Genomic DNA, 115,343 nt, shown 5'->3' with positions numbered 1-115,343 from the left:
GCCATCGCCATTGTCGATCCGGCCGGCGACCGGCAGGAAGCTTTCGGTGTAGCTGAAGAAGGGCGAGATGCCGGCGCCGATTTCGCCGATGATGCCGGCGCGGAAGGTGGTGGCATTGTCCTTCTGGCCCGAAGAACCGGTCACGCGATCGCGGCGGGCGCCCAGCACGACCGATACCCGGTCATAGAAGCGGATCTGGTCCTGGACATAGACGCCCAGCTGCTTCTGGCTGTCGCTGGTGAACGGACCGGTCGGATCATAGGTCGCCAGCGCATCATAATCGATGTCGTAAAGGTCGACCAGTTCATAGCCGCCGGCATAACGCTTGGACACCTTGTTCCAGCTATAGTCGATACCGACCAGCAGCTTGTGCTCGATATTGGCACCGGTGTTGAAATTGAACTGGACGTTGTTGTCGGTCGAAAAGACGTTCATCCGCGCGTCGCTGGCGTCGGCCGTCAGCGCGATGGTGCGCCCGTCGGTGCCATAGACCGAGAAGGGATCCTGCGGGTTGGAATAGCTGTCGGCATAATGGGTGTTATATTCCAGGTCGCTGTCGATATAGCGCGCCTTGAGGTTCAGCTTGATATTGTCCGAAAAGCGATGGGTGATGGAGCCACCGCCCTGCAGCGACCGGCCATCATAGCGATCCCAGCCGGCCTTGCCGACGAAAGTGTAGCGATCCAGCTGCTCGCCCGCGACATTGTTGGGCATGAAAGTGCCGACGATCGGCAGGAACTGCGACGTCGAACCGGTATCATCCTCCTGATAGAGGCCGGTCAGCACGATGTCGGTATCCGGGGTCGGCTGCCAGCGGATCGAGGGCGCGAACATCACGCGGTCGTCGGGGACATGGTCGACATAGGTGTCGGCGTCGCGGACGCGGCCGACGAAGCGCACCGCCAGATTGTCGGCCAGCGCGACATTGACGTCGCCCATCGCTTCCTTGCGGTCATAGCTGCCATAGACGAGGTTGAGTTCGCCGCGCGTGGTGAAATCGGGCGTCTTGCTGACCAGGTTGACCAGGCCGCCGATCGACCCCTGGCCGAACAGCACCGATGCCGGACCGCGCAGGATTTCCACGCGCGAGAAATTATAGGGGTCCGACGTGATCGACGCATAATAGCTGAAGATGTCGCGCATGCCGTCGCGGAACTGCAGCGCATCCAGGCCACGCACGTTGAAACCGTCGACGCGGGTATCGCGGCCATAGGGATTGGCCAGCACGCCGGCGGCATATTTCACCGTGTCGCTGATGCTGATCGCACCCTGTGACAGATATTGTTCGGACGTGATGACCTTGATCGGCTGGGGCAGCTCGACCAGCGCGGTGTCCGTCTTGGACCCGGTGGTCGCGGCGGTGACGACGATGCTGTCTTCGTCAGTGCGGGGGGCGTCCGCAGCGGCCGCCTCTGCCGACCAGGCGGTGCCATGGCACAGCGCGATCAGGGCCGCGCCGCTCAATGCGATGAACTTCTTCATATGGGATCCCCCGTGACTCGGTTATGGGGCGCCCATAGCGATATTGATATTCGTTCGCAATTCTGTTGACTTGCATTTGCGAAAGGCATGTTGCGCAAATGCAACCGGCCGCTCCCGATGGAGCGGCCGTGCGCTGGTTGGAAACCGGCTGTGGCCTTATAATTCCTCGGGCCAGTAGAGCCGCATCGGATTGCCGATCAGCAGCTTGCGCTGCAATGTCTCCGTCGGGGCGATGCGCGGGATCATGTCGACCAGATGGCCGTCATCGGGGATCGCATCCTGCATGTTCGGGTGCGGCCAGTCGGTGCCCCACAGCACGCGGTCCTGATAGTCGGCGACCAGCGGTGCGACCGCATCGGCAAAGGCGTTCCATGGGTCTCCAGTCGGGTCCAGACGATCCGGGCAGGTCGCCTTGAACCAGATGTCGTCGCGGCTGTCGAGGAAGGCGCGGAACGCCTTCATGTCGGCGCCATCCGGCCCCTGGCTCACGTCCGGGCGGCCCATATGGTCGATCACCAGCGGCACCGGAATCGCGTCCATGAAGGGGCGCAGTTCCTCCAATATGTCCGCCTCGAAATAGATGACGACATGCCAGCCCCTGGGCAGGCGGTTCGCCACTTCCAGGAACCTGTCCTTGGGCGCGTCATCGACCAGGCGTTTCAGGAAATTGAAGCGGATGCCGCGCATTCCGCCCTCATGCAGGGCGGCGAGGTCAGCCTCCGAAATGGCCGGATCGACCACGGCGACGCCGCGCGCCTTGCCGTTCGACCTGGCGATGGCCTCCAGCGTCGCCGCGTTATCGGTGCCGTGGCAGCTTGCCTGGACGATGACGTTGCGGGCGAAGCCCAGATGGTCGCGCAGCGCGAACAGCATGTCCGGGCCGGCATCTTCCGGCAGATATTTCGCCTTCGCGCTGAAGGGGAATTGCGCCATCGGGCCGAACACATGGCAATGGGCGTCGATCGCACCGGCCGGCGGGGTGTAGCGCGGTTTGGTCGGATTGCCGTGCCAGCTAATGATCCGGCCAAGTTGGGGGGCGGTCATGCGAAAACCTCTCCATCCATCAGCTTGCGCGCGGTGCGCAGCATGGCGGCGCTGGTGACCGCGCCGCTCTCGTCCAGTTCCATGACGCAGGTCGTCTCGCCGGTCGGATGCTCGACCGACAGCGTCTTGCGATTGCCTTGGGGGATCGACGCCACCTCGGCCGCGGGCGATCCTTCGATCAGGCAGGCGGTGGCGACGCTGACCGCGCCGAGCACGCCGATCGAGGCATGGGCGCGATGCGGGATGAAGCTGCGCACCGTGACCGCACCGCCATCGCGGGGCGGGGCGACCAGCATCATCTTGGGCACCGACTTTTCGCGCACGTCACCCAGGTTCATCCGCTCGCCGACGGCCAATCGGATCGCCTCGATCCGGGCCTTGAGCGCGCTGTCCTTGTCCAGCGTGTCGCGGTCTTCATAGCCGGTAATGCCGACATCCTGCGCCTTCATCACGACGCAGGGCATGCCATTGTCGATCAGGGTGACGCGCACGCCCTCCACCTCGTCAAAGGCGTTGCCGGTCGGCAGCAGCGCGCCGCAGGAGGAGCCGGCGGTGTCGCGAAACTCCAGCGGGATCGGCGCGGCGCTGCCGGGCACGCCGTCGATCCTGGCCTCGCCATCATAGCGGACCTTGCCGCCGGGCGTCTGCACCGTGGCGATCGCGATCTGCCCGGTATTTTCCATGAAGATGGCCACGCGGGTCTCGCCGTCCTGCGCGGCGACGAGGTCGCGCTCGATCGCGAAGGGGCCGATGCCGGCCAGGATATTGCCGCAATTCTGCGCGTCGCTGACGATCGCCTGATCGACGAAGACCTGGAGGAAGAGATAGTCGACATCGACGCCCTCCCGCTCGGATTTCTTCACGACGCCGACCTTGCTGGTCAGCGGATCGGCGCCGCCCATGCCATCGATCTGGCGCGGATCGGGCGATCCCATGACCCGCAGCAGGAAGGCGTCGCGCGCGGCACCATCGGCGGGCAGGTCTTCCGAAAGGAAATAGCCGCCCTTGGACGTGCCGCCGCGCATCCACATCACGCGGGTGCTGGTCTGGCCGTCAGACATATTTCAGGCCCATTTCCTGCAGGCGCGGGCGCATATTGTAGATGTCGAGGCCCAGTTCCCCGGCGGCCAGGCGGACGCGTTTGGCTTCCTCGGCGGCTTCGCGGCCCTGCGCTTTTTCCAGCACGGCGGCGGCATCGGCGCGCGGCACGATGCACACGCCGTCATCGTCGGCGATGATGACGTCACCCGGATTGACCAGCGCATTGGCGCACACGACCGGGATGTTGACCGATCCCAAGGTGCCCTTGATCGTGCCCTGGGCATGGACCGCCTTGGACCAGACCGGGAAGTTCATCTGTTTGAGGTCGCGCACGTCGCGCACGCCCGCGTCGATGATGAGGCCACGACAACCCCGTGCCTGGGCGGAGGTGGCGAGCAGGTCGCCGAAATAGCCGTCGGTGCAGGGACTGGTCGGGGCGAGCAGCAATATGTCGCCTTCCTTCAACTGCTCGATCGCGACATGGACCATCCAGTTGTCGCCCGGCGGGGCGGAGATCGTCACCGCGCTGCCGGCGATGCGGGCGCCCGGATAGATGGGGCGCATATAGGGGGCGAGCAGGCCCTTGCGGCCCTGGGCTTCATGGACGGTGGCGACGCCCGCCTTGGCGAGGCCATCGATGACGGACAGGTCCGCCCGTTCGATATTCTGGACGACAATGCCGGACATCAAGCCTTCTCCTAGCGCATAAGTTGACAGCGATGTGGACAGGTGCAGCGCGATGCTCAAATCCGAACTGGAACCAGTGCATAAATTTTTGCTAAGTGTTGGATATGAACCCCGACCAGTTCAATATCCGTCATCTCGCCGCGATGGCGGCCGTGGTGGAGCTTGGCAGCGTCAGCCTGGCGGCGCGCGCGGTCAACCTGACCCAGCCGGCGGTGACCCAGGGGGTCGCCAAGCTGGAGGCGCAACTGGGCCTGCCGCTGTTCGCGCGCCAGCCCGGCGGCATGGTCGCGCTGGAACCGGCGGAGCGGCTGAAACCCCGGATCGACGCGGCGCTGCGGCTGATCGGCAGCAACCGGGTGACGGCGGCGCAGGTGCGCGCCTTCGTCGCCCTGGCGCGCGGCGGCAGCTATGCAGCGGCGGCGGCGGCGACCGGCGTGGCCGAACCCTCGCTGCATCGGGCGGTCGGCGATCTGGGGCTGGCGCTGGGGCAAAGGCTGGTCGACCGGCGCGGGCGCGGCGTGATGCTGACCAGGGCCGGGACGGTGCTGGCGCAGCGGCTGCGGCTGGCGCTGGCGGAATTGCGACAGGGGCTGGAGGATTTGGCCGACCTGCGCGGACAAGAGGGCGGGCGCATCCTGGTCGGCGCCATGCCGCTGTCGCGCGCGCGCCTTATCCCCGATGCGATCGCCCGCTTTCGCGCCGATTTCCCGCTGGTCGACATCAGCGTGCATGAAGGATCGCATGCCGAACTGGTCGGCCCGCTGCGCGATGGCGAAATCGACATGATGGTCGGCGCGCTGCGCGATCCGGCGATGGCGCTGGACCTGACGCAACGGCCGTTATTCGAGGATCGGCCGACCATCTTGGCGCGGCGCGGTCATGCACTGGCGACGGGCTGGGACGCCGATGCACTGCGCCGCTATCCCTGGATCCTGCCGCCGGAGGGGACGCCGCTGCGCCAATTGTGGCAGGCGATGTTCGCGGCGCTGGGCGGCGATCTGCCGGCGGTGCCGATCGAATGCGGATCGGTGATGACGATCCGGCAATTGCTGGTCGGCGGTGAGTATCTAACCCTGCTGTCGCACGATCAACTGGCGCTGGAGCTGGAGGCGGGGTTGCTGATCGACATCGGCCCGGCGCCGGGGGCGATCAGCCGGACCATCGGCCTCACCACGCGGGCCGACTGGCGCCCGACCCGGTTGCAGCAGCAGTATATGGCCGCGATCGATCAGGCGGCGGTGCATATGAATTCGTAAAATCTTATACTGGCCCAGCGGATTCGATTGGCGGCATCTGACATGATCCGTCATCCAACCCGACATGGAGCAGGAAATCGGTCTGATCGGATTTGGCGAGGCAGGGTCCACCTTTGCGATGGCGGGGGACTGGATCGACGCGGCCCGCGTCTATGATATCCAGACGAACGATCGCGCCACCCGCGATGCGATGCTGGCACGCTGTGCCAGGGCCGGCGTCCGGGCCGTGCCGACATTGGCCGATGCCGTCGCGCCCGTTTCCTTCATCCTCTCGCTCGTCACCGCCGACCAGGCGCTGGCCGTGGCACAGGCTGCCGCCGTCCATATCGCCCCCGGCGCCCTCTATTGCGATCTCAACAGCGTCGCGCCCCAGACCAAGCAGGCGGCGGCCCGCGCGATCGAGGCGGCCGGTGGCCATTATGTCGATGTCGCCGTCATGGCGCCGGTCGATCCGGCCCGGCTGAACGTGCCGCTGCTGGTCAGCGGTGCCCATGCCGATGCCGCGCGGGCAGGGCTGGCGCGGCTGGGCTTCATCAATATCCGCGTCGTCGGCGAGGCCGTCGGCCGGGCGTCGGCGACCAAGATGATCCGGTCGGTCATGGTCAAGGGGCTGGAGGCGCTGACTGCCGAATGCATGCTGGCGGCCGATGCGGCGGGCGTGCTGGACGAGGTGATCGGATCGCTCGACGCCAGCGAGAAGCCGCGTCCCTGGGATATCCGCGCCGACTATAATCTTGACCGCATGATGGTCCACGGGCTGCGCCGCGCGGCCGAGATGGAGGAAGTGGTCAAGACGCTCGACGGCCTTGGCACCGGTTCCGCGATGACGCGCGGCACGGTCGAGCGCCAGCAGGCGATCGGCACGCTGGGTCTCAAGACGCCGCCCGAAGGGCTGGGCGCCAAGATCGACAGCATCATCCAAGCAAAAGCAGAACAGACAGGAAAGGCCGACGCGGCATGACCATGATTATCGACTGCCACGGCCATTATACCGTGCTGCCCAAGGGGCATGACGCCTGGCGCGAGGAGCAGAAGGCAGCGTTCAAGGCGGGCGTGCCTGCCCCCGCCTATCCCGACATCAGCGACGCCGAAATCCGCGAGACGATCGAGGCGAACCAGTTGCGCCTGATCAAGGAACGTGGCGCCGACCTCACCATCTTCTCGCCGCGCGCTTCGGCCATGGCGCCCCATGTCGGCGACGCGGCGGTGGCGAAGGAATGGGCGATGCGCTGCAACGACCTGATCGCGCGCGTCGTCGGCCTGTTCCCCGAAACCTTCGTCGGCGTGTGCATGCTGCCCCAGTCGCCCAAGGCGGACATGGCCAACAGCATTGCCGAGCTGGAACGCTGCGTCGACATGGGCTTCATTGGCTGCAACCTCAATCCCGATCCGGGCGGCGGCCATTTCCAGCATCCGCCGCTGACGGACAAATATTGGTATCCCTTCTACGAGAAGATGGTCGAGCTGGACGTGCCGGCGATGATCCATGTCTCGGGCAGCTGCAATCCCGCGATGCACGCGACCGGCGGCTATTATATCGCCGCCGACACCATCGCCTTCATGCAGTTGCTGGAAGGCGACCTGTTCAGGGATTTCCCGACCCTCAAGTTCATCATCCCGCATGGCGGCGGCGCCGTGCCTTATCATTGGGGCCGCTATCGCGGTCTGGCCGACATGCTCAAGAAGCCCGACCTGTCGACCCATCTGATGAACAACATCTTCTTCGACACCTGCGTCTATCATCAGCCCGGCGTCGACCTGCTGGCCGATGTGATCGACAACAAGAATATCCTGTTCGGGTCGGAAATGGTCGGCGCGGTGCGCGGCATCGATCCCACCACCGGCCATTATTTCGACGATACCAAGCGCTATGTCGACGCGCTGGACATCAGCGAGGGCGAGCGTGCCGCGATCTTTGCGGGCAATGCCCGCCGGGTCTTCCCCCGGCTCGACGCGCAATTGAAGGCGCGCGGCCTATAACCGCGACCTGTAACCCTATCCCCGCGGAGGGGCGCGTTCATCCCCCGGTCCTTTGTTGGAAGGAAGGGCCGGGGGATGGATGCCAAGAGAGGATGAGATGAGCATCGATATCCACGAATATCTCGCCGAGTTCGACGATATCCCCGGCACCCGCGTCTATACGGCGGCGCGGGCGCGTCAGGGCTATTGGATGAACCAGTTCGCGATGAGCCTGATGAAGGCGGAAAACCGCGTCCGCTGGCTGGCCGGCGAGCGCGCCTATATCGACGAATGGCCGATGGCCGAGGATCAGAAACAGGCGATCCTGGACCGCGACTATAATCGCTGCCTGGACCTGGGCGGGAACATCTATTTCCTCGCCAAGGTGTTCTCGACCGACGGCCTCAGCTTCCTGCAGGCGGTCGGCACCATGACCGGGATGAGCCCGGAAGATTATCAGGCGATGATGATCGCCGGCGGCCGCTCGCCTCAGGGCGTCCGCTCCATCAAGGAGAAACGCTGATGGCCCGCATCACTGCCGGCGTCGCCACCAGCCATGTGCCCGCCATCGGCGCTGCCATGGATCTGGGCAAGACCGCCGAACCCTACTGGCAGCCTTTGTTCGCCGGTTATGACTGGTCGCGGCAATGGATCGCGCAGGAAAAACCCGATGTCGTGATCCTGGTCTATAATGACCATGCCTCCGCCTTCGACATGAAGATCATCCCGACCTTCGCGATCGGCTGTGGCGAACGCTACAAGCCGGCCGACGAAGGCTGGGGGCCGCGTCCGGTGCCCGACGTGATGGGCGAGCCGGACCTGGCCTGGCACATCGCCCAGAGCCTGATCCTCGACGAATTCGACATGACCATCATCAACGAGATGGATGTCGACCATGGCCTGACCGTGCCGTTGAGCCTGATGTTCGGCCAGCCCGACGCCTGGCCGTGCCGGGTGATCCCGGTCGCGGTCAATGTCGTCACCTATCCGCCGCCGTCGGGCAATCGCTGCTGGCGGCTGGGCGAGGCGATCGCTCGCGCGGTCGAGAGCTTCCCCGAGGATCTCAACGTCCAGATCTGGGGCACGGGCGGCATGAGCCACCAGCTTCAGGGGCCGCGCGCCGGCCTCATCAATGCCGAGTGGGACAACCGCTTCCTCGACCTGATGAGCCAGAGCGACGATGGCGAAGCGCTGCGCGCGATCGAGCATATCGAATATCTGCGCGAGACCGGGTCCGAAGGGATCGAGATGGTCATGTGGCTGATCATGCGCGGGGCACTGGGCGACAAGGTCCGGCCGCTGCACCGCCATTATCATGTTCCCGCTTCCAACACCGCGGTCGGGCACCTGGTGCTCGAACCCGCCCGCTAACCTGTCCTAGGAGAATATCATGCGTATTGCCCTCGCCGGTGCCGGCGCCTTTGGCGAAAAGCATCTGGATGGCCTCAAGAATATTGACGGCGTCACTGTCACCTCGATCATCGGCCGCGAACTGGAGGCGACGAAGAAGGTCGCCGAGAAATATGGCATCGGCCATGTGACCACCGACCTCAACGAAACGCTGGCGCGTGACGATGTCGACGCGGTGATCCTGTGTACGCCGACCCAGATGCACGCGGAACAGGCGATCGCCTGCATGAATGCGGGCAAGCATGTCGAGGTGGAAATCCCGCTCGCCGACAGCTGGGCCGATGCGCAGGCGGTGCTCGCCAAGCAGCAGGAAACCGGCCTCACCTGCATGGTCGGCCATACCCGCCGCTTCAACCCGTCGCACCAGTTCGTCCACAACCGCATCCAGGCGGGCGAATTCAACGTCCAGCAGATGGACGTGCAGACCTATTTCTTCCGTCGCAAGAACATCAATGCCAAGGGCGAACCGCGGTCTTGGACCGACCATCTGCTGTGGCATCATGCCGCGCACACGGTCGACCTGTTCGCCTATCAGGCCGGCAGGATCGTCGCCGCCCATGCGATGCAGGGGCCGATCCATCCGGACCTCGGCATCGCCATGGACATGTCGATCCAGCTCAAGAGCGAGACCGGCGCCATCTGCACCCTGTCGCTGAGCTTCAACAATGACGGGCCGCTTGGCACCTTCTTCCGCTATATCGGCGACACCGACACCTATATCGCCCGCTACGACGATCTGGTGAACGGCAAGGAAGAACCGATCGACCTGGCCGGCGTCGCTATCTCCAGCAATGGCATCGAATTGCAGGACCGCGAGTTCATCAGCGCGATCCGCGAGGGCCGCGAGCCCAACAGCTCGGTCGCCAAGGTGTTCGACTGCTATCGCGTGTTGGGCGAACTGGAAACGCAGCTCGCCGGCTGATCGGAATCCCTTCGGGGTCGCAGGGGGCGTGGATGGCGACAAGCCGTCTACGCCCTTTGTTTTTGACAAGGTGCAGTGATGCTGGCGCATCAGCACCTTGCAACGCTCAAGCGCCGCGCGGGCTTTACCAAGACTCGATGAGGCAAGCTCATCGAGTCTTGGTATTAGCGATCGATCAGCGGATGGCGCAGGTGCAGGTCGTCGAGCAGCGTCTCGATCACCGATATCTCGCCCGCCGTGCCGCTGGGCGTGAAGGCCCAGTTGCAATGGGGGTGGGTGGCGCGGCTGTAGAGGCGGACCGGACCGATCGCCTTGCGCCAATGATGCTTGCTCTTGCCATGGGCGATCACCAGCCGTGCGATCATCATGTCGATCAGCCGGTCAGACGTCATCGTCCCACCCTTCGATCCCGTCCGCGTCGCGATTGCCCGACCAGCTGACCGGGCTGTCCAGATAGGCTTCCAACTCGCGCCAGTGCCGGTCCCAGCCGGGGCCGCGCCGCGCTTCGGGCACCTGTCGTTCGACCAGCCAGCGGGCGCGGGCCACGGGATTGCCCGCCGGGGCGCGCAGCCGGTCGAGGATGGCGCGGATGCTCTGCTGATCGTCGGTCATGATGACCGCCTGATAGGCGGCGACTTTCCCTCGTTCAAGCGAGCATCCGCGCGGCGCCTGCTTATTGTTCCGTCGACAGCGTGACCGGCCCGATCAGGCCCGACGGACGCAGCGGCGCATCGGAGCGATAGGTGGGGGCGGCGGTGAAGGTGATCTTGTCCGCGCCGGGCTGCTGGTCGCCGATCAGGCGATTGACCCACAGGTTTGCGACCTTCACCTCGATCGCGTTGCGGCCGGGCTTCACCAGTCTGCCGACGTCCAGCCGATAGGGGGCGAACCAGCTTGTGCCCGCGACCTGGCCATTGACCCGCACCTCCGCGACATCGCCGACGCTGCCGAGATCGAGCCACAGCGGCGCGCCGGGTTTGGCGCCCCTGGGCAGGGCAAAGCTGCTGGCATAGGTCGCCTCGCCCGAGAAATAGCGCACGCCCGGATCGCTGCTCTTGTCGAGCGCCGTCAGCGACGGCATCGCGATCTCGGCCGGCGCGCCGCGACCGGGCTGGAAGCGCACGGTCCAGGGCTGCGACAGGGTGGCGACCTGCTTGACCGCCATTGGCGTGATCGTCCGGCCGGGCGCCTGCGCCGGCTTGCGGAACAGGATGAAGAAGGCATCCTCCGGCCCGACATCGAGCGGGATGACCGTGTCGCTGCCTTCGGTCCGGTAGGACAGCGGCGCGGCGCTGCCGTCGATCGCGCGCCAGATTTCCGGCTGGCGACCGGTGACGCGGAAACGCGCCTCGACATGCTCGGCCTGCGCCTTGCCATTGGTCACGAAATAGAGGTCGCCATCGGGCAAAGCGCGGTGGAGGAAGCGATAGGCACCGGCATCGCCGCTGCCGGTCACACGGAAATCGGCCCCGATGCCCGTGCCGGCGAGCGCGGCGTCGATATCGGCGCTGGCAATCACCTTGCCCTTGCCGACCGGCTGGCCGCTCCACAGCTTCGCCACCAGCGCACGGAAGGCGGCGGGATCATCCTGCAGGCCGGGTGCGCGGTCGGGCGCGGTGCCGATCAGGGTAGCGCCCCCCTCGACCAGCGCGGCGATGCGCTGCAAGGTGGCGAGCGTCATCACCTTGCTCGATCCGCCCAGATACAGCGCCTTGTAACGGGCCTTGCCGGCGATCAGGTCGCCATCCTGCACCGACGCCTTGGTTGCCAAGATCTCGGCATTGACGAAGTCATAGGCATAATCCCTGGGCAGGTCGGCCGGCACGCCATGCTCGAACAGGGCGGTGATCGGCGCATCCTCGCCATAGAAATAGGCGATGTCGGCATGGTCGCGGCCCTGCTGCAACAGGAAGCCGGTGCGCGCCATATAATCGACCCAGGGCTTGGCCATATTGGCCCAGCTTTCGTGGCGATTGAAATATTGGCCGAAGATCATGAGGCTGAGGCCCGGCACCTTGTCATCCACCGGCTGGTGGACGGAGGTGTGGACGATCGGCCGGTTGACGCCGGACACGAATTCCAGGTCGATCACGCGCTTGAGGTCCGCCGGGGCAAAGGCCCAGGGTGCGAAGGCCGACGTCATGCTCTCGGCCGACACGATATTCTGGCCATAGATATGGGCGACCGACGCCGCTCCCTTCATGTCGCCGATCAGCGTCGGGCGCGGCGCGCTGCCGCGATTGAAGGTCCACATCGCCGCCATCGGCACATCGGTATGCGATCGCATGGCAAGGTCGTCGCCCAGCACCGGCCGGCCATTTTCCAGCGCCTCGCCATAGACGGTGAGGCCATTTTCATGCGCGACCTGGGCCACCGTGCGATAATGGGCGTCGGCCAGCAGATCGGCCAGGGTCTGCCGATAATCATGCAGGAAGGCGTCGCTACGCGCGGCCGATCCCACCACCGCGCCGGTCAGGGTCGGCAGGAAGGGGACGGGATCATAGCCGCGCCGCGCCTTGAACTCCTCGACCATGCGCGGCGTCCAGTTGGATGCGCCCACCTCGATACTGTCGGTCAGCAGCGCGCGGATGCCCTTCTTGCCGATCCAGTCGGCGCCGACCGCATCGCGATACATGGCGAGATAGGTTTCGAGATAGCGGCGCACCGCCGCCGCATCATATTTGTCCACTTCCAGCCCCGTCGCCTCGGGCGTGGCGGGGTGGTTGGTCTTGCCGGTCAGCGACCAGCCCATGCGGACGATGCGCCAACGCGTCCCCTTGGGCGCGGTCCAGTCGATCGTCCCGTCGGGACGCAGCCGGTCGGTCAGGTCGATGACCCTGGCCGGGTCGATCGCGGGTGCATCGGTCGGACCCATGCCCAGACGGTTATAATCGGAGGCGATGGCATAGCCGGCCTTCGCCTCAAACTGATCGATCCGTGCCTCTGCCGACAGGCGCAGGTCGCCGATGCCCAGCGTCGGGCTGTCGGGGCGGGCGAACACATCCATCATGACCGCGCCGGGCGCACCATCGCCCAGGCCCGGCGACTTGGCCGCATCATTGGCCGACAGCACCAGCCGGAAGCGCTGCGCCGTCACCGGCGCGAAGCTGGTGGTGGAGGCGACCTCGGTCAGCGAGAAGCGACCGAGCGGTTGCCAGCCCTGCGCCGTCTCCGCCTCGATCGTCGGGCGATAGGCAGGGTCGCCGAAGGGGGGCCGGGCATGGGGCACGAACAGGCTGGCCGATCGCACCGTGACCGGCTTGCCATAGTCCAGGATCAGCATGCCGGGATGGGCCGCATCGCCCTTGGCCATCTGGGCGATGGTTTCGAGATCGCGGTCGCCCAGTGCGGCCGCGCCTGCGATCGGCTGGCCATCGGCATCGAGGATACGCGGCGTCGGCAAGGCCGCCTCGGCAATCGGATAGGCCAGCACCCGCGCCTCGCCATAGAAGCGCGGCTGGTCGGCTATCTCTGCGCCACCGGCCAACGGATCGCTGAACTTCGCACTCTGGAAGGCGCCGGTGACTGAGGGTGGCGCGGGCAGGGCGCCTTTCACCTTCTGGCCGCCTTCGACTTCCGTCTCCGACCAGACCAGCTTCTTCATCGCGTCCTGCGGCTTGACCCAGGGGCCGCCGGTCTCGCTCCAACCCGGCGACGCCGCGATCGCGAATTCCAGCCCCCTGGCATCGGCGGTCTGGACGGCGTGGCGGAAGGCGTCCTTCCAGCCGTCTGTCATATAGACCAGCCGCTCCTTGACGATCTGCGGCGTCATCAGGCTGGCGTCGAAATTCTGCACCCCGCCGATGCCGATCCGCGCCAGCCAGTCGAGATCCTTGTCGATCCCGTCCTTGGTCACATTGCCGTTCATCCAGTGCCACCAGACCCGCGGCCGGGCCGACTGGGGCGGATTGTTGAAGCCGTCGGCCAGATCGTCGGCCTGGGCAGGCATGGCAAGCACGGTGCCGGCCAGCAGCATGGCGAGACGCAGGGCACGGAATGTCATCGGGGGATCCTCATTTCAGATGATTGGGGCGGACGAGAGCATCCGCCGCAGCGCCAGGCTGGCGACCAGCGCGCCGAGCGCGCCGCCATAGGCGATCTTGATGGCCAGTGCGGCGCCCCAGCCGATCGGCGGCAGGCCACCGGTCGTGAGCGCAAGCAGCCCGCCCAGCGCGGCGCCGGCCAACGCAAAGCCAGCGGCCCGCAGCAGGATCGGGCGCACGCCACCGCCGACCCGTCGCCGCGCGATCAGCGCCGGGACGAGCGCGCTCATCAGCGCGACGGCGATGCTCTGTGGCACGAAATCGAGCGCCAGCCGATCGGGCGCGGCCCAGGCCAGCAGGCGCGGCTGGGCGCCGAACAAGGCGAGGAAGAAGGCCAGGCTCAGCGCGCCGTTGATGCCCACGCTGATCGCCGCCTCGCGCCGGATCGAGACGCTGCCGGTCATTGTCCCGCCTTCGGGGTCAGCAGGCCGCGCATGTCCATCCAGCTCAGAAACTGCGGCAGCAGGCCCATGGTCGTCGTGCCCGGCTTGCCCATGCCGAAGCCATGGTCGCCGCGTTCATAGGCGTGGAGTTCGACCGGGACATGCGCCCGGCGCCAGCTTTCGACGAGCGCATAGGAGGGATTGGGGAACAGGCTGTCGTCATTGGCGATCGCCGCGAACATCGGCGGCGCATCGGCCGGGACATCGCGCGCCAGCATCGGGCCATAGACATAGCCGATGAAGGACGGGCGATCGGTGCCCTTGCCCTCCAGCGTGGCGTTCAGCGTGGTCATCGCACCGGCCGAAAAGCCGATCATGCCGACCCGCTGCGGATCCACGCCCCATTCGCCGGCACCCGCTCGAACCCGCTTCAATGCGGCCAGCGCATCCAGCGTGGCGCGCGGTTCGCTGATCGTCGGCGGGACGCTGGGATCACGCAGCGAGTCCGCCATGCGCTTGCCCATATAGGCCGATGCCTCGGCTGTGTCGGCCGGGGTCTGGTTCAGCCGATATTTGAGGACGAAGGCAGCGATGCCATGATCGGCCAGCCAGCGCGCGACATTCCAGCCCTCATGATCCATCGCCAGCAGCATGAAGGCGCCGCCGGGCGCGACGATCACCGCCGCGCCGGTCGCCTTGGCCGGATCAGGCAGGACCGGGGTGATGGTCGGCACGGTGACGTTGCGCACCGCCAGATCGTCGCCGAAGCGCACCCAATTCTCGGTCGTGCCCTTGGGCGCCTTCAGATCAGGATAGAGCGGGATGGCATTGGGTTCGGCCGGAGCCTGTGCCGGCACGGGCGTCGGCATCTGAGCGATGGCGGGTGAGGCCAGCAGCAGGGGCAGGAGGACAAGGCGCTTCATGGCGATCCTCCCCGTCAGAGCGCGTTGCGGCGGGCGATTGCGCCATAGACGGCGGCGCTAGGCTTGGCCGTGCGGGCGAAGCTCACCGGATCGACGCTGTGCAGGCCGAATTTGGGCTTGTAGCCAAATATCCACTCGAAATTGTCGAGCAGCGACCAGTGGCAATAGCCCAGCACCGGCACGCCATCGTCGATCGCGGCCTTGAGGCCGGCGAGCGCCTCGGGAATGAACTTCGCGCGGACCGCATCATCGTCGCTGCCCACGCCATGTTCGGACACCAGGATCGGCACGCCGGTCGCTTCATGGGCAAAACGCACTGCGCCGCCGAGCGAGGGCGCCCAGACTTCGGTGCCGGACCAGTTGACGGCCCCGCCCTTGGGCGCGGGCAGGCGGCCTTTGTCGCCCCACAAGGCGCGCTCGTAATTCTGGACGCCGATGAAATCGTCGCCCTTCGCGATCTCCAGCCAATTGCCGTAAAGCTGCTTGCGCATGGCATCGCGCACCGAATGGGCGCCGACCGCCTGATCGTCCATCAACGCCAGCGAGAAACCGACCGGCAGGTCGCCGCGTACTGCCTTGATCGCGGCCTTGCCCGCCTTGTGCGCGGCTTCGAGGCCGGTCTGGAGCGCGGGTAGGTCATCGAAGCCGGCGACATTGGCGCAGACATATTTGGGCACGCCCAGCCGCTTGGCGGCGGTTTCCAGCGTCAGTTTCTGGATGTCCCACACCTGTTGGGGCAGCATGGGTTTCAGCAGCAGCAGGATATTGGGTTCGTTGAGGGTGATGGCGCTGGCGATGCCCTGGCCCAGCGCGCGCATCGCCTTGTCGCAATAGCGGGCGAACAGCTGTGCGCTTTCCGGGTTGGTCCAGCCGCCCTGCGCACTGAACCAGCGCGGCGCGGTGAAATGGCTGAAGGTGACGATCGGCGCCAGGCCGCGCGCATGGCAACCGTCGATCACCGCCTTGTAATGATCGAGCATCGCTTGGGAGAAGAGACCCTTTTCCGGCTCGATCCGCGCCCACTCGATGCCGAAGCGATAGGCGTTGAGGCCCATATTCTTGACCAGGTCGAGGTCGGTTTCCCACAGGGCGAAACTGTTGCAGGCATCGCCCGAAGGCTGGGCGAAGACGGTCGGCTGCTGATTCTCCACGAACCACAGGTCGCTGGCGATATTATTGCCCTCGACCTGATGCGGCGCGGTGGCCGCGCCCCAGTAGAAGCTCTTGGGGAAATTGGGGGTGGCGCTCTTGCGCGCGGCGATGGCCGGGGCGGCCATCAGCGCGGCGCCGGTAGCCAGAAGGGTGCGGCGATCCAGCATGTTCCGTCTCTCCTATTGTAATTGTCAGGCGGTGGTTTCGCGCACGAAGGCGCAGATTTCGTCGGCGAGCCGCCGGTCGGCGGTGCCCAGATGCATGGCCATGGAATAATGATTATGGCCCGACTGGATGAAGGCGCGCGGCATGGCGCCATGGCGGGCCAGCCGGTCCTGCAACAGGCTCAGGAACTCGGCCTGAAAACGGGGTGGGTCGAACTCGGCGCAGGCGATCAGCAGCGGCAGGTCTGTCGAAGCGACGGCCTCCAGCGGCATGCGTTCCGGGTAGAGCGCGGGATCGCCATAATAGAGCGTGTCGCGCTGATCGAGCGGGGTATAGCCATAGAGGCCCGACAGCAGCACGGCTGCGCGCACCGCATCGGCACCCGCCAGTTTCAAATAGCCCGCGACATGGACGGCGCCGGCCGACGTGCCCATCAGGACGATGCGGTCGGGGTCGCCGCCATGCTCGGCCGCATTGTCCTTGAGCCAGGCGACGACGGCCGCGACATCTTCCGCCCCGGCCGGCCAGCCATGGTCGGGGGCGAGGCGATAATTGATGACGACGCCCAGGAAACCGGCCTGCGCCGCCATCCGGCCGACATTGGCATTGGGCCAGGCGTCGGCACTGCCCTTGTCGCCCTTCAGAAAGCCTCCGCCATGGACGAAGACCAGAATGGGGGCGGGGGCATCGCCCTGCGGCGCATAGAGGTCGAGCCGGTGGCGGATGTCCGGGCCATAGGCGATGTCCGCCTGCGACACCGGGACCACCGCCGCCAGCGCCACCTGCTCGGCATCGAACAGCGCCCGGCACTGGCCGAGTATATCCGGTCCCAGATCGGTGCCCAATGCGGCGATGGCGTTCCTGATCGGATTCATAGGTCCCCTCTGGGCAGAAGGATTAGGAAAAAAGACGGGACGCCACCAGCGGCGCCCCGCCTCAGGAGGATCAGAATTTCGCGTCCAGGCTGATGCCGATCTGGCGGAAGGACTGCGGGCCATAGATGGCGCCGATATTCTGCTCGCCCTGATCGGTGGTGTAGGGGAAGTCGCTCTGCATCAGCGAGGGTTCATGCACGTTGAACAGGTTGCGACCGAAGATCGCGACGCTGTAGCGATCGTCATCGGTGCGCAGGCCGATCCGGCCGCCGACCAGCCAGTGCGAACGGAAGGTGGTTTCGTCGTTGGAATTGGCTTCGTAGCGTATCTTCGACTTCCACACCGTGTCGGCTGCCAGGAAGCCCTTCAGGCGGCTCGTGACCGGCGCTTCATATTCGCCCGACAAAGTGAACTTGTACTTGGGCGCATAGGCGAGCTGGCTGCCGCCGATATTGGTGCCATCGGTGCCGATGAAGCCGCCCGGATAGGTCGCCTTGGCATAGATGAAGCCGGTGTTGAGCGACAGACCGTCGAAGACCTTGCCGAAGAAGTTGATTTCCGCGCCGCGCGACTTCACGCCGTTGATATTGGTCTGGACGCAGGAGATGACCGCCGTGCTGTCCACCGTACACTGCTGCGCCTGGAAATTCTTGATCTTGCTGTAGAAGAGGTTGAGGTCCGCGACCCAGCCGCCGAACAGGGTGCTCTTGAGGCCCAGTTCATAGGCGGTCGGGATTTCCGGCAGCACGACGAAGGGCTTGGCCGGGGCCGAGGGGATGGCGATCTGCCCGCCCTTGAACCCGCGCGAGGCGGTCGCATAGACCATGGTGTTGTTCGCCAGGTCATATTGCGCGCCCAGGCGCCAGGAGAATTTCTGGACGTCCAGCACGGTGCGGCTGAACGGATCGGCCGGGGTGAAATAGTCGTAGCGGTCCATCGACAGGCGATCGGTGGTGTAGCGACCGCCCGCGATCAGGCGCAGCGCGGGCGACAGGTGGAAGGTGCCCTGGCCGAACACGGCCAGCGATTCATCCTGGATGTCGAGGTCGGCGCCCGGATTGCGCACGATCGGGATGACGAGGCCGGGGAAGGGCACGACCGACACGGCCAGCGTTTCGGGATCGCGGGTCTGCTTCTGGTTCGAATAGAAGACGCCGGCAGTATATTCCAGGAACTGGTCGGCAGGCGAGCTGACCCGCAGTTCCTGGGTGAAGAGGCTCAGGCGCCGGTTGGTCGGGCCGTTGCCGACCTGCAATTCCAGCGGATCGCCACGGAACACGTTGGTTGCCGCACCATAGCCGGTCTCGCTCGACTTGCGATAGGCGGTGACGGACGTGAGGGTGAAAGGATCGGCCTCATAATCGACCTGCAGCGATCCGCCATAATTTTCGGTATGGCCGACATAGCTGTCGTCGCTACAATAGTCGCGATTGCCCTCGCCCGGCGTCACGCCACAGCTGGCAAGGCGGGCAGTGATGCCGGTGGTGTCGGTCAGCAGGCCGCCGAGCGCCGTGCCCGGACCGCTGGTCTTGACGAAGGTGAAGAAGTCGCCGCCATTCTCGATCCGGCTCTTGGTATAGTCGCCGATCACATTGACGGTCAGGCGATCGGTCGGCTCCCACAGGAAGCGGCCGCGAATGCCGTAGCGATCGGTATCATTATAGTCGCCGGTGCTGGCGTTGCGGTTCGGTCCCTGGCGGAAATTGGCGACGCCCGACAGGCGGATCGCGGCGTTGGACGCCAGTGGGATATTGACCATGCCCTGCACGATCTGGTTGCCGAATTTCGACCCCAGCGTGCCGGCATCCGACAATTCGGTGCGGACGCGGGCGGAAAAGCCGGTCGGATCGGGCGCATTGGTGGTGATGTTGATGATGCCGGCCGAGGTGGTGAGGCCGAACAGGGTGCCCTGTGGCCCCTTCAGCACTTCGATCCGGCTGACGTCGAACAGGTCGGAGATATTGGCATTGCCCTGGCTCACCTGGTCGACGACGACGCCGACCGAGGCGACCGCGCCGGCCGAGAAGGTCTGGGTGCCGATGCCGCGGATCGCACCGCCGCCGCCGGTATTCTGGCCGGGCGCCTGCTGGATTTCCAGGCTCGGCGCGATGCGGTTGAGGTCGTTCATCGTGTTGACCTGCTGCCGCTCCAGCTGGGCGGCATTGGCCACGGTGATGGAGATCGGCACCTCGGTCACCTTCTCCGCCTTGCGCTGGGCGGTGACGATGATGTCGGAATTGTCCGCCGGCTGCGCCGCCTGGTCGGGCGCGGGCGCGTCCTGCGCGAAGGCCGGCGCGACAAGGGCGATGGCGCTCGCGCTGGCGAGAGCCGCAATGGTGATGTGCATGTTACGCATGGTCTGTCCTCCCCCGGTATGCGGGTTGATGATTGTTATTGTTCGTCGATGATGCGGTTGCTGAGCGTGCCGATGGTGCCGATGGTCACTTCGACCTTGTCGCCGGCCTTCATGTAGAGCGGCGGGGTGCGTTTATCGCCGACGCCGCCGGGCGTGCCGGTGGCGATCACGTCGCCGGGGCTCAATGGCGTGAAGGCGGTGACATATTCGATGACCGTGGGAATATCCCAGATCATGTCGCTGACCGGCTGGTCCTGCACCAGTTCGCCATTGAGGCGGGTCTGGACGCGCAGCGCGGCCAGATCGTCAATCTCGTCGGGCGTCACCAGCGCCGGGCCGAAGCCGCCGGTGCCGGGAAAGGTCTTGCCCGGCGTGAACTGGATATTGTGGCGCTGCCAGTCGCGCGCGCTGCCATCGTTGAACGCGGCATAGCCCGCGACATAGTCCCAGGCGTCGGCCGCCGCGACCTTGTGCGCGGGCTTGCCGATCACCAGCGCCAGTTCGCCTTCATAGTCGAAGCGTTCGGTCACGGTCGGCTTCACCATCGGCTGGCCGTCGGCGATCAGGCTGTCGCCATAGCGCACGAAGATGGCCGGATGCACCTTCTGCTCGCGGCCGGTTTCCTTGACATGTTCGGCATAGTTGAGGCCGACGCACAATATCTTGGCGGGATCGGGGATCACCGGCAGCAGCACGACATCGGCGGCGGCATAGGGTGCGCCATCGGCCAGGTCCGACAGGCTGCCGTCGGTCAGCGCGGCCTTCAGGCTGGGCGCCGCATCGGTCGCCAGTTCGACGATCGTCTCGCCCTCGATCCGGCCGAAGCTGGGGGTGCCGTCGGGACGGCGGAAACTGACATAGCGCATCAGGCTTGTTCCTCGTTGATCAGGTCTAGCGGTTGGATCAGGGGTTGGGCATCCCAGTCGCGGCGATGGCGGAATTTCTCCTCGGCGGCGCGCAGACCGGCGAAATCCTTGTCGGACATGCCCCACTGGTCGATCCGGCCCTCGGGCCAGGTCCAGTCCTCCGGCGCGCCAGCCTGATAATCCTCGGCCACCTTTTCCACGGCGGTCGAAAATTCGATGACGGGGCCAAAGGGGGCGATGAAGTAAGCGAAGACATTGGCGCCCGGACCATGGCGGCCCGGCCCCCAGGCAGGCACCATGCCATGGTCGCGCAACCGGCCGATGCCGCGCATCACCGCATCCATGTCCGCCATTTCGAACGCGATATGGTTGAGGCTGGCGAAGCCGGCGCGGGCGAAGGCGGTCGAATGATGCGAGTCATTGCAGCGCACGAACACCATGCCCTTGGTCCGGTCCGAGACGCGAAAGCCCAGGGCCTCCTCGACCAGATGGCCGGTCGCTTCCGCGTCGGCGCTGTTGAAGACGACATGGGTCAGCTTCACCGGCAGGTCGGCGCCCGCGATCGGCGCGACTTCCTCGGCATCGACCAGGAAGCGCAGCAATTCGCCCTCGGCCAGTTCGACGATGATGCCATGGCCGCCGCCCAAATCTTCCGACACGGTCGGCGTCGCGGGCAGGCCGGCGGCGGTGACGCTGCGCTTCAGCTGCTCCAGCCGCTCGGCGGTGCAGACGAAGGTGGTGGAGCGCACATAGGCGTCGGCCGATTCCGCCAGCGCCACCAGATAGGGATAGCTGCCCGACCCGCGCAGATAATGGGTTTCGCCTTCTTGCGCCGCCGGGGCCATGCCCCAGATGTCGGTCAGGAAGGCAGCTGCCTCACCCGCATGGGGCAGCGCCAGTTCGATGCTGCGCAGCTTCATTTTCTGTCTCCGTGGAAAAGTCCGGCGGCGGCAATGCCGGCGATGGCGCAGGCCTCGTCGCATTCGCCAGTGTCGCCGCTGATGCCGACTGCGCCGATCAGCATGCCCGCCGCATCGTGGATCAGCACGCCGCCGGGCGAGAAGGCCATCTGGCCGGTGGCCGCCGCGATGCTCTGGAAAAAGACAGGGTTGGACGCGGCGCGGGCGGCCAGCACCCGCGTATCCGCGCCCATCCCCAATGCGCCCGAGGCTTTGGCCTTCGCGATGTCGAACCGGAACAGGCTGGCGCCATCCTCGCGCGCGAAAGCGACCGGATGGGCGCCCGCATCCAGCACGACGACGGCCAGCGGCTGGGCGCCATCGGCGCGGGCCTTGGCGAGCGCGGCGTCGATGATGGCACGGGCCTGTGCGAGCGAGAGGGTCATGCCGCGATCTCCTGCGGGGCGGTGCCGGCGATCAGCGCGTCGCGCCGGGCGATCAGTTCTGCGGGCTTGCCGGTGCCGAAGACATAATGGTCGGGGCGGACCAGCACCGCGTCGGCGCCGCGCGCGTCGAGCCAGTCGGCGACATGGCCGTCATCGCCCAGCTCCGCGACATCGATGACCGTCACGTCGCCACCGGCCACCGGCTGGCGGGTGAACAGGCGCCAGCCATCGCCGGTCAGATCGTCCAGCAGCCGGTCGCCGACGCGCGGCTGGATGAAACGTTCGCCCGCACCCGGCGTGCCGGTGGCGACGATGCCGGTGGCGATGGGGGGGATCAGGTCGGCGGCGGTGCCGCTCTGGGCGCCCTTGGCGGCTTCGCGCAACTGATGGTCGCGCGCGGCGGCGGCGGCGGGGTCGAGCACGCAAATATAGCGGCCCGCGCCCACGGCGGCGGAGATGACGGCGCGGACATGGGGATCGCGCTCGGGCTGATAGCTGTCGAGCAGGCTCTCGGGCGCCTTGCCCGCCAGCACCAGTTCCAGCTTCCAGGCCAGGTTCGCGGCGTCGCGCAGGCCATGGCACATGCCCTGGCCGAAAAAGGGCGGCGTCTGGTGCGCGGCATCGCCGGCCAGGAAGACGCCGCCCTGCCGCCACCGCTCGGCGATCAGTCCATGGAAACGATAGGTGGCCGCGCGCACGATCCTGTGCGGCACGCCGTCAAGATAGGGGGCGACCAGCGCGGCCACCGCATCGGGCTGCATCATCGCCTGGTCGTCTTCGCCGGGCAGTAGCATGAATTCCCAGCGACGATGATTGCCGCGTCCCGGCACGATGGTGGCCGGGCGCTTGGGGTCGCACATCATCACCGACAATTTCTGCAGGTCGGCGGCGTCCGGCACGCCCCACAGGTCGGGGAAGCGGACCGGGCCGTCGACCTCGGCATCGACCACCAGCCAGGGTTCCTCGAAATCCAGATCATCCAGGCCGATGTCGAGCGCCTTGCGCACCACACTGCGGGCGCCGTCGCAGGCGATGACATAGCGGGCGCGGACCTGTTCCTCGCCGGCGTCCGACCGCAGCGTCAGCGTGACGCCGTCCTCGTCCTGCGCCAGTGCCTCGAACGCGGTGCCCAGCGACAGCTCGACATTGGGATAGACGTCCAGCGCGTCGCGCAGATGCTCTTCCAGTTCGGGCTGGTAGAAAAAATAGTCGTTGGACCAGCTATAGGGGCGGGGGCGGCCGACCGTGCCCATGTAGCGGATCACGCCATGATCGGCGCCGACATGCAGATGCCCTTCGGTATCGCGCATGTCCGGGGCGACCCGGTCGATGACGCCGGCCGACTGGAACAGACGCATCATCTCATGGTCCAGATGGACCGCGCGGGGCAGGGGATAGGGGTTGGCCTCGCGCTCGATCACCAGGACCGAGACGCCCGCCTTCCCAAGTAAATTGGCCGCAAAGGCCCCCACCGGCCCGCAGCCGATGATCGCAACGTCGAACATGAAAGCGTCTTTCCGGTCAGACCGTCAGGGGCTCGGGCACGGGGGATTTGTGCATCCGCCCGCCCAGCATGATCATCTTGATATTGGCCGCATCCTGCAGCAGGCGGACGTCCGTCGTCGGATCGCCCTCGACCAGCAGCAGGTCGGCGAGATAGCCCGGCTTCACCTGGCCTAAGGGCTGGTCCATCAGCTCGCCGCCCAACATGGTGGCGGCGTGCAGCGCCTCGGCCGGGGTGAAGCCATAATAAGTGACGAAATGCTCCAGGTCGCGGGCATTGCGGCCATGGGGATTGAAGGGGAAGCCATAGTCGCCGCCCGGCAGGACGCGCACGCCGCGCGCCTTCAATTTGGGCACCAATGTCTTTTCCAGTTCCAGCCGCTCGGCCGCGCTCGCCTTCATCGAACGCATGTCGATATGGGGCGGCGGGCTGGCCTCCAGCGCGGCGACCGATACGCCGGGACCGGGGGCGTAGAAGATGGCGTCCTTCTTCGCCGCCATGGCGTCGACCGCCGCGTCATCGGCGAAGGAGCAATGATAGAGGATGCGGGCGCCGGCTTCGAGCGCCAGATTGATGGCGCGCGGGCTATAGGCATGGGTGGCGATCCACAGGCCTGCTTCTCTCGCCGCCTCGCCGGCCGCGATCATTTCCGCGTCGGTGTAGAGGATATCCTGCGACGATCCGGGCTTGAGCGCATCTTCGCCCGAAATCACCAGCTTGAGCGACTTGACGCCCTCCGCCGCGCAATAGGCGACGAAGGCGCGCATCGCTTCGGGGCCACGGCCGTTGAACACATCGCCGGTTTCGACCCCTTCCTCGCCTTCCGGGCTGCGCTCCAGCGTGGAGGGCACCAGGCGCGGGCCGGGGGTTTCGCCCGCCGATATGGCGCGGGCGAGTTCCGGCTCGATCTGGTCGCCCAGCGCGCCGGCCGAATAGAGGCTGGTATAGCCATGGTCGAGCAGCACGCGGGCGTTGCGCCAGGCGGCGACCTTCAGCTCCTCGGGCGGCAGGATGAACTGATGATAGATTTTCTCGACCGAACTGCCCCAGGTCAGATGGGTGTGGGCATCGACCATGCCGGGCATCAGCGTCGCGCCCTGGCCGTCGATCACCATGTCGGCCTGCGCCGCATCGATTTCGGCCTCGTCGCGCAGAACCTCTGCGATGCGATCGCCCTCGATCATGACCGCGCCGGGGAAGGGCGCACTGCCCGTCCCGTCGAAAATCGCAATATTGCGGATCAGCTGCCGCACGAGGGCTCTCCCTTGGTCTCTTGTTGAATGCCCTTATGCGCCGAATTTATATGCAAGAATAATAATGATTTTTGGGAACGTCATAGCTTGGAGCTATGGATCATGATGTCCAGCAGCGCCTCGCCCAGCCGCGACAGGCGCGCATCCTTCAGCTTGCGGATGCCGATACTGCGCTGGAAGGTCGCTTCGCGAATGGCGATCGCGCGCAGCACGCCGATCGACAGTTCGGCCGCCGCCACCTTCATCGGCAGGATGGTCAGCCGGCTGCTGTTCCGCACCATCGCCTTGGTCGTCAGCAGCGAATCGCACCGGATCACGTCCTGCGGCACGGGCACGCCCGCTGCCATGAACAGCGCATCGATCTGCCGGCGAAAGGCGCCGCGCGCCTCCGGCAGCACCCAGCGCTTGGCCATCATGTCGCGCAGCGACACCTCGGCCGGCAGATGGTCGTTGCGGCGCCCGACCACCAGCGCGAACGGATCCTGCGCAAAGGTGATTTCCTCAATGCCTTCGGGCGGCTCCTCCAGCCCCGTGGTGACGAAGGCCAGCTCGATCTCGCCCCGGTGCAGCATGTCGGCCAGGTCATGGTCGGGCCGCTCCACCGCGTGCAGCGCGAAATGGCCCATCTTGTCCTCCAGCCGCCGCACCGCGTCGGGCAGCAGGCTGACGAGGGCGCCCGGCGTGCCGCCGACGCGGAGCGGCCCGGTCACGCCCGCGCGCGCCAGTCGCAATTCCTCCTCCGCGCCGCTGATCAGGCTGTCGACCGCCTCCGCCCGGCGCAGCAGCACTTCGCCCTCCGGCGTCAGGCTGATGCCGCTGCGCGACCGGGCGAACAGGGCTGCGCCCACCGACTGTTCCAGTTGCGCGATCGCATTGGACACCGATGGCTGGGAGATGTTGAGCAGTCGCGCGCCGCCGCTGATCGAATTGGCACGGCAGACGGCGAGGAAGGTGCGAAGCGCGCGGGGATCGATCATCGGCCTAGATAGCCCGACCATCGCCGCGCACAACAAGACAATCTAGCCCTCGGTGCCGCTCGCCTCCCGCACCAGCGCGATCAGGGCGGCGGGGCTGCTGGCGCCGGTCTTGGCGACGATCGCGGCGCGATGATCCTCGATCGTCTTGGGGCTCAGCGACAGGGCGGCGGCGACCATCTTGTTGCTCATCCCCTGGGCCAGGCAGTGCAGCACCTCGCGCTCGCGCGGGGTCAGCGGCGCCAGCCGGGCCAGCGCCCCGCGTCGCTGCCGGCTCCAGCGTGCGCCCTCGGCCACCGCCGCCAGCAGCCGGCCCTCGTCGATCGGCTTTTCCAGATAGTCGAGACCGCCATAGCGGCGCACCGAATCCACCGCGCTGCTGGTGGTCGGCCAGGCGGTCATGAAGATGATCGCCACCGCCGGATCCTGCGCCCGCATCCGCTCGGCAAAGGCAAAGCCGTCCATGTCCGCCATCATCACGTCGGTGACCAGGCAATGGGCCGGCTCGTCGGCTTGCGCCGCCAGCATGGCCCTGGGCGTGTCGAACGCCTGGGTGCGATAGCCGTGCCGGCCCAGCAACCGCGCCACCGCCCGGCCCAGATCAGGGTCGTCATCGACCACATGGATGATGGCGGGATCGGCCGGGTCAGTCATGGCTGGGTTCCGTGCGGGGCAGGGACAGGCTGGCGCGCGCGCGGCCCTGCGCGATGTCGCGGGTCAGCGTGCCGCCATGGGCGTCGGCGATGGCACGCGCCACCAGCAGGCCGATGCCCATGCCGCCATAGTCTGGGGTGGGGGAAGGGACCGGGTTGGCGACGTGGATCGTCACCTGATCGGCCCGGCTTTCCACGCCGATCTCGATGGTCGATCCGGGCGCCGCCAGCATCGCGTTGCGCAGCAGGTTGAGCAATATCTGGGTCAGTTCGATCTCATGCCCGGTCACGCGCAACCGCGCATCCATCGGCGGCAGTCTGATGGTGCAGCCCAGGCTGCGCGCCTCGCCGCCGACCATGCCGGCACAGTCGCGCAGCATCTGGCCGACGATGATCGGCGATGGCTCGTCGACCGCGCGCCCGCCAAAGCTGCGCAGCCGTCGCACCATGTCGGCCAGCAAAGCCGCCTTGCGATCGACCAGCTCGATACTCTCCCGCATTTCGGCGGGGTCGGGCTGCGGATCGCGCGACAGGGCGAACAGATGCCGGGTCTCGATCGCCAGCGTCGACAGCGGCTGGCTGATCTCGTGGATGATCGCCACCGACATCGCGCGCAGCGTCTTCAACCGTTCGGCCTGGAACAGGATGCGGTCGCGCCGGGCGATATCCTCGCGGGCGCGGATCTGCGCCTCGGCAAAGCTGCCGGCAAGATAGGTGGCGATCGCCATGGCGGCGAGGCCCATGTGCAGCGCGAAGCGGGTGGCGCTGGCCGACAATGGTGCCGACCAGGGCAGGATGATCGCCGCCGACAGGATGATCGCGATCCACGCGCCCAGCCGGCCGCAGCGCAACCCCGCCCAGATCGCGCCGATCAGCACCGGGGTGATGGCGATCTGTGGCTCGACCCGCGCCAGTCCCCAGGCGAGCAGCCAGCCAAAGGCAAAGACGCTTGCCGCCTCGATCGCGCGGCCACGGCCGATCGGCATCAGCCGCCGTGTTCCTTCGTCGCGGGTGCCGATCCACAGCAAGGGCGGCGCGATCAGCAGCACGCCCAGCAAATCGCCGACCAGGAAGGCGGCGATGGTGGTCGCCACCGGCTGGGTCGGCAGGCTGCTCGACACACCGGGCCATTGCCATTCCCAGAAACCGGCGGTGAAGGAGGCGAGGGTTGGCGCCAGCACGGCGGCCAGGCCAAAGGGCATGGGCGCGATCGCCAGTTCCGACCGGCTGCGCCGCTCGATGAAGCGTGCCAGTGCGATCATCAGGCCATAGGCGGCGGGCGCGCGTGCTACCCCGCCCAGCTGATTGAGATATTCGGGGCCGCCGGGCAGGATCGTCCCGGTCAGCGACTGGATCAGACATTCTTCGACGATCAGGACCGGCGTGAAGCGCGCGCCGATCCGCCACAGCAGCGCCAGTCGCACGCCGGCGGCGGGATACCAGAGGCTGAAGAAATGGGCGCCGCCCCACGGGCTGGCCGCCATATGCGCCAGCTTGAACGCAAAGGGATAGGCCAGCAGCAGCGCCACCAGCCGCCAGTCGATGGCGCGCGCCTCCAGGCGAAAAGGGCGCGGCCGGGCGCTCATGGGGGACAGGGTGGCCATGGCCCTGTCCTAGCCCGGATCACCCGCCTGCCAAGCCGGGAAATTCCCTGCCGTTTCAATCTTATCCGGGAATTAACCGGATAGGCCGGGCGCTGCCGCGCCGCCATCACGGGCAGGACCGTTTGGGGGCAACGCCTTTCGGTTGCCGGGCGGCGCATTGCGACCCGCGTCGCCCGGCCCCACAGACGCCGGCATCTTCCGCCTGGCATGGATGGAAGGACATCCCATGAGCGTGATCGGAACCAACAGCGCAGCGCTGCGCGCGCAGCGGGCGATCGAGGCGGCCACCAAGGCCCAGGGCCAGGCAAGCGAGAAATTGTCGACCGGCAAGCGGATCAATTCGGCCAAGGATGATGCGGCCGGCATGGCCATCGCCCAGACCATGACCAGCCAGTTGCGCGGCATGGAAGTGGCCAAGCGCAACGCGGCCGACGCCATATCGCTGACCCAGACGGCCGAAGGGGTTTTGGGCGAGGTTCAGAACAGCCTGCAGCGGATGCGCGAATTGACGCTTCAGGCGGCCAATGGCGTCAACCGGCCGGAGGATCGCGCCGCGCTCCAGACCGAGCTGGACCAGACCGTCGCCCATATCAACGCGCTGCTGCAGAACAGCGAGTTCAACGGCGTGAACCTGTTTTCGAACACCGCGCAGGGTGTCGCCGCCCGCGATTATAATGCGGATGGCGATTTCCTCGATTATGGCCAAAGTGAAATCTATCACAGCGCCGGCAGCACGGGCATCAATGTCCAGGCCGGTGCCAATGCGACCGACAATGTCGCCATCACCCTGCCGACCTTGCGCAGCAATGGCGATGATTTCGCCCTGCTCGGCACCGACCTGGCGGTGAATGGAAGGATGCGGTTCGTGGGGATCAGCAATATCGATCTGACCCTGGACTATGATGTTGATGTGGCTGCCGTCTACCGCACCAATGATGTCGGCAGCACCGGCTGGATGGACCCGGAAGGCTATGTCGCCTTCACCGATTCCGACTATAAATCCTATGCCCAGATCGGCGTGACCGCGCAGCAGGGTCTGGCGGTGATCGACGCGGCGCTCGCGCAGATTTCGACCGCCCGCGTCAATCTGGGCGCGGCGCAGAGCCGGCTGGAATCCATCTCCAGCCAGCTCGACGCCAATATCGTAAACCTGACCGACGCCCGCTCGCGGATCGAGGATGCGGACTTCTCCACCGAATCCACCGCGCTCGCCAAGAGCCAGATCCTGTCGCAGGCGGCGACGGCGATGCTGGCCCAGGCTAATGCCCGGCAACAGGATGTGCTGAAACTGCTCGAATGATCCGCGCGCCCCGGCTAGGACCGCTGCGGACATTCAGCGGGAGAGGCGGGAATGATGAAGTGGGGCATGGCCCTTTGCCTGCTGCTGGGCAGCGCAGCGGCGGCGCAGGCGGGCGATGTGCCCCGGTTCGATGTCGCGATCACGGTCGATGATCTGCCCGCCCATGGCCAGTTGCCGCCCGGCACCACCCGCGCCGATATCGCCCGCCGCTTCCTCGCGACCCTGAAGGCGCATCATGTCGCGCAGGCCTATGGCTTCGTCAATGCGCGCGGTCTCGCGGACGATCCGGCGTCGGACGCGGTGCTGACGCTCTGGCGCAAGGCGGGCTATCCGCTCGCCAACCACAGCTACAGCCACCTCAATCTCGACGGCGCGCCCTCGCTCGACGCCTGGCAGGCGGACGTGATCGCGGGCGAGCCGGCGCTGGAACAGCATATGGGGAAAGAGGACTGGCACTGGCTGCGCTTCCCCAACCTGTCGAGCGGCAAGGATGCGCCCCGCCATGACGGCGCCGCCGCCTTCCTGAAACAGCGCGGCTATCGCATCGCCAGCGTCAGCCTGGCTTTCGAGGACTGGGATTATAGCGACGCCTATGCCCGATGCCGCGCGCAGGGCGACGATCGCACGATCGCGGCGATGAAGCGCCACTATCTGGCCGTGGTCGATCAGGCGATCGCGCGGGCAAAGGCCAATGCCCAGCGCGTCCATGGTCGCCCGATCCCGCATGTGCTGCTGCTCCATGTTGGCGCCTGGACCGCCGACACATTACCCGATGTCATGGCCCGGCTCGACGCCGCCGGCGCGCGCTATATCCCATTGGCGCAGGCGGAGGCCGACCCGGCCTATGCCCAGGCCGAAGCCCTGCCGGGTGGCGGCGGCATCATCGAACGGGTGGCGCAGGCGCGGGGCATCGCGCTCCCCGCCGATAGCGCGCCGGCACCCGGAATCGACCTGCGCCAGGCCTGCCGCACCCCCGGCTGAGGCGACTTCACCTTGCATTCAGCGCGCGACCGATAGAATGGCGCGCAATATGATCATGGGTAAAAGCCGGCATGGCCGGGCGCTGACAATCTTCCTGCCTTTCCTGGCCCTGACCGCGGGTGCGACATCCGCGGCGCAGGCGACGACCTATTATGTCAACAGCGCCACCGGCAATGATCGCGCCGCCGGCACCACCGCCGACCAGCCCTGGCGCAGCCTGGCGCGGGTGCGCGACTATCCGCTGATGCCGGGCGATCAGGTGCTGCTGATGGCCGGATCGCGTTGGCAGGAGCCGCTCACCATCACCCGATCGGGCCGGTCCGGCGCGCCGATCAGCGTCGCCGCTTTCGGCACCGGCGCACGGCCGCGCATCGACGCAGGCGGCGTCTCGCCCCATGGCGTGGGCGTCCTCAACGCCGAATATGTCAGCGTCAGCGGGCTGGAAGTCACCAACGACAATCCCGCCCCGGCCCAGCGTTTCGGCGTGCTGGTCTCCGCGGTCGACCGGGGCGTGACGCGCGGTATCCGCATCAGCGACATGTATATCCACGACGTGCGTGGCGTGAATGATCGCAAGGATAATGGCGGCATCGTCTTCAGCGCGACCGGCAAGAAGCTGCCGACCCGCTTCCAGGATCTGGTGATCGAACGCAATATCGTCTGGAAGGTGAATCGCTCCGGCATTGCCGGCATCGCCGACCGGATCAGCGCCAGGGACTGGTTCCCCAGCGAAAAGATCGTGATCCGCGACAATCTGGTCGAGGATATTGGCGGCGACGGCATCGTCCCGCGCGGCACGGACGGCGCGCTGATCGAACATAATATCGTGCGCTATGCCGGCGCCCGAGCGCCGGGCTATAATGCCGGCATCTGGCAGTGGAGCACCGACAACAGCCTGATCCAGCTCAACGAGGCCGCCTATACCCGCACTCGCTATGACGGGCAGGGGTTCGACAGCGACTTCAATTCGCGCCGCACGACATTGCTCTACAATTACAGCCACGACAATGCCGGCGGCTTCCTGCTGATCTGCTCGCCCGGCCGCAACGACAAGGATAATCTGGGCAATCGCGGCACCGTCGCGCGCTACAATGTCAGCCGCAACGACGCGCTGCGCATCTTCCAGCTCGCCGGCAATGTCTCCGACGTGCTGGTGGAAAAAAATGTGATCCATGTCGGCAAGGGTATGGATGTGCAGATGGTGGTGGCGACCAACTGGGACGGCTGGGCGCAGGATGTCCGCATCGTCGAAAATGACTTCAAGGTCGCCGGCACTGCCCGCTATGGCAGCGAAAGTGGCCGCTCCGGCCCCGATTATCTCATCAAGGCGGGATTCGCCCCGGCCCAATTTATCCGCTTCCGCGACAATCGTTACTGGGGCAGCCATGTCGACCTGCCGGCCGAGGCGGCGGGCGACGTGATCCCGCCCTATCTCGACCAGCCCGCCGACTGGCAGGTGCCGGTGTTCGACCCGGCGAGGGCAGAGGGCTTTCCCGAATTCATCGCCCGGCACCGCGCCTGGATGCTGGCCATGCTGCAACGCGAACTGGGCCAGCCGGTGCAGCCGCGCCAGCCGCGCCGCATCTCCATCTTCGAAGCGCGCCGCTGACCGGTGGCGCGGGCGGCATGCGCCGCCCGCGTCCGGCGATCACCCGCCCATCACAGGGTGAGCGAGATGCGCCCGTCGACCTTGCCGGCACGCAATTCGTCCAGCACGGCATTCACCTCGTCGAACGGCCGGGGCGTGACATGCGCCTTCACCTTGCCCTCGACCGCGAAGGCGATCGCTTCGGCCAGGTCGCGGCGCGTGCCGACGATCGACCCGCGCACGGTCACGCGCTTGAGCACCACGTCGAAGATCGGCGTCGGAAAATCGCCCGGCGGCAGGCCGACCAGGCTGACGGTCGCGCGCCGGCGGGTGCAGGCGATCGCCTGGGCAAAGGCGGGGGGAGACACCGCCGTCACCAGCACGCCATGGGCGCCACCGCCGGTCGCATTCTGGACTTCCGCCACGACATTGTCGGCCCGCGCATCCAGCGCCAGGTCGGCGCCCAGCGACCGGGCCAGCTCCAGCTTGCTCTCGCCAATGTCCAGCGCGATGACATGCAGGCCCATCGCCTTGGCATATTGCACGGCGACATGGCCCAGCCCGCCGACGCCGGAAATGGTCACCCATTCGCCCGGCTTCGCCTCGGTTTCCTTCAACCCCTTGTAGACGGTGACGCCGGCGCACAGGATCGGCGCCATCGTCACGAAATCGACAGTGTCGGGCAGGCGGCCGGCAAAGGGCGCGCTGGCGATCGCATATTCGGCATAGGTGCCGTTGACGCTGTAGCCGGTATTATGCTGCCGCTCGCACAGCGTTTCCCAGCCGGTCTCGCAATATTCGCAAGCGCGGCAGGCGTCGTGCAGCCAGGGGATGCCCACGGAGTCGCCCTCCTTCAGGTCGGTGACACCCGCGCCCAGCGCCACGACATGGCCCACGCCCTCATGGCCGGGGATCAGCGGCAGGGTCGGCTTCACCGGCCAGTCGCCATCGATCGCGTGCAGATCGGTATGGCACACGCCACTGGCGACGATCTTGACCAGCACCTCGCCGGGGCCGGGCTGCGGTATCGCTATCTCCTCGATCGTCAGCGGTGCCTTGAACGTCCGGGCAATCGCGGCTCGCATGGTCGTCGGCATGATTTCCTCCTTCTTCTGCGGCTGTTGGGCTGTGGATAATGGCGGTCAGATATCCTCGAACCAGGCGAGCCGGTGGGCGGCCAGCTTTTCGAGTTCCAGCAGGGCGAACATCGCCGCGCCCAGGCCGATGATCATCAGCCCGTCGGCCAGCGACAGCGGCCGGCTGTCGAAAATATCGTGCATGAACGGCGCATAGGTAAAGAGCAATTGGGCGATCACCACCGCCATAATCGCCGCCAGCACGATCGGCGTGCCCAGCGCGCCGCGCAGCGTCAGCGATCGCATATGCAGGAAGCGCACGTTGAACAGATAGAATATCTCGCCCACGATCAGCATGTTGACCACCATGGTCCGGGCGGTGGCCAGGTCCTGGCCGACATGCTGGGCATAGAAGAAGATGCCCAGCGACATCGCCCCCATCAGCACCGATACCAGCATGATGCGCCACAGCAGGAAGGGGGAGAGCAGAGGGGCGCCGGCGGCACGCGGTCGCCGCTCCATCGTCCCCGGCTCGGTCGGCTCGAACGCCAGCACCAGCCCCAGCGTCACCGTCAGCACCAGGTTGATCCACAATATCTGCGTCGCCGTCATCGGCAGGGCAAAGCCGGCGATGATCGCGATCACCACCGCCAGCGTCTCGCCGCCATTGGTCGGCAGGGTCCAGCTGATGACCTTGCGGATATTGTCATAGACGGTGCGCCCTTCGCGCACGGCCGCCACGATCGATGCGAAATTGTCGTCCAGCAGCACCATCTCGGCCGCCTCCTTGGCGGCCTCCGTGCCCTTGATCCCCATCGCCGTGCCGACATCGGCCTGTTTCAGCGACGGCGCGTCGTTGACGCCGTCGCCGGTCATGGCGACGACCAGCCCGTGCGACTGCAGCGCGCGGACGATGCGCAGCTTATGCTCGGGGGAGGAGCGGGCGAACACATCGACATCGCGTACCCGCGCCGCCAGCGCCTCATCGTCCAGCGCCTCGACCTCCGCGCCGCTCATCGCCTGGGGATCATCGTCCAGCGCCAGTTGCCGGGCGATGGCGATCGCGGTGCCGACATGGTCGCCGGTGATCATCTTGACCGCGATACCGGCCGACCGGCACTGGGCGATCGCCTGCCGCGCCTCTTCGCGCGGCGGATCGATGAAGCCCATCAGGCCCAACAGCTCGACCCCGTTCTTCAGATCGTCGAAGCCGATCCGGTCGGGCGTCCCGGCGATCCGCTTGACGGCAAAGCCCAGCAGGCGCTCGCCCCGGTCGGCGGCGGCTGACAGCCGCGCGTCCCAGGCGGGGATATCCGCGCCGGCCATCGTCAGCAGCGCTTCGGGCGCGCCCTTGATGAAGATGGCGCTGCTGCCATCGGGCGCGCGGTGCAGCGTCGCCATGAAGCGATAGGCGGCGTCGAACGGGATTTCGTCGATTCGCGGCCATTCCTCGCGCACATGGTCGGCGCTCAGCCCCGCCTTCATCGCCAGCGCCACCAGCGCGCCCTCCATCGGGTCGCCCTGCACGGTCCAGCCGTCATCACCGTGGCGCAGCAAAGCGTCATTGCACAGCAGGCCGCAGCGCAGGATCGGCGCGGCATCGGCCAGCCTCTCGGCATCGTCGCCGCCGTCGACAACGCTGATGGCGCCGACCGGCGCATAGCCCGATCCGCTGACATGCAGGTCGCCGCCCGGCAGCAGCAGGTGGCGCACCGTCATCTCGTTGCGGGTCAGCGTGCCGGTCTTGTCTGTGCAGATGACCGACGTGGCCCCCAGCGTCTCGACCGCCGGCAGGCGCCGGATCACCGCCTGGCGCGCGGCCATGCGCTGCACGCCGATGGCCAGCGTGATGGTGATGACGGCGGGCAACCCCTCCGGCACTACGCCGACCGACAGGGCGACGATCGCGATCAGCGCATCGATCCAGTGGAAACCGCGCGCCAGCACCGCGAACAGGAACAGGACGACCGCGCCGGCCAGCACCGACCAGGTCATCAGCCGGGCGAAATCGTCGATCTGCCGCACCAGCGGCGTCTTGCCGACCTCGACCGCCTTCAACATGCCGCTGATCCGGCCGATCTGGGTATGGCTGCCGGTCTCGACCACCAGGCCGGTCGCCTGGCCGGCGGCGACCAGCGTGCCGGAAAAGGCCATGTTGCTCTGGTCGGCGATGCCGGCGTCGGCGGCGATCAGCACCTGATGCTTTTCCGCCGCGACCGATTCACCGGTCAGCGCCGCCTCGTCGATCAGCAGGCCGCGCGCACGCAGCAGCCGGATGTCGGCCGGCACCCGGTCGCCCGCTTCCAGCAGCACGATGTCACCCGGCACCAGATCGGGCACCGCCACGACGCGCCGTTCACCGTCGCGCAGCACCGTTGCATGCGGCGCGATCATGTCCTGGATCGCGCCCAGCGCTTCTTCGGCCTTGCCCTCCTGGATGAAGCCGACCACCGCATTCACCAGCACCACGGCCAGGATCACGGCGGCATCGATGCCATGGTTCAGGAGCAGCGCGATCAGCGCCGCGCCGATCAGGAAATAGATCAGCACGCTGTTGAAATGCGCCAGGAAGCGCAGCAGCGGATGCTGGCGTGGTGCTTCGGGCAGGGCGTTGGGGCCATAGCGCCGCAGCCGGGCCTCGGCGTCGCGCTGGTCCAGCCCGGTCGCTTCGACGGACAGCGTTGCCAGCGCCTCTTCGGGCGGCAACGCATGCCAGGCAACGGGCGGGGCAGAGGACATCGGCTTCCCTTTCAGTCGCGTCGAGCGGCCGGGGGCAAGCCACCCGACGGTCAGCGCACCAGCGCGAAGCCGATCCGCAATCTTGTTATGGAACGATTATAGTCCAACAGGTTCTCGCCATATCCGGCAAATCCCTGAGCGAACAAATAGAGATCGGGGCCGCCGCCCAGCAGGCGCGGCAGCGGATAGGACAGGTCGGCGTTGATCGCGCCCTTGCCCGATCCGAAATTGAACCGGCTGTTGGTCGACAGGCGCAACCCGTCATCATCGCCGACCTGCAGGAACAGGCCGGCATGGCCGCGATAGCGGACGATATCGGGATTATCGGACTTGTCGCCAACATAGAAGGTCAGGCGTGGCGCCACCAGCAACCGCCGTTCCTCGCCCAGCGAGAAGGCCGCCATCGGCGCGACATAAAAACTGTTGATGCTGCGCGACGCATCGCCGTCCCGGCCGTTGGATTCGTGCCGAAGTCCGCCCTGCAGCGCCAGCGACATGCCGTTCTTCAGCATCCGGGTCGGCGTCACATAGATGATCTCGGGCTGATAATCGATGTTGCGGAAGGGCATGGAATTGGCGCCCAGATCCCAGAACATGCGCTGGGTATAGGCGAAATGCAGGCCGTCCCGCCAGGAACTGGGCAGGTGTGCGGCGTCGCGCGACCCGAACAACCGATATTCGAAGCTCAACTGCAACCGGGCATCGGTATTGGTGCCGGGGCCATAGACCGCATAGATGGGCTCATAGGGTGCCAGATTGCCGATGAAGGCATTGCCCGCGCTGCGATCGGCCGGCGGCGCGACCGGTGGCGGCACCGGGGTTCCGGGCGGTGGCGGCGGCGGTGGGACCGGCACCGGCGAAGCGGCCGCCATCCGCGCGGCAGCCGCGCCATGCAGCGCCACCTGCGGCGAATTCCAGGCCGGGATCGACAGCAACGCCCCCTCGGCCATGTCGCTGGCGGCCAGTTGATAGCGCGCCTGGGCAAAGCCACCCGGCGCAATCTCCACCGTCTCCGGCACGCCCGGTGCCCGGCGCAGCCACAGCCGGCGCGTGGCGCCATCCTGTTCCACCAGCGCCTCCACCCGGTCGGGCAGCGGCATGGCGGCGGGCGCCGTGCCCATGTTGAGGAAGCGCAGCTCGATCGCGGCCATGCCCTGCGCATCGGTCGCGCCGATCCGGCCGATCAGCGTCTCGACCGGCGCCTGCGCCCGCAGCATCGTCGGGCAAAGCGCGGTGCCGGCAATCAGCAGCAGATGGACGCGCGCGCGGCAGGCGCGTGCGAAAAGGCGATCGATCATCTTCTATCCCTGGCCAGTTGGTCCGCCCGGACGGAGTCAACCGGACAGGGATGAGGATAACAATCCTGTCAAATCAATACAAACAGCCTCGACCTCACGGCGCCAGCCGGTCCACGCTCAGGCGCTGGCCGTCATATTCGGCAAAGCCCCGGCTGCGCGGCTGCCCGTCGGCTTGGGGCGTGAAGTCGATCGCGGCGGGCTTGGGGCCGCCCAGCGGCCCGAACGTCATCTGCAGCTTCATGATGCCGGGCTTGGGGCCGGTCAGGCGGATATCGGCTTCGTAACTGGACTGGCCGCGCATGTTGATCTGCGTCGTCTCGCGCCCGCTATAGACCTGCTTCCCGTCGTCGCTGAAATCGACATAGATTTTCTCGATGGCGCCGCTCGTCCGCCGATAGAGGATATGCCCCGACCGCCGGCCATAGACCTTCACGTCGATATTCTGGCTCTTGCCTGCCAGCGCCGGCAGGGTGGACAGGTCCGCCTCGCCATAGGGCAGATGATCGGGCACGGCGCGCGGGGCGACCGCCGGCCCCGCCTTGTATCCCGGCAGGGTGACAATCTGGACTCGCTTGGTTTCGCTGCCGCGCAACCCCTCGATCCAGGTCGCCCGGCGGCTGTCGGGGTGCCAGGACATGGGCGAATGAAACACCCAGTCGGCCTGGCTGCTGAGGTTCGCGCCCTGATAGCCATTCTCGCGCTGCGACCGGGCGATGTCGATCAGCGCCGGCCCGACATTGCCCGGCCGCGCCGTGCGCACGCCGGTGACGGCATAGGTATAGGCGAACATGCTCAGCCCCATGTTCAGGCTGTCGGGATAGGGGCGGGGCATCAGCCCCAATATCGCCGGGTCGGTCTGCGAAAAGCGGGTGGTCATCACCATGCCCAGCCGCTCGTCGGGCGAGAAGATCGTCGTCTCGGTATAGCCCGGCGTGTCGGTGATCGGTGTCACCTTGCCGCCCGCCAGGTCCATCACCACCGAATCGGGCAGGTCGCGTTTTACCGCGCCGACCAGCGACAGGGCGCTGCCGCCATGGACGAACTGCTTCACCTCGCCGCCGCGGATCGGCGAAGGGATGACGCCATCGGCATGGACCGGATCGGGGCGGAAGGGATCGCTGCTGCTGATGATCTGCGGCCGGGCGACGACATAGCCGTCCGGGCCGCGCGTCAGTTCGCCGGTCAGCACGGCGGCGGAATAATTGGCGAGCAACGTCGTCCAGGCGATATGGCGATTGTCCGGCGCGACCACCATTTCCGACCAGCGATGCCAGATATGCGCGCCATCGGCCACCTGCGGCGGATAGGTGACGGGCACCAGTTGCGCCTGCGTGCAATCGTCCAGGCTGGTCGGGCATTCGATCACGAAATCGCCCAGGAAGATGCGCTTATTGTCGGCAAACACCATGTAGCGGATGCCATTATCCTTCGGCCGGGCTGGGATCGTCCCGCTGAAGACCGGGCGGATATGGCTGCCATCATCGTCCATGATGGCCAGGTTGATCTGCCGTGGATCGCTCTCGCCGGGCCTGGCATAGGTCAGCAATATCCGCCCCGACGGCGTGTAGGTGGCGCTTTGCGGTCGCATGTCGGCGGGCAATGTCAGGGTGCGGATCACCGGCTGGCCGAACAGCGCGCCTTGCGCCTTGGGCCGGGCCAGGGTCGGTCCGCCATCCAGTGCCAGCCCGCCGATCAGGATGGGCAGCATGGCCAACATGGGCAGCCGGCGGGAAGGGGGCTTGGTCACCAATATCTCTCCTCTTCTCGGCCTTGGCCCAGGGGTGCGGGGCGGCCGTCCGCTCTGCTGATGGCGCCTGCCCGCCGGCCGGCAAGCACCAATCCGTTACGCGGAAAGAGGGCTTGCCAATGTCCCGCAAAACCGGGCATTTTCCAGCCTGCGCTTCGCGAACGGGCAGGGCGATACAGCGGGGCGGACGAGGGGAGCAGGCGATTTTCAACCGACGCATCTTGCTGGAGCTGTGGGCGATGCTGCTACTGGCCGGCATCATCGGCTTCATGGGGCCGTTCGGCACCTATATGCGCGACGGGCTGCCGGGGCGGATCGGCCATTGGTGGCTGCTGCTGATGGGCGCCTATATCCTCGTCCGGCCGGCGATCTGGCTGCTGCGCGGCCTCGCCCGGCGGATCGACCTGTCGGTGTCGATCACCGTCTTTTCCGGCGTTTCGCTCTGCGTCGTGCCGCTGGCCTTCCTCTGGCGCAATGTCGGCCGCACCGCCTTTCGCGACCTGGACGGCTTCACCGGCCTGCTGCCCTTTTCCTTCCTCTGTGCGCTCACCGTGCTGGTCGTCACCCACTGGGCCGAACAGGCCGACCGGCGACTGGCTCAGCGCGATGTCGTGCCGCGGCCTATGAATGCCCCGCTTCCCGAAGAGGCCGCCACAACATCCTCCACCGAACCCGCCCTGCGCCATCGCCTGTCGGCCGGCTTTGCCGGGCCGATCCTCGCGCTGCAGAGCGAGGATCATTATGTCCGCGTCCATGGCGCGGGCGGCAGCGAATTGCTGTTGATGCGGCTGCGCGACGCGATCGCGGAGATGGACGGGGTTGCCGGCGCGCAGGTGCATCGCAGCTGGTGGATCGCCCACCACGCCATCCTGCGTTGCGATCCCGCCGGGCGCAGCTGGCTCATCACCCTGGATGGCGGGATCAGCGTCCCCGTCGCGCGCGATTCGGTCGCCCGGCTGCAACGGGCCGGCTTCCTGCCCGCATCCTGACCCGCGTCCTGACTCGCTCTGGCGGGCAAAAGAAAACCCCGCCGGAGCAAGCTCAACGACGGGGCCAGGTTCAGGGAGGTGTCACTCCAAAGGGGGGGAAGAGTGACAGGACCAATCTAGGAAGCTGCGCGCCCCTTTCAAGCATCACCCCTGCATTTTTATCGTCGGCCGCGCCCATGTCATCGGTCCTATTGCACGGCTGAACCCGCTATTTCGGCCATTTCCGCTACGGTAACCGGTCATGTCGTGAATATGGCTGAATACGTATGCTGGATGCTGTGCAGAGGGACGGGGGCGGCGCTATTTGAACCAGACCGACACATGTCGGCAAGAAACGCTCAAGATGCGTCCTGGGGAGGATCACTGTCATGCATCAATTCCGTCATACCGTCCTGCGCGCTGCGCTGCTGGCAGGGGCTTCCTTCTCGTTCGCCGCGATCGCCCATGCGCAGACCGACGCCGAAACCGCGACGCCCGCCGCACCCGCCGCCGGCGAATCCGAAGGCATCGTCGTCACCGGCATCCGCGCCTCGCTCGCCTCCGCCGCCAAGGTGAAGCGCGATTCCGTCCTGATCGTCGATTCCATCTCGGCCGAAGATGTCGGCAAGCTGCCCGACGTGTCGATCGCGGACTCGCTTGCCCGTCTGCCTGGCGTTACCGCCCAGCGCCTCGAAGGTCGCGACCAGCGCCTGTCGATCCGCGGCCTTGGCCCGGACTTCTCGACCACCCTGCTCAATGGCCGCGAACAGGTCACCGTCGGCGACAATCGCGGCGTCGAATATGACCAGTATCCGTCGGAATTCTTCCAGAACGTCAATGTCTACAAGAGCGCGGACGCCGCCCTGATCGCCGCCGGCATTTCCGGCACGGTCGACCTGCGCATGCTGCGTCCGCTCGACAAGAATGACCGCATCCTCGCCGTGTCGCTGCGCGGCCAGATGAACGGCATGGACAAGCTCAATCCCGATGGCGAACGCTATGGCTATCGCGCCTCGGCCACCTATGTCGATCAGTTCGCTGACGACACGCTGGGCCTGTCGCTGGGCTTCGCCGCCTCGCAGACCCCCTCGCAGAACGAGCGCTTCAACAGCTGGGGCTATCCCACCGATGCCGACGGCAACCTGATCATCGGCGGCGCCAAGCCCTATGTTCAGTCGAACCTGCTCAAGCGCTACGGCATGGTCGGCACGCTGGAATGGCAGCCGAGCGACAATTTCCACTCGACCTTCGACGTCCTCGCTTCGCATTTCGAGGAAGAACAGCGCCTGCGCGGCATCGAATTCCCGCTCGTCTGGGGCAGCAATGTCGGCGTCAGCGACGTGACGGTCGAAAATGGCTTCGTCACCGGCGCCACCTTCTCCAACGTCTATGGCGTCCAGCGCAACGACTATAACAAGCGCAAGGCCGACACCATCTCGCTCGGCTGGAACAACGACATCCGCCTGAACGATCGGCTCAAGCTCAATGTCGACGCCAGCTGGTCGCGCGCCAAGCGCACCGACTTCCTGCTCGAAACCTATTCGGGCACCGGCTATCTCCGGTCGGGCGTGTCCGACACGGTGCGCGTCGAGCGCCAGTCGAACGGCCTGTTCAGCATCGTGCCGACGCTCGACTATACCGATACCAACGTCATCAGCCTGACCGACCCCAATGGCTGGGGCTATAACGGCACCACCGCCGTCGTGCAGGCGGGCTTCCTCAACCGGCCCAAGTTCATCGACGACATGAAGTCGTTCCGCGCCAACCTGGTCGGCGACATTTCCGGCAGCATCTTCAGCAACTGGGAAGTCGGCGGCAATTACAGCCGGCGCAAGAAGACCAGCGCCTATACCAGCTATTTCCTCTGCCCGACCGGCGGCACGGACTGCACCATCGCCAATGGCACGCCCGGCTCGGCGCCGGTGCCGCAGGAAGCTCTGCTCGGCAAGAATGTCTCGCTCGACTATCTGGGCGTGCCGGCGATGCTGACGCTCGACCCGCTCTATCTCTACAACAACACGCTCGACGCCGTGTTCGACAATCGCCCCTCTTCGCTGGTGCGCGACAATGTCGTGAAGGAAGACGTCTTCACCGGCTATGCCAAGATGACGCTGGACGGCGATCTGGGTGGCAAGCCGCTCAAGGGCGCGATCGGCGTGCAGGTGATCCACACCCGCCAGGCGTCGACCGGCACCATCTCCAACTTTTCCAACGGTGTCGTCACGGTGGTTCCGGCTTCGGGCAAGGACAGCTTCACCAATTTCCTGCCCAGCGCGCAATTCTCGGTCGAGCTGGAACCCGGCTTCTTCGTGAAGATGGGCGCGGCCCAGACCATGGTCCGTCCGCGCATGGACCAGGAACGGATCAACCAGGAATATAGCTTCAACCTGGCCAATGTCGGCCTCGGCTCCGATCCGCAATACAGCCCGTTCAGCTCGAACGGCGGCAACATCGCGCTGCGTCCCTATCAGTCGACCAATATCGACCTGTCGATCGAGAAATATTTCCCGGGCGGCGGTTATGTCTCGCTTGCGGGCTATTTCAAGAATCTGACCGACTTCGTCGATCCCAACAACAATATCGCCTATGATTTCTCCGACGTGCTGGCCTCGCTGCCCGCCGACATCCGCAACCAGATCATCGCCGACGGCAGCTATATCGGCCTGCTGAAGGCCCCGGCCAACACCGGCAAGGGCACGATCATGGGGGCGGAGGGCACCGTCTCGCTGCCGTTCAAGCTGTTCAGCGAAACGCTCGACGGCTTCGGTATCTTCGCCAGCGGTTCCTACACCCACAGCGAAGTCAAATATGGCAGCAACCCGACCGATGTCGTCACCCTGCCGGGCCTGTCCAAATGGGTCGCCAGCGGCACCGCTTATTATGAAAAGAGCGGTTTCCAGGCGCGCGTCTCCTATCGCTATCGCTCCTCCTTCCTGGGCGAAGTCGCCGGCCTCTCGGCCGCGCCGACCTTCCGCACCGCCAAGGCGGAGGGGATTCTCGACGCGCAGATCGGTTATGAATTCCAGTCGGGGCCGCTCACCGGCCTGTCGATCCTGCTCCAGGGCAAGAACCTCACCGACCAGCCCTTCGTCACCTATCAGAATGGCGATAAGCGCCAGGTCATCGACTATCAGCGCTATGGCCGCGATTATTATCTGGGCCTGACCTATAAGTTCTGACCGGCCTCCGGACCGGTCGGGCAAGTCCTGAAATCCCTCCCCGGATTGCCCGACTGCACGCGGGCAATCCCCCTCCCCGGACCGCCGCCCCTTTAAGGGGAGGGCGGTCCGTTTTTCTTTGGGGGGAGAAGAGATCAGATCTTTCGTCTCCCCTCCCTTCTAGGGAGGGGTTGGGGGTGGGTGCCGCCGAGGCACTCGGCGGCCCTGTTCAAGATAGCCTCCACCACACCATCCGGATTCTCGATCACGTCGCCATTCCAGAAGCGCCACACCGCCCAGCCCTGTTCGATCAGAAACAGGGAGCGGCGGTCGTCATAGGCCTGCGCATCCAGATGCTGGCTCCCGTCGAATTCGATTGCCAGTTTCGCCGAACGGCATGCCAGATCGACAATATAGGGGCCGATGACCAACTGCCTCGTGAAGCGCGGGCGATAGCGGGATATGCGCAACCAGATCATCCGCTCCGCAACGGTCTGACCGTTGCGCAGCGCGCGGGCATTGGCCGTCATATGTTCAGGAACGCGGCGCATGAGGCCAAGCTAGCAAGGCTCGCTCCGCTCGCCTACCCACCCCCAACCCCTCCCTGAAAGGGAGGGGAGGGAAGCGCGTGGTTACTATAAGACAATGTCGCCCAAAATTGATCTGAGGTCCATTAGACACTCCCAAAATGAAAAGTCGAATGAATCCGTTTCAGAATGCGGCTTCCTCGGCCACAATTTCCATAACTTCCGTGATAAGCTCTTCCAGAAGGGCCTCCTCTTCCTCACCAAATGGCAGATTGAGGTTTGCGGCACGCTCGCGGATATCGTTCAATCGTGGATCAGCTATTTCGGTAGATGTGAAATAATCCCAATCACCATAGCCGCCCTTACCTTCGAGGAAATCCCGAAGATATGTGGCGACCTCCTGCGGAGATCGTTCGACTGGCTTTTCGAAAGGGAGCAATGCCAGCTTGAGGACCAAGGCTGCAGGAGCGATGATGAAGAAACCAACCATTCTCAAGGGAAGCAGAGTAAGCGACCGAATGGAGGATGCGGCAGATGATCGCACGATACTCTGTCCCCTAAGCCGTCATCCGCGTGACCAAGCGCGGCGCCAGCAGCGTCGGTGTCACCGGCTTGCGGTCGATCTGGCCGATCAGCGCGTCGACCAGCACCTCGCCCGCGCGCAGATAGTCCTGCGCCACGGTGGTCAGCGGCTGTCGTGTCAGGCTGGCGGCGGGGATGTCGTCGAAGCCGATCAGGGCGACGTCGCCCGGCACAGACAGCCCATGTTCGTCCAGCGCCCGCAATGCGCCGATCGCGATCAGATCCGACCCGGCAAAGATCGAGTCGAACTTCACGTCGCGCGCGATCAGGCGGCTCGCCCCCTCATAGCCCGATTGCTCGGTCGACAGTGCATCGACATGCAGGCCGGGGTCGACCGCATGGCCGGCCTCGCGCAGCACGTCGGACAGGCCGGCATAACGGTCGCGAAACTCGGGATAATGGCTCGATGCGTCACCCAGAAAGGCGATCCGGCTGCATCCGCGCGCGATCAGGTGGGCGCCCGCGTCGCGCCCGCCGCGCCGATTGTCGCAGCCGATCGTCATCCCCAATGCATGCTGGTCCACCGACCCCCAGCGCACGAAATGCGTGCCCTGCGCCACCAGCTGCTCCAGCCGGATGCGATAGATTTCATAGTCGCCATAGCCCAGCAGGATGATGCCGTCGGCCTTGCGGCTATCCTCATAATCGACATGCCAGTCGGTCGACAGCTGCTGGAAACTGGTGAGCAGATCATAGCCGCGCTTGGCGCAGGTCTGCAGGATCGGCCCCAGCATCGACAGAAAGAAGGGGTTGATCCAGCTTTCGTCGGGCAGCAGATCCTCGAAGAACAGCAGTGCGAGCGTATTGCTCTTGCCCCGCCGCAGCGACGATGCATTCTTGTCCACCGTATAGTTGAGCTGCCGGGCGATAGCCTCGATCCGCAGCCGCGTCCCCTCGCTCACCGTCTTGTCGCCGCGCAGGGCGCGCGACACGGTGGGCTGGGACACGCCCGCCAGGGTGGCGATGTCGAAGGATGTGACTTTGTCGTTGGCGCCCATCGCCGGACCCTACGCCCCCGCGTTCGGCTTGGGAAGGCGGTGGCTCTGAATACGTATGCCGCTCCCTTGGCCCGCCCTGTCCCCGCCGACTAAGAAGGGGCCAAGCCGCGGCACTCGGGCACAAGCGGCAATGGGAGGGATGAAGGCCATGCGCGGACGAACGGCAATGCTGCTGGCTGCGCTCTGCGCGCTTTCCGCTCCGGCGATGGCGCAGAATGATGGTTTCCGCGCCCGCCTGCCCGAAGATGAAGTCATCTATTTCGTCCTGCCCGACCGGTTCGACAATGCCGATGCCGCCAATGACAAGGGCGGCCTCAAGGGCGACCGGCTCCAGACCGGCTATGATCCCGCGTCCAAGGGCTTCTACCATGGCGGCGACATCAAGGGGCTGATCCGCCGGCTCGACTATATTCAGGGTCTGGGCGCCACCGCCATCTGGGTCGGCCCGATCTTCCGCAACAAGCCGGTGCAGGGGCCGAAGGGGCAGGAAAGCGCCGGCTATCACGGCTACTGGATCACCGATTTCGAACATGTCGACCCGCATTTCGGCACCGACGCCGATTTTGCCGCGCTGGTGAAGGCCGCCCATGGCCGGGGGATGAAGGTCTATATGGACATCATCGCCAACCATACGGCCGACGTGATCCGATATCGCGAATGCGCCGACCGGCCCTGTCCCTATCGGTCGCGTGCCGACTATCCCTATCAGCGCCGCGGCGGCGTGGCCGGCCCGGCGATCAATCCGGGCTTTGCCGGCGACGCCGATCACAGCGAGGCCAATTTCGCGAAGCTCACCGACCCGGCCTATGCCTATACCCCCTTCGTGCCCAAGGGCGAGCAGGCGGTTAAGAACCCGGCCTGGCTCAACGATGTGCGCTATTATCATAATCGCGGCGAGACGACCTATTCGGGCGAGAGCGCGACCATGGGCGACTTTGCCGGGCTCGACGATCTGATGACAGAACATCCGCGCGTGATCGCCGGCATGATCGACATTTTCGGCGGCTGGATCGACCGCTTCGGCATTGACGGCTTCCGCATCGACACCGCCCGTCATGTCGAACCGCATTTCTGGCAGCAGTTCGTCCCCGCCATGCAGGCGCGGGCCAGGGCGCGCGGCATCCCCAATTTCCATGTCTTTGGCGAAGTCTATGTCGAGACGGTCGATGCCGGCCCGCTTGCCTGGCACACCCGCGAAGGTGGCTTCCCCGCCGTGCTCGACTTCGCCTTCCGCCAGGCCGCGCTGGAAACCGTCGCGGGCAAGGCGGCGACCGCCACCTGGGAACGGATGCTGACCGGCGACGCCCTCTATCAGGGCGGTGCCGCCACCGCGCGCCAGTTGCCCACCTTCGTCAGCAATCATGATGCGGGCCGCTTCGCCACCTTCGTCCGTCGCGCCTTCCCGCAGGCGGGCGAGGATGAAGTGCTGCGCCGGGTGATGCTCGCCAACGCCATGCTGCTGACGCTACGCGGCGTGCCGACCATCTATTATGGCGATGAACAGGGTTTCGTCGGCGACGGCGGCGATCAGGACGCGCGCGAGGATATGTTCGGCAGCCAGGTGGCGAGCTACAACGACAATCGCCTGCTCGGCAGCGATGCGACCACCGCCACGCCGCGCTTCGACCCCGCCCATCCGCTCTATCGCGAGATCGCGGCGCTCGCCCGGCTGCGCACCGGCCATGCCGCGCTGCGCCGGGGCAGCGAGACGATCCGCGCGCGGGGCGACGAACCGGGCCTGTTCGCCGTCTCCCGCTTCGATCCCGACACCGGCGCGGAATATCTGATCGCCTTCAACACATCGACCGCGCCGATCAGGGCGCAGGTCCAGGTGGACGCCGCCTCGACCGCCTTCGACACCCTTGCCGGGGCGGCCTGTGCCCCGCGCGCCGCCGCGCCCGGCAGCCTCGCCCTTAACCTTCCTCCCCTTGGCTACAGCGTCTGCGCTGTACGGAGCAGCATTCCGCAATGACCGACACGGCCCTCTGGTGGCGCGGCGCCACCATCTACCAGATCTATCCGCGCAGCTTCGCCGACTCCAATGGCGATGGCATCGGCGATCTGGCCGGCATCACCGCCCATCTCCCCTATGTCGCCTCGCTCGGCGTCGACGCCATCTGGCTCTCGCCCTTCTTCAAGAGCCCGATGCGCGACTTCGGCTATGACGTGTCGGATTATTGCGATGTCGATCCGATCTTCGGCACGCTCGCCGATTTCGACGCGCTGATCGCCCGCGCCCATGACCTCGGCCTGCGCATCATCGTCGATCAGGTCTGGGCGCATACGTCCGACGAACATCCCTGGTTCATCGAAAGCCGCTCCAGCCGCCACAACGACCACGCCGACTGGTATGTCTGGGCCGATGCCAGGCCCGACGGCACGCCGCCCAACAACTGGCAGTCGGTGTTCGGCGGCCCGGCCTGGACCTGGGACGCGCGGCGCGGCCAATATTATATGCACAATTTCCTGAAGGAGCAGCCGCAGATCAACCTGCACAACGGCAAGGTGCAGGCGGCGGTGCTGGATATCGTGCGCTTCTGGCTCGATCGCGGCGTCGACGGCTTCCGCATCGATGCGATCAACCATTCGATGCCCGACCCGCAATTGCGCGACAATCCGCCCGCGCCACAGGATGGCCGCGTCCGCACGCGCCCCTATGATTTCCAGATCAAGCGCTACAGCCAGAGCCACCCGGACATTCCGCTGTTCCTGGAAAAGGTGCGTTCGGTGTTCGACGAATATCCCGATCGCTTCACCGTCGCCGAAGTCGGCGGGGATGACAGCGATGCGGAGATGAAGGCCTTCACCCAGGGCGATCATCGCCTCAACACCGCCTATGGCTTCGACTTCCTCTACGCCCCCAGGCTGACGGCTCCGTTCCTCAAAGACGCGCTGTCGCGCTGGCCGGCGGAGCAGGGGATTGGCTGGCCGAGCTGGGCGTTCGAAAATCATGACGCACCGCGCGCCGTCTCGCGCTGGGCCGGCGACATCGACGCCCATGCCTATTGCCGGATGAAGATGCTGCTGCTCGCCTGTCTGCGCGGCAATATCTTCCTCTATTATGGCGAGGAACTGGGCCTGCCACAGGTCGATATCGCGTTCGAGGATCTGCAGGATCCCGAAGCGATCGCCAACTGGCCGCTGACCCTGTCGCGCGACGGTGCCCGCACGCCCATGCCCTGGACCGGCGCGGCCCCCTGGCTCGGCTTCTCCGATACCAAGCCCTGGCTGCCGGTGGGGGAGGCGCATCGCCCGCTCGCCGTCGATGCGCAGGAAGCCGACCCCGCCTCGCTGCTCCACTGGACGCGCGACGTGTTGGCCCTGCGCAATGCCACCCCGGCGCTGCGCAGCGGCACGATCGATTTTCTCGACACGCCCGACGATCTGCTCGCCTTTGAACGGACGCAGGACGGGCAGCAGCGCCTCTGCGTCTTCAACCTCGGCACCAGCCCCGTCGCCTGGCGCCCGGCCGATGCGGACCGCTGGCAGGTCGAACTGTCGACCGGCAGCATCGCCGACTGGAATTTCGCCCCCGCATCCGGCCTCGTCGCCGCCTTCCAAGTTTAAGGACGTTCCCATGACGCGACTGACCGCGCTCGCTCTGCCTCTCATTGCCCTGGCGCTCGCGCCCACCGCCGCACGCGCCGATGTGGTGGCCAGGGCCGCCTCGCCTGACGGCCATATCACCCTCACCATCAGTCTCGATGGCGAGGGTCGGCCCAGCTACGCCGTGCAGCGCAATGGCAAGCCGCTGATCGCCGATTCCCGTTTGGGCTTCATGTTCACCGACGCGCCCAAGATCGAGCGCAACCTGACGCTGGCCAATGCCAGGCAGGCGAGCAGCGACACCAGCTGGACCCAGCCCTGGGGCGAGTGGGCCACGATCCGCGACCATCATAATCAGCTGACGCTGGTCTTCCGCGAGAAGGGCGATCTCCAGCGCGAGATGGACGTGACCTTCCGCCTGTTCGATGATGGCGTCGCCTTCCGCTACAGCCTGCCCGACCAGGCCAATCTCCATCACGCCAACATCGCCGAGGAACTGACCCAGTTCGCCTTCGCGCAAGGGGGCACGGCCTGGTGGAAGCCCGCCTATGAATGGAATCGCGAGGAATATCTCTACAACCGCACCCCGCTCGACGCGGTCGGCACCGCCCAGACGGTAATGACGGTCAAGCTGGCCGACGGCACCCATGTCGCCCTGCATGAGGCCGCGCTGGTCGATTATGCGGGCATGAATCTCGCCCGCGCCGAGGGCAATATATTCCGCGCCGATCTGACGCCGGGGGCGGGCGCGCCCAAGGTGTCGCGCGACGCCGGCTTCTCCACCCCCTGGCGCACCATCGCCGTCGCCGACGATGCCGCCGGCCTCTACATGAACCACATGATCCTGAACTTGAACGAGCCCAACAAGCTCGGCGACGTTTCCAGCTGGATCAAGCCGGGCAAGTTCGTCGGCGTCTGGTGGAACATGATCAAGGGCGAATGGAGCTGGGCGCGCGGCCCCAAACATGGCGCCACCACCGCCAATGTCCGCCGCTACATCGATTTCGCCGCTGCCAGCGGCATCCCCGCCGTGCTGGTCGAGGGCTGGAATGTCGGCTGGGACGGCAACTGGTTCGGCAATGGCAACGCAATGAACTTCTCGCAGCCGACCGAGGATTTCGACGCAGACGGCCTTGCCGCCTATGCGAAATCCAAGGGCGTCACCCTGATCGGCCATCATGAAACCGGCGGCTCGGCCAGCCATTATGACGGCCAGCTCGACACCGCCTTCAAATGGGCGGCCGATCATGGCGAGCAGGTGGTGAAGACCGGCTATGTCACCGATGCCGGCCAGATCGAGCGGGTCGACGCCGATGGCGCCAAGCATCGCGAATGGCATGAAGGCCAGTGGATGGTGAACCATTATCTGCGCGTCGTGCAGACCGCCGCCAAATATCATGTCAGCATCGACAGCCATGAACCGGTCAAAGATACCGGCCTCCGCCGCACCTACCCCAACTGGGTCGCGCGCGAAGGCGGCCGGGGCATGGAATATAATGCCTGGGTCGGCGGCAAGAACCCGCCCGAGCATGAGGCGAACCTGGTCTTCACCCAGTTGCTGGGCGGCCCGATGGACTTCACCCCCGGCGTGCTCAGCCTGTCGGGTTCGGAAGGCAGCACGATCCACTCGACCATCGCCAAGCAGCTCGCCCTCTATGTCGTCCTCTATTCGCCGGTGGTGATGGCCGCCGATACGCCGGAAAATTACGCCAGATATCCCGGCCCCTTCCAGTTCATCAAGGATGTGCCGACCGACTGGTCCGACACCCGCGCCTTGAATGGCGAGGTCGGCGACTATGTCACCATCGCGCGCAAGGCGAAGGGCAGCGACGACTGGTATCTGGGTGCGGTGGGCGATGAACAGGCGCGCTCCAGCAAGGTGACGCTCGACTTCCTCGATGCCGGCCGCAGCTACACCGCCGAAATCTACCGCGACGGTCCCGGCGCCGACTATCGTACACAGGCACGCCACGCGATCGTGATCGAGAAAAGACAAGTGAAGAAGGGCGACGTCCTCGCCATCGATCTTGCGCCCGGCGGCGGCCAGGCGATCCGCTTCGTCGCCAGCGGCGGCAAGCGGAAGCGGTGAAGACTGACGCCTCGTCTGTTCCTACCGTCATCCCGGACTTGATCCGGGATCCATTCAGCGCTCGCTCGCAGGTGTCGCGCCGAATGGATCCTGACTTTCGTCAGGATGACGCAGGATCGAACGGGAGCGATCAACAGCCCCGGCTGTCCTATTCCGCCTGCGCTTGATAGGCTGCGTGACCGCATGCACGCAGACTTTCCGATAGGATCAGCCGCTCGCAATTAAATATCAAAATGTGCGGGAAATGTGCGAAGTTAAGGCGAAGGATGGGGATGGCCGGGATGAATGAAATGGGGCTGGAAACCGGCGCGACGACGTCCGACGGTCGGCCGCGCCAGGGCTTCTGGGGGCTGTGGAATATCAGCTTCGGCTTCTTCGGTATCCAGATCGGCTTCGCGCTGCAGAACGCCAACATGTCGCGCATCTTCCAGTCGCTGGGCGAAAATCTCGACAATCTCGCCTTGCTGTGGATCGCCGCGCCGCTGACCGGCCTGCTGGTCCAGCCGGTGATCGGCCATTATAGCGACCGCACCTGGTGCCGCCTCGGCCGGCGTCGGCCCTATTTCTTCGCCGGTGCGCTGTTCGCGGCGCTTGCCCTGTTCGGCATGCCCAATGCGCCCGGCCTGATGGCCGCCGCGCTGATGCTCTGGATACTCGACGCCTCGCTCAACGTCTCGATGGAGCCGTTCCGCGCCTTCGTCGGCGACATGCTGGCGAAGGAACAGCATATGGCCGGCTATGCGATCCAGACCGCCTTCATCGGCACCGGCGCGGTGATCGGCTCCTCCACCCCCTGGCTGCTCGACCAGATGGGCGTCTCCAATGTCGCGCCCGCCGGCATGATCCCCGACACGGTGCGGATCAGCTTCTATATCGGCGGCGCCGCGCTGTTCCTCGCCGTGCTCTGGACCGTGCTCACCACCCGCGAATATTCGCCCGAGCAGATGGCCCGCTTTGCCCAGGCCAGCGAAGCGGCAAGGCAAGAGGAGGCGCCGCCGGTCCCCGCCGGTGGTCCGTTCTGGATCGTCGCGGGCCTCGCCATCATCGCCGCCGTCTGGGGCTGGGCGCTGGAAAAGGAACTCTATCTGCTGGGCGGGCTCCTTGCGGCCTATGGCATCGCCCGCATCGTCGCGCGCGGCCTTCATGCGCAGGGCCGGACCGACAATCTGCTCAGCCATGTGGTAGGCAATTTCGCGACCATGCCGGCGATGATGAAGAAGCTGGCGCTGGTCCAGTTCTTCACCTGGTCGGCGCTCTTCATCATGTGGATTTACACCACGCCGGTGGTCGCCCAATATGTCTTCGGATCGGCCGATCCGACCAGCGCCGCCTATAATGAAGGGGGCAATTGGGTCGGCATCCTGTTCGCCACCTATAATGGTGTCGCCGCTTTCGCCGCGCCCTTCCTGCTCCAGCCGCTTGCCCGTCGCATCGGCCAGGCCCGGACCCATGCGCTGGCGCTGACGCTCGGCGCGTTCGGCTTCCTGTCCTTCCTGGTCCTGCGCGATGCACAGGCGTTGCTCCTGTCGGAAGTGGCGATCGGCATCGCCTGGGCCTCGACCCTCGCCATGCCCTATGCGATGCTCGCCTCCAGCGTGCCGCAGACCAAGCTCGGCATCTATATGGGGCTGTTCAACGCCTTCGTCGTCATCCCGCAATTGCTGGTGGCGACGGTGATGGGCACGATCATGCGCCATTTCTTCCCGACCGAACCGATCTGGACCATGGCCTTTGCCGGCGCCGTCATGCTGCTGGCGGCGCTCGCCACCCTGCGCTGCCGGGACTGACCGGCAGCGCAGAGGGGAGTTTGCAATTACGCCGCCTGGCGTTCCGCTTCGCCGATGATGGCTTCGGCCATTTCGTCGGCGACCAGCGCGGGGGAGCGATCCTCGCGCTTGGCCTGGTCCAGTATCTGGGCGACCCGGCCGCCGATCTGATCGACGCGGGCGGCGACGCTGGCGCGGTCCTCGCCCAGATATTCGGCCGACACGCTGATGATGCCGCCGGCATTGGCGACATAGTCGGGCACATAGACGATGCCGCGCGTCCGCAGCAGTTCCGCCACATCGGGCGTCGCCAGCTGGTTGTTGGCCGCGCCGCAGACCAGGCGGGCCTGCATCGCCGCCACGCTCTGCGGATCGAGCGCGCCGCCCAGGGCGCAGGGGGCAAAGATGTCCGCCTCGACCGCGGCGATGTCGGCCACGTCCACCACATTCGCGTTCAGCACGGCGGCCAGCGTGTTGCGGCGGCGCGGATCGATGTCGGCGATCACCAGTCGGGCGCCGGCATCGGCCAGGCGACGGCACAGCGCCGCACCGACATTGCCGGTGCCCTGTACCGCGACCGTCAGGTCGGACAGTTCGGCGCCCAGCGACTGGCGGGCGGCCGCCTGCATCGCTTCGAACACGCCCAGCGCGGTCCAGGGCGACGGATCGCCACCGGCAGCGCCCTCGGCTACGTCCAGCCCGGCGACATGGCGGGTCTGGCTGGCGACCGCCTGCATGTCGGCGACGCTGGTGCCGACATCCTCGGCCGTGACATAGGTGCCACCCAGTTCCTCGACCGCGCGGCCGAACGCCTGGAACAGCGCGACCCGGTCGAACTCGCCTTCGGGCCGGCGCAGCACCGCCTTGGCGCCGCCAAAGGGCAGGCCGGCCATGGCATTCTTGTAGCTCATGCCCTCGGCCAGGCGGCAGGCATCGTCCAGCGCCGCGCCGATATCGGCATAATGCCAGAAGCGGCAGCCGCCGGCGCCCGGCCCGATCGCGGTGCTGTGGATGGCAATCACGCCGTCCAGCCCGCTGGCGGGATCAAGCAGCCGCACCGACTGCATCGGCGGGTTCAGGCGGGCAGGACGGGAAACCATATTCTTCTCCTCGGGATGATGCCGCCTTATCGCCGGTCGCCAGAGAAGAATCTTGCCTGATTTGAAGCCCGATATCGCCAATATGAGGATGAATTATCCTGTCATCGGCGATATGTAGGAAAATATGATCGAACTCGACCATTTCGAGCGGAAGATTCTCCGCGAATTGCAGCGCGATGCCAGCCAGACCACGGCGGAGATCGCGGACAAGGTCGGGCTGACCCCGTCGCCCTGCTGGCGCCGCATCGACCGGCTGGAAAAGGAAGGGCTGATCCGCAAGCGGGTGGCCTTGCTCGACCGGCGCAAGGTCGGCCTCAACGCCCAGGTCTTCGCCCAGGTAAAGCTCAACGCCCATGGCCGCGCCAATCTGGACGAATTCAGCGCCGCGATCGGCGGCTTTCCCGAAGTGCTGGAGGCGTTCGTGCTGCTCGGCACGATGGATTTCATGCTGCGCATCGTGGCCAAGGATATCGAGGCCTATGAACGCTTCTTCTTCGAACGGCTGAGCAAGCTGCCCGGCGTCCAGGAAATCAACTCGACCGTCGCCCTGTCCGAAATCAAGTCGACCCACGAACTGCCGATATGACATGGCGGCCGGTAGGCACCGGCCGCCACGCCTCACATCTTACTTGCGCTGTGCCTGGCTGGCGTCGCGGGCCGCGCGGAATTCGCTGTCGCTCGACCAGTTGGGCCAGTCATGGCCGTCGGCGACGCGGCGGCCGACATTGTAGAGCAAGGTCATGTCGCCTTCCCAGCTGCTGGTGTTCCAGCTGTCGTCATACTGGTCGGCCGGCTGGTGATAGCGATCGCGGGTATAGATATCGCCCAGTTCCTTGCCGCGCGCCGCGCCGCCATTCACCAGTTCGCGGCCCGGATTGAACGAGATGGCGGGCACGCCGCGCTTGGCCATCGGGAAATGGTCGGAGCGGTAGAAGCTGCCCGCTTCGGGGCGCGCGTCCGGCGTATAATGGCGGCCCAGCTTCTCGCCCTCCTGCGTCAGCAGGGTCAGCAGGTCCAGCTTCGCCGCGCCGGAGATGGAGAAGTTCACCGTCTTCTCGGCGGCGAAGGGGCCGTCCATGTTGATGACGCCGGCCGTGGTCGCCAGCGGGCGCAGCGGATTGTCGGCATAATATTCCGAACCCAGCAGGCCCTTTTCCTCGGCCGTCACTGCCAGGAACAGCACGCTGCGCTCGGGCTTGGGTCCTTTGGCATAGGCGCGGGCCAGTTCCAGCAGCGCGGCGGTGCCCGACGCATTGTCGCGCGCGCCATTATAGATGGTGTCGCCCTTCGCGTCCGGCGCGCCGATGCCCAGATGGTCCCAGTGGGCGGAATAGATGACGGTCTCGTCGGGATATTTGCTGCCCGGCAGGATGCCCGCGACATTGTGCGACGTGATGATTTCCGATTTCACCGCATAGTCGGCGCTCATCGTCGCCTTCAGGGGAATGGGCTTGAAGTCCTTCTTGCGCGCGGCCGCCTTGGCCGCCTCGAAATCGACGCCTGACGCGGCCAGCAGCTTGGCGGCCAGATCCTTCTGGATCCAGCCTTCCATCTGGGTGTGGGCGCTCTTGGGATCGGCGCGGACGATGTCGAACATGGTGTTGGTGTTGCTGTTCTTGACCGTCGCCCAGCCATAGGAGGCCGGCTCGCTTTCATGCACCACCAGCACGCCGGCCGCGCCCTGGCGCGCGGCTTCTTCATACTTGTAGGTCCAGCGGCCATAATAGGTCATCAGCTTGCCGCCGAAATCGCCTTCGCCGCCCTCGAAATCGGGGTCGTTGACCAGCACGACCATGATCTTGCCTTTAAGGTCCACGCCCTTGAAATCGTCCCAGCCGCGCTCGGGCGCCTTCACGCCATAGCCGACGAAGACCAGCGGCAGGTTCGCGAACTTGACCGCCGACTGGCCGGTCTCGGCCGCGCGCACGGCGATTTCCGTGCCCTGGGTCAGCGGCTGGGCCGCGCCGCCCACGGTCATCGACAGGCTGGGCGTGCCGGTGATGTTCGACATGCGCAGGGGCACGTCCTGGAACCATGTGCCCTTGTCGCCGGCGGGCTTCAGCCCGGCTGCCGCCATCTGCTTGGCGATATAGTCGATCGTCTTGGTCTCGGCGCGGGTCGCCGGGCCACGGCCTTCAAACTCGTCGCTGGCCAGGATCTTGATGTCGTTGACGATGCGCGCGACGTCGAATTGCGGCGCGGTCGTGGCCGCCACGGCCAGGGCGGAAGCGGACAGCAGCCCGGCACAGGCCAGCGTCCGCCATGCGGCGCGGGAGGCACGGGACAGCGGCGACATCGTCATGGGTAACTCCTTATCTCTCTTGGATATTCGAGCGTTTTCTAATCAGGTGGAAACACCTGATGACTCGGAAAACGCGGCAAAGCAAAAACATAGAGCAGATTTCGAGCCGACGCAGTCGGAGCGAAATCTGCTCTACGCGGCGCGAGTCAGCGGCCGGCAATGCGAGGGGATAATGCCCATGCGACGCCATATGTCGATATGGCGTGGAATTTTAGGGGCGATCGACATTCAGATGATGACGTGACGAAAATGGTGGTTTTCCGTGACCCGGAGCGCAGCGTACTTAAAGTACGTGAGCACCGGAAGCACGGAGAACCGCCATTTGCAGGCCGTCAGCGCTGAATGGCGATTGGCCCTAGGTCGCCGCCGCCATCCGTAAGGGGATGGCGGCGGCGCTTGGGTCACACCAGCTTGTTGGTGCGCACCAGTTCGCGATACCAGTCTGCGGAGAGCTTGGGCGTGCGCTTCTGGGTCTTGAAGTCGACATGGTGGATGCCGAACAGCTTGGTATAGCCATCCTCCCACTCGAAATTGTCCATCAGGCTCCAGACGAAATAGCCCTTCACCGGAATGCCTTCGCGGGTCGCGCGCTGGAGGTGGGTCAGATAGTTGCGCAGATACATGACGCGATCGGTGTCATAGACCTTGCCGTCTTCGGCCACCTTGTCGTCGGCCGAGCAGCCATTTTCGGAGATATAGAGGCCCTTGGGCTTCCAGTTCTCGGCTATGGCGCGCATCCCCCAATAGATGACCTCCGGCGTGACATAGAGCCAGGGGGAGGGCATGCGCGGCGCCTGGCCCGGATGGGGCAGGATCTTGTAGCCCGAGGGCGCACTTTCGTCGGCGCGGACAGTGTTGCCGGTATAGACATTGACCGACAGGAAATCGAGCGGCGCGCCGATCAGCTTCATGTCGCCTTCCTTGACCACCGGGGCGTCCTTGCCCTGCGCGGTCAGATAGCTGTCGATATAGCGGCCTTCCATGATCGCGGTGAGGAACATGGCGTTCTCCTCGCGCACGGCCTTCTTCACCGCCTCGATATGTTCGGGCGTTTCGATCGCGGGGACATAGATGTTGGGATTGTCGGCGATACCGACCTGCGTGCCCGACTTGGTCGCGGCGCGGATCGCCTGCACGCCCAGACCATGGGCCAGCACGCCATGGTGGCGCACCTGGTTCACCTCCTTCATCGGCAGCTTCAGGCCCGGCGCCTTGCCGCCGGTCATGTAGCTCAAATCGGTGAAGCAGCGCAGTTCGTTGACCGTCATGAAGTGATTGACGCGGTCGCCCAGCTTGCCGGCGGTGTAGCCGGCATAGTCGGCGAAGGCGTGAGCGGTGTCGCGATTCTGCCAGCCGCCCGGCAGGGCATGGGGCAGATCCCAGTGGAACATCGTGACATGCGGGGTGATGCCCGCCGCCAGCAGCCCGTCGACCAGACGGTTATAATAGTCCAGCCCCTTGGCATTGGGCTTGCCCCGGCCATTGGGGAAGATGCGCGACCAGGCGATCGAGAAGCGATAGGCCTTGACGCCCAGCGCCTTCAGCAGGGCGATATCGTCCTGATAGCGGTTATAGCTGTCGCAGGCGACGTCGCCGGTGTCGCCATTGGCGACCTTGCCGGGCGTGTGGGAAAACACGTCCCAGTTGGTCTGGCCGCGACCATCGGCGTTCACGGCGCCCTCGATCTGATAGGAGGCTGTGGCGCAACCCCACAGGAAATCGGAGGGGAAGGCGAGGTTGCCCTGCGGCGCGCCGGCGGCCGCCGTAGCGGCCTGCGCATTCGCGCCGGTGCTGCCGGCCAGGCCCGCGCCCAGCGCGGCGGCGCCCAGACCCATGCCAAGCCCCAGGCCCAGTTCGCGGCGATTGATACCCGTCATCTTCTTTGTCTCCTTATTGACCGACGATCTGCACCAGGCCGCCGATGGCCTGGCCGGTGGGCAGCTTCGTCTTGCTCGTCAGCGTCTTTGCCTTGTCGTCCCAGACCAGCTCGGCCTTCAAGCCGCCCTTGCGATAGGCATTGGTCGTGCCGTCATCGTCATAAAGGGTGAAGCGCGCATCGGCACCCGGATAAACCCGGATGCTCTCCAGGGCTTGCTTCTCGGCCGTGCTCTTCACCTGCACGCCCATCGGCACGATCGAACCGGCCTTCACGAACAGCGGGATGCGATTGATCGGGGCGTCCACCTCGATCGTCTGGCCGCCTTCGAACTTCTGGTTGGTCCAATAATCATACCAGGCGGTGCCGGCCGGCAGATAGACCGAGCGCTTGGTCTGGCCCTGCTTGGTCACCGGGGCGACCAGGAAGGCGGGACCGAACATATATTGGTCGCCGATATCCGACACATTGGGATCGTTCGGGAAGTCCATGAACAGGCCGCGCATGAACGGCGCGCCGGTGTCATAGGTGTGGCGGCCCAGCGCATAGATATAGGGGATCAGAGTGTAGCGCAGGCGCAGCCAGTCGGCCAGGATCGGCTCGGCCGCCTTGCCATATTCCCACAGCGCCGTGCCGGGGCGCTGGCCATGAATGCGCAGCGTCGGCGTGAAAACGCTATACTGGAACCAGCGCACGAACAGTTCGGGATAATCGGTATAGTCCGCACTCGCCGCCGTCATGCCGGCCGGATCGAGCAGCACCGGATGCTGCGCCTTGGGGCCGCTCGGCCACTGCCAGCCGCCAATGTCGCTGCCCCAATAGGCCAGGCCCGACGCGGTGAAGTTGAGGCCGGCGGGCACCTGCCGGTCGAGCGCTTCCCAGGTCGACTTGATGTCTGACGACCAGAACAGGCCGCCATTGCGCTGCGAGCCGAGATAGGCGGCGCGCGCCAGGATCATGTTGCGGAAATTGGGGCGGTCGCGCTCCGAGCCTTCGGCCACGCCCGACGTATGCACCAGCGGGAACAGGTTATGATAGCGGTCGCCCGAACCGATCGAATAGAAATAGCCGTCCGGCACCAGATCCGGTTCGGTCTCGTCCAGCCAGAACCAGTCGAAGCCCTGGCTCGCAATATTGTCGCGCAGCTTGCCCCAGAACCATTCCCGCGCTTGCGGGTTGGTGCTGTCGATCAGCGCGCCGGCCCGGTCGGACCGCATCGGCAGGCCGTCGACCGGATTGCCGTCCTTGTCCTTCAGGAACCAGCCCTTGGACTTGAGATACTCGAAATAGCGGCCTTCGCGCTCGAACCGCGGCCATACGCTGATGATCGACCGCATGCCCATGGCATTGAGCTGGTCGTTCATCCCCTTGGGATCGGGATAATAGGTGCGGTCGATGTCGAGCTGGCCCATGCGGGTCCAGTAGAACCAGTCGAGCACCATGATATCGAGCGGCAGATTGCGCTGGCGATAGCCATTGGCGACGTCGAGCAGTTCCTTCTGGCTCTCGTAACGCGCCTTGCTCTGGATCAGGCCGAAACCGGCCTTGGGCGGCAGCGGCGTCGCGCCGGTCAGCTTGGCATAGCCGGCATAGAGGTCATCGGTGGTCTTGCCGGTGATGACGAAGAAGGACACGCGCTCGCCGACCTGGCTCTGGAAGCGGGTCGAGCTGTGCAGGCCCGGCCACACCAGGGTGCGTGCCGGATTGTCCCAGACGATGCCATAGCCCTTGTTGGTGACCAGGAAGGGCACGCAGACGGTTTCGCCCGCTGGCGCATCATAATGATGCTGGCAGTCGATCTGCTTGCCACGCAGATCCATATAGCCTTCCTGGTTCTGGCCCAGGCCATAATAATGTTCGTCCGCCGGGGAATCGAAGCTGGCGCCGACCTTAAAGCTCTTCTCGCCATTGACCGTCACCGGCGACATTTCCCAGCCGGTCATCTTGGTGAGGACGGTGCCGCTGGCATCCTTCACCGACAGGCTGACCGGGGGCAGGGCCGGGGCGAAATATCGCTGCATCTGGGTCGGCGCGCCGGGCCAGGGCTGGGCGTCGATGGTCAGCGAGATCGCCGAGGATTTGAAGATATCGCCGGTCGCGTCGCTGCTGTGGGTCCAGCCGGTGGCATCGGCCTTGGCATTGGGGCCTTCGCCCGGTGCCGCCTGCGCCAGGTCGGGATCGACGGCGATGGTCACGCGCACGATGTTGGGGGCATAGGGCTCGATCGCGACCCGGCTGCCATTGCGGTCGAGCAGCGCCATCGGCGCGGCCAGCGCCGGTGCGGCGATGGCGATGCAGGATGCACCCAATGCGATCCCCGCCAGTCTTGCCTTATAGCGCTTTGCGATCATCCCAGTCATTCCCTGTCCTTGCATTAAACCAGACCCCGGCCGTCGATGCGGACGGCGGGGACGAAATCGATGCCGTGCGGCATGGTGAAGTGGAGGCCCGCGCCATCCTGACGGAAGGCAAGCTGGCCGCCGCCGAGCAGCGTCACCCGCTCGATTGTGCCAGTCCCATGGCCGCGCGCCAGTGAGCGGATGGTCGTAGATCCGGCGGGCTTGCCCAGGAACAGCGCATAGAGCGCGCCCTTGTTGGTGGTGAAGCGGATGTCCTGCGCGGTGAAGGGCTTGGCCTTCTCCTCATTCTGCATGCCCACGATCGCCTGGGTCGGCCCTTCGCCATAGCGCTTCCACGGCCGCGAACCGAAGATCGCCTCGCCGCCATGCACCATCCATCCGGCCATCGCGTCCAGGATTTTCTCCGCCTCGCTGTCGATGGCGCCGTCGCCGGGCTGCGGAATGGACAGCATCAGATTGCCGTTCTTCGAAACGACATCGGCCAGCCGCTGGATTACCTGCTCGGCGCTCTTGTAGCTTTTGTCGGTCAGGCGGGCGATATTGTAGAACCAGTCGCCGATGCAGGTATCGGTCTGCCAGGGCTCGTCCCAGATATGGTCGGTATAGCCGCGCTCGACATCCTGGACGATGCCGAACCGGGCATAGGGCTTCAGCTGCTTGCCGGTCATGACCACGTCGATCTTGCCGTGCCATTCGATCGACCGGTTATAATAGTCCGCTGCCGCTTCCAGCCCTACGGGTCCGAAGGGCAGTTCATGATCGTCCATATAGACCATGTCGGGCTTGTATTTCGCGACCAGGTCGGTCTGGCGCAGCAGCCAGCGGGTGACATAGGCCGGATCGTCCTTCGGTCCGGTCTCGATCCACTGGCCGTTATGGACGTCGTGCCACTTGTCCATCGCCTCGATCGTGTCGATGCCGTCGGGCAGCACGGCATGGCCGCCGGTATAGAGTTCGCGCGGGTCCAGCCCTTCCCACCATTGGCCCTTGCCGTCTTCCTTGCGCAGCCGGAACGCGTCATACCGCACGCCCTTTTGCGGGCCGACCGGATCATAGCCATAGGCCGGCTGATACCAGTGCCAGGCATGGGCGGCGTGGTTGGACACGCCGAATTTCAGGCCGGCCTTGCGCGCAGCCTTTTCCCAGATGCCGACAATATCCTTCTTCGGCCCGACGCGCAGGCTGTTCCAGGCATGGTAGCGGCTGTCATAGCAATCGAGATTGTCGTGATGGCAGGCGAGCGCCATGAAATATTTGGCGCCGGCCTTCTGATATCTGGCCATCAGCGCATCGGGATCCCACTTGTCGGCGGTCCAGAGATTCTGGATGTCCTTCATCCCCGCGACCGACGGATGGCCGTAGGTCTTGAGGTGATGCTCGTACATCGGGTGGCCCTGCATATACATGAAGCGGCCATACCAGTCGCCCTGCGCCGGCACCGATTGCGGCCCCCAGTGCGACCACATGCCCAGCTTCGCGTCGCGGAACCAGTCGGGATAGCGGTAATTGTCGACCAGCGAGGGCCAGCTTGCCTGTACCGGGCCTTTGGCGGTGCCCATCGGGCTGGCCGCGCGGGCGGCATTGGCCAGGCCCAGCGCAGCCGCGCCCGCCAGGAAGGATCGGCGTCCGAAATCCTGCATCACTTCTTCCCCAAAGTCTGGGCGATCGCGGCCTCGGCCAGCGGCCGCATGATGGCATAGCCTTCCCTGGTCGGATGGACGCCGTCGCTCGACAGGCCCGGCTTCATCGCGCCGTCGGGCTGCGCCATCGCCTTGTGATAATCGACGAAGGTGAAGCCGTTGGCGCGGGCATAATCGGCCAGCCATGTGTTGATCGCGGCGACCTGCGGCGCGGGCGTCATGCCCGGGCTCCAGGGGAAGGCGGCGGCTGGCGGGACGGAGGCGATGATGACCTTGATGCCGTGGGCGCGGGCGAGATCGGCCATGGTCTGGATATTGCCCAGCACCGTTTCCATCGTCGCCGCGCCGGTATTGCCGGCGATGTCGTTGGTCATCGCCATGATGTGGACCGCCTGCGGCTTCAGCGCGATCACGTCATTGCGGAAGCGCACCAGCATCTGCTGCGTCGTCTGGCCGCTGATGCCGCGATCGACCAGCCCGTTCTGGAACATGGTCGGGTCCAGGTTGATCCAGTTGTCGGTGATGGAATCGCCCATGAAGACGACGCGGACCTTTTGGCCCTCGATCGCCTTGTTGGCGGCGGCATAGCGGCAAAGTTGCCCGAAATCGCGGGTCAGCATGTGCAGGTTCCACAGCTTCCAGCTGGCCTCGTCGCTTGGCTTTTCATGGGTGGGGCAGGGATCGGCGACGATGCCGACCGGATCGTCGGCATGCGGATCGCCGGGCACCTTGGTTTCGGCATAAGCGGTGCCGGCCAGTCCCAGTGCGCAAAGCGCCGCCGTCAGGCGATACATCATTGTTCTCCCCTTCCTCATTTGTGGCGCAATGCCTGTTCGATCGCGTGTTGCGCGATGGGTGCCATCACGGCGTATCCATTGTCGAGCGGATGCACGCCGTCCTGCGTATAGGCGGCGGTCATCAGGCCGTTCTGGTCGACCAGCGCGCTATGATAGTCCGCAAAAACATGGCCGTGCTGCGCGCAATAGGCACGCAGCCACTGGTTGAGCGCGACCAGTTCGGCCGGCTTGCGCTCCGCCACCACATCCTTCGCGGCGTCACTATAGTTGTTGACCGGCAGGATCGATCCGAACACGACCCTGATATGATGGGCGGTGGCGATGTCGGCCATCGCTTCCCAATTGGCCTCGATCTGCTCGGGCCTTTCCTGTTGCAGGAAGCCCTGGACGTCATTGATCCCGGACAGGATCACCACGACCTTGGGCTTCAGCGCCACGACATCCTGATGGAAGCGCAACAGCATCTGTGCCGTCACCTGGCTGCCGATGCCGCGATTGACATAGGGCTTGCCGGGGAAGCTGGCGGCCAGGTTCCAGCGATCGGTGATGGAATCGCCCAGGAACACGACGCGCTGTTCGCCGGGTTTCGGTGCGGGCAGGGCGGCATTGGCCGGGGCGTAGAGATAGCGTTCGCCAAAATCCTGCATCAGGCTGGGCACCAGCCTGGCGCGGAACGGGCCAAGCCATGGCCCCCAATCCTTGTCCGCGACGGTGCGACGTTCGGGCGCGCTTTGATAGGCCGGGGGCGTCGCCCCGGCGCTGGCGGCTAGTGCCAGCAGGCCTATCGACAGCGCTGTCTTCATTGCGCCAGCAATCCCTGCTTGGCAGCAAAGGTCGCGAACAGGCCGGGCCAGGCCGACGCCTGCATCGCCTTGGGCAGGCGCGTGCCGAAACCATGGCCGCCATCCTCGAAGATATGGAGCGCGACCGGGCGCTTGGCCGCCTCCATCGCCTGGAACAGGGCGATGCTGTTGGCCGGCGGCACCAGCCCGTCGTCACTGGCATGGACCAGGAAGATGGGCGCCGTATCGGCGTCCACCCGCATCTCCACCGATCGCGCCCGGCGCATCTCGGCGCTGGCGCTCTCGCCCAGCAGCATGTCGCGCGACCCGCCATGGGTGAAGGGCGCGTCGAGGCTGACCACCGGATAGATGAGGCCGACGACATCGGGGCGCGCGCTTTCCCGGTCGGCGGCATCGACCGGGGCATAGACGCGCTCGCCATGCCGCGTCGCCAGCGATCCCGCCAGATGGCCGCCCGCCGAGAAGCCGAGCACGCCGACCCGGTCCTTGTCGACAGCGAAATTGACAGCCCGCGCGCGGATCAGCCGCATCGCGCGCTGGGCATCCTGCAACGGCACGTCCTGCCGCTGCGCCCAGCCTTCCCCGGGCAGGCGATAGAGCAGGATGAAGGCGGTGATGCCCCGTTCGTTGAGCCAGGTAGCCTGGCTCGTGCCTTCATTGTCGTAGGACAGGAAGCCATAGCCGCCGCCGGGCACCACCAGCATCGCCGCGCCATTGGGGCGGGCGGGGCGGCGCACCACCAGCACCGGGCGGGCGATCCCCGTCACCCAACGATCGGGCTTGGCCGGGTCTTTCGACTGATCGTCGATCTTGCGGACGATCCGCGCGCTCGTGTCGCCGGGCGGCGGGCCGGACCACAGCTCGATCACCTCGTCGGCCGTCGTCGTCTGCGCACCCGCAAGGCCGGGCAGGGCGGCAAGGCCCGCGGCGGCGATCAGCGCGCTGCGGCGATCCAGCAGGGTCATTGCTCTTCCTCCATGGCGGCGGCGCGGGACGGCGCATTCTTGATCGGCGACATGGCCGCGCCGATCGCCTGCGCGGCGGCGCGCACCAGATCATTGCACTGCTCGATGCTCGCCCGGTTGGCGGCGCCGTCGACGAAGGGCATGGTCAGCGATGCGCGGGCGATCCCGCCGACCAGGATCGGCGCCGACAGGTCGGTGATGCCGGTCAGCATCGGGCTGGGCGACACCGCGCCGCCGGCCGCAACGGCGGCGTCCAGCCGCGCGACCAGATCGCCTTCCTCCAATTGCGGATCACTGGCCCGGATGTCCTTCAGCATCGCCTCGCGATTTTCGGGCGACTGGAAGGCGAGCAGGATGCGGCCGGAATTGGAACGGTGCAGCGGCCGGCGATAGCCGACGCGCACGGCAAAGCCGGACAGGCCCGGCGCCTCGATCGCGATGATGACGACCATTTCCGCGCCCGACACCACCGCCATATGACAGCTTTGCCCGGCCTGCCGCGCCAGTTCCTGCATCACCGGCAAGGCGGTGGAGGCAAGGTCGCGAATCGGCGGCTGGCTCATGCCCAGGGTGAACAGCCGGTTGGTCAGGCGATAGCCATCCTCGGCGCGGGCGATATAGCCATGCTCTTCCAGCACCTGGAGCATGCGGAAAATCTCGCTGACCGACCGGCCGAGCGCGGCGGAGATGTCGGACATGATCAGCGGCTCGCTGGAACCGGCCAGAAGTTCCAGAATTTCCAGCCCTTTTTTCAGGGCGGGCGCCTGGTATCGCGCCTTTCCGTCCATCCCGATCCCCTCACCAATCGGGCGCTATCTCGCCTTTGGTAGCGCCATCATCTGTTGGTCCTTCCCTACACACCATCTACAGGTGAAATCAATTTTTATATTTCACAAACCGGAAACGGAGAGTAAGAGAGCGCCGCGTTGGTATCGCTCCCAATAGGGAAATATCGCGGCAGGGGAATATGTTTTGCCGCGGCATCGCGGCATCGAATCGATCAGTGCTCCGACCAGGGGCCAGGGGAGAGGAAGCGTAAAATGTTCAAGAATCTTAACATTCCGTCGCGCGCGGAATTGCTCGCCGGTATCTCGCTCGCCAGCGTCATGCTGGGGTGCGGCGTCCAGGCGCATGCCCAGGATGTGGCTGCGGAACAGTCGAGCGATGCTCCTGTGTCCGAAGATGGCATCGTTGTCACCGGTGTCCGCGCCAGCCTTTCCAGCGCCCAGTCGATCAAGCGCAACAGCGATGTGATCGTCGACTCGATCGTCGCCGAAGACATTGGCAAGCTGCCCGACCGGAACGTCGCCGAAGCGCTGCAGCGCATCCCCGGCATCCAGGTGCAGCGCCAATATGGCGAAGGCAGCTCGGTCGCGATCCGCGGCCTGACCCAGGTCCGCACCGAACTCAACGGCCGCGACATCTTCACCGCCTCGGGCGCCAACCAGCTCAGCCTCGAAGACATCCCGTCCGAACTGCTGGCCGGCATCGACGTCTACAAGAATCCGTCGGCCGACCTGATCGAGGATCAGCTGTCGGGCACGATCAACTTCCGCACCCGCAAGCCGTTCGACTTCGATGGCCTGAAGGTCGCCGCCACCGCGACCCAGAGCTATTTCGACCTGACCGACAAGTTCAAGCCCTCGGCCTCGCTGATGGTCAGCGATCGCTGGGACACCGGCATCGGTGAAATCGGCATCCTCGCCAGCGTCTCCTTCCAGAAGACGTCCTTCCGTCAGGACACGATCTCGACCGAGCCTTTCTACACGCTCGATCAGTCGGTTGATGCGAACGGTAATCCCGTCTCGCCGGTCGATTATGCGACCGCCATCCAGCTCGGCCGTCTTGGCCAGACCACGACCCTGCCGCATGGTACCGGTATCGGCGAAGTCTATGGCGATCGTCGTCGCCTCGGCACCGATGTCGCGCTCCAGTGGCGCCCCAGCGACACGCTGGAGCTGACCGCCGAAGTCTTCCGTTCGGACTACAAGTTCCGGTACGATGACTATAGCTTCTTCGCCTACAGTTCCGACGTCTCGATTACTCCTCAGCCCGGCGCGGCCTTCACCTATGCCGACAATGGCGATTTCCAGAGCGGCACGTTCATCAACGTGCCGGTCGGCAACAACACCAGCGCCCAGACCCGTCATTCGACCACGACGGACTATTCGCTGAACCTGAAGTGGAAGCCGACGGACCAGCTGACCGTTACCGCCGACGGCCAGTATGTCGATGCGAAGACCAAGAATCTGCGCTCGATCTTCGGCCTGAATGGCACCGCCGATACGCTTTATCAGGATATTTCCGGTTCGATCCCGGTCGTGAACATCGGTTCGGCCACCGGCCTCACCAATGCGGCGACCTACACCAGCGCCTTCTATCTCGATAACCTCAATGAATCGAAGGCGTCGGACAAGACTGCGCGCCTGGACGCCGAATATCGCTTCGATGCCGGCATCCTGTCGTCGATCAAGGCCGGCTTCCGCTATGCCGACCGCAAGAACCGCACGATCGACACCGGCTATCGCTATACCGGCCTGTCGGGCATCCCCAGCGAACTGGAAACGGTTGACCTGGGCGACTTCTTCCGTGGCGACGCCGACCTGTTCGGCAACATCATCGCCTTCAACCGCGGCATCATCCGCAACTATCAAAATACGCTCGACACGCTGGGCATCGCCAGCGCGCCAGCCTATACCCAGAGCGGCACGAATGCGCAGCGGCAGAAGACCTTCACCGGCTATGCCACCGCCTTCTTCAAGGCCGATCCGGTCGACGGCAATATCGGCGTCCGCGTGATCCGCACCAATCTCGACGTGTCGGGCTATTATCAGCAGACCACGATCATCCAGAATCCGGATGGCACCGAAACCAACGGCCCGACCGTGTTCAACCCGATTGCGGTGTCGGATGACTATACCTCGGTCCTCCCGAGCCTGAACCTGCGCGTCCATCTGACCGATAATCTGCAGCTGCGTTTCGCGGCCGCGAAGAATATCTCGCGCCCCAGCTTCACCCAGCTTGCTCCCAGCCTGACAATCACTGAGCCGGGCAGTGCGCAGCAAAATCAGATTCATACGGCCAGCGGCGGCAACCCGTATCTGAAGCCGATGAAGTCGGATAATCTGGACGCCACGCTGGAATGGTATTTCTCGCGGACCGGCTCGCTGACCGCAGCGGCCTTCTACAAGAATATCAAGAACTACATCCAGACTGCGGTCGCCAACCGTGAAGTGACTTTCGACAACGGCAACACCTACACTTACGAAGTGACATCCTATGGCAATGTCGCCAAGGGCAAGGTGAAGGGCTTCGAACTCGCCTATCAGCAGTTCTTCGACTTCCTGCCCGGTCCGTTCGATGGCCTCGGCATGCAGGCGAACTTCACCTATGTGGACTCGCAGGCACCGTCGCCCGCCACCAGCGGCCCGGTCACCAACGTTCCGCTCGAACTGCTGTCGAAATATAATTACAATATCGTCGGCATCTACGAGAAGGGCGGCCTGTCGGCCCGCGTCGCCTATAACTGGCGCAGCAAATATGTCGTCACCACGGCGGGCAACGGCACCGGCAGCCTGCCGATCTTCAACAAGCCCTTCGGTCAGCTCGATGCGTCGATCAGCTATAATGTGACGCCGCAGTTCGCGCTGGCGCTGGACGGCACCAACCTGACCAACACCCGTCGTGCGACCTATTTCGGCATCGACAGCCGTCCGCGTGACGTGGTGGTCAATGACCGTCGCATCAGCCTGACGGCCCGGATCAGCTACTGATCCGCATGGGAGGCGTATAACCTCCCCCGACTGCGCAGGCCCGATCCCAACAGGGACGGGCCTGCCATGTTCGCCAATAGAGAGGATGGGTGATGCAGGCAGATGCCAGGGTAGACAGACAGGAAGATAGCGGCGCCACAAAGATGGCGGTCATGCTGACGATCGGCCTCTTCTTCCTCTGGGGCCTTGCCAATAATCTCAACGACGTGCTGATCGCCCATTTCCGGCACGCCTTCGCCCTTTCGGACTTCGCCTCGGGCCTGGTCCAGTCGGCCTTTTATCTGGGCTATTTCTGCTTCGCCATTCCCGCCGCGCTGACGGCGCAGCGCTTCGGCTACAAGGCGACGGTGATCCTGGGCCTGCTGCTGTTCGCGCTCGGCGCCTTGCTGTTCCTGCCGGCCTCCGCCGCGGTCAGCTATCCCTTCTTCCTGTTCGCCCTGTTCGTGATCGCCAGTGGCCTCGCTTTCCTCGAAACCGCCGCCAATCCGATGGTCGCGGTGCTGGGTGATGCCGCCGGCGCCGCCCGCCGCCTCAACCTCGCCCAGGCATTCAATCCGCTTGGCTCGATCACCGGCGTGGCGCTGGGCGCGACGCTGATCCTGTCCGATGCGCCGGCACAGGGCGCCGCTGCTGCCTCGGCCGTGCGCCTGCCCTATCTGCTGATCGCGCTGGTCGTGCTGGCCTGGGCGGCCTTGCTCGCGCGCACGCCCTTCCCGAAGGCGGCGGTGGAGGGCCATGCCGGCGCCGCCTCGCCACTGGCCGGCTATCGCCAGTTGCTGCGTCGCCCGCGCTATCTGGCCGGGGTCGCCGCCCAATTCTTCTATGTCGGCGCCCAGGTCGGCATCTGGAGCTATCTCATCCGCTATGCCCAGGCCGCGCTGCCGGGGATAACCGCCCAGCATGCCGCCTGGCTGCTGACCCTGTCGCTCGGCCTGTTCATGGCCGGCCGCTTTGCCGGTGCGGCGCTGCTCTCCCGCTTCGATGGCGCGCGGCTGATGCGGCTGTTCGCGCTCGTCAATCTCGGCCTAGCACTGGTCGGCTCGGTCTGGCTCGGCCTGCCCGGCGTCGTCGCGCTGGTGGCCGCCAGCTTCTTCATGTCGATCATGTACCCGACCATCTTCGTCCTCTCGCTCGACGGCCTCGGCCCGCTGACCAAGCCGGGCGCGTCGATGATCGTCATGGCCATCATCGGCGGCGCGGTGCTGACCGCGCTCATGGGGCTGATTTCCGACATGGCCGGCACGATCAACGCCGCAATGGCGGTGCCCGCACTCTGCTTCCTGGTGGTCGCGGCCTATGCCCATCGCATGCGCGGCAAGGGCGGGGCGGCATGATCGACGCTCATGTCCATCTTTGGCAGCTCGGCCGCAACGATTGCAGCTGGCCCGGCGCGGACCTGCCGGCGATCCATCGCGACTATGGGCTGGATGATCTGCTCGCGCAGCTCGATGCCAACAAGGTCGATGCCGCGATCCTGGTGCAGAGCCAGGAATCGGACGCCGACACCCATTGGCTGCTCTCGCTTGCGGCCGAAACCGCTCGCATCGCCGGCGTCGTCGGCTGGGCCGATCTCACCGGCGATGTCGCTGCCCGCGTCGCGGCGCTGCAGGTCGCGGGGCCACTGGTCGGCATCCGTCCGATGATGCAGGGCCGCGCGCCCGACTGTTTCGACGATCCGGCACTGGCACCCGGCTTCGCGGCACTGGCCCGCGAAGGGCTGGTGCTCGACGCATTGGTGCGGCCGCAGCATCTCGCCTCGCTCGCCCGTCTGGCCCGGCGCCAGCCCGACCTCACCATCATCATCGATCACGCCGCCAAGCCGCTGGTCGGCGACGCGATCCCGGCGGACTGGCGCGCCGCCATGGCCGATCTCGCCGCCTGCCCCAATATCGCCTGCAAGCTGTCGGGCCTGCTCACCGAACTGGCGCCGGGGGCAGGGGAGGGCGCCGCCGCTCCCTTCATCGCCGAACTGCTCGCCCTGTTCGGCCCGGAACGCCTGCTCTGGGGCAGCGACTGGCCGGTGCTGACGCTCGCGTCCGACTATGCCGCCTGGCTCGACCTCGCCCGCGCCTCGGTGCCGGTCGCGGCCCATCGCGCCATCTTCGCCGACAATGCCGCGCGTCTCTATCGCATCACGCAGGGAGCCGCCGCATGATCGATTTCCCGACCCTGGGCATGGGCACCGCGCCCATCGGCAATCTCTATCGCGTCGTCAGCGATGCGGAGGCGCGCGCCACCCTCGACGCCGCCTTTGCCGCCGGCATCGCCTATTTCGACACCGCCCCCCATTATGGCTTTGGCCTTGCCGAACGGCGGCTGGGCGCCGCGCTCGCTGACCATGACCCGCACGGCAGGGCGCGGGTCTCGACCAAGGTCGGCCGCCTGCTGTTGCCAACCGATGCGCAGGGCGAACGCCATGGCTTCGTCGATGCTGACCCGTTCGAGCCGCATTTCGACTATGGCCATGATGCCGTGCTGCGGTCCTTCGAAAGCAGCCAGAAGCGCCTGCGCCGCGACCGGATCGACCTGCTGCTCGCCCATGATATCGGCCGCCTGACCCATGGCGACGCGCATGCCGATCATCTCGCCGCCTTCCTCGACGGCGGCTATCGGGCGATGCGCGACCTGCGTGATGCCGGCGCGATCGGCGCGATCGGCATCGGCGTGAACGAGGTCGCGATCTGCCACGACCTGCTCGACCGGGTGGAGCTGGACGCGATCCTGATCGCCGGCCGCTACACCCTGCTCGATCGCGGCGCGGAGGAACTGCTCGACCGCTGCGCCAGCGCCGATGTGCAGGTCATCGTCGGCGGCCCCTATAATAGCGGCATCCTCGCCCGCGATCTCAGCGGCCCGCTCCATTTCGATTATGCCGCCCCGGACGCGGCGATCCTCGCCCGCGCCCAGGCCATGGCGGCGCTCTGCCGCGATGCCGGCGTCGCGCTGCCCGCCGCCGCGCTGCAATATCCGCTGCGCCACCCGCAGGTCATGGCCGTGATCCCCGGCCTGGTCGGCGCAGATCAGGTCCATGACACGATCGCCCGTCTGGGCGCCTCCATAACCGACACGCTCTGGCCGGCGCTCGACGCCGCCGCCCGTGCCCATCCTCTTGCCAAGGCCCACAGCCATGCTTGAACATGACAGCCGCCTCATCCTGCTGCACCCCGACGACAATGTGCTGATCTGCGTCAGCGCGATCGAGGCGGGCGACATATTGCCCGTATCCGGCGGCACCATCCCCGCGCGCGAGGGGATCGCGATCGGCCACAAGATCGCCCGCGTGGCGCTGGCGCAGGGTGACAAGGTCATCAAATATGGCGCGCCGATCGGGTCGATGACCGCGCCGGTGGTGGCCGGCCAATGGGTCCATATGCACAATATGAAGAGCGATTATATCAGCAGCCACACCCGCACCGCGCTGGAGCAGGGCGCATGATCCAGGGCTGGCTCCGGTCCGACGGGCGCAAGGGCATCCGCAATGTCGTCGCCGTCGCCTATCTGGTCGAATGCGCGCACCATGTCGCGCGCCGCATCGTCGACAAGGCGGATGATCCCGATGTCCAGCTGATCGGCTTCCCCGGCTGCTATCCCAATGCCTATGCGGCCAAGGTGATGGAGGCGATCGCCACCCATCCCAATGTCGGCGGCCTCGTCATCGTCTCGCTCGGCTGCGAAAGCTTCAACCGCGAAAAGCTGCGCGCCGTCGTGGAGGCCAGCGGCCGCCCGGCCGAACTGCTGGTGATCCAGGAAAAGGGCGGCACCGCCGCCACCATCGCCGCCGGTCTGGAGGCGGTCGATCGGGTGCGGGCGCAGATCGCGTCGGTCGAGCGCGTGCCGATGGGCGTCGAGGAACTGGTCGTCGCCACCATCTGCGGCGGGTCGGACGGCACCAGCGGCATCACCGCCAATCCGGCGGTCGGCCGCGCCTTCGACCGGCTGGTGGCGGAAGGGGCGGCCTGCATCTTCGAGGAGACGGGCGAACTGGTCGGCTGCGAGAAGATCATGGCCGACCGCGCCTCCACGCCCGAACTCGCCGCCGCGATCGAGGCCTGCGTGCAGAAGGCGGAGGCCTATTATACCGTCATGGGCTTTGGCAGCTTCGCGCCGGGCAATGCCGAAGGCGGCCTCACCACCCAAGAGGAAAAATCCATGGGCGCCTACAGCAAGTCGGGCAGCTCGCGGATCGACGGTATCTTGAAGCCGGGCGATATCCCGCCAATGGGCGGCCTCTATCTGCTCGACGTCGTGCCCGATGGCGAGCCGCGCTTCGGCTTCCCCAATATCTCCGACAATGCCGAGATCGTGGAACTGATCGCCTGCGGCGCGCATGTCACCCTGTTCACCACCGGGCGTGGATCGGTGGTCGGATCGGCGATCTCGCCGGTCATCAAGATTTGCGCCAATCCCGAAACCGGCCGCCGCCTGGCCGCCGACATGGACGTCAATGCCGGCCGCATCCTGGAGGGCGAAGCGACCCTCGATCAGGTCGGCCAGGAAATCTATGATGCCATCCTCGCCGTCGCGGCGGGCGAACGCAGCCTTTCCGAACAACTGGGCCATCAGGAGTTTATTTTGACCTACAAGGCTTTCGATCCCATCGGTCCCGAATGTCTGCCGATGGTGGCGCGCGCATGAGCGGCACACAGAACGGGCGCCTCGCCGGCAAGGCCGCGCTCATCACCGCCGCCGCCCGCGGCATCGGCCGCGCCTCGGTCGAGCGTTTCGTGGCGGAGGGCGCGCGCGTCTTCGCCACCGACCGCGATCTCGATGCGCTCGACGGGCTGGAGGGCTGCGAGCGGCTCGCCCTCGACGTCACCGACGGCGCCGCCGTGCGCGCGCTCGCCGCAGACATCGGCCCGATCGACATCCTCGCCAACATCGCCGGCGTCGTCCATGCCGGCAATATCCTGGAATGCAGCCAGTCCGACTGGGACTTTGCCGTCGCGCTCAACATGACCGCCCAATATCACACCATCTCGGCCTTCCTGCCGGGCATGGTGGAAAAGGGCGCGGGCGCGATCGTCAACATGTCCTCCATCGCCAGCTCGGTGAAGGGCATCCCCAACCGCTTCGCCTATGGCGCGACCAAGGCGGGCGTGATCGGCCTGACCAAGGCGGTCGCTGCCGATTTCGTCGGGCAGGGCATTCGCTGCAACTGCATCTGCCCCGGCACCGTCGACACCCCCTCGCTGCAACAGCGGCTGCACGACACCGGCGACTATGAAGCCGCCCAGACCGCCTTCGTCGCGCGCCAGCCGATGGGACGCCTGGGCAAGGCGCAGGAGATCGCCGGTCTGGTCCTCTATCTCGCCAGCGACGACGCCGCCTTCACCACCGGTGCGGTCCATGTGATCGACGGCGGCTGGGTGATGTGATGCGTCACGTCCTGCTGATCGACCTGGCCGACGATGAAGCCGCCATTGCCCAATATGAGGCATGGCATGCGTCCGGCGCGCTGCCGCCCGCCATCGGCGCCAGCATCCGCGCCGCCGATGTCCGGGCGATGGACATCTATCGGAGCGGCAACCGGCTGGTCATGCTGATGGAGACCGGCCCGGATTTCGACCCGGCGGCCAAGGCGGCGGCCGACGTTGCCGATCCGGCGGTGCAGGCCTGGGAAGCGCAGATGGACGGCGTCCAGCGGCCGTTGCCCTGGTCCGTCCCCGGCGCCAAATGGACCGCCGCCACCCGCATATTTTCCCTAGACGAACAGCCCTGAGAGACCCGATCTGATGCGCAATCTTCTTCCCCTGCTCACGGGCGCCATGCTGCTCGCCACCCCCGCGCTGGCCCAGAATGGCGGGCCGGTGCCGCATATCGAAAGCCGGAATGGCCGCCACGCCCTGATCGTCGATGGCGCGCCCTTCCTGATGCTGGGTGGCCAGGTCAATAACAGCAGCAATTATGCCGCCCCGCTGAAGCAGGTCTGGGACCGGCTCGACAGCATCCATGCCAACACCGTCGAAGTCCCGGTCGCCTGGGAACAGCTTGAGCCCAGGGAAGGCCAGTTCGACTATAGCTTCGTCCAGACCCTGCTTGACGAGGCGCGCGCCCATGACAAGCGCATCGTCCTCCTGTGGTTCGGCGCCTGGAAGAATACCGGCCTTGCCTATACCCCCGACTGGGTGAAGCTCGACAATCGCCGCTTCCCGCGCATGAAGACCGCCGATGGGAAGGATCATGGCGTGCTCTCGCCTCATGGCGCGGCCACGCTGGCGGCGGACAAGCGTGCCTTTTTGAAGCTCATGACCTATGTGCGCGATCATGATGCGCAAAATACGGTCATCATGGTGCAGCCCGAAAATGAAGTCGGCAGCTACCAGAATCCCCGCGATTTCAGCGCCACCGCGCAGAAATTGTTCGACGGTCCGGTGCCCGCCGAGCTGACCCGTGCGCTCAAGAAGCCGGCAGGCAATTGGAAGAACGTGTTCGGCGATACCGCAGATCGCACCTTCAACAGCTGGTACACCGCCCGCTATATCGAGGAACTGGCCAAGGCCGGCAAGGCGATCAAGCCACTGCCCATGTATGTGAACGCCTCGCTGACCGATCCCTACAAGCCGGTCGATCCGATGAGCGTGTCGAGCGGCGGGCCGCAGGGCGACGTAATCGACATCTGGAAGGCGGCGGCCCCCTCGCTCGATCTCGCCGCGCCCGACATTTATGACCGGGGCAGCCGCAACGTCTTCAAGCATCTCGATCTCTACACTAGGCCCGACAATGCGCTGATGGTGCCCGAAATCGGCAATGCCGCTGAATATGCCCGCTATTTCTGGTCGGCGCTGGGACGCGGCGCGATCGGCTTCGCGCCCTTCGGCATGGATGATGCCGACTATTTCAACTATCCGCTCGGCGCCAAGAGCTTCGACGACGCGACCATCCACGCCTTCGCCTCCAAATTCGGCGTGCTCGGCGCCGCGATGCGCCCCTGGGCCAAGATCGCCTTCGCCCATCCGACCTGGGGCGCGGCCCGGCCGGACGATGGCACGCCGCTCAGCACCACCATGGGCGACTGGACGGTCACGGCCAGCTTTGGCCAGTGGCAGTTCGGCCAGCGCGAATGGTTCCCCAATGCCGACACCCCGGCCTGGGACAAGGCGATGGTCGGCGGCATGGTCGTGGCGCAGCTTTCGGCCAATGAATTTCTCTTCACCGGCGATCATGTCCGCGTCCAGTTCGGCGCGCGCGAAGGCGCCCCGGCCAACGGCATGATCGTCAAGGTCGAGGAAGGCCATTTCGAGGGCGACAACTGGGTCTTCGACCGGATCTGGAACGGCGACCAGACCGATTATGGCCTCAACCTCATCGACAAGCCGGTCTGGCTCAAGGTGACGATGGGCCGCTATCGCTAAGCCTGCGGGCAAAGCCATCGATGCGGGCATCAGCTCCTCCCGTTACGGGAGGGGCAGTTGCTGTTGGGAAAGGGTGGCCGATCACTACCGCTCGTTTGCGGACGGCCCTCTATCTCGTCATGCCGGCCTGCGCTGGGATGACGGATTTGGGTGGTTTGGGGACTGTCCGAAAATCCTCCCCAAGCTTGCTTGGGGAGGGGGACCGCCGAAGGCGGTGGAGGGGCAATAGCGTTGCGCTTGCGCCATTGCCCCTCCGTCAGCGCTTCGCGCTGTTCAATGGAGACACGTGTCTCCATTGAACTCCCCAAGACAAGCTTGGGGAGGAATGAGGAACATCCGCTAATGGTGGTCTGGCGGCGCTTTCCTACTCGGTCTTTCTCTGATCTATCCTGTCGGATGGAACAGGCCATTCTTCCGTCACGACGCCCTTCGCCGCTCCGCCGTTCGGCGTCGCGCGCGCCGCCGGTCCAATTGTCGCCTTGCTGTCGCTTCACGGTCGCGTCGGAGGAGCGCCCCTATGACGTCGGTGTCGCGTCACTGTCGCTTCGTCGGCGCGTGGCAGGCGCGTCATGTCCATTTTCGACCCGCTATCGCTGGCTATCGACACTATGAACTTTCAACTGTCGCGTCGGTGTGACCCTATCCCAGCCAGGCCAGCGCCCGGTCGCGCAGCTCGGTCGCCGGGACATTGGTGGTCAGGATCATCGCGCCTTCCTCGGGCATTGGCGGCTCCAGCGTGGCGAGCTGGCTATCGAGCAGGCTGGCGGGCATATAATGGCCCGGCCGGTTGCCCAGCCGCGCCAGCAGTTCGTCGCGATCATTGTCGAGCAGGATGAAATGCACCGGCACACCGATCGCCGCGCGCAGCCGGTCGCGATAGGCGCGCTTCAATGCCGAGCAGGCGGCCACCGCCACGCCCTGCGCCGCCACCGTGCCGGCGATCGCCGCGCCCAGCCGGTCGAGCCAGGGCCAGCGATCCGCGTCGGTCAGCGCTTCCCCGCCGCGCATCTTTTCCACCGCCGCCGTCGAATGATAGCTGTCGCCCTCCAGGAACGGGCAGTCCAGCGCCTGCGCCAGCATCGCCCCCAGCGTCGACTTGCCACAGCCGCTCACCCCCATGACGATGATGGCGCGTCCCACGGCTTTGGGCGAAACGGGGGCAGGGTCGGCGGAAATCGGCAAGCGGGCGTCCTTGGTCGCTGGGGCAGGGGGATTGGTTTTCCCGCTATAAGGCCGCGCCACCCCACAGGAAAACTACGACCTTTGTCGCAAGTGCCAAGCCGCGACCGCTCCCCTAGCCATGCACCATCTATAAAAATGAGGATGGGAGGCGGACATGATCGGACGCAGCATGATCGCGGCTTTGCTGGCGGCAACAACGCTTGGGACGCCGGCCTTTGCCGCGACGACCTCGGTCTTCCCGGTCGCGCCGGCCGAACCCCATGCGGTGACGGTGAAGGCCGTGGGCGATGGCCGCGCCGACGACAGCGCCGCGATCCAGCAGGCGCTCGACCAGGCCCGCGATTCGACCGGCCATGGCATCGTCTTCCTGCCTTCGGGCACCTATCGCATCACCCGCTCGCTGATCGTGCCGGCGGGCGTGCGCGTCTATGGCGTCGGCCCGACCCGGCCGGTGCTGTTGCTCGGCGCCAACACCCCCGGCTTCCAGCAGGGCGTGTCGACCATGGTGATCTTCGCCGGCGGCGATCAATATCAGGTCGGCAAGGTGCCGGTCCCGGTGCCGACCGTGGTGCCGCGCGACAAAATCGTGCGGGATGCCAATTCGGGCACCTTCTATTCGTCGATGAGCAATGTCGATATCGAGATCGGCGCCGGCAATCCGGCGGCCGCCGGCGTGCGCTTCCGCATGGCCCAGCATGCCTTCCTCAGCCATATGGAATTCCGCCTCGGTACCGCCTTTGCCGGCGTCTATCAGGCCGGCAACGTGATCGAGAATGTCCATTTTCAGGGCGGTCGCTACGGCATCGTCACCGAAAAGACCTCGCCAGCCTGGCAGTTCACCCTGCTCGATTCGACCTTCGACGGTCAGCGCGACGCAGCGATCCGCGAGCATGAGGTCGACCTCACCCTCGTCAATGTCGCGATAAAAAATACGCCGGTCGGGATCGAGATCGACCGCGGCTACAGCGACAGCCTCTGGGGCAAGGATGTCCGGTTCGAAAATGTGTCGAAGGCCGGCGTCGTCATCTCGAACGAGAAGAATGTCTTCACCCAGGTCGGCTTCGATAATGCGCTTGTCCTGAACAGCCCGGTCTTCGCCCGCTTCCGCGACAGCGGCAGGGCGATCGACGGCAAGGGCAAGGCCTATAAGGTCGCCAATTTCTCCTATGGCCTCGCCGTCCCGGCGCCCGGCCATACGGGCGAATACGCCACCACCGCCGACATCCAACCACTCTCCGCCATGCCGGCACCGCGCGCGCCCGCGATCCGCGACCTGCCGCCGATGGAGCAGTGGGTCAATGTCCGCACCCTGGGCGCGATCGGCGACGGCAAGGCGGACGATACCGCCGCCCTGCAAAAGGCGATCGACGCCAACCGCATCCTCTATTTTCCGACCGGCTTCTACAAGGTGACGGACAGGCTGACCCTGCGCCCGGACAGCATCCTGATCGGCCTGCACCCGGCCATCACCCAGTTGTTCATCCCCGACAACAACCCCAATCATGCCGGCCTCGGCGCGGTCCTGCCGATCCTGGAAAGCCGCAAGGGCGGCGACAATATCCTCTCGGGCCTCGGCCTCTTCACCGGCCGGGTGAACCCGCGCGCTTCCGCCTTGCTCTGGCGTTCTGGCGAACAGAGCCTGGTCGAGGACGTCAAGATCATGGGCGGTGGCGGCACGCCCACCGCCGACGGCAAGATGCTCGGCACGCTGCGCGTCAACACCGGCGACCCGGTCACCGACAGCCGGCTCGACGCCCAATATCCCAGCATCTGGGTGACGGATGGTGGCGGCGGCACCTTCGCCGACGTCTGGAGCCCCAACAGCTTCGCCCAGGCGGGCTTCTATGTCACCGACACCGACACGCCCGGCCATGTCTATGAAATGTCGGTCGAACATCATGCCCGCAACGAGATCGTGCTCGATAATGTGCGCAACTGGGAATTCCTGGCCCCCCAGACCGAGCAGGAGGTCGATGACGGCCCCGACGCCATCTCGCTCGACATCCGCAACTCCAGCAACCTGCTCTTCGCCAATTATCATGGCTATCGCGTCACCCGCACCTATGCGCCCGAAAAGAGCGCGGTGAAGATCACCAACTCCGGCAATATCCGCTTCCGCAACGTCCATGTGAATGGCGAAAGCGGCTTTGCCACCTGCGACGATGAAGGCTGCGGCACCTTCCTGCGCGCCAGCAAATATCCGTTCGACAATGCGATCGAGGATGTCAGCCGCAAGCTGCTGGTGCGCGAGCGCGAGTTTGCCGCATTGGATATCGGCCCGGCCGGCAGCGCCGTTCCGGCCGCAGCGCCGTCCGGCACCAAGGTCGAGAAGCTGGAGGACGGCTTCTGGTCGATCTCCGGCGCGGCTGTCGATGCACAGGGCGCGCTCTATTTCATCGACCGCCGTTTCCAGCGCATCCACCGCTGGAGTGAAGGCAAGGGGCTGGAGATCGTGCGCGACCATGCGCTCGATCCGGTCAATCTCGCCATCGACGCTTCGGGCCATGTCATGGTCCTGTCCTCGCTCGGCGCGAAGGGCGGCGCCTATTCGTTCGACCCCGCCGGTCCCAAGGACGCGCTGACGCTGATCCAGCCGACCCCGGTGCGCAGCACTGGCGCGGGCAAGACACTGCTGCCGGTCAACTGGTGGAATAATGGCGAGTTTCGCGACCAACTCGACCCCAAGACCTACGAGTTCACCACGCTTGCCGAAATGTTCGCCCGCGACGTCGGCACGCCCAAGGCCAAGGAATATGTCTCGCCCGACGGCAGCCTGTCCTTGCCGGCCTTCCGCGTCTGGCAGCAGGGGGCGATCGATCATACCGGCTGGCGCTGGTCCGACGGGCTCAACGCCAATGGCTTCGTCTCCGGCAAGATCGGCGATCGTCTGTTCGTCACCAACGGGTCGGAGAATATCACCTATAGCGGCACGGTAGGAACGGGCGGCACGCTGACCGCGCTGAAGCCCTTCGCCAATCGCGGCGGTGAGAGCGTCGCGGTCGACGGGCAGGGCCGGGTGTTCGTCGCCAATGGCCAGATCTTCGTCTACGGGCCGGACGGCAAGGAAACGGGCCGCATCGACGTGCCCGACCGGCCGCTCCAGATCCTGTTCGGCGGCCCCGACAAACGCACGCTTTTCATCCTGACGCACCACGCGCTCTACGCCGCAAAGCCCTGAAAATCCGCCGTTCCGGCGCATCTACGACCTATGTCGTAAGTGCGACCGGACGGGGCAGGGACTAAGGCTCACACAATAGCCCGCCATGGGCGACGCCGACGCCGGGAGGGCGCTTGGTGACAAGAGGGGAAGAGGAATGAACGTGCAGATCGCAATCCATCGGCATATGGCGGGCGTCAGTCTGGCCGCGGTCGCCATCATGGCGCTGGCCGGCACCGCCCAGGCCCAGACCGAACCGGCGGCCGAACCCGCGCCGCAGGCCCGGACGAGCGATGCTCCGGCCGCACAGAGCGCCGACATCATCGTCACCGGATCGCGCATCACCACCAGCGGCTTCAATGCGCCGACGCCCACCACCGTCATCGGTGAGGAGCAGATCGCCAACAACGCCCAGCCCAACATCTTCAACACGATCGCCCAGCTGCCCTCGCTCCAGGGTTCGACCGGCGCCGCCACCGGCACCTTCTCCACCTCCAGCGGCCAGCAGGGCCTCAGCTCCTTCTCGCTGCGCGGCCTGGGCGCGATCCGTACCCTGACCCTGCTCGACGGCCAGCGCGTTGTTGGCGCCAACGTCACCGGCGTGCCCGACATCTCGATGTTTCCGCAGCTGCTGGTGAAGCGCGTCGACGTCGTCACCGGCGGCGCGTCGGCCTCCTACGGCTCTGACGCGGTCGGCGGCGTGGTCAACTTCATCACCGACACCCATTTCGAAGGCTTCAAGGGCAATATCCTGGGCAGCATTACCAAATATGGCGATGATGAAACCGCGCTGGTCCAGGCCGCCTATGGCAAGTCCTTCATGGACGATCGCCTGCATGTCGTCGTCAGCGGCGAATATGACCATGAAGGCGGCGTGGGCGCCGGCGACTTCGGCACCGATCTGGCCGGCAGCCGCAACTGGTATCGCGCGACCACGCTGATGAACACCGGCCAGACCAACAACGGCCTGCCGCAATATAATTACCGCGATTACGCCCAGCCCTATCAATATGCCCGCTATGGCCTGATCAACAACGGGCCGCTGCAGGGCATCGCCTTCGACCAGAATGGCAATCCCTATCAGTTCAACTATGGCTCGAACGGCACGCCGACCGGCACCGGCGCGGTCACCAACTGCTATCGCGGCAACAGCTTCTGCGAAGGCGGCGACCTGTCGGGCGCGCCGGGTTCGGGCGCTTCGCTCAAATCCTCGCTGGAACGCATCAACGGCTATGGCCGGATCGGCTATGATTTCGCCGATAACAACGAAGCCTATGTCACGGTCAATGTCGCGCAGGTGAAGACCAACAACCAGCCCAGCCCCGGTTATGGCCGCGCCAGCCTGACCGTCCAATGCTCCAACCCCTATCTGCCGCAGCTGGTGCGCGACCGTTGCGCCACCGCCGGCATCACTTCCTTCGGCTTCGGCTCGTCCAACGCCGCCTTCCCCGATCCGCAGGTTTATACCGACCGCAAGCAATATCGCTTCGTCGCCGGTGCCAAGGGCAAGTTCGATCTCGCCGGCACCGACTGGAACTATGACACCTATTATGAGCATGGCATCACCATCTCGGACATCCAGGTGAAGGATATCGTGCTGCAGAACCGCTATGCAGCGGCGGCCAATGCGATCACCCTCAACGGCGCGATCGTCTGCGCCGATCCGGCCGCCCGCGTGCTGGGTTGCCAGCCGATCAACATCTTCGGTGGCTTCACCCCCTCGGCGGCCGCGCTCGCCTATCTTGCGCCGCATGACAATGGTCCGTTCCAGCACACCAAGCTGACCCAGGACGTCGCCAGCCTCAACTTCTCGGGCAATCCGGTGGAATTGTGGGCAGGACCGCTGTCGGTCGCCTTCGGTGCCGAATATCGCCGCGAATTCTACCGCGTGAATGCCGATCCCTATGGCGCGGGCGTGTCCGACATCAGCCCGAACAGCGCCGATTATCCGGCCGACCCGCTGCTCAATGGCGCACAGGGCAGCAACTGGGCGGCCGGCAACTACAAAAATGGTCGCGGCAAATATGAAGTCTATGAAGGCTTCGCGGAAATCGACATGCCGCTGTTCGACAGCGAGGCGGTCGGCCGCGCCAACCTGAACGCCGCGGGCCGTGGCACCCATTACAGCACGTCGGGCACGGTCTGGGCGTGGAAGGTCGGCGGCACCTGGGACACGCCGCTCGACGGCATCCGCCTGCGCGCCGTCACCTCGCGCGACGTGCGTGCGCCCAACCTGTCGGAACTGTTCGCCGCGCCGACCGTCACGACCCTGCCGAACTTCAGCGACCCCTTCCAGGGCGCAGCGGTTCAGGCGTTCCAGAACACCATCGGCAATCCGAACCTGAAGCCGGAAATCGCCCGCAACACCGAAATCGGCATCGTGCTGGCGCGTCCCTCCTGGCTGCCTGGCCTCAGCCTGTCGTTCGACTATTATGACATCAAGCTGAAGGGCGTCGTCTCCAGCCTGTCGGCGCAGCAGATCGTCCAGTTCTGCTATGACGGCAATCAGGCCTTCTGCGGCGGCTTCAGCCTCGACAATGCCAATCCCAGCCTCAACTATATCAATGTCCAGCCGTTCAATCTCGCCTCCTGGCGGACCAGCGGCTTCGATATCGAGGCCAGCTATCAGTGGCAGCAGCCCTTGGGCCTGCCGGGCAACTTCACCGTCCGCGCGCTGGGCACCCATATCCGCAAGTTCATCGTCAATGCCGGCATTGCCGGTGTCGATGCGGTCGATCAGGCCGGCGCCAACAACGGCAACACCCCTGACTGGAAATGGCTGGCGGTACAAACCTATGACAGCGGCAAGTTCAGCCTGACGGTGCAGGAACGCTGGATCAGCGACGGCACCTTCGGCAATCAATATGTCGTCTGCCAGTCGTCCTGCCCGACCTCGACCGCGAACCATCCGACCATCGACTATAACAAGATGAAGGGGGCCTTCTATGTCGACATCGGCGCCACCTTCAAATTCAGCGACCGTGTCTCCCTCTATGGCAAGGTCGACAATCTGTTCGACAAGGATCCGGTCGCCTCGCCCCAGACCAACACCGGTCTGGATATCAACCCGGCGCTCTACGACACGCTGGGCCGCATCTACCGCGCCGGTGTCCGCTTCAATTTCTGATAAAACATAACATCTCTCCCCCCAAACTTGTCCCGGTCCTGCACGGCCGGGACATCTTCTTTTTACGGAGCCTGCCTGATGTATCGTGGCCTGACCTATCGTGGATTGAGTGGGGCCTGTGCGTCGGTGTTGCTATGTCTGGCGGCGGCGCGGCCGGCTTTCGCGTCCCCGTCCGTCTATACCGCCATGCCCGACGATGCGCGCGCCGTGACGGTGAAGGGCGTGGGCGATGGCCGCGCCGATGACAGCGCCGCGATCCAGCAGGCGCTCGACACCGCCGCCGCGACACCCGGCGGCGGCATCGTCTTCCTGCCCCAGGGCACCTATCGCATCAGCCGCACGCTCTTTCTGTGGCCGGGCGTGCGCATCTTCGGCATCGGCGCCCAGCGTCCGACGATCCTGCTCGGCGCCAACACGCCGGGCTTTCAGCGCGGCGTCGCCCATATGCTGATCTTCACCGGCGGCAAGCGTCAGACCGACAAGGAAAGCTGGCCCGCCGCCTTCCCCCCGGCCGGCAGCGTGCCGTTCGACAAGACCATCGCCGACGCCAATCCGGGCACCTTCTATTCCGCGCTCGGCAATATCGATTTCCGCATCATGGACAGCAATCCGGCGGCGACCGCGATCCGCTTCCATTCCGCCCAGCACAGCTTCGTCAGCCATGTCGATTTCGACATCGGGTCGGGGCTCGCCGGCCTCTATCATGTCGCCAACGAGGCGGAGGATCTGCACTTCAAGGGCGGCCGCTATGGCATCCTCGCGGAAAAGACCTCGCCGGCCTGGCCCTTCGCCCTGGTCGATGCAACGTTCGAAGGACAGCGCGACGCCGCCATCCGCGAGCATGAAGCGGGCCTGACCCTGCTCAATGTCGCCTTCCGCAACGTGCCGGTCGGGATCGAGATCGACCGGGGCTATGGCGACTGGCTCTGGGGCCAGGATGTCCGCTTCGAAAATGTGTCGAAGGCCGGCGTCATCATCTCCAATGAGAAGAATGTCTATACCCAGGTCGGCTTCCAGAATGTGCTGGCCGCCAACACGCCGACCTTTGCTCGCTTCCGCGAGAGCGGCCGCACCGTGGCGGGGCAGGGGAAGGCTTACAAGGTTTCCTCCTTCACCCATGGCCTGACCCTGCCGGGGCTTGGCCGGATCGGCGAGTATAAAACAGACATGCAGGCGCAGCCGATCGCCAGCCTGCCGGCGCCCGGTGCGCCTGCGATCCGTCCGCTGCCGCCCGTCTCCGAATGGGTGAATGTCCGCGCGCTGGGGGCGAAGGGCGATAACAGTACGGACGACACCGCCGTGCTGCAGAAGGCGATCGACAGCCATCGCGTCGTCTACCTCCCTGCCGGCTTCTACAAGGTCAGCGACACGTTGCGGCTGCGCGCCGACACGGTGCTGCTCGGTCTCCACCCCAGCCTGACCCAGATCGTCCTGCCCGACGGCACGCCCGCTTTCCAGGGCGTCGGCGCGCCCAAGGCGCTGGTGGAAAGCGCGCAGGGCGGCGACGCGATCGTCGCCGGCCTGGCGCTCGACACCAATGGCGCCAATCCGCGCGCGACCGGCCTGTTGTGGAAGGCCGGCGCCAGTTCCATGGTCAACGACGTCAAGTTCCAGGGCGGCCATGGCACCGATGCCTTCGATGGCAGCCGGCGCAATCCCTATAACAACAACGCCACCGCCGATCCCGACGCATCGCGCCGCTGGGGCGGCCAATATGCCAGCCTCTGGGTGACGCAGGGCGGCGGGGGCACCTTCGCCAATATCTGGAGCCCCAGCACCTTCGGTCATCCGGGCATATTGATTTCCGACACGGAAACACCGGGCCGCTTGATCCAGGCCTCGGTCGAACATCATGTCCGCACCGAAATCGGCCTCAACCGCGTCGCCAACTGGGAATTGCTGGCGCCCCAGACCGAAGGCGAGGCGGGCGAGAGCGGCGATGCCGTCGCGCTCGAAATCCGCGATTCCCGCAACATCCTGGTCGCCAATTTCCACGGCTATCGCGTCACCCGCACGCGCAAGCCTGCGCCGACCGCGGTGTCGCTCTATAATTCGCACGACATCCGCTTTCGCAACGTCCATGTGAACGCCGAAAGCGGGGTCGGCACCTGCGACGAAAATGGCTGCGGCACCTTCCTGCGCCTCACCAAATATCCGTTCGAAAACGCGATTCAGGACATCACCCACGGCCTTGAAGTGCGCGAGCGCGAGTTCGCCGTGCTGGACGTGCCGGCGAAGCCCGATCCGGTCTCGCCCTCGACCTTCGGCGGCGCCAGCGTGGAGAAACTCGCTGACGGTTTCTATGGATTAGGCGGCGGCGCAATCGATGCGCAGGGGCGGCTCTATTTCATCGACCGCTTCTTCCAGCGCATCTGGCGCTGGTCCGACGCGGGCCGGCTGGAGATGATCCGCGACGCCGCGCTCGATCCGGTGAACCTGACCATCGACAAGTCGGGCAATCTGCTGGTCCTTTCCTCCTATGGCCGCAACGGCACCGTCTACAGCGTCACCCCCGGCGCGCCGGACACGCAGATCAGCGTCATCCCGGCGACGCCCGCCGGGCAGGGCAGCGCGGCCACGATCTTCCCGGTCAACTGGTGGGTGAATGGCGAGTTCAGGGACCAGATTGATCCCAAGACCTATCAGTTCACCACGCTCGCCGACATGTTCGCCCACGACACCGCACAGTCCAATGCGCAGGCCTATGTCTCGCCCGACGGCAGCATCGCCCTGCCGGCCTGGCGCGTCTTCGCCCAGGGACCGGTCGACCATCGCGGCCTGCGCTTCTCCCACACGCTCGACAGCTATGGCTTCGTTCAGGGCAAGCCGGGCCAGCGCATCTATGTCACCAACGGATCGGAAAACCGCACCTACAGCGCGCTGGTCGCCGGCAACGGCACGCTGACCGACCTCACGCCCTTCGCCGATCGCGGCGGGGAGGGCGTGGTCAGCGACGCGCAGGGCCGGGTCTATGTCGCTAATGGCCAGGTCTTCGTCTACGCGCCCGACGGCAAGCCGATCGGCCGGATCGACGTGCCCGAACGGCCGCTACAACTGCTGTTCGGCGGTTCGGACGGCAAGACCCTGTTCATGCTGTCGCATCACGGCCTCTACGCGGCGCGGATGGAATAGGGGATCAGACGATCAGTCCGGGGATGATCTTGTTCGTCTCCAGACTGCCCGTGCCCCAACGGTCGACCGGCACGCCCATCGCCTGTTGCAGGGTGAGGCCCACCCGGCTGACCGGCGATCCGTCGCCGGTGATATATTGGCCGGTATGGATGCGCCCGCCGGCTGATCCCGCCGTCATCATCGGGATATTGTCGATGGTGTGGAATTTGGCGAACTCGGTCTCGCTATGGGCAAAGACCAGGCTGTTATCCAGCAGGGTGCGGTCGCCTTCCTTCACCGCGTCCATCGCCTTGATGAAATAGGTCCAGGCTTCCATGCACTTGTCGACATAGAAGGTGACTTCGGGCTGATAGCCCAACCGGTTGTCCAGCACCTCCTCATGGGTCAGCTGATGATGGGTGATGGTGCTGCCCACCCGCGTCAGCGACGATGCGCCATTGTTGAAGTTCATGTTGAACAGCCGGACATTGTCGCACGCCATCGCCATCACCAGCAGATCTGTCATGATCTCGTGATTGCGCATGACATTCTCGATCTCGGCATTGACCGGCAGGTCGGGCACCTTGGGTGGCACGACACAGGCCTGCATCGGCGCCGGCTTGGTCAGCTGCACGTCGAGCTGGTTTTCGAGCTGCCGCAGCGACGTGAAATATTGGTCGAGCCGCTGCCTGTCGGCCGCGCCTAGCCGCGCCTCCAGCGCCTGGCGCTGCTCGGACACGCCGGACAGGACACTGCGCCGCGCCATCACCGCCGGATCGGGGGTGAAGGTTGCGCTGTTGGGATCATGGAAGCCTGCGCCGAACAGCCTTGTATAAAGGGCGGCGGGCGACACTTCCGCCGGGTTGAGATTGCCATTGCCGCGCCCGGACAGCGAATTGCGCGGATCGCCGGTCGCCGACAGCTCGATCGACCGGAATCGGGTGCGGGTGCCGATCACGTCGCCGATCGACACGTCGAAGGACGGCCCCGGCAGGCCGCGGTCGGAATCGATCGCCATGCCGGTGCGGATGCCGATGCCGCCGCTGATGTGCGGCAGGTTGGGCTTGCCGTCGAGCGGCAGGGTGAAATCGCCCAGGATGTTGACCTTGTGCTTGAGCGCCTCGATCGAGGCCAGCTCGACCTTCAGCTCATAATCCTTGCCGGCGGCGCTGGGGAACCAGCGCGGCGGATTGACGCCCAGCCCCCAGAACCAGGTGCCGAAACGGATCGGCATCGGCGCGCCGGTCGCCGCCATGGCGGTGCCGTTGCCGTCGAGGAAGATGTCGAGCAGCGGCAGGCCGACGGCCACGGCCATGCCGTTGACCATGCCGCGCAGCGCGGTGCGGCGATCGAGGGTGAAGCTCATGGACGGTCTCCTTCACGGATATGCGGGCTGGTCATCATCGCGACCTGCGGCTTGGCCAACGGCGGGGTGCTGACGCGATAGGCATCGGCCATGGTCGCGACGCGCAGGAACAGTGCCTGGATGCGATAGCCGTCAGCGGCGAAGCCCTGTTCCAGCGCCATGGCGGTCGCCTCCTCATCCTCCGGCATGCGGCCGGTCGCATATTGGAAGGCGCGGCCGGCGACGCATTCGGTGGTCGACTTGCTTGCCGCCAGGGCCTGGCCCAGGCCGACATTGCCCTGGAAAGCGGTGCCCTCGAACACGCCGGCGGTGTCGATCGGCGCGGCATTTTCGGTCCGGCGGAAGGCGCCGATGCCATCGAACCGCTCCAGCGGCAGGCCCAGCGGATCGGTGATCTTGTGGCAGGCGGCACAGACCGGATCGCTGTTATGGGCGTTCAGGCGAATGCGCGCGGTCGGCATCGCCTTGTTGCCGACATCCTGCACGGCGGTGAAATTGACGTTGCCCGGCGGATTGGGCACCGGCTGGCACAGCAGCAGTTCGCGGATCGCCCGGCCGCGCAGGGTCGGCGAACTGCGGCCCGAATGGGAATAGAGCGCCAGGAAACCGGCCTGGCCCAGCAGCCCGGCGCGATCGTCGCCTTCGCCGAACTCATAGGGCACCCAGCCCTGCATGCTGGACACCTTGGCCTGATAGAGCGGCCCCAGCGCCCGGTTGATGAAGGTCCGCCGGGTGGTGAACAGGTCGCGATAATCGCCCTGCCGCGTCACCAGCTGGTCGACAATCATGCGCAGCATCTGTTCGGACAGGGCCGACGCGACATCGGGGTTGAAGCGGGGATAGACGATCTGGTCTTTGGCCATTTCGTCGAACTTCTCGAACAACAGCATGTCGGCGAAGAAGGCGCGCACGCCATCCTCCAGCCGGGGCGAACGCACCATCTTCTGCGCGATCGCCGCGAGTTGCGCCGGATCGGTCAGCTTGCCCTCGTCGGCCGCGCGCAGCAGCGCCTCATTGGGCGTCGTGTTCCACAGCAGATAGCTCAGCCGCGCGGCGCGGGCATGGTTGTCGAGCCGCAGGCTGCCGGGCGCTGCCGGGTCGGGCTCCGCGCTCTCGATGATGTAGAGGAACTGCGGCGACACTAGCATCGCCGCCATCGCCAGCTGCATGCCGTCATAGAAACCCTGGCCATCGCCAGCGCCCTTGCCCGCCATCATGACGAAGGCGCCAATCTCCTCCTGCGTCATCGGCCGGCGGAACAGGTAGCGACCGATCGGCATCAGCGTCCGCGCGGCGCAATCGGCATCGGGCGCGGCCGCGTCGCGCGGGGCGCAGGGCATGAACTGGGCGCGGCGATCCGGCGCGAAGACCTGCGCGGCGATGTTGCGCGCCATCGCGTCGAACTGTTCCAGCCCGGCGGGCGAGATGGTCGATGCGCTGGCGCCGGTGGCGATCAGCTCATGCACCGGCCGCACGATCGGCTCGAACCGGCCCGCGACTTTGATGTCGGGGCCGAAGATGTCGGCGATGCTGTTGCGATATTGCGCTTCGGTCAGGCGGCGCATCCCTGCCACCTGGCCCAGTGGCGTCTTCAAGGGCGCGAAGCTGGCGTCGGGCGTGGCAGCGGTCTGCGGCGCCTTCTCGACCGTGCAGGCGCTCAGCAGCAACCCGGCGAGCAGCGCCCAGCGCGCCCTGTGACAAAACGGCCCGCTCATCGCTGCGCCACCTTGGGCTGGGGCAGGCGGTCGGTGATGAAGGCGGGCACGGCCCAGGCCTCCATGCCGCTGGAAATGCGGCGGCACTGGCCGGTCGCCGGATCACGATCGCCATCGGCCATCGCCTTGAGCGCCGCATACATGGCGGCGCAGTCATAGCCGGCCGTGGTCGCCGCGCCCTCGCCACCGACTGAGGCGCTGGCCATCACGTTCCAGATCGGCTGATAGCCGCCGACAATGCCCTTGATCGATCCGTCCGGCTGGAAGGTGAAGCGCAACCGCGCCCTGGTGAAATCATATTCGTTGCGCCGGCCACGAATGTCGCGCTCCGACCCCTGGCCCCAATTCTGCTTCAGGCGGATATGGGCCGGCTCGGTGGTCAGCACGCCGTTGACGATCCGCCCTTTCAGCACATTGCGATGGGCGCCATTGGCGGTAACGCTGTAGCTGGCGCCGGGAATGAAATTCTGGCGCGAATCCACCACCGCCCGATCTTCGCTATTGGCGTAGATCACCGTCACGTCGGGATCATTCTCAAGGCTATCAACGCCGCTGAGCAGCAGCACCTGGCTATGTTCGCCGCTCACCAGAAACTGGGTCAGGCCCTTGACGATATCGCCGCCCGTGCCGTCGACCCCGCGCCAGGTCCGCACGCAGCCCATCGCCCGCCACATCTGGTTGTCGACACCCGGCTCACCCGCCGGGCCGGTGAAATTGGCATGGCCGCAGGTGTCGCCCGCCGCCGCGCCACCCTCATCATCGTCCAGGTTCAGCCCCTGCGCGACCTTGCCCTGCACCATGCGCTGCGGCGGCCGGTCGAACTTGTCGGGATGGGTGCAGATGTTGATATTGTCGGGACCGAAGGCATAGCCGGTCCAGCGCGCGGTCAGTTCCTTCTCGTTCGCCTTTTCCAGCAGCCGCGTCCGCTCGCCAACCGGCTGGGTCTGGAGATAATTTTCGCGCAGCGTGGCGGCCAGGCCCTGCGGACAGTCCTCCTTGCCCTGATAGATGGCGGGGGCGAAATGGCTGACGACGAAACCCATCTCGCCATTGGCCGGTGGCGCGGGCAGTGCTGCGGGTGCGGTCGGTTTGGGGGGCGCATCGCCCTGCGCCAACACAGAGGTCGTTAGGGGCAGCGCGCCCAGCAGCAGGATCAGTTTGCGATGATTCTGCACGATCATCCTCTCCTTGCGAAATATCATGGGATCAGCGGTTCGGCCTCGGCGGGAATGTCCGCCGGGTCGTCGCCCTCGATGGTGAAGACCGGCCGGTCGCGATAGGCCCATTGGGCGCGGTCGCCATCGGGCCGCACGGTCCAGGCGCCCATGCCCCGTCGCGCCATGCCCGCCGGGAAGACGCGCCAGTCGGCGCAGGCCGTGCCACAGGCCTTGCCCTTATGCGTCACCAGCAAATTGCCCTGACCATCGACCAGCAGATAGCGCCCGTCCACCAGCCGCGCGGTCACATCGGCTGGCGCGTCGATCTTGGGCGCGGCCGGCACATATTTCAGGCTGTTCCAGACCAGCCCGTCCTCGCCCTCATGCCCGATCGTGCCCGGCCGCTCGCCGGCATGGGTGAAGACCAGATTGACCCGCTTATAGACCCATTGCGGCCCGCTCGGTCCCTGCATCACGATCCAGTCGGCGCCGTCCTGCTTCAGCCGGGGTGCCTTGCGATCGCCGCCGAACTCGGGCGGCGCGGAGACGACCTCCGCCTTGGCGGGTGCGGCCAGCGGCGTCCATTGGGTCAGGCAATCGCCCGAACACCAGAGCGGCTGATGCCCGGTCCGCCCGGTCACCGCGCGCATGTCCATGCCATAGAGGGTGCGGCCATGGGCATCGACATAGACGCTTTGGTCACCGACCTTGCGGATGCTGACACCGGCCGGCAGCGGCTCGCCACTTGCCGCCTCGGGCGGCAGGTCGGCGGCCTGCGCCCAGAGCGCGGCCGGCTGCGCCAGCCACAGGATCGCGGCCGCCCGGCGCCACATCAGCGCTTCTCCTCGACACGGAAGCTGCGGTGGCAGGTGCCACAGCTTTGCCCCAGCGTCTTGGCCGCCGCGCGCATCTTCGCGACGTCGCCGCTCGCCGCGACGGTGGCGAAGCTGTTGGCCTGCGCGGTGAAGCCGTCCTGCGCCGCCTTGAATGCGGCCGGCTGGCTCCAGATTTCCGGCTTGGCCGCCGTCTTGACGCCGGGCTTGGGGCCGCTGCCGGCCGGGAACCAACCCTGCTGCTGGCGGGCATAGTCGCGAATCTGGCGCGCCGAAATCTGGATTACATAGGTTTGCGGCGTGGCCGATTTCAGCTCGTCATTGATATTCTTGAACGCCGCGCCGACCTCGCGAAAACCCGCGATCCGGGTGGCGACGATATCGCCGGGCGCCGCCGCCAGCGGTACCGCGCAGAGCAGCGCCAGCATGGCGGCCGGCCGCTTCATCTGCGCTGTATCGTGCATCCTCATCCTCGTCCCTTTCATGTCAGTCACAGCGTCGGATCGGCAAAGACCCACCAGGCGAGGGTGCCCGCCAGCAGGGTCGCGACAGCGAAGGCGACAGGCGAAGCACGCCGCACCGCCACCGGTTCGCCGGTCACTTTCGCCCGGCCGCTGACCATCGGCCCGATCAGGTTGCGCCGCCGCACCAGCAGGTAGAACAGCACCGCCAGAACATGCAGGCCGATCAGGATTTGCAGGATGGTGAAGCTGATGCCGTGAATGTCGGAGGCCAAACGCCCCTGGTCGAAATCGACCAGATGCGACAGCGGCCCGGATTCGATGCCGTCGATATCGACCGCGAACAGGCCGGTGCCGACCTGGACCGACAGCGCCAGCAGCATCGCCATCACGCTCCAGCCGCCCAGCGGATTATGGCCCGGCGCAGCCGGAGCACGGCCGGTCAGATAGGCGAAGATCGCGCGCGGCCCGCGCAGGAACTGGGTAAAACGCGCCGGCCCGGACCCGATCAGGCCCCAGATCAGGCGAAAGACGATCAGGAACAGTAGCGCCTGACCCGACAGGCGATGCCAGTCCATGTGATAGGTTTCCGCGCTCCACCAGGAAAAGCCGATCAGGCCGACCAGCGCCCAGTGGAACAGGCGGATCGGCAGATCCCAGACATATTGGCGCGCGGGGTTCGCCATCAGCTCTTCTTCGCCCAGCTGTCGCACACGCCCTCGGTCGGCACGATGCCGCCGCTCAGCAGCGCGCATTTGCCGCAACCCGGCTGGGCGGCGGTGAAGAAGGCGCACAAGCCACAGCGCTTGGTCACATCATTCGAGGTGCGAAAGCCCAGCGACTTGCGCATGCTCTTCTGCGCGGCCGACAGGCTGGCCGGATCGACGCACTCGGCCGCCTGGGCGATGCTCGCAATCCCCAGCGGCACACAGGCGATCAGGCCCAATGCCGATCGCCGGCTCCAGTGACGGCCATGAATATCGCTTGCCGCCATGCGGCCCACTCCTCTTCCCTGCCGGCCCGGTTGTTCCGGTCCTCTTGTGCGATCCTTCTAACAGGGGGGCGCCGGATTAATTTGTCAGCGCCGACAAAATCGGCGCAGAATGCAGGCGCTTATTCCGCCCTTTGTGTCGGGCCTGACAAAATCCGGCGCGGGCCGGCGGCTAGAAGGAGCGGAATGGGAAGAGGAGAGGTGAGGGTGACAGCGAAGCTGACAGGCGACAGCGCGCCGGGCGACACGCATATCCTGATCGTCGATGACGATCCGTCGCTGCGCGCGCTGGTCCGCGCCTTCCTGATGCAGGAAGGCTATGTCGTCAGCGAAGCGGCGGATGGCCCGGCGATGCGCGCCATCCTCGCCCATCAGCCGGTCGACATCATTGTCCTCGACGTGATGATGCCGGGCGAGGACGGGCTGTCGATCGCCCGCTCGCTCGCGGGACAGCAGGATGCCGGCATCATCATGGTGTCGGCGCTGGGGACGGAGGGGGACCGGATCACCGGCCTGGAAATGGGCGCCGACGACTATCTGCCAAAGCCGCTGTCGCCGCGCGAACTGCTCGCCCGCATCCGTGCGTTGCAGCGCCGCCGCCGTCCGGTCGCCGACACCCGCCAGCCGGTGCTGGCCCATTATCATTTCGAAGGGTGGCAGCTCGATCCGGTGCGTCGGGTGCTACGCGATCCCGCCGGCATCATCATCAGCCTGTCAGAGGGCGAGTTCGCCCTGCTGCTCGCCTTCATCGAGCATCCCCAGCAGATATTGAACCGCGACGCGCTGGTCGAACTGGCGCGGGGCGAGGATGCCGATGTGTTCGACCGGGCGATCGACACCCAGGTCAGCCGCTTGCGTCGCAAGCTCGGCACCCGCGCGCGTGGCGAACTGATCCACACCGTCCGATCCGAAGGCTATATCTTCCAGGCGCCGGTGCAGCGCGGATGAAGGCGGGCTTCCTGCGCTGGGCCAATTCGATCCACGCCCATCTGCTGGCGCTCGCCCTGGTCGTAATCCTGACGCTGACCGCCTTCAGCCTCACTTTGCTGCTCTATTTCATCCCGCCCGAACGGGTGCCGCTGTCGGTCTATGAGATTGCCCGCATCGTCCATGGCCAGCCCCTGTTGCGCGACGAGCCGGTGGTGCATGAGGTGCGGCAGACGGCCGCGCCGCCGGCGTCGACCGACCCGGCCGAACGGCTGATCGCCGCGCTGCTGGCCCGGCGCCTCAGCCTGCTCGCGGCCGATGTCCGCATCCGCCTCGACCCCGGCGATCGCGAGCGGATCGGCCAGTTCGTCGAGGAAATGCAGCTCTATGGCCCCGATGGCGTCGCCGATCCCTTCATCCTGGGCACCTTCACCGCCGCGATCCGCCAGTCCGACGGTGAGTGGCGGATGATCACGCGGGAGGCGCGGGGTGGGCGGTCGCTCTGGCGGCTGCTCGGCCAATATGCCTTCCTGGTCGGCATCCTGCTGGTGGTGCCGCTCAGCCTCTGGTTCAGTGCGCGGCTGACGCGGCCAATCCGTGCCTTCGCCGCCTCGGCCGAGCGGATGGGGGCAGGGCGGGAGGAACAGCCGATCCCGCTCGACGGGCCGAGCGAGATCCGGCTGGCGGCGCAGTCGATCAACGAGATGCAGGCGCGCATCGCCCGCTATGTGCGCGAACGCACGTCGGTCGTCGGCGCGATCGCGCATGATCTGCGCACGCCGCTGTCGCGCCTCCATTTCCACCTCACCGCCGCGCCCGCGCCGGTGCGGATCGCGGCCGAAGAGGAAATCCGCCAGATGGAGGCGCTGATCGGCACCACCCTCGATTTCGTCGACAATGAAAACCGCCCCCGGCTCAAGGAACCGCTCGACCTTGGACTGCTGGTCGAGGGGCTGGTCGATGATTTTGCCGATATGGGCCGCGACGTGACCCTGACGGGCGCGGAGCCGGTCATCATCGCGGGCGACATGATCCTGCTCAAGCGGCTGTTCACCAACCTGATCGACAATGCGATCAAATATGGCGACCGCGCGCGGGTGCGGGTGATGCGCGACGAGGGCAGGGCGATCGTCACGATCGAGGATGACGGACCGGGCATGGAACAGGCCGATATCGCCCGCGCCTTCGAGCCCTTCTATCGCGGCGAACCCTCCCGCAACCGCAGCACCGGTGGCGTCGGCCTCGGCCTGTCGATCGTCCAGTCGGCGGCGCAGGCGCATCAGGGGCGGGTGATTTTGGCACGTGCCCCTGATGGCGGGCTGCGCGCGCAGGTCGAGCTGCCGGTTTAGAGCGTTTTCTAATCAGGTGGAATCACCTGATGACTCGGAAAACGCGTTAAACCAAAAACTTAGAACAACCGATCTGACGCAGTCGGATCGGAATTTGCTCTAAAGCCCTTCCGCCTCCACCCATTGTGCGCCGGTCAGCGCGCGCGCCATGTCCCAGCTATGGCGGCGGATATCCGGCACGGCGACGATCTCCCAATGGGCGCCGCGCGTCATCGGCCCGACCACCAGAAGCCGTTCCTGCGCGCTGCCGTCGCGCGCGATGGCATGGCCCTGCCGGTTGGTGTCGATGCCGATCGCCAGTGCATCTGGCCGGATCGCGCCACGATCCGCCAGCCGGCGCAGCAGCACATCGTCGGCCCGGCCAAGGTCGGCCAGCGGCCCGGTGCAATTGACCACCCGCGCAACCCGGATTTCCTGCACCTGTTCGCCGCCGCGCGGCCGCCATTGCACGATCAGTCCCCGGTCGGCATCGCGCGCACCGATGATCCGGCCCGCCGCGATCCGCAGCCGCCCGCTCGCCTGCATCGCGGCGATCCGTTCGGCCACCTGCGGCGCGATGCGGTGGCGATGCACGTCCCAATAGGGCCGGGCGTGGCGCAGGAAGCGCGCCCGTTCGACCGGGGAGGCCGCCCGCCAGATATCCTGGGTGAAGGGGCGCAGTTCGTCGACCGCGCGGCGCCAGCCGACCGCCTCGGCCCGCTGGCGGATGGTGCGGACCAGCCCGGCGCAATGGGCGGCCGGACGCTCGCGCAGGGCAGGGAAGGGCATGGCCGGCGCATGGCTGTGCGGCACCAGTCCGCGTCGCGACAGCGCCAGGATCGAGCCACGAAAGCCGGCGCTGTCCAGCGTCTGCGCGCAATCCACCGCGGTCAGGCCCGTGCCCAGCAGCAGTATCTTGTCGCTCGGCGTCAGCCCCTCGGCAATGTCGGCGCCCCAGGGTTCGGACACATAGAGCGGGGGCGCCTTGTCCCGGAATGGCGGCAGGTCATGCGGCGGCAGATTCCCCGGCGCCAGCGCCACCGCATCGGCCGTCAGCATCTTGCCCGACGCCAGTTCGACGATACAGCCATCGCCGGTCATGCGGATATCGACCGCCGCGCCATCGATCACGTTCAGCCGGTCGCCCGCCTCGGCGCGGGTCTTGTCCAGCAGCGCGGAAAGATAGTGGCCATAGGTCGCTCGCGTCGCGAAGCTGGCGTCGGACCCGCCGTTCGTATCCGCCAGCCATTGGGCGAAATGGCCCGGCTGGTCGGGAAAGGCGCTCATGTTGCCGGCGCGGACGTTGAGGATATGGTCGGGCAGAGCGCTGCCGAACGCGACGCCCTTGCCCAGCCGCTCGGGCCGCCGCTCGACCAATGTCACCCGCATCGTCCCGTAGCGCAGCAGGTTGATCGCCAGCAGCGTGCCGCTGAACCCGCCACCGACGATGACCAGGTGGGAAACGTGGAACATGGGGGAAATCTCTCCGGGCAGGTCAGGAGCTGCCAGATAGAGCAGCCCATAAGGCCGCTGTCGAGGGCGCGGAACATGTCGCGCCTCATGCCCGCCTCATCCCGCATCCGGGCGATCCGACCGAAGGTCCAATTGCACCCGCGCCCTGCTTCGCCATCTTCTGAAGGCTGAAAGACGATCACAAAATCGACCCAGGAGACAAGATGATGCTGCAACAGGCGCTGGATAAATTCGCCGGCCAGACCCTGATCCGCGACCGCTACGACAATTATATCGGCGGCCAGTGGACGGCACCGGCCAAGGGGCAATATTTCGACAATATCTCGCCGGTCACCGGCCAGGTCGTGTGCCAGGTCGCGCGCGGCACGGCGGACGATATCGAGGCCGCGCTCGACGCCGCCCATGCCGCCAAGGATGCCTGGGGCAAGATGTCGTCGACCGATCGCTCCAACATCCTGCTCAAGATGGCCGACCGGATGGAGGCCAATCTCGACCTCATCGCGCTCGCCGAAACGATCGACAATGGCAAGCCGATCCGCGAGACCACCCATGCCGATATCCCCCTCGCCATCGACCATTTCCGCTATTTCGCCGGCTGCGCCCGCGCCCAGGAAGGGTCGATCAGCGAGATCGACCATGACACCATCGCCTATCATTTCCACGAGCCGCTGGGTGTCGTCGGCCAGATCATCCCCTGGAACTTCCCGATCCTGATGGCAGTGTGGAAGCTGGCGCCCGCGCTCGCCGCCGGCAACTGCATCGTGCTCAAGCCCGCCGAGCAGACGCCGATGTCGATCCTCGTGCTGCTTGAAGTGATCGGCGACCTGTTGCCGCCCGGCGTGCTCAACGTCGTCAACGGCTTCGGCGTGGAGGCCGGCAAGCCGCTGGCGTCGAACAAGCGGATAGCCAAGATCGCCTTCACCGGCGAGACCACGACCGGCCGCCTGATCATGCAATATGCGTCGGAAAACCTGATCCCCGTCACGCTGGAACTGGGCGGCAAGTCGCCCAACATCTTCTTTGAGGATGTGATGGATGCGGACGATGATTATTTCGACAAATGCCTCGAAGGCTTTGCCATGTTCGCGCTCAACCAGGGCGAGGTCTGCACCTGCCCCAGCCGCGCGCTGATCCAGGAATCGATCTACGAGAAGTTCATCGAACGGGCGATCGCGCGGGTGAAGGCGATCAAGCAGGGCAGCCCGCTCGATCCCTCGACGATGATCGGCGCCCAGGCGTCGAACGACCAGCTCGAAAAAATCCTCTCCTACATCGCGATCGGCAAGGAAGAGGGGGCGGAGGTGCTGACCGGCGGCGATCGCGCCACCCATGACGGCGAACTGGCCGACGGCTTCTATGTGACGCCCACCGTGCTCAAGGGCCATAACAAGATGCGCATCTTCCAGGAGGAGATTTTCGGCCCGGTGCTGGCCGTCACCACCTTCAAGGACGAGGCGGAGGCGCTCGCCATCGCCAATGACACGCTCTACGGCCTGGGCGCGGGCGTCTGGACCCGCGACGGCGCCCGTGCCTATCGCATGGGCCGGGGCATTCAGGCCGGTCGCGTCTGGACCAATTGCTACCATGCCTATCCGGCCCATGCGGCCTTTGGTGGCTACAAGCAGTCGGGCATCGGCCGCGAAAATCACAAGATGATGCTCGACCATTATCAGCAGACCAAGAATCTGCTGGTCAGCTACAGCCCCAAGGCGCTGGGCTTCTTCTGACGGATCCACAGCGGAGCGCCCCTTCTCTCTCCTTTCTTGGCGCTCCGCACCTTTGGCGGGCATCCTCCCCCGGATGCCCGCCAGCTTTGGTTCTGCCAATGTTGGTTCTGCCAGTTTTGGTTCTGAAGGATCGGATCGATGGCCGATTGTCCTGCCCGCATTCTCGCCACGCCCGCGGCCGACGCGCTGATCGCGCGCCTGACCGACCAGCATGGCCCGCTGATGTTCCATCAGTCGGGTGGCTGCTGCGACGGTTCCGCGCCGATGTGCTTCCCGCGCGGCGAGTTCAGGGTCGGCCCGCAGGATGTGCTGCTGGGCCATGTCGCGGGTGATGTGCCGGTGTGGATCGGCGCGGCCCAGTTCGAATATTGGCGCCATACCCAGGTGACGATCGACGTGGTGCCGGGGCGGGGTGCCGGCATGTCGCTCGAAAGCCCGGAGGGGCAGCGATTCATCGTCCGCTCGCGCGTCTTCACCGATGCGGAGGCGGATCTGCTGGAAGCCGCTGGAGAGCCGGCGCGTGGTGGCTGAGCGGCGCTTCACCGAACATGCGCTGCGCCCGCAGGTGGTGGGCGAGATGCAGTTGCGCCGCGAGCCTGCGCTGACCGTCCCGGCACGGATGATCCAGCTTGTTCGCCTGCTCGATGCGGACGCACGCACGGCGGAACTGGCGGCCTTGCCCGCCATGCCGGGCGATCTGCGTCCGGGGCATGACAGCCGCCATCGCGAGGCCCGGCTGGGCGCCGACATCCATCTCCACTGGGAACAGCATAGCGAAGCCAGCACGGTCACCCTGGTGCGCAGCGGCAGCGACCCGGTCGGCTGGGATTTCCCCGATGCGGCGGATGCCCGTGCCGCGATCGCCTGGGCCGAATATCTGCCGGGGGCGGTGATCCGCGCCGTGCGGCTGGCGATCGTCGCGGATGAGGGCGCCGCCGCGGAGCTGCTGGCCAGTGCCGGTTTCCCGGCGGGGCAGCTCGTCACCTGCCATGTCGGTGGCGGCGCGCGCATCTGGACCGATTTCCGCATCCATGATGATGGCTATGGCCGGATGGTGGTGGCCGCCAATGGCCTGCTGCCCGGCGACCTTGCCCGCTGCGTCCAGCGGCTGCAGGAATTGGGCAATTATCGCAATCTGGCGCTGCTCGGCTTGCCGCCTGCGCGCACGGCCTGGGCCGATCTCGACCGGCTGGAACAGGCGCTGGAGCAGGTCGGCCGGGCGCTGGCCGCCGGCGAGGTGCGGGACGATGTGCTGCTGGGGCGACTGATCCAGTTGTCCGCCGATATATTGTCGATCGACAGCGGTTGCGCCTATCGGATGAGTGCGACCGCTGCCTATGGCCGGATCGTCGCCAGTCGCCTTGCAGAACTGGATGTCGTGCCGATCGCCGGTCATCGCTCGCTCGCCGACTTCACCGAAAGGCGGCTCTGGCCTGCCGTGCGCACCTGCGCGGCGCTGACCGATCGGCTGGCGCTGCTCAATGGCCGCGCGGCGCAGTTCACCGCCCTGCTGCGCACCCGGATCGAAACCCATATCGAGAACCAGAATGGCCGGCTGCTCGCTTCGATGGACCGCAGCGCGCGGATGCAGCTTCAGCTCCAGCAACTGGTCGAAGGACTGTCGACGGTTGCCGTCAGCTATTATGCGCTCGGCCTGCTCTCCTATCCGCTCAAGGCCTTGGAAAAGCACTGGCCGCGCCTGTCCGCGACGCTGCTGCTGGGGCTTGCCATGCCGTTCGTCGCATGGCTGGTCTTCCACCTGATCCATGGCGCCAGAAGCCGGCTTGTTTCGCGTGACAGGCCGGTGGAACCCGCTACATGATAATGCCCCAAAGCATAAGAAAATGGGCGATGGGGAGAGACAATGGCGACAGGCGCAGGGGTAAGGGCAGGGATAGGATTTGCGTCCTCCCATGCCGACGATCCGTTCGAGGCGATGGCGGATCTGGTGGATCAACTCGGCACGGAGCCGCTGGCCGGCGCCGTGATCTTCTGTTCCCAGCATTATGACCGGGACAGCCTGGCGCGGGCGATCAACCGGCACAGCGAATGCACAACCGTGATCGGCTGCACCAGCTCGGGCGAACTGACCGATGCGGGCTATGATCATGACAGCCTGACCGTGATCGGCTTTCCCGCTGCCGATTTCTGCATGACATCCCATTGTTTCGACGACATCGACAATTTCGATCCGGTCGCCGCGCGCGAAATCGTGCGGGCGCTGGCGGCGCAGGCGGACCGGGACAGCCGCCGGCTGGGCGGGCTGGTCAATCATGTCGCGCTGTTCCTGGTCGACGGCCTCTCGCATCGGGAGGAATTGCTCACCATGACGATCCAGGATGCGCTTGGCGACATTCCGCTGATCGGCGGATCGTCGGGCGACGATCTCGCCTTCCGCCAGACCGCGATCTTCGATGGCGGCCGTTTCCATGCCCGCGCTGCCGTGGTGGCGATCCTCTCCTCGACCCGGCCGATGCACGTCTTCAAGGCGCAGCATTATCAGCCCGGCGCGGCCAAGATGGTGATTACCGGCGCGATCCCGCACGAACGCATCGTGACGGAGATCAATGCAGAGCCCGCCGCGGCCGAATATCTGCGCCTGGCCGGCCATGCCGGCGAGGAACTGGGCATGGAATTTTTCGCGGCGCATCCGCCGATGGTCAGGGCCGGCGGCGAATATCATGTCCGCTCGATCCAGAGCGCCAATGCCGACGGCAGCCTGACCTTCTATTGCGCGATCGACGAGGGGATCGTCCTCAACATCGGTGAGCCGGTGGATCGGATCGCCGGCATGCGCCAGCTATTTGCCGACCTGCATGCCCGCGTGGGAGAGGTGGACCGGATCATCGCCTTCGACTGCGTGCTCAACCGCATCGATGCGGAGCAGCGCCAGATTTCGCGCGATGTTTCCGCCCTCTATGCCGGCAACCGGGTCATCGGCTTCAACACCTATGGCGAGCAATATCATGCGTTGCACGTCAACCAGACCTTCAGCGGATTGGCGATCGGCCGATGAGCGAGCTGCGCACTTCCCTTGAAACCGACGCGGAGCTGGATGCCCTGCGCGAGGAGGTGCGCAAGCTGCGCAAGATCAATGGCGCGCTGATGGACCGGGTGGAACGCTCGACCGACATGTCGGCCAACGCCTTCTCCATGTTCGAAACTGCCATCTCGCTCGAAGCCAAGGTGCGCGACCGGACGCTCCAGCTGGAGGATGCGCTCGGCCGCCTCGCCAAGGCCAATGCCGATCTGGCCGAAGCCCATGCCGATGCGGACGCCGCGCAGGTGCGCCTGCGCGATGCGATCGAATCGATCAATGAAGGCTTCGTGCTGTTCGATGCCGAAGACCGGCTGATCCTCTACAATGAAGCCTATCTGGGTTTCTGGCCGCAGGTCGCCGAGCGGCTGGACCAGAATCTGACCTTCCACGACATCGCCCGCATCGCCGCCCACAGCCAGGGGCCGGCCGGGGCACAGGTCGCGCCCGATCGCTGGGTGTCGGATCGCCTGGCCAAGCACGGCATCGCCGATGGCGGCCAGGTGCAGCGGCTGGCCGATGGTCGCTGGATACAGATCAACGAACTGCGCACCAGCGAAGGCGGCATCGTCGGCATCTATACCGACATTACCGAGGCGAAGGCGGAAGATGCCCGCGCCCGTGCCCGCGAACTGGCCGAACGCAATGTCGTGCTGCAGTCGACGCTCGACAATCTGTCCGAGGGCGTCTGCGTGTTCGACGGCGGCGGACAACTGGCCGCCTGGAACGACGCGCTGCGCCGGCTGCTCGCCTTGCCGGAAAATTTCGCCGGTGCATTGGGCAATCATGCCGACTTGCAGCGCTGGTGCCGCGAAACGCTGGCAATGGACGATCAGGGCTGTCTCGACTGGCGCGGCGGCGGCGCGGATCAGCAGGCGATGGTCTGCCTCTGCACCGCCGGGGAACGGCATTTCGAATTGCGCAGCAACGCCATGGCCGATGGCGGCCAGGTGTTCGGCTTCACCGACGTCACCGACATGCTGCGCGCGCAGGCCAGCCTCCAGGAAACGGCCGAGACGCTGGAACGGCGCGTGTCGGAACGCACCGGCGAACTGGTCGACCTCAACCGCAAGCTGGAAGGCGAAGTGGCCGAGCGCCGCGCGATCGAGGCGGCGCTGATCGATGCCAAGATCGTCGCGGAAAAGGCGAACCTGTCCAAGACCCGCTTCCTCGCCGCCGCCAGCCACGACCTGCTCCAGCCGCTCAATGCCGCCCGGCTGTTCGTCGCGGCGCTGGGGGACCGGCGGCTGGCGCTGCCGACCCGCGCGCTGGTCAACCAGACCTCGACCGCGCTCGATTCGGTCGAGGATCTGCTGGAGGCGCTGCTGGAAATCTCGCGCCTGGATGCCGGTGCGATCCAGCCGGAAATCGGTCCGTTCCGTATCGACCGGCTGCTCCAGACGCTGAATGTCGAATTTGCCCCCATGGCCCGATCGGCGGGCCTTGCCTTCAGGATCGAAGCGCAGCCGCTCTGGGTCGAGACCGACCTGCGCCTATTGCGCCGCATCCTCCAGAATTTCATCTCCAACGCCATCCGCTACACGCCGCGCGGCACGGTTTCGGTCGCCTGCGTCCAGCATGACGACCGGGTGGAAATCAGCGTCACAGACAGCGGCCCCGGCATCGCGCCGGAACAGCAGGCGCTGATCTTCGAGGAATTTCGCCGCCTCGACACGCGCAGCCAGGGCAAGGGCCTCGGCCTGGCCATCGTCAAGCGGGCCAGCGACATGCTGGGCCACCCCATCACCCTGCGCTCGCAGCCGGGGCAGGGGGCGACCTTCGCCATCGCCCTCCCCATCGGCCAGCCCCAGCGTGAGGAGGATGGCGATACCGGCCAGCCGACCCGCGACCGGTCGATGCGCGACCTGTCGGTGCTGGTGGTCGACAATGAAAAGCAGATCCAGTCGGGCATGCGCACCCTGCTCACCGGCTGGGGATGCAGCGTCGTCACCGCCGACGGCTATGACCAGGCGGCCGCGCTGTTCGCCGATGGCCGCCGGCCCGACATCATCCTGGTCGACTATCATTTGAAGGACGGGGAAACCGGCGACACGGTCATCACCCGCCTGCACGATCATTTCGGCGCCCGCATCCCCGCCGTCATGATCTCGGCCGATCGCGGCGAGCCGCTCAAGACGCAACTCGCCGCTGCCAACATCCCCCTGCTCAACAAGCCGGTAAAGCCCGCCCAGTTGCGCGCGCTGCTGCGCACCATGCTGGCCTGAAAGGGGACGGGACAGGGCGTGCCGCGCCATCTTCCCCCGCAGGCCGAATCCCGGTAAGGGCTGGCGATGACTTCATCGCCCGCGCCGCTGACCCGCTCCCTCTTTGTCTTTTCCATCCTCTATGGCGGCATGGTCTGCATGGCCGGCGTGCTGGGGGTGAAACAGGTCGCCCTGGGGCCGCTCGCGGTGGAGGCCGGCATCTTCGCCTTCCTGCTGCTGGTCATCATTTCCAGCGCCGTGTCGGAACTGCACGGCCAGAAGACCGCGACCGCGCTGGTGCGCTTCGGCTTCGTGCCGCTGCTGGTGTCGGCCGCGCTCATTCATATCGTCATCGCCCTGCCGCATGATCCGGGCATGTATCCGCCCGCCGTCGATGCCTTCCCGATCGTCGTGGGACAGGGATCGCGCATGATGCTGGCGGGCCTCATTTCCTATGGCACGTCGCAGACGCTCAACGTCTTCATCTTTTCGCGACTGGCCGGCGGCGAGGGCCGACTGGTCTGGCTGCGCGGCATGGTGGCCAGCGTCGTGTCGCAGATCGTCGACACCCTGCTGTTCATCACCATCTCCTTCTATGGCGAGCGGCCGATCATGGACCTGATGGTCGGGCAGATGATTACCAAGGTGCTGCTGTCGATCATCCTGGTGCCGCCGCTCATCTCCGCAGCGGTCGCATTGGGCCGTCGCCTCGATCGATAACTTGCCGTAGCGCGCATATGGGCTTATGCGCGCGCGCATGACCAGCAACTACGCCCCCGATCCCGCGCTCCTCGCGAAGGCCGAAACCCTTGTCGAGGCGCTGCCCTATATGCAGCGCTATGCGGGCAAGACCTTCGTCGTGAAATATGGCGGCCACGCCATGGGCGATCCGGAGGCGGCGCGCGACTTCGCGGAAGACGTCGTCCTGATGAAGGCGGTCGGCATCAATGTCGTCGTCGTCCATGGCGGCGGGCCGCAGATCGGCGCGATGCTCAAGAAGCTGGGCGTCGAATCGCACTTCGTGAACGGCTTGCGCGTCACTGACAAGGAAACCGCCCAGATCGCCGAAATGGTGCTGGCGGGGTCCATCAACAAGGAAATCGTCGGCTGGATCAGCGGCGCGGGCGGTCGCGCGGTCGGTATCTCGGGCAAGGATGGCGGCCTCGTCCTGTGCGAGAAGGTCGGCCACAGCCGTGCGCCCGATCCCAATTCGGGTATCGAACGCCATGTCGATCTGGGCTTCGTCGGCGATCCGGTCTCGGTCGATCGTCGCATCCTCGACACGCTGACCCAGGACGGCATCATCCCGGTGGTCGCGCCCGTGGGCATCGGCGCTGACGGCCATACCTATAATGTCAACGCCGACACCATGGCCGGCGCGATCGCCGCCGAGCTTCAGGCGTCGCGCTTCTTCTTGCTGACCGACGTGCCGGGCGTGCTCAACAAGGACAAGGAATTGCTGACCGATCTCGATCCGGCGGCGATCCATGCGCTGCAGGTTGACGGCACCATCACCGGCGGCATGATCCCGAAGCTGGAAACCTGCGTCAAGGCGGTCGAGAGCGGCGTCGACGCCGCCGTCATCCTCGACGGCCGGGTGCCGCACGCCATGCTGCTGGAAATCTTCACCGATCGCGGCGCGGGCACGCTGATCCGCAAATAAGCCCGGATTTATCGGATCAGGATCGCCGGATCAGCCCAATATATGCGCTTTTCCGGCAGGGTCCGGCCGTCCGGGCCGGGCTTGTCCCAATCCTCGACCTCGACCCCGCCGCGCGCGGCATAGAATCCGCGCGCCGCCAAGTTGTCGCTGTAGCACCACAGGAACAGGCCGGTCTGCGGCCAGCCCCCGATCGCCCATTGCGCCCCGCGCGCCAGCAATGCGGTGCCAAGTCCCGTGCCGCGCGCCGCGGGCAAAGCGTGGAGATTGTCGACCAGCGTGCCCCAGCGATCATCGGCGCCGCCGATGATGCAGGTAAAGCCCATCGGCTGCCCGTCCCGTTCGGCAATGATGATGCGCTGGCCCGGTGCCGGGCTTTCCAGTCGCCCCGTCCAGGTGGCCAGGCGCTCGGCCTCGATCCCGCCCGCCAGATAGGCCGGATCCATGATATGGGCATAGGCGATGCGCCAGCTTTCGACATGCATGGCGGCGATCAGCGGGGCGTCGGCGGGGGAGGCGTCACGAAAATCCATGGCCCAGCTATAGCGCCGCAGGCCGTGGCCGCTACCCCTTCCTGTCGAAGGCTGCTTTTGCCGAATTGTGGCGCCCTTTGGTGGAATAAGGGACTGTCTCGACTTGTGGCCGGCCCCATGCCTCGGCTAGAGCGGCGGCAACTTCTCTATCGGAGACCGCATGGCCTACGCCCTCTATCAGACCATCGTCATCCTGCTCGACGTGCTGTGGTGGATCATCATCATCCAGGCCGTCATGAGCTGGCTGATCGCCTTCAATGTCGTCAACATGGGCAGCGATTTCGTGCGCACCGTGATGGTCGCGCTCGATCGGATGACGGCGCCCATCTATAATCCGATCCGCCGGATCATGCCGGACCTCGGCGCGCTCGACCTGACACCGATGGTCGTCTTGCTGGGCATTCTCATCATCCGCCAGGCGATCCTGCCGCCGCTCTTTTCCAGCCTGATGTGATCGGCTGGCGCCGGGACGGGAATGACCTCATTCTGGCGGTCCGCCTGACGCCCGGCGCCACGCGGGAGGATGTCGGTGGGCGCTGGACCGATGAACATGGCGCGCACTGGCTGTTGGCCCGCGTGCGCGCCGTGCCGGAAAAGGGAAAGGCCAATGCGGCGCTGGTCGCGCTGCTGGCCAGGCGGCTGGATTGGCCCAGGGGCGCGATTTTGCTGGAATCGGGTGACACCAACCGGCTAAAGCGGTTGCGGATACAGGGCGGGGCGCAGGCGTTGGACCGGCTGGCCGCCATCATCACGAAATGGGTTGAAACGACATGACCATCGGCAAGATCATCGACGGCAAGGCTTTTGCCGCAACCCTGCGGGACAAGGTCGCCGACGGCGTCACCGCCTTCGTCGCGCAGGCCGGTCGCAAGCCCGGCCTGGCCGTGGTGCTGGTGGGCGAGGATCCTGCGAGCAGCGTCTATGTCCGCAACAAGGGCAAGATGACGCTCGCCGCCGGCATGGAAAGCTTCGAGTTCAAGCGCCCCGACAGCATCGGCGAGGAAGATCTGCTCGACCTGATCGAGGAGTTGAACCATGACGACCGCGTCGACGGCATCCTGGTCCAGCTGCCGCTGCCCAAGCATATTGACGAGGCGGCCGTGATCGCCGCGATCGACCCGGCCAAGGATGTCGACGGCTTCCACGTCGTCAATACCGGGCGCCTCGCCACCGGGCAGGACGCGCTGGTGCCCTGCACGCCGCTCGGCTGCATCATGCTACTGAAGGATGAACTGGGCGACCTGTCGGGCATGGAGGCGGTCGTGGTCGGTCGTTCCAACATCGTCGGCAAGCCGATGGCGGCGCTGCTGCTGGCGGAAAATTGCACCGTCACCATCGCCCATAGCCGCACCCGCGACATTGCCAGCATCGTTCATCGCGCCGACATCGTGGTCGCCGCCGTCGGCCGCGCCGAAATGGTGAAGGGCGAATGGATCAAGCCGGGCGCGACCGTAATCGACGTCGGCATCAACCGCGTGGTCGATACCGAAGATGGCAAGGGCCGGATCGTCGGCGACGTCGCCACGGCCGAAGCGCTGTCCCATGTTCGCGCCATCACCCCGGTCCCCGGCGGCGTCGGCCCGATGACGATCGCGGTGCTGCTGCGCAACACGCTGGTCGCAGCCCATGCGCGCGCGGGCTTCGCCAAGCCGGAGGGGCTGTGAAGGGGCGCGGCGCGCTCCTCGCCCTCAGCCTGGTGATGCTGGTCGCGGCCAAGCCGCCGATGCGCTACCAGCCCGATCCCAGCTCGGTGATCGCGGCCGAAATCGCCTTCAACCGGCTTGCCCAGCAAAAGGGGCAATGGACCGCCTTTCGCGAAACGGCGGCGGACGATGCGGTGATGTTCGTGCCGCAGCGGGTGATGGCGAAGGACTGGCTGAAGAAGCAGGCGGACCCGCCGGCCTCGGTCAGCTGGTCGCCGTCGATCGTCTATGTCTCCTGCGACGGGCTGCTCGCCGCCAGCACCGGCAACTGGAAACGGCCCGACGGATCGGTCGGCTATTTCACCACCCTGTGGCGGCGCGACAAGAAGGGACGATGGCACTGGATCCTCGATCATGGCGATCGTCTGGCGACCGAACGGGACGCGCCGGAATTTCTGACCGGCAAGGTCGCGACCTGCAAGCGCGGCGCGCGGCCCGAAGGCCCGCCGCCCGCCAAGGGGGAAGCGCCGCCGGTGCCACAGGATGACAGCCTGATCTGGTCCGCCGATGTCGCGACCGATGGCAGCCGCCGGGTCACCGTCCGCATGTGGAACGGGACCGGCTATGATGTGGTGATCGACGACAAGGTGGGGGCGCCGTCATGATGGAATTGTTCATATCCGCTTTCGTCACCCTGTTCGTGGTGATCGATCCGCCGGGCTGCGCGCCCATCTATGCCAGCCTGACCACCGGGGCGACCATCGCCCAGCGTCGGTCGATGGCGATCCGCGCGGTCGGCATTGCGGCCGCCATCCTGCTGGTCTTCGCCCTGTGGGGCAAGCAGCTGCTCGGCGTGCTCGGCATCGAACTGGACAGTTTCCGTATCGCCGGCGGCATCATGCTGTTCATGATCGCGATGGACATGGTGTTCGAAAAGCGCACCCAGCGGCGCGAGGACCGGGCGCAGAAGATTGCCGAGACACCCGAAGTGGAGGATGTCTCCGTCTTCCCGATGGCGATGCCGATGATTGCCGGGCCGGGTTCGATCGCGACCGTCATGCTGCTGATGTCGCGCGCCGACGGCATGGTCGACCGGCTGGTCGTGCTGGTGGCGGTGGCGGTGACTTTGGTGCTGATGCTGGGCGCCTTGCTGGCGGCCGGGCCGCTGATGGCGATCCTGGGCACCAAGATCGAGGCGGTGATTACCCGCCTGCTCGGCGTGCTGCTCGCCGCGCTCGCGGCGCAATTCGTGATCGATGGGCTGAAGGCCAGCTTCTGACCCGTCCCCGCCTGTCCTACAGCCCCTGCTCCATGCTAGTCAGGAACAGGGGACGATAGGGATGGGGCGCGTAACATGATTTCCAACATCGGCATCAAAATGTCGTAATGTGCGGGAAATATGCGAAGTTAAGCGCGGGATTTCCTATTTTCCGCGCTCAATTGTCGCCGTCGAAATGGACCCGGTTGGCCAGGATCACCGCCTGGGTCCGGCTGAAGACGTTGAGCTTCTGCAGGATAGCGGAGACATGCGCCTTCACCGTGGTCATCGATACGCTGAGGTCATGGGCGATCTGCTTGTTCAGCCGGCCATGGACCAGATGGGTCAGCACGATCCGCTGCTGCGGCGTCAGGCTGGCGATCCGGGTCAGGATATCGGCTTCCTCGGCACTTTCCTGCGGCGCCTCGTCGATCGCGTCGGGCATGTAGATTTCGCCTGACACCACCCGGTGCAGCGCATCGACGATGGCGCTGCGCTTCATCGACTTGGGGATGAAGCCAGCCGCGCCGGCGCCCAGCGCCTCGCGCACGATCGCCCGGTCGAACGCGCCCGACACCATCACCACCGGCAGGATCGGGTGGCGGCTGCGCAGCAGTTTGAGGCCATCGAGCCGCTTCACGTCGGGAATATTGAGGTCGAGCAGCACCAGGTCGAAATTGGACTGTTTCTCCAGTGTCGCCAGCGCTTCCTCCAGGCTGGCCGCCTCGAAAATCTCGCAGCCGTCGAAACTGACCGCGATCACGCTGCGCAGCCCGTCGCGCACCAGCGGGTGGTCGTCGACGATCAGCACCCTTTCCATCATCGCACCGCTGTCTTCGACCTGCATGTCCGCCCCCTGGCCATGATGATGGATCATAGGCGGGGGCGCGGCAAATTGCCCGCGATTTCCGCCGTGCATAGTCTGTCCGCGCCCAATGACGATCATCGTCCTCGCCTCCTTATTTGGCCAGCTTGAACACCCAGAGCGAACCGCCCTGATTGATGTCCTTGAAGGACTTGGCCACTTCGCCGCCCCACAGCGGCACCGCGCCGCCCCAGCCGGACATGACGGCGACATATTGCTCGCCATCCTGTTCCCAGGTGACGGGCGATCCGACCACGCCCGACCCGGTCTGGAACTTCCACAATTCCTTGCCGGTCTTGGCATCGAAGGCCTTCAGATAGCCTTCGGGCGTGCCGGTGAAGACCAGGTTGCCGGCGGTCGACAGCACGCCGCCCCACAGCGGCGCCTTGTTCTTATATTCCCAGACGATCTTGCCGGTCCTGGGGTCCATCGCCCGCAGCGCGCCGATATGATCCTCGGCGATCGGCTTGATGGTGAAGCCCGCGCCCAGATAGGCGGCGCCCTTCTTGTAGGCGATCGGCTCGTTCCAGATGTCCATCCCCCAGTCGTTGGACGGGATGTAGAACAGGCCGGTGTCCTTGCTATAGGCCATCGGCATCCAGTTCTTGCCCCCTAAGAAGCTGGGCGAGGAGAAGACGGTGCTGCCCTTTTCGGTCGCGCTCGGCGCGCCGGGGCGACCGGCCGGGATCACGATCGGCTTGCCATTCTTGTCATAGCCGCTGGCCCAGGTGGTCTGCATGACGAAGCGGTTGGCGCTGACGAACTTGCCGTTGGTCCGGTCGAGCACGAAGAAATAGCCGTTGCGGTCCGCCTTGGCGCCCAGCTTCATCGGCTTGCCGTTGATCGTCGCGTCGAACGGGATGAACTCGTTGACGCCGTCGAAATCCCAGCCGTCATGCGGGGTGGTCTGGTAATGCCATTTGATCACGCCGGTTTCGGGATCGATCGCCAGCGTTGACGCGGTGTAGAGATTGTCGCCGGGCCGCAGATGGCTGTTCCAGGGAGCCGGGTTGCCGGTTCCGAAATAGAGAAGATTGGTTTCCGGGTCATAGGTGCCACCCAGCCAGGTCGCGCCGCCGCCGGTCTTGTAGAGATCGCCCTGCCAGGTCGCATTGAGCTTGCCGGTGATGCCATTATCCTTGCCGCGCAAGGTGCCCATATTCCCTTCGATCACCGGGCGGTGCCAGATCAGCTCGCCGGTATCCACGTCACGGGCCTCGACTGCGCCGACGATGCCGAACTCGCCGCCCGAATTGCCGGTGATGACCATGCCTTTCACGATCAGCGGCGCGGCGGTCGCGCTGTAGCCGGCCTTGTAGTCCGCGATCTGCTTGTTCCACACCACCTTGCCGGTATGGCGATTGAGCGCCACCAGCCGTGCGTCGAGCGTGGCGAAGATGATCTTGTCGCCATGGATCGCCGCGCCGCGATTGACGACGTCGCAGCAGGGCATGATGTCGTCGGGCAGGCGGGCATTATATTCCCATTTCTCCTCGCCGGTGCGGGAGTCGAAGGCATAGAGCCGCGAATAGGAACCGGTGACATAGATGGTGCCGTCATAGACCAGCGGCTGGGATTCCTGGCCGCGCTGCTTCTCGCCACCCAGCGACGAAGCGAAGGCGGGAACCAGCTTGCTGACGGTGTCGGTGTTAATCTGGTTGAGCGTGCTGAAACGCTGCGCCTGCGGTCCCATGCCATAGGTCAGCACGTCGCCGGTCGATGCGGCATCGTTCATCAGGTCGGCATCGGTCGGCCCGCCTGCCGCATCGGCCGCCAGCAGCGGCGCGGCCCCGGCCACCAGCGCGATCGCGGCTGCCCCCAGGAACGAACGCGTGAAACGTCCCGTCATAGTCATCCTCCCTTGTTTTCCGGCGTGATCAACGCCGTCGATGCAGCACCTTATGGGGCACGGCGGCCGTGCCAATTGGACCTTGGGTCGCCGGATCAGCCCGCCGCGACGGCCGGCGCATAGGCGACGCCGTGGCGCTCGAAGATCGCCTTGAGCGCCCCCGATTGCGTCATCTCCGCCAGGATCGTCTCGACCGCATCGCCCAGGTTCCGGCTATTCTCCTTGACCGCCATGCCGATGTCCCATCCGGCCGAGGTGAAGGCGGGCAGGGGGCTGGTGCGGCGGACGATGTTGGTGGCGCCGCTGTCGTGCAGCACCGCCTCGATCTGCGCCCGGCTGGCGAGCGCGCCGTCGGCACGGCCATCGGTCAGCGCGGTGACGGCTTCTGTCCCGCCGTGGAAATGAACGACATCCCTGGCCAATATGCCGCCGAATGTGCCGATCAGATAGAAATCGGGAATGGAGTCGATTTCGACCGCCAGCCGCTTGCCGCGATATTGGGTCGGCGGCGCATTGACGTCGATCTCGCCCTTGACCGCCGCAAACTGGAAGCTCTCGCGATAATAAGGCGCGATGATCGCGACCTGGTCGTTGCGCGCGGCAAAGCTGCGGTCGAACGGCACATGCAGCATGATGTCGGCCGGCTGGAAGCCCAGAAGGCCGCCCTTCCACACCCCGTTGCGCAAATCGTCGTCGGCGCTTTCGTCGGCGACCAGTTCGGCAATGTCGGCGCGCACGCCCAGCCCCTTGGCCAGTGCCTGGGCCAGATCGACGTCGATCCCGGTCAGCTTGCCGTCCTTGCGCCAGGACCAGGGGCGGTTGTCCTTGTAGACTGCGACCCGAAGGACACCCAATTCCCTGACTTTGCCGAGCGGCGCGGCCTTTGCAGCCTGCCCGCCCGACATATAGCCCAACAGCGCGGCGGCCGCCGCGCTGCTCAAAAAGGCGCGGCGATCCATCGCGATCACTCCTGATGCTTGGTTTCGAGCCAGGCGCGGATAGCCCATCCGGCCTTCTGCCCCAGAACCTCGCCCATCGGCGGCATATAGACCTTGCCGTCATGGCTGGAGCCATGCTGGAAGCGCTGGATATACCATTCGTCGCCGGTATCGCCGACCTCCAGATAGCGCAGGTCCGGCGCGATGCCGCCGCTCTCCGCGTCCAGCCCGTGGCAGCGGGCGCAATTCTGGCCATAGGCGGATTCGCCGATATTCGCCGCCGTCGCATTGCCGCGATAGGGATTATGCTGCAGCCAGTCGGCACCGATCTCCGGCAGGGCCGATGTGTCGACCGCCTGGGGCGTGACGTTGCCATGCGCCATCAGTGCCGATGTGATCGATCCGCCCGCCAGGCAGGCCGCGCCGAACAATGCGATCCGTCCGAAGTTCCTCATCCCAAATCCTCGTCTGTGCTGCGGCCTGTGTTGCCGCTTGCCTTCCCTGTCGCTGCCGATTGTAGGGAAGGGCGGGACCGGCCCCCATTGGCCATTGGTACAATCCCGCCGGGACGGGCCGGGGGCTAATCCGCTATCAGACCAAAAGGACGAGAGGGTGCGGGCATGATGAAGCATGTGGTGATGGGGCTTGCGCTGGCGGCGGCGATCCCGTCCGTCCGGGCCGAGACGCTCTATGTCTCCAACGAGCGCGGCGACAGCATCAGCGTGATCGATGCCGCCACGATGCAGACGGTCGCGACCTGGCCGGTGGGCGGACGGCCGCGCGGCATCGCCGTGACGAAGGATGGCAAATATGTCTTGCTCTGCGCCAGCAACGACCATGCGGTGCAGATGATCGACCGCGCGACCGGCAAGCTCGTCGCGGACCTGCCATCGGGCCAGGATCCAGAGCAATTCTTCCTGTCGCGCGATGGCCGGACCTTGTTCGTCGCCAATGAGGATAATGCTGCGCTGACCGCGATCGACCTCGACAGCCGCAAGGTCGCCTTCCAGGTCGATGTCGGCAAGGAGCCCGAGGGCGTGGCGCAGAGCCCCGACGGCAAATGGGTGGTGGTGACATCGGAGGATGACGGCGTCGTCAACTGGATCGACCTGGCGAGCAAGACGATGGTCGATGCGACCGAGACTGATCAGCGCCCGCGCCATGTGGAATTTACCGCCGATGGCAAGGAACTGTGGATCGCGGCGGAGATGGGCGGCACGGTGCAGATTGCCGATCCGGCCACGCGCAGGATCGTCGAGACGCTGCATTTCGCCATTCCTGGCGTGCAGGATTATCAGCTATTGCCCTGCGGCATCCGTTTCACGCCGGACGGCAAGACGGCGGTCGTGGCGCTGGGCCGTGCCAATCATGTCGCGCTGGTCGATGTCGCCACCCGCAAGGTCCGGGCCTATGTGCCGGTCGGCAAGCGGGTCTGGCATGTCGCGGTCAGCCCGGACGGCGCGCGCGCTTTTGCCGCCAATGGCCTTTCGGACAATGTCTCGGTGATCGACCTGTCTGCCGGCAAGGTCGTCGGCACGGTAGCGGTCGGCGCCGGGCCGTGGGGCATCGCCGTCGCGCCCTGACCCCCTATTGATCCAAAGTATATGACGGCCAGAGCGGAGAGGATGAGAACCAAAGTCCAATTTCGGCCGCCATCGCCGCCGCCCACTCTTCCCGACAGCCGGCACGACCGGCGCACAAGAGGGAGGATGAGATGGCACGGGGAACATTCCTCGGCAGCGCCGCCATGGCGTTGCTGTTCGTCGCAGGGGCAACGCCGGCGAGCGCCGGCACGACGAGCGAACTGCTGAAAAGGCTGCATGAAAAGGGGATACTCACCGACGAGGAATATGCCCAGCTGGCAAAGGAGGACGCCGCGGCGCCAGCCGCTGCCGCCGCGCCCGCCGCGTCGGACGGCAAGCCCGTGGTGCGCGTCGCCGACAGCGGCGTCGGCTTCGATGTGGGCGACGTCACGGTCAAGATTTCCGGATCGGTCAATGGTTTCTACACCCATGAAAATGGCCAGGCGGCGGGGCCGAATACGGATGTCGTCGGCGGCGTGGTGCCGGTCGGCGGCAATAGTTCGGCGATCCGCAACGGCCTGTTGCCCGGCTATCTGAAGTTTGATGTCACGACCAACCAGGGCGGCTGGGACGTCGGCGCCCATTTCGGCATGTATCCCGGCATCAACAGCGCGGATTATTCCGTCGGCGGCGGCGCCAATGCCGGCGGCCGGCCGGTGGCGCTACAGACCGCCGGCATCGATTTCCGCCAGACCTACATGACCATCGGCCGTTCGGGCCTGGGCGAGTTCAAGCTGGGTCGCGACATCGGCCTGTTCGGCTCGGAAGGCATATTGAACGACATCACTTTGCTGTCGGTTGGGTCGAGCGGCGGCAATGTCGCACCGTCCAACACCTCGCTCGGCCGCATCGGCATCGGCTATATCTACACCGACTTCCAGCCGCAGATCACGTACACCTCGCCCAGCCTGTCGGGCTTCCAGGTCTCGGTCGGTGTGTTCCAGCCGCTCGAATCGCTGACGGGACCGGGTGAAAGCAACAAGTCGCCCGGCTTCCAGGGCAAGATCGTCTATGACGGCAAGTTCGGCGATTTCTCGGCCCGCGCCTGGCTGTCGGGCATCACCCAGCGGCATAATCGCGTCGACGGCATTTCCTATACCGGCAGCGGCTTCGATACCGGCGCCAAGATCGGCTACGGCCCGATCGTCCTCACCGGCTATTATTATAATGGTTCGGGTCTGGGCACGACGGCGCTCAACCTGTTCGACACCGATGCTGCCGGCAACAAGCGCGACAGCGACGGCTTCTATCTTCAGGGGCTGGCAACCTTCGGCAAATTCTCGGTCGGCGGCAGCTATGGCGAGAGCAATCTCCATTATGCCAATGCCGCCGACGCGCTCGCCAACCCGACGCTTATCCGCAGGAATAGCAGCTGGGTGGGGCAGGGCCGCTATGGCCTGACCAGCTGGGTGACGCTGATCGGCGAATATATCCACAGCACGTCCAAGGCGCATAATGGCAATGAGGCGCAGGGCGACACGATTGCTGCCGGCGCGATCCTCTTCTTCTGAGCGGAAGGCAGGAGCATCGGCCCAAAGGCCAATGTTCCGGCAAGGGGCGGCATCCTATCGAAGGGATGCCGCCCCTTCGCATGACGGGGCGGCAGGGGAGGATATATGCGCAGAACAAAATGGCTCGCGCTCGGCATGGCAATGGCGCCCTTCGCGGCGCAGGCGGAAACACCCGATGGTGCTGGCGAAGCGATGGCCGCCGCGTCAATCGTGGTGACCGGCACGGGCCTCGCCCTGCCGCCGGGGACGCCGGCCTATGGGTCTGTGGTGATCGACCGGGATCGGCTGGCGGATGCGGCGTCGGGTCGGATCGAGAGCGTGCTGGCCGATGTCGCGGGCTTCCAGCAGTTCCGCCGGTCCGACAGCCGTTCGTCCAATCCCTCCAACCAGGGCGCTACCTTGCGCGCGCTGGGCGGCAATGCGTCGAGCCGGACCCTGGTGCTGCTCGACGGCGTGCCGGTGGCCGATCCCTTCTTCGG

The 115,343-nt window shown here is 65.8% G+C and carries 97 protein-coding genes (1 of these 97 running past the window's edge); 46 read left to right on the top strand and 51 right to left on the bottom strand.

Going from position 1 to position 115,343, the window contains the following annotated elements:
* The 4 genes from GGQ90_RS00480 to ligK all read right to left on the bottom strand — a co-directional run.
* A protein-coding gene (locus tag GGQ90_RS00480; RefSeq protein WP_188080310.1) for a TonB-dependent siderophore receptor crosses the window boundary here: on the bottom strand, nt 1–1,482 show its 5' portion. Its footprint begins 588 nt before the window's first position; the window shows 1,482 of its 2,070 coding nt (coding positions 1–1,482); the start codon lies at nt 1,480–1,482; the stop codon falls past the left edge of the window.
* 156 nt (nt 1,483–1,638) lie between these two features.
* Complete coding sequence (locus GGQ90_RS00475; RefSeq protein ID WP_188080309.1) at nt 1,639–2,526, bottom strand: amidohydrolase family protein; 888 nt, start codon at nt 2,524–2,526, stop codon at nt 1,639–1,641.
* A complete protein-coding gene (locus tag GGQ90_RS00470) occupies nt 2,523–3,587 on the bottom strand; it encodes a 4-oxalomesaconate tautomerase (protein WP_188080308.1) in 1,065 nt (354 codons plus the stop codon). Before GGQ90_RS00470 ends, GGQ90_RS00475 begins: the two co-directional genes overlap by 4 nt.
* The gene (gene ligK, locus GGQ90_RS00465) at nt 3,580–4,254 is read right to left on the bottom strand and encodes a 4-carboxy-4-hydroxy-2-oxoadipate aldolase/oxaloacetate decarboxylase (RefSeq protein ID WP_188080307.1); all 675 of its coding nucleotides are present in this window, start codon (nt 4,252–4,254) and stop codon (nt 3,580–3,582) included. The genes GGQ90_RS00470 and ligK overlap by 8 nt, the downstream gene beginning before the upstream one ends.
* 104 nt (nt 4,255–4,358) lie before the next feature.
* On the opposite strand from ligK, the gene GGQ90_RS00460 reads away from it, so the two are divergent.
* The 6 genes from GGQ90_RS00460 to GGQ90_RS00435 all read left to right on the top strand — a co-directional run bounded on the left by GGQ90_RS00460 (nt 4,359) and on the right by GGQ90_RS00435 (nt 9,801).
* On the top strand, nt 4,359–5,510 hold the full coding sequence (locus GGQ90_RS00460) for a LysR substrate-binding domain-containing protein (RefSeq protein ID WP_188080306.1): 1,152 nt from the start codon (nt 4,359–4,361) through the stop codon (nt 5,508–5,510).
* Nucleotides 5,511–5,574: 64 nt separating this feature from the next.
* Nucleotides 5,575–6,471: an NAD(P)-dependent oxidoreductase gene (locus tag GGQ90_RS00455; protein ID WP_188080305.1), complete on the top strand. Its 897-nt coding sequence runs from the start codon at nt 5,575–5,577 to the stop codon at nt 6,469–6,471.
* Nucleotides 6,468–7,490, top strand: coding sequence for an amidohydrolase family protein (locus GGQ90_RS00450; protein ID WP_188080304.1), 1,023 nt, complete (start codon nt 6,468–6,470; stop codon nt 7,488–7,490). Before GGQ90_RS00455 ends, GGQ90_RS00450 begins: the two co-directional genes overlap by 4 nt.
* Nucleotides 7,491–7,587: 97 nt before the next feature.
* Complete coding sequence (gene ligA / locus GGQ90_RS00445) at nt 7,588–7,992, top strand: protocatechuate 4,5-dioxygenase subunit alpha (RefSeq protein ID WP_188080303.1); 405 nt, start codon at nt 7,588–7,590, stop codon at nt 7,990–7,992.
* Complete coding sequence (locus tag GGQ90_RS00440; protein ID WP_188080302.1) at nt 7,992–8,840, top strand: class III extradiol dioxygenase subunit beta; 849 nt, start codon at nt 7,992–7,994, stop codon at nt 8,838–8,840. The genes ligA and GGQ90_RS00440 overlap by 1 nt, the downstream gene beginning before the upstream one ends.
* A 19-nt stretch (nt 8,841–8,859) precedes the next feature.
* On the top strand, nt 8,860–9,801 hold the full coding sequence (locus GGQ90_RS00435; protein ID WP_188080301.1) for a Gfo/Idh/MocA family oxidoreductase: 942 nt from the start codon (nt 8,860–8,862) through the stop codon (nt 9,799–9,801).
* 164 nt (nt 9,802–9,965) lie between these two features.
* Here GGQ90_RS00435 and GGQ90_RS00430 read toward each other — a convergent pair whose 3' ends face one another.
* The 16 genes from GGQ90_RS00430 to GGQ90_RS00355 all read right to left on the bottom strand — a co-directional run bounded on the left by GGQ90_RS00430 (nt 9,966) and on the right by GGQ90_RS00355 (nt 27,879).
* Entirely contained in the window at nt 9,966–10,193 is a 228-nt protein-coding gene (locus tag GGQ90_RS00430; RefSeq protein WP_188080300.1) for a hypothetical protein, read from the bottom strand.
* Nucleotides 10,183–10,413 carry a hypothetical protein gene (locus GGQ90_RS00425; RefSeq protein ID WP_004208426.1) on the bottom strand — a complete coding sequence of 77 codons (231 nt, stop codon included), beginning with the start codon at nt 10,411–10,413 and terminating at the stop codon, nt 10,183–10,185. Before GGQ90_RS00425 ends, GGQ90_RS00430 begins: the two co-directional genes overlap by 11 nt.
* Before the next feature lie 61 nt (nt 10,414–10,474).
* The gene (locus GGQ90_RS00420; protein WP_188080299.1) at nt 10,475–13,804 is read right to left on the bottom strand and encodes a glycosyl hydrolase; all 3,330 of its coding nucleotides are present in this window, start codon (nt 13,802–13,804) and stop codon (nt 10,475–10,477) included.
* Between the two features lie 15 nt (nt 13,805–13,819).
* The gene (locus tag GGQ90_RS00415; protein WP_188080298.1) at nt 13,820–14,248 is read right to left on the bottom strand and encodes a hypothetical protein; all 429 of its coding nucleotides are present in this window, start codon (nt 14,246–14,248) and stop codon (nt 13,820–13,822) included.
* Entirely contained in the window at nt 14,245–15,150 is a 906-nt protein-coding gene (locus GGQ90_RS00410) for an alpha/beta hydrolase (protein ID WP_188080297.1), read from the bottom strand. The genes GGQ90_RS00415 and GGQ90_RS00410 overlap by 4 nt, the downstream gene beginning before the upstream one ends.
* Nucleotides 15,151–15,164: 14 nt before the next feature.
* The gene (locus GGQ90_RS00405; RefSeq protein ID WP_188080296.1) at nt 15,165–16,469 is read right to left on the bottom strand and encodes a family 1 glycosylhydrolase; all 1,305 of its coding nucleotides are present in this window, start codon (nt 16,467–16,469) and stop codon (nt 15,165–15,167) included.
* 24 nt (nt 16,470–16,493) lie between these two features.
* The gene (locus GGQ90_RS00400; protein WP_188080295.1) at nt 16,494–17,342 is read right to left on the bottom strand and encodes an alpha/beta hydrolase; all 849 of its coding nucleotides are present in this window, start codon (nt 17,340–17,342) and stop codon (nt 16,494–16,496) included.
* A 70-nt stretch (nt 17,343–17,412) separates the two neighbouring features.
* On the bottom strand, nt 17,413–19,698 hold the full coding sequence (locus GGQ90_RS00395) for a TonB-dependent receptor (protein ID WP_188080294.1): 2,286 nt from the start codon (nt 19,696–19,698) through the stop codon (nt 17,413–17,415).
* A gap of 35 nt (nt 19,699–19,733) precedes the next feature.
* The gene (locus GGQ90_RS00390) at nt 19,734–20,564 is read right to left on the bottom strand and encodes a fumarylacetoacetate hydrolase family protein (RefSeq protein WP_188080293.1); all 831 of its coding nucleotides are present in this window, start codon (nt 20,562–20,564) and stop codon (nt 19,734–19,736) included.
* Nucleotides 20,564–21,484: a VOC family protein gene (locus GGQ90_RS00385; protein ID WP_188080292.1), complete on the bottom strand. Its 921-nt coding sequence runs from the start codon at nt 21,482–21,484 to the stop codon at nt 20,564–20,566. Before GGQ90_RS00385 ends, GGQ90_RS00390 begins: the two co-directional genes overlap by 1 nt.
* Nucleotides 21,481–21,909, bottom strand: coding sequence for a GlcG/HbpS family heme-binding protein (locus tag GGQ90_RS00380; protein ID WP_188080291.1), 429 nt, complete (start codon nt 21,907–21,909; stop codon nt 21,481–21,483). The genes GGQ90_RS00385 and GGQ90_RS00380 overlap by 4 nt, the downstream gene beginning before the upstream one ends.
* Nucleotides 21,906–23,414, bottom strand: coding sequence for a bifunctional 3-(3-hydroxy-phenyl)propionate/3-hydroxycinnamic acid hydroxylase MhpA (gene mhpA, locus GGQ90_RS00375; protein ID WP_188080290.1), 1,509 nt, complete (start codon nt 23,412–23,414; stop codon nt 21,906–21,908). The genes GGQ90_RS00380 and mhpA overlap by 4 nt, the downstream gene beginning before the upstream one ends.
* A gap of 16 nt (nt 23,415–23,430) precedes the next feature.
* Nucleotides 23,431–24,666 carry an amidohydrolase family protein gene (locus GGQ90_RS00370; RefSeq protein ID WP_188080289.1) on the bottom strand — a complete coding sequence of 412 codons (1,236 nt, stop codon included), beginning with the start codon at nt 24,664–24,666 and terminating at the stop codon, nt 23,431–23,433.
* A gap of 80 nt (nt 24,667–24,746) precedes the next feature.
* Complete coding sequence (locus tag GGQ90_RS00365; protein ID WP_010338918.1) at nt 24,747–25,643, bottom strand: LysR family transcriptional regulator; 897 nt, start codon at nt 25,641–25,643, stop codon at nt 24,747–24,749.
* A 42-nt stretch (nt 25,644–25,685) separates the two neighbouring features.
* Complete coding sequence (locus tag GGQ90_RS00360) at nt 25,686–26,294, bottom strand: response regulator transcription factor (RefSeq protein WP_188080288.1); 609 nt, start codon at nt 26,292–26,294, stop codon at nt 25,686–25,688.
* A complete protein-coding gene (locus tag GGQ90_RS00355; RefSeq protein ID WP_246428073.1) occupies nt 26,287–27,879 on the bottom strand; it encodes a sensor histidine kinase in 1,593 nt (530 codons plus the stop codon). Before GGQ90_RS00355 ends, GGQ90_RS00360 begins: the two co-directional genes overlap by 8 nt.
* 244 nt (nt 27,880–28,123) lie before the next feature.
* Here GGQ90_RS00355 and GGQ90_RS00350 point away from each other — a divergent pair, with 244 nt between their 5' ends.
* Genes GGQ90_RS00350 through GGQ90_RS00340 form a run of 3 tightly spaced genes read left to right on the top strand, consistent with a single transcriptional unit; the run spans nt 28,124 to nt 31,787 of the window.
* On the top strand, nt 28,124–29,197 hold the full coding sequence (locus tag GGQ90_RS00350; protein ID WP_188080286.1) for a flagellin N-terminal helical domain-containing protein: 1,074 nt from the start codon (nt 28,124–28,126) through the stop codon (nt 29,195–29,197).
* A 51-nt stretch (nt 29,198–29,248) separates the two neighbouring features.
* Nucleotides 29,249–30,178, top strand: coding sequence for a polysaccharide deacetylase family protein (locus GGQ90_RS00345; RefSeq protein WP_188080285.1), 930 nt, complete (start codon nt 29,249–29,251; stop codon nt 30,176–30,178).
* Between the two features lie 55 nt (nt 30,179–30,233).
* Nucleotides 30,234–31,787 carry a right-handed parallel beta-helix repeat-containing protein gene (locus GGQ90_RS00340; protein WP_246428072.1) on the top strand — a complete coding sequence of 518 codons (1,554 nt, stop codon included), beginning with the start codon at nt 30,234–30,236 and terminating at the stop codon, nt 31,785–31,787.
* Between the two features lie 50 nt (nt 31,788–31,837).
* On the opposite strand, the gene GGQ90_RS00335 is transcribed toward GGQ90_RS00340, so the two are convergent.
* From GGQ90_RS00335 to GGQ90_RS00320, 4 genes are all read right to left on the bottom strand, one after another.
* Nucleotides 31,838–32,863 (bottom strand): zinc-dependent alcohol dehydrogenase, encoded by a 1,026-nt coding sequence (locus GGQ90_RS00335; protein ID WP_188080283.1) that lies wholly within the window; start codon nt 32,861–32,863, stop codon nt 31,838–31,840.
* Nucleotides 32,864–32,908: 45 nt separating this feature from the next.
* The gene (locus GGQ90_RS00330) at nt 32,909–35,581 is read right to left on the bottom strand and encodes an HAD-IC family P-type ATPase (RefSeq protein WP_188080282.1); all 2,673 of its coding nucleotides are present in this window, start codon (nt 35,579–35,581) and stop codon (nt 32,909–32,911) included.
* Nucleotides 35,582–35,631: 50 nt separating this feature from the next.
* Complete coding sequence (locus GGQ90_RS00325) at nt 35,632–36,879, bottom strand: phospholipase A (RefSeq protein WP_188080281.1); 1,248 nt, start codon at nt 36,877–36,879, stop codon at nt 35,632–35,634.
* A 94-nt stretch (nt 36,880–36,973) separates the two neighbouring features.
* Entirely contained in the window at nt 36,974–38,626 is a 1,653-nt protein-coding gene (locus tag GGQ90_RS00320) for a hypothetical protein (protein ID WP_188080280.1), read from the bottom strand.
* Nucleotides 38,627–38,865: 239 nt separating this feature from the next.
* Between GGQ90_RS00320 and GGQ90_RS00315 the strand changes: the two genes are divergently transcribed.
* Together GGQ90_RS00315 and GGQ90_RS00310 are read left to right on the top strand one after the other, a co-directional pair.
* Nucleotides 38,866–39,615, top strand: coding sequence for a LytTR family DNA-binding domain-containing protein (locus GGQ90_RS00315; RefSeq protein ID WP_188080279.1), 750 nt, complete (start codon nt 38,866–38,868; stop codon nt 39,613–39,615).
* A gap of 368 nt (nt 39,616–39,983) precedes the next feature.
* Nucleotides 39,984–42,773 carry a TonB-dependent receptor gene (locus tag GGQ90_RS00310; protein ID WP_188080278.1) on the top strand — a complete coding sequence of 930 codons (2,790 nt, stop codon included), beginning with the start codon at nt 39,984–39,986 and terminating at the stop codon, nt 42,771–42,773.
* 134 nt (nt 42,774–42,907) lie between these two features.
* On the opposite strand, the gene GGQ90_RS00305 is transcribed toward GGQ90_RS00310, so the two are convergent.
* The 3 genes from GGQ90_RS00305 to GGQ90_RS00295 all read right to left on the bottom strand — a co-directional run bounded on the left by GGQ90_RS00305 (nt 42,908) and on the right by GGQ90_RS00295 (nt 44,859).
* Complete coding sequence (locus GGQ90_RS00305; RefSeq protein WP_188080277.1) at nt 42,908–43,303, bottom strand: endonuclease domain-containing protein; 396 nt, start codon at nt 43,301–43,303, stop codon at nt 42,908–42,910.
* Nucleotides 43,304–43,463: 160 nt separating this feature from the next.
* Nucleotides 43,464–43,769, bottom strand: coding sequence for a hypothetical protein (locus tag GGQ90_RS00300; RefSeq protein ID WP_188080276.1), 306 nt, complete (start codon nt 43,767–43,769; stop codon nt 43,464–43,466).
* Between the two features lie 67 nt (nt 43,770–43,836).
* A complete protein-coding gene (locus tag GGQ90_RS00295) occupies nt 43,837–44,859 on the bottom strand; it encodes a LacI family DNA-binding transcriptional regulator (protein ID WP_188080275.1) in 1,023 nt (340 codons plus the stop codon).
* A gap of 148 nt (nt 44,860–45,007) precedes the next feature.
* Between GGQ90_RS00295 and GGQ90_RS00290 the strand changes: the two genes are divergently transcribed.
* The 4 genes from GGQ90_RS00290 (at nt 45,008) to GGQ90_RS00275 (ending at nt 52,281) form a co-directional block, all read left to right on the top strand.
* Nucleotides 45,008–46,831 (top strand): alpha-amylase family glycosyl hydrolase, encoded by a 1,824-nt coding sequence (locus GGQ90_RS00290; RefSeq protein ID WP_188080274.1) that lies wholly within the window; start codon nt 45,008–45,010, stop codon nt 46,829–46,831.
* A complete protein-coding gene (locus GGQ90_RS00285; protein ID WP_188080273.1) occupies nt 46,828–48,426 on the top strand; it encodes an alpha-glucosidase in 1,599 nt (532 codons plus the stop codon). Before GGQ90_RS00290 ends, GGQ90_RS00285 begins: the two co-directional genes overlap by 4 nt.
* Before the next feature lie 10 nt (nt 48,427–48,436).
* On the top strand, nt 48,437–50,494 hold the full coding sequence (locus tag GGQ90_RS00280; RefSeq protein ID WP_188080272.1) for a glycoside hydrolase family 97 protein: 2,058 nt from the start codon (nt 48,437–48,439) through the stop codon (nt 50,492–50,494).
* A 281-nt stretch (nt 50,495–50,775) separates the two neighbouring features.
* Complete coding sequence (locus tag GGQ90_RS00275; RefSeq protein ID WP_188080549.1) at nt 50,776–52,281, top strand: MFS transporter; 1,506 nt, start codon at nt 50,776–50,778, stop codon at nt 52,279–52,281.
* A 26-nt stretch (nt 52,282–52,307) separates the two neighbouring features.
* Here the strand turns inward: GGQ90_RS00275 and GGQ90_RS00270 are convergent, their stop codons facing one another.
* A complete protein-coding gene (locus tag GGQ90_RS00270) occupies nt 52,308–53,360 on the bottom strand; it encodes a Leu/Phe/Val dehydrogenase (RefSeq protein WP_188080271.1) in 1,053 nt (350 codons plus the stop codon).
* Complete coding sequence (locus tag GGQ90_RS28940) at nt 53,305–53,502, bottom strand: hypothetical protein (RefSeq protein WP_223178022.1); 198 nt, start codon at nt 53,500–53,502, stop codon at nt 53,305–53,307. Before GGQ90_RS28940 ends, GGQ90_RS00270 begins: the two co-directional genes overlap by 56 nt.
* Here GGQ90_RS28940 and GGQ90_RS00265 point away from each other — a divergent pair.
* Nucleotides 53,485–53,946, top strand: a complete 462-nt coding sequence (locus tag GGQ90_RS00265) for an Lrp/AsnC family transcriptional regulator (protein ID WP_004208390.1) — start codon at nt 53,485–53,487, stop codon at nt 53,944–53,946. The genes GGQ90_RS28940 and GGQ90_RS00265 overlap by 18 nt on opposite strands.
* A gap of 39 nt (nt 53,947–53,985) precedes the next feature.
* Here the strand turns inward: GGQ90_RS00265 and GGQ90_RS00260 are convergent, their stop codons facing one another.
* A complete protein-coding gene (locus tag GGQ90_RS00260; RefSeq protein WP_069337403.1) occupies nt 53,986–55,662 on the bottom strand; it encodes a M28 family metallopeptidase in 1,677 nt (558 codons plus the stop codon).
* On the opposite strand from GGQ90_RS00260, the gene GGQ90_RS00255 reads away from it, so the two are divergent.
* Nucleotides 55,661–55,906, top strand: a complete 246-nt coding sequence (locus GGQ90_RS00255) for a hypothetical protein (RefSeq protein WP_188080270.1) — start codon at nt 55,661–55,663, stop codon at nt 55,904–55,906. The genes GGQ90_RS00260 and GGQ90_RS00255 overlap by 2 nt on opposite strands.
* Before the next feature lie 157 nt (nt 55,907–56,063).
* Here GGQ90_RS00255 and GGQ90_RS00250 read toward each other — a convergent pair whose 3' ends face one another.
* The 7 genes from GGQ90_RS00250 to GGQ90_RS00220 are packed head-to-tail and all read right to left on the bottom strand — an operon-like array spanning nt 56,064 to nt 64,891.
* Nucleotides 56,064–57,539 carry a GH1 family beta-glucosidase gene (locus GGQ90_RS00250; protein WP_188080269.1) on the bottom strand — a complete coding sequence of 492 codons (1,476 nt, stop codon included), beginning with the start codon at nt 57,537–57,539 and terminating at the stop codon, nt 56,064–56,066.
* A gap of 13 nt (nt 57,540–57,552) precedes the next feature.
* Entirely contained in the window at nt 57,553–59,889 is a 2,337-nt protein-coding gene (locus GGQ90_RS00245) for a glycoside hydrolase family 31 protein (RefSeq protein ID WP_188080548.1), read from the bottom strand.
* A gap of 23 nt (nt 59,890–59,912) precedes the next feature.
* The gene (locus tag GGQ90_RS00240; RefSeq protein WP_188080268.1) at nt 59,913–61,538 is read right to left on the bottom strand and encodes an alpha-L-fucosidase; all 1,626 of its coding nucleotides are present in this window, start codon (nt 61,536–61,538) and stop codon (nt 59,913–59,915) included.
* Nucleotides 61,538–62,335, bottom strand: a complete 798-nt coding sequence (locus GGQ90_RS00235; RefSeq protein ID WP_188080267.1) for an SGNH/GDSL hydrolase family protein — start codon at nt 62,333–62,335, stop codon at nt 61,538–61,540. Before GGQ90_RS00235 ends, GGQ90_RS00240 begins: the two co-directional genes overlap by 1 nt.
* A 14-nt stretch (nt 62,336–62,349) precedes the next feature.
* Nucleotides 62,350–63,138 carry a GDSL-type esterase/lipase family protein gene (locus GGQ90_RS00230; RefSeq protein WP_188080266.1) on the bottom strand — a complete coding sequence of 263 codons (789 nt, stop codon included), beginning with the start codon at nt 63,136–63,138 and terminating at the stop codon, nt 62,350–62,352.
* On the bottom strand, nt 63,135–64,103 hold the full coding sequence (locus tag GGQ90_RS00225) for an alpha/beta hydrolase (protein WP_188080265.1): 969 nt from the start codon (nt 64,101–64,103) through the stop codon (nt 63,135–63,137). Before GGQ90_RS00225 ends, GGQ90_RS00230 begins: the two co-directional genes overlap by 4 nt.
* On the bottom strand, nt 64,100–64,891 hold the full coding sequence (locus GGQ90_RS00220; protein ID WP_188080264.1) for an IclR family transcriptional regulator: 792 nt from the start codon (nt 64,889–64,891) through the stop codon (nt 64,100–64,102). The genes GGQ90_RS00225 and GGQ90_RS00220 overlap by 4 nt, the downstream gene beginning before the upstream one ends.
* A gap of 252 nt (nt 64,892–65,143) precedes the next feature.
* On the opposite strand from GGQ90_RS00220, the gene GGQ90_RS00215 reads away from it, so the two are divergent.
* The 9 genes from GGQ90_RS00215 (at nt 65,144) to GGQ90_RS00175 (ending at nt 75,228) form a co-directional block, all read left to right on the top strand.
* Nucleotides 65,144–67,876 carry a TonB-dependent receptor gene (locus tag GGQ90_RS00215; protein ID WP_188080263.1) on the top strand — a complete coding sequence of 911 codons (2,733 nt, stop codon included), beginning with the start codon at nt 65,144–65,146 and terminating at the stop codon, nt 67,874–67,876.
* Between the two features lie 92 nt (nt 67,877–67,968).
* Entirely contained in the window at nt 67,969–69,210 is a 1,242-nt protein-coding gene (fucP, locus tag GGQ90_RS00210; RefSeq protein WP_188080262.1) for an L-fucose:H+ symporter permease, read from the top strand.
* On the top strand, nt 69,207–70,031 hold the full coding sequence (locus GGQ90_RS00205; protein ID WP_188080261.1) for an amidohydrolase family protein: 825 nt from the start codon (nt 69,207–69,209) through the stop codon (nt 70,029–70,031). Before fucP ends, GGQ90_RS00205 begins: the two co-directional genes overlap by 4 nt.
* Nucleotides 70,028–71,011 (top strand): aldo/keto reductase, encoded by a 984-nt coding sequence (locus tag GGQ90_RS00200; protein ID WP_188080260.1) that lies wholly within the window; start codon nt 70,028–70,030, stop codon nt 71,009–71,011. Before GGQ90_RS00205 ends, GGQ90_RS00200 begins: the two co-directional genes overlap by 4 nt.
* A complete protein-coding gene (locus GGQ90_RS00195) occupies nt 71,004–71,312 on the top strand; it encodes a UxaA family hydrolase (RefSeq protein WP_188080259.1) in 309 nt (102 codons plus the stop codon). Before GGQ90_RS00200 ends, GGQ90_RS00195 begins: the two co-directional genes overlap by 8 nt.
* Complete coding sequence (locus GGQ90_RS00190) at nt 71,309–72,511, top strand: UxaA family hydrolase (protein ID WP_188080258.1); 1,203 nt, start codon at nt 71,309–71,311, stop codon at nt 72,509–72,511. Before GGQ90_RS00195 ends, GGQ90_RS00190 begins: the two co-directional genes overlap by 4 nt.
* On the top strand, nt 72,484–73,251 hold the full coding sequence (locus tag GGQ90_RS00185) for an SDR family oxidoreductase (RefSeq protein WP_188080257.1): 768 nt from the start codon (nt 72,484–72,486) through the stop codon (nt 73,249–73,251). Before GGQ90_RS00190 ends, GGQ90_RS00185 begins: the two co-directional genes overlap by 28 nt.
* Nucleotides 73,251–73,595, top strand: a complete 345-nt coding sequence (locus GGQ90_RS00180) for an L-rhamnose mutarotase (RefSeq protein WP_188080256.1) — start codon at nt 73,251–73,253, stop codon at nt 73,593–73,595. The genes GGQ90_RS00185 and GGQ90_RS00180 overlap by 1 nt, the downstream gene beginning before the upstream one ends.
* Nucleotides 73,596–73,608: 13 nt before the next feature.
* Nucleotides 73,609–75,228, top strand: coding sequence for a DUF5597 domain-containing protein (locus tag GGQ90_RS00175; RefSeq protein WP_188080255.1), 1,620 nt, complete (start codon nt 73,609–73,611; stop codon nt 75,226–75,228).
* A gap of 639 nt (nt 75,229–75,867) precedes the next feature.
* Here the strand turns inward: GGQ90_RS00175 and GGQ90_RS00170 are convergent.
* Nucleotides 75,868–76,410: a gluconokinase gene (locus tag GGQ90_RS00170; RefSeq protein WP_188080254.1), complete on the bottom strand. Its 543-nt coding sequence runs from the start codon at nt 76,408–76,410 to the stop codon at nt 75,868–75,870.
* A 154-nt stretch (nt 76,411–76,564) separates the two neighbouring features.
* Between GGQ90_RS00170 and GGQ90_RS00165 the strand changes: the two genes are divergently transcribed.
* From GGQ90_RS00165 to GGQ90_RS00155, 3 genes are all read left to right on the top strand, one after another.
* Complete coding sequence (locus tag GGQ90_RS00165) at nt 76,565–79,588, top strand: glycosyl hydrolase family 28-related protein (protein ID WP_188080253.1); 3,024 nt, start codon at nt 76,565–76,567, stop codon at nt 79,586–79,588.
* Between the two features lie 136 nt (nt 79,589–79,724).
* Nucleotides 79,725–82,694, top strand: a complete 2,970-nt coding sequence (locus tag GGQ90_RS00160) for a TonB-dependent receptor plug domain-containing protein (RefSeq protein WP_188080252.1) — start codon at nt 79,725–79,727, stop codon at nt 82,692–82,694.
* Between the two features lie 78 nt (nt 82,695–82,772).
* A complete protein-coding gene (locus GGQ90_RS00155; protein ID WP_188080251.1) occupies nt 82,773–85,826 on the top strand; it encodes a glycosyl hydrolase family 28-related protein in 3,054 nt (1,017 codons plus the stop codon).
* 4 nt (nt 85,827–85,830) lie between these two features.
* Here GGQ90_RS00155 and GGQ90_RS00150 read toward each other — a convergent pair whose 3' ends face one another.
* The 7 genes from GGQ90_RS00150 to GGQ90_RS00120 are packed head-to-tail and all read right to left on the bottom strand — an operon-like array spanning nt 85,831 to nt 92,331.
* Nucleotides 85,831–87,171 (bottom strand): DUF1552 domain-containing protein, encoded by a 1,341-nt coding sequence (locus GGQ90_RS00150; RefSeq protein ID WP_188080250.1) that lies wholly within the window; start codon nt 87,169–87,171, stop codon nt 85,831–85,833.
* Nucleotides 87,168–88,886, bottom strand: a complete 1,719-nt coding sequence (locus GGQ90_RS00145) for a DUF1592 domain-containing protein (RefSeq protein WP_188080249.1) — start codon at nt 88,884–88,886, stop codon at nt 87,168–87,170. The genes GGQ90_RS00150 and GGQ90_RS00145 overlap by 4 nt, the downstream gene beginning before the upstream one ends.
* Complete coding sequence (locus GGQ90_RS00140) at nt 88,883–90,067, bottom strand: hypothetical protein (RefSeq protein ID WP_188080248.1); 1,185 nt, start codon at nt 90,065–90,067, stop codon at nt 88,883–88,885. The genes GGQ90_RS00145 and GGQ90_RS00140 overlap by 4 nt, the downstream gene beginning before the upstream one ends.
* 17 nt (nt 90,068–90,084) lie before the next feature.
* On the bottom strand, nt 90,085–90,876 hold the full coding sequence (locus GGQ90_RS00135) for a COG4315 family predicted lipoprotein (RefSeq protein ID WP_188080247.1): 792 nt from the start codon (nt 90,874–90,876) through the stop codon (nt 90,085–90,087).
* Nucleotides 90,876–91,340: a c-type cytochrome gene (locus tag GGQ90_RS00130; protein WP_188080246.1), complete on the bottom strand. Its 465-nt coding sequence runs from the start codon at nt 91,338–91,340 to the stop codon at nt 90,876–90,878. Before GGQ90_RS00130 ends, GGQ90_RS00135 begins: the two co-directional genes overlap by 1 nt.
* Nucleotides 91,341–91,366: 26 nt before the next feature.
* Nucleotides 91,367–92,023, bottom strand: a complete 657-nt coding sequence (locus tag GGQ90_RS00125) for a cytochrome b/b6 domain-containing protein (RefSeq protein ID WP_188080245.1) — start codon at nt 92,021–92,023, stop codon at nt 91,367–91,369.
* Nucleotides 92,023–92,331: a high-potential iron-sulfur protein gene (locus GGQ90_RS00120; RefSeq protein WP_188080244.1), complete on the bottom strand. Its 309-nt coding sequence runs from the start codon at nt 92,329–92,331 to the stop codon at nt 92,023–92,025. Before GGQ90_RS00120 ends, GGQ90_RS00125 begins: the two co-directional genes overlap by 1 nt.
* Nucleotides 92,332–92,535: 204 nt before the next feature.
* On the opposite strand from GGQ90_RS00120, the gene GGQ90_RS00115 reads away from it, so the two are divergent.
* Nucleotides 92,536–93,276: a response regulator gene (locus tag GGQ90_RS00115; protein ID WP_004208361.1), complete on the top strand. Its 741-nt coding sequence runs from the start codon at nt 92,536–92,538 to the stop codon at nt 93,274–93,276.
* Nucleotides 93,273–94,604, top strand: coding sequence for a sensor histidine kinase (locus GGQ90_RS00110; RefSeq protein WP_188080243.1), 1,332 nt, complete (start codon nt 93,273–93,275; stop codon nt 94,602–94,604). The genes GGQ90_RS00115 and GGQ90_RS00110 overlap by 4 nt, the downstream gene beginning before the upstream one ends.
* A gap of 99 nt (nt 94,605–94,703) precedes the next feature.
* Here GGQ90_RS00110 and GGQ90_RS00105 read toward each other — a convergent pair whose 3' ends face one another.
* Nucleotides 94,704–96,056, bottom strand: coding sequence for an FAD/NAD(P)-binding protein (locus GGQ90_RS00105; protein WP_188080242.1), 1,353 nt, complete (start codon nt 96,054–96,056; stop codon nt 94,704–94,706).
* A 206-nt stretch (nt 96,057–96,262) separates the two neighbouring features.
* Between GGQ90_RS00105 and adh the strand changes: the two genes are divergently transcribed.
* The 7 genes from adh (at nt 96,263) to argB (ending at nt 104,687) form a co-directional block, all read left to right on the top strand.
* Nucleotides 96,263–97,783 carry an aldehyde dehydrogenase gene (adh, locus tag GGQ90_RS00100; protein WP_188080547.1) on the top strand — a complete coding sequence of 507 codons (1,521 nt, stop codon included), beginning with the start codon at nt 96,263–96,265 and terminating at the stop codon, nt 97,781–97,783.
* Between the two features lie 138 nt (nt 97,784–97,921).
* Nucleotides 97,922–98,314: a DUF779 domain-containing protein gene (locus GGQ90_RS00095; RefSeq protein ID WP_004208356.1), complete on the top strand. Its 393-nt coding sequence runs from the start codon at nt 97,922–97,924 to the stop codon at nt 98,312–98,314.
* On the top strand, nt 98,304–99,605 hold the full coding sequence (locus GGQ90_RS00090) for a DUF3422 family protein (RefSeq protein WP_188080241.1): 1,302 nt from the start codon (nt 98,304–98,306) through the stop codon (nt 99,603–99,605). The genes GGQ90_RS00095 and GGQ90_RS00090 overlap by 11 nt, the downstream gene beginning before the upstream one ends.
* Nucleotides 99,606–99,647: 42 nt before the next feature.
* A complete protein-coding gene (locus GGQ90_RS00085) occupies nt 99,648–100,799 on the top strand; it encodes an FIST N-terminal domain-containing protein (RefSeq protein WP_188080240.1) in 1,152 nt (383 codons plus the stop codon).
* Nucleotides 100,796–103,045, top strand: coding sequence for a hybrid sensor histidine kinase/response regulator (locus tag GGQ90_RS00080; protein ID WP_188080239.1), 2,250 nt, complete (start codon nt 100,796–100,798; stop codon nt 103,043–103,045). The genes GGQ90_RS00085 and GGQ90_RS00080 overlap by 4 nt, the downstream gene beginning before the upstream one ends.
* 66 nt (nt 103,046–103,111) lie before the next feature.
* Nucleotides 103,112–103,744 (top strand): queuosine precursor transporter, encoded by a 633-nt coding sequence (locus tag GGQ90_RS00075; protein WP_188080238.1) that lies wholly within the window; start codon nt 103,112–103,114, stop codon nt 103,742–103,744.
* Between the two features lie 25 nt (nt 103,745–103,769).
* Nucleotides 103,770–104,687 (top strand): acetylglutamate kinase, encoded by a 918-nt coding sequence (gene argB / locus GGQ90_RS00070; RefSeq protein WP_037486747.1) that lies wholly within the window; start codon nt 103,770–103,772, stop codon nt 104,685–104,687.
* A gap of 8 nt (nt 104,688–104,695) precedes the next feature.
* Here argB and GGQ90_RS00065 read toward each other — a convergent pair whose 3' ends face one another.
* Nucleotides 104,696–105,217 (bottom strand): GNAT family N-acetyltransferase, encoded by a 522-nt coding sequence (locus GGQ90_RS00065; RefSeq protein ID WP_188080237.1) that lies wholly within the window; start codon nt 105,215–105,217, stop codon nt 104,696–104,698.
* Between the two features lie 160 nt (nt 105,218–105,377).
* On the opposite strand from GGQ90_RS00065, the gene GGQ90_RS00060 reads away from it, so the two are divergent.
* From GGQ90_RS00060 to GGQ90_RS00040, 5 genes are read left to right on the top strand one after another with little or no spacing between them, the layout of a single operon-like run.
* Nucleotides 105,378–105,671, top strand: coding sequence for a YggT family protein (locus GGQ90_RS00060; RefSeq protein WP_136188038.1), 294 nt, complete (start codon nt 105,378–105,380; stop codon nt 105,669–105,671).
* A complete protein-coding gene (locus tag GGQ90_RS00055) occupies nt 105,668–105,991 on the top strand; it encodes a DUF167 family protein (protein ID WP_188080236.1) in 324 nt (107 codons plus the stop codon). The genes GGQ90_RS00060 and GGQ90_RS00055 overlap by 4 nt, the downstream gene beginning before the upstream one ends.
* Nucleotides 105,988–106,881, top strand: coding sequence for a bifunctional methylenetetrahydrofolate dehydrogenase/methenyltetrahydrofolate cyclohydrolase FolD (gene folD, locus GGQ90_RS00050; RefSeq protein WP_188080235.1), 894 nt, complete (start codon nt 105,988–105,990; stop codon nt 106,879–106,881). The genes GGQ90_RS00055 and folD overlap by 4 nt, the downstream gene beginning before the upstream one ends.
* Nucleotides 106,878–107,525 (top strand): Cif family virulence factor, encoded by a 648-nt coding sequence (locus tag GGQ90_RS00045; protein ID WP_188080234.1) that lies wholly within the window; start codon nt 106,878–106,880, stop codon nt 107,523–107,525. Before folD ends, GGQ90_RS00045 begins: the two co-directional genes overlap by 4 nt.
* Nucleotides 107,522–108,139, top strand: coding sequence for a MarC family protein (locus GGQ90_RS00040; RefSeq protein WP_188080233.1), 618 nt, complete (start codon nt 107,522–107,524; stop codon nt 108,137–108,139). Before GGQ90_RS00045 ends, GGQ90_RS00040 begins: the two co-directional genes overlap by 4 nt.
* A gap of 157 nt (nt 108,140–108,296) precedes the next feature.
* Here GGQ90_RS00040 and GGQ90_RS00035 read toward each other — a convergent pair whose 3' ends face one another.
* The 4 genes from GGQ90_RS00035 to pedF all read right to left on the bottom strand — a co-directional run bounded on the left by GGQ90_RS00035 (nt 108,297) and on the right by pedF (nt 112,225).
* Nucleotides 108,297–109,064 carry a response regulator gene (locus GGQ90_RS00035; protein WP_188080232.1) on the bottom strand — a complete coding sequence of 256 codons (768 nt, stop codon included), beginning with the start codon at nt 109,062–109,064 and terminating at the stop codon, nt 108,297–108,299.
* Nucleotides 109,065–109,077: 13 nt separating this feature from the next.
* Nucleotides 109,078–110,832 carry a methanol/ethanol family PQQ-dependent dehydrogenase gene (locus tag GGQ90_RS00030; RefSeq protein WP_188080231.1) on the bottom strand — a complete coding sequence of 585 codons (1,755 nt, stop codon included), beginning with the start codon at nt 110,830–110,832 and terminating at the stop codon, nt 109,078–109,080.
* 95 nt (nt 110,833–110,927) lie between these two features.
* Complete coding sequence (locus tag GGQ90_RS00025) at nt 110,928–111,791, bottom strand: substrate-binding periplasmic protein (protein WP_188080230.1); 864 nt, start codon at nt 111,789–111,791, stop codon at nt 110,928–110,930.
* 5 nt (nt 111,792–111,796) lie between these two features.
* Nucleotides 111,797–112,225 (bottom strand): cytochrome c-550 PedF, encoded by a 429-nt coding sequence (gene pedF / locus GGQ90_RS00020; RefSeq protein ID WP_188080229.1) that lies wholly within the window; start codon nt 112,223–112,225, stop codon nt 111,797–111,799.
* A gap of 165 nt (nt 112,226–112,390) precedes the next feature.
* Between pedF and GGQ90_RS00015 the strand changes: the two genes are divergently transcribed.
* From GGQ90_RS00015 to GGQ90_RS00005, 3 genes are all read left to right on the top strand, one after another.
* On the top strand, nt 112,391–113,353 hold the full coding sequence (locus GGQ90_RS00015) for a PQQ-dependent catabolism-associated beta-propeller protein (RefSeq protein WP_188080228.1): 963 nt from the start codon (nt 112,391–112,393) through the stop codon (nt 113,351–113,353).
* Nucleotides 113,354–113,484: 131 nt separating this feature from the next.
* A complete protein-coding gene (locus GGQ90_RS00010) occupies nt 113,485–114,864 on the top strand; it encodes a porin (protein ID WP_188080227.1) in 1,380 nt (459 codons plus the stop codon).
* A 105-nt stretch (nt 114,865–114,969) separates the two neighbouring features.
* Nucleotides 114,970–115,343, top strand: a 374-nt coding sequence (locus GGQ90_RS00005; protein WP_188080226.1) for a TonB-dependent receptor plug domain-containing protein, incomplete at its 3' end; no start/stop codon positions are given.

This window comes from Sphingobium scionense (assembly GCF_014197035.1).
Lineage (GTDB): Bacteria > Pseudomonadota > Alphaproteobacteria > Sphingomonadales > Sphingomonadaceae > Sphingobium > Sphingobium scionense.
This window is presented reverse-complemented; position numbering and strand designations above follow the sequence as displayed.

Bases quoted from the DNA above. Each gene is read 5' to 3' on its own strand.
- GGQ90_RS00475 (WP_188080309.1), bottom strand. From the start codon at position 2,526: ATGACCGCCCCCCAACTTGGCCGGATCATTAGCTGGCACGGCAATCCG.
- GGQ90_RS00470 (WP_188080308.1), bottom strand. From the start codon at position 3,587: ATGTCTGACGGCCAGACCAGCACCCGCGTGATGTGGATGCGCGGCGGC.
- ligK (WP_188080307.1), bottom strand. From the start codon at position 4,254: ATGTCCGGCATTGTCGTCCAGAATATCGAACGGGCGGACCTGTCCGTC.
- GGQ90_RS00460 (WP_188080306.1), top strand. From the start codon at position 4,359: ATGAACCCCGACCAGTTCAATATCCGTCATCTCGCCGCGATGGCGGCC.
- GGQ90_RS00455 (WP_188080305.1), top strand. From the start codon at position 5,575: ATGGAGCAGGAAATCGGTCTGATCGGATTTGGCGAGGCAGGGTCCACC.
- GGQ90_RS00450 (WP_188080304.1), top strand. From the start codon at position 6,468: ATGACCATGATTATCGACTGCCACGGCCATTATACCGTGCTGCCCAAG.
- ligA (WP_188080303.1), top strand. From the start codon at position 7,588: ATGAGCATCGATATCCACGAATATCTCGCCGAGTTCGACGATATCCCC.
- GGQ90_RS00440 (WP_188080302.1), top strand. From the start codon at position 7,992: ATGGCCCGCATCACTGCCGGCGTCGCCACCAGCCATGTGCCCGCCATC.
- GGQ90_RS00435 (WP_188080301.1), top strand. From the start codon at position 8,860: ATGCGTATTGCCCTCGCCGGTGCCGGCGCCTTTGGCGAAAAGCATCTG.
- GGQ90_RS00430 (WP_188080300.1), bottom strand. From the start codon at position 10,193: ATGACGTCTGACCGGCTGATCGACATGATGATCGCACGGCTGGTGATC.
- GGQ90_RS00425 (WP_004208426.1), bottom strand. From the start codon at position 10,413: ATGACCGACGATCAGCAGAGCATCCGCGCCATCCTCGACCGGCTGCGC.
- GGQ90_RS00420 (WP_188080299.1), bottom strand. From the start codon at position 13,804: ATGACATTCCGTGCCCTGCGTCTCGCCATGCTGCTGGCCGGCACCGTG.
- GGQ90_RS00415 (WP_188080298.1), bottom strand. From the start codon at position 14,248: ATGACCGGCAGCGTCTCGATCCGGCGCGAGGCGGCGATCAGCGTGGGC.
- GGQ90_RS00410 (WP_188080297.1), bottom strand. From the start codon at position 15,150: ATGAAGCGCCTTGTCCTCCTGCCCCTGCTGCTGGCCTCACCCGCCATC.
- GGQ90_RS00405 (WP_188080296.1), bottom strand. From the start codon at position 16,469: ATGCTGGATCGCCGCACCCTTCTGGCTACCGGCGCCGCGCTGATGGCC.
- GGQ90_RS00400 (WP_188080295.1), bottom strand. From the start codon at position 17,342: ATGAATCCGATCAGGAACGCCATCGCCGCATTGGGCACCGATCTGGGA.
- GGQ90_RS00395 (WP_188080294.1), bottom strand. From the start codon at position 19,698: ATGCGTAACATGCACATCACCATTGCGGCTCTCGCCAGCGCGAGCGCC.
- GGQ90_RS00390 (WP_188080293.1), bottom strand. From the start codon at position 20,564: ATGCGCTATGTCAGTTTCCGCCGTCCCGACGGCACCCCCAGCTTCGGC.
- GGQ90_RS00385 (WP_188080292.1), bottom strand. From the start codon at position 21,484: ATGAAGCTGCGCAGCATCGAACTGGCGCTGCCCCATGCGGGTGAGGCA.
- GGQ90_RS00380 (WP_188080291.1), bottom strand. From the start codon at position 21,909: ATGACCCTCTCGCTCGCACAGGCCCGTGCCATCATCGACGCCGCGCTC.
- mhpA (WP_188080290.1), bottom strand. From the start codon at position 23,414: ATGTTCGACGTTGCGATCATCGGCTGCGGGCCGGTGGGGGCCTTTGCG.
- GGQ90_RS00365 (WP_010338918.1), bottom strand. From the start codon at position 25,643: ATGATCGATCCCCGCGCGCTTCGCACCTTCCTCGCCGTCTGCCGTGCC.
- GGQ90_RS00360 (WP_188080288.1), bottom strand. From the start codon at position 26,294: ATGACTGACCCGGCCGATCCCGCCATCATCCATGTGGTCGATGACGAC.
- GGQ90_RS00355 (WP_246428073.1), bottom strand. From the start codon at position 27,879: ATGAGCGCCCGGCCGCGCCCTTTTCGCCTGGAGGCGCGCGCCATCGAC.
- GGQ90_RS00350 (WP_188080286.1), top strand. From the start codon at position 28,124: ATGAGCGTGATCGGAACCAACAGCGCAGCGCTGCGCGCGCAGCGGGCG.
- GGQ90_RS00345 (WP_188080285.1), top strand. From the start codon at position 29,249: ATGATGAAGTGGGGCATGGCCCTTTGCCTGCTGCTGGGCAGCGCAGCG.
- GGQ90_RS00340 (WP_246428072.1), top strand. From the start codon at position 30,234: ATGGGTAAAAGCCGGCATGGCCGGGCGCTGACAATCTTCCTGCCTTTC.
- GGQ90_RS00335 (WP_188080283.1), bottom strand. From the start codon at position 32,863: ATGCCGACGACCATGCGAGCCGCGATTGCCCGGACGTTCAAGGCACCG.
- GGQ90_RS00330 (WP_188080282.1), bottom strand. From the start codon at position 35,581: ATGTCCTCTGCCCCGCCCGTTGCCTGGCATGCGTTGCCGCCCGAAGAG.
- GGQ90_RS00325 (WP_188080281.1), bottom strand. From the start codon at position 36,879: ATGATCGATCGCCTTTTCGCACGCGCCTGCCGCGCGCGCGTCCATCTG.
- GGQ90_RS00315 (WP_188080279.1), top strand. From the start codon at position 38,866: ATGCTGCTACTGGCCGGCATCATCGGCTTCATGGGGCCGTTCGGCACC.
- GGQ90_RS00310 (WP_188080278.1), top strand. From the start codon at position 39,984: ATGCATCAATTCCGTCATACCGTCCTGCGCGCTGCGCTGCTGGCAGGG.
- GGQ90_RS00305 (WP_188080277.1), bottom strand. From the start codon at position 43,303: ATGCGCCGCGTTCCTGAACATATGACGGCCAATGCCCGCGCGCTGCGC.
- GGQ90_RS00300 (WP_188080276.1), bottom strand. From the start codon at position 43,769: ATGGTTGGTTTCTTCATCATCGCTCCTGCAGCCTTGGTCCTCAAGCTG.
- GGQ90_RS00295 (WP_188080275.1), bottom strand. From the start codon at position 44,859: ATGGGCGCCAACGACAAAGTCACATCCTTCGACATCGCCACCCTGGCG.
- GGQ90_RS00290 (WP_188080274.1), top strand. From the start codon at position 45,008: ATGCGCGGACGAACGGCAATGCTGCTGGCTGCGCTCTGCGCGCTTTCC.
- GGQ90_RS00285 (WP_188080273.1), top strand. From the start codon at position 46,828: ATGACCGACACGGCCCTCTGGTGGCGCGGCGCCACCATCTACCAGATC.
- GGQ90_RS00280 (WP_188080272.1), top strand. From the start codon at position 48,437: ATGACGCGACTGACCGCGCTCGCTCTGCCTCTCATTGCCCTGGCGCTC.
- GGQ90_RS00275 (WP_188080549.1), top strand. From the start codon at position 50,776: ATGAATGAAATGGGGCTGGAAACCGGCGCGACGACGTCCGACGGTCGG.
- GGQ90_RS00270 (WP_188080271.1), bottom strand. From the start codon at position 53,360: ATGGTTTCCCGTCCTGCCCGCCTGAACCCGCCGATGCAGTCGGTGCGG.
- GGQ90_RS00265 (WP_004208390.1), top strand. From the start codon at position 53,485: ATGATCGAACTCGACCATTTCGAGCGGAAGATTCTCCGCGAATTGCAG.
- GGQ90_RS28940 (WP_223178022.1), bottom strand. From the start codon at position 53,502: ATGGTCGAGTTCGATCATATTTTCCTACATATCGCCGATGACAGGATA.
- GGQ90_RS00255 (WP_188080270.1), top strand. From the start codon at position 55,661: ATGGGTAACTCCTTATCTCTCTTGGATATTCGAGCGTTTTCTAATCAG.
- GGQ90_RS00260 (WP_069337403.1), bottom strand. From the start codon at position 55,662: ATGACGATGTCGCCGCTGTCCCGTGCCTCCCGCGCCGCATGGCGGACG.
- GGQ90_RS00250 (WP_188080269.1), bottom strand. From the start codon at position 57,539: ATGACGGGTATCAATCGCCGCGAACTGGGCCTGGGGCTTGGCATGGGT.
- GGQ90_RS00245 (WP_188080548.1), bottom strand. From the start codon at position 59,889: ATGATCGCAAAGCGCTATAAGGCAAGACTGGCGGGGATCGCATTGGGT.
- GGQ90_RS00240 (WP_188080268.1), bottom strand. From the start codon at position 61,538: ATGCAGGATTTCGGACGCCGATCCTTCCTGGCGGGCGCGGCTGCGCTG.
- GGQ90_RS00235 (WP_188080267.1), bottom strand. From the start codon at position 62,335: ATGATGTATCGCCTGACGGCGGCGCTTTGCGCACTGGGACTGGCCGGC.
- GGQ90_RS00230 (WP_188080266.1), bottom strand. From the start codon at position 63,138: ATGAAGACAGCGCTGTCGATAGGCCTGCTGGCACTAGCCGCCAGCGCC.
- GGQ90_RS00225 (WP_188080265.1), bottom strand. From the start codon at position 64,103: ATGACCCTGCTGGATCGCCGCAGCGCGCTGATCGCCGCCGCGGGCCTT.
- GGQ90_RS00220 (WP_188080264.1), bottom strand. From the start codon at position 64,891: ATGGACGGAAAGGCGCGATACCAGGCGCCCGCCCTGAAAAAAGGGCTG.
- GGQ90_RS00215 (WP_188080263.1), top strand. From the start codon at position 65,144: ATGTTCAAGAATCTTAACATTCCGTCGCGCGCGGAATTGCTCGCCGGT.
- fucP (WP_188080262.1), top strand. From the start codon at position 67,969: ATGCAGGCAGATGCCAGGGTAGACAGACAGGAAGATAGCGGCGCCACA.
- GGQ90_RS00205 (WP_188080261.1), top strand. From the start codon at position 69,207: ATGATCGACGCTCATGTCCATCTTTGGCAGCTCGGCCGCAACGATTGC.
- GGQ90_RS00200 (WP_188080260.1), top strand. From the start codon at position 70,028: ATGATCGATTTCCCGACCCTGGGCATGGGCACCGCGCCCATCGGCAAT.
- GGQ90_RS00195 (WP_188080259.1), top strand. From the start codon at position 71,004: ATGCTTGAACATGACAGCCGCCTCATCCTGCTGCACCCCGACGACAAT.
- GGQ90_RS00190 (WP_188080258.1), top strand. From the start codon at position 71,309: ATGATCCAGGGCTGGCTCCGGTCCGACGGGCGCAAGGGCATCCGCAAT.
- GGQ90_RS00185 (WP_188080257.1), top strand. From the start codon at position 72,484: ATGTCTGCCGATGGTGGCGCGCGCATGAGCGGCACACAGAACGGGCGC.
- GGQ90_RS00180 (WP_188080256.1), top strand. From the start codon at position 73,251: ATGCGTCACGTCCTGCTGATCGACCTGGCCGACGATGAAGCCGCCATT.
- GGQ90_RS00175 (WP_188080255.1), top strand. From the start codon at position 73,609: ATGCGCAATCTTCTTCCCCTGCTCACGGGCGCCATGCTGCTCGCCACC.
- GGQ90_RS00165 (WP_188080253.1), top strand. From the start codon at position 76,565: ATGATCGGACGCAGCATGATCGCGGCTTTGCTGGCGGCAACAACGCTT.
- GGQ90_RS00160 (WP_188080252.1), top strand. From the start codon at position 79,725: ATGAACGTGCAGATCGCAATCCATCGGCATATGGCGGGCGTCAGTCTG.
- GGQ90_RS00155 (WP_188080251.1), top strand. From the start codon at position 82,773: ATGTATCGTGGCCTGACCTATCGTGGATTGAGTGGGGCCTGTGCGTCG.
- GGQ90_RS00150 (WP_188080250.1), bottom strand. From the start codon at position 87,171: ATGAGCTTCACCCTCGATCGCCGCACCGCGCTGCGCGGCATGGTCAAC.
- GGQ90_RS00145 (WP_188080249.1), bottom strand. From the start codon at position 88,886: ATGAGCGGGCCGTTTTGTCACAGGGCGCGCTGGGCGCTGCTCGCCGGG.
- GGQ90_RS00140 (WP_188080248.1), bottom strand. From the start codon at position 90,067: ATGATCGTGCAGAATCATCGCAAACTGATCCTGCTGCTGGGCGCGCTG.
- GGQ90_RS00135 (WP_188080247.1), bottom strand. From the start codon at position 90,876: ATGTGGCGCCGGGCGGCCGCGATCCTGTGGCTGGCGCAGCCGGCCGCG.
- GGQ90_RS00130 (WP_188080246.1), bottom strand. From the start codon at position 91,340: ATGCACGATACAGCGCAGATGAAGCGGCCGGCCGCCATGCTGGCGCTG.
- GGQ90_RS00125 (WP_188080245.1), bottom strand. From the start codon at position 92,023: ATGGCGAACCCCGCGCGCCAATATGTCTGGGATCTGCCGATCCGCCTG.
- GGQ90_RS00120 (WP_188080244.1), bottom strand. From the start codon at position 92,331: ATGGCGGCAAGCGATATTCATGGCCGTCACTGGAGCCGGCGATCGGCA.
- GGQ90_RS00110 (WP_188080243.1), top strand. From the start codon at position 93,273: ATGAAGGCGGGCTTCCTGCGCTGGGCCAATTCGATCCACGCCCATCTG.
- GGQ90_RS00105 (WP_188080242.1), bottom strand. From the start codon at position 96,056: ATGTTCCACGTTTCCCACCTGGTCATCGTCGGTGGCGGGTTCAGCGGC.
- adh (WP_188080547.1), top strand. From the start codon at position 96,263: ATGCTGCAACAGGCGCTGGATAAATTCGCCGGCCAGACCCTGATCCGC.
- GGQ90_RS00095 (WP_004208356.1), top strand. From the start codon at position 97,922: ATGGCCGATTGTCCTGCCCGCATTCTCGCCACGCCCGCGGCCGACGCG.
- GGQ90_RS00085 (WP_188080240.1), top strand. From the start codon at position 99,648: ATGGCGACAGGCGCAGGGGTAAGGGCAGGGATAGGATTTGCGTCCTCC.
- GGQ90_RS00080 (WP_188080239.1), top strand. From the start codon at position 100,796: ATGAGCGAGCTGCGCACTTCCCTTGAAACCGACGCGGAGCTGGATGCC.
- GGQ90_RS00075 (WP_188080238.1), top strand. From the start codon at position 103,112: ATGACTTCATCGCCCGCGCCGCTGACCCGCTCCCTCTTTGTCTTTTCC.
- argB (WP_037486747.1), top strand. From the start codon at position 103,770: ATGCGCGCGCGCATGACCAGCAACTACGCCCCCGATCCCGCGCTCCTC.
- GGQ90_RS00065 (WP_188080237.1), bottom strand. From the start codon at position 105,217: ATGGATTTTCGTGACGCCTCCCCCGCCGACGCCCCGCTGATCGCCGCC.
- GGQ90_RS00060 (WP_136188038.1), top strand. From the start codon at position 105,378: ATGGCCTACGCCCTCTATCAGACCATCGTCATCCTGCTCGACGTGCTG.
- folD (WP_188080235.1), top strand. From the start codon at position 105,988: ATGACCATCGGCAAGATCATCGACGGCAAGGCTTTTGCCGCAACCCTG.
- GGQ90_RS00040 (WP_188080233.1), top strand. From the start codon at position 107,522: ATGATGGAATTGTTCATATCCGCTTTCGTCACCCTGTTCGTGGTGATC.
- GGQ90_RS00035 (WP_188080232.1), bottom strand. From the start codon at position 109,064: ATGATCGTCATTGGGCGCGGACAGACTATGCACGGCGGAAATCGCGGG.
- GGQ90_RS00030 (WP_188080231.1), bottom strand. From the start codon at position 110,832: ATGACGGGACGTTTCACGCGTTCGTTCCTGGGGGCAGCCGCGATCGCG.
- GGQ90_RS00025 (WP_188080230.1), bottom strand. From the start codon at position 111,791: ATGGATCGCCGCGCCTTTTTGAGCAGCGCGGCGGCCGCCGCGCTGTTG.
- pedF (WP_188080229.1), bottom strand. From the start codon at position 112,225: ATGAGGAACTTCGGACGGATCGCATTGTTCGGCGCGGCCTGCCTGGCG.
- GGQ90_RS00015 (WP_188080228.1), top strand. From the start codon at position 112,391: ATGATGAAGCATGTGGTGATGGGGCTTGCGCTGGCGGCGGCGATCCCG.
- GGQ90_RS00010 (WP_188080227.1), top strand. From the start codon at position 113,485: ATGGCACGGGGAACATTCCTCGGCAGCGCCGCCATGGCGTTGCTGTTC.